At 53.0% G+C, this 115343-nt stretch carries 85 protein-coding genes and 1 pseudogene; 27 read left to right on the forward strand and 59 right to left on the reverse strand.

Annotated features, from left to right (window positions below; genetic code table 11):
• Positions 1-273: 273 nt before the first annotated feature.
• Together FHS90_RS07015 and FHS90_RS07020 are read right to left on the reverse strand one after the other, a co-directional pair.
• On the reverse strand, positions 274-696 hold the full coding sequence (locus FHS90_RS07015; protein ID WP_182512503.1) for a VOC family protein: 423 nt from the start codon (positions 694-696) through the stop codon (positions 274-276).
• Between the two features lie 62 nt (positions 697-758).
• Positions 759-1556: a penicillin-binding transpeptidase domain-containing protein gene (locus FHS90_RS07020; RefSeq protein ID WP_182512504.1), complete on the reverse strand. Its 798-nt coding sequence runs from the start codon at positions 1554-1556 to the stop codon at positions 759-761.
• Positions 1557-2301: 745 nt separating this feature from the next.
• Here FHS90_RS07020 and FHS90_RS07025 point away from each other — a divergent pair.
• Positions 2302-2751, forward strand: a complete 450-nt coding sequence (locus FHS90_RS07025) for a hypothetical protein (protein WP_182512505.1) — start codon at positions 2302-2304, stop codon at positions 2749-2751.
• Between the two features lie 65 nt (positions 2752-2816).
• Here the strand turns inward: FHS90_RS07025 and FHS90_RS07030 are convergent, their stop codons facing one another.
• The 5 genes from FHS90_RS07030 to FHS90_RS07050 all read right to left on the reverse strand — a co-directional run bounded on the left by FHS90_RS07030 (position 2817) and on the right by FHS90_RS07050 (position 9492).
• Positions 2817-3914 (reverse strand): mechanosensitive ion channel family protein, encoded by a 1098-nt coding sequence (locus FHS90_RS07030; RefSeq protein ID WP_066833808.1) that lies wholly within the window; start codon positions 3912-3914, stop codon positions 2817-2819.
• 286 nt (positions 3915-4200) lie between these two features.
• On the reverse strand, positions 4201-4716 hold the full coding sequence (locus FHS90_RS07035) for a nuclear transport factor 2 family protein (protein WP_066833636.1): 516 nt from the start codon (positions 4714-4716) through the stop codon (positions 4201-4203).
• 159 nt (positions 4717-4875) lie between these two features.
• Positions 4876-7440: a glutaminase family protein gene (locus FHS90_RS07040; RefSeq protein ID WP_343049619.1), complete on the reverse strand. Its 2565-nt coding sequence runs from the start codon at positions 7438-7440 to the stop codon at positions 4876-4878.
• 490 nt (positions 7441-7930) lie between these two features.
• Complete coding sequence (locus FHS90_RS07045) at positions 7931-8797, reverse strand: hypothetical protein (protein ID WP_182512506.1); 867 nt, start codon at positions 8795-8797, stop codon at positions 7931-7933.
• A gap of 95 nt (positions 8798-8892) precedes the next feature.
• Positions 8893-9492: a hypothetical protein gene (locus tag FHS90_RS07050; protein ID WP_182512507.1), complete on the reverse strand. Its 600-nt coding sequence runs from the start codon at positions 9490-9492 to the stop codon at positions 8893-8895.
• 258 nt (positions 9493-9750) lie between these two features.
• Between FHS90_RS07050 and FHS90_RS07055 the strand changes: the two genes are divergently transcribed.
• The gene (locus FHS90_RS07055) at positions 9751-10731 is read left to right on the forward strand and encodes an N-acetylmuramoyl-L-alanine amidase (RefSeq protein ID WP_182512508.1); all 981 of its coding nucleotides are present in this window, start codon (positions 9751-9753) and stop codon (positions 10729-10731) included.
• A gap of 149 nt (positions 10732-10880) precedes the next feature.
• Entirely contained in the window at positions 10881-13205 is a 2325-nt protein-coding gene (locus tag FHS90_RS07060) for a penicillin-binding protein 1A (protein ID WP_182512509.1), read from the forward strand.
• A 110-nt stretch (positions 13206-13315) separates the two neighbouring features.
• Here the strand turns inward: FHS90_RS07060 and FHS90_RS07065 are convergent, their stop codons facing one another.
• The 3 genes from FHS90_RS07065 to FHS90_RS07075 form a co-directional block, all read right to left on the reverse strand.
• Complete coding sequence (locus tag FHS90_RS07065; RefSeq protein ID WP_182512510.1) at positions 13316-14230, reverse strand: TIGR01777 family oxidoreductase; 915 nt, start codon at positions 14228-14230, stop codon at positions 13316-13318.
• Positions 14231-14371: 141 nt separating this feature from the next.
• Positions 14372-15040 (reverse strand): GTP cyclohydrolase I FolE, encoded by a 669-nt coding sequence (folE, locus tag FHS90_RS07070; protein ID WP_182512511.1) that lies wholly within the window; start codon positions 15038-15040, stop codon positions 14372-14374.
• Positions 15033-15440 (reverse strand): 6-pyruvoyl trahydropterin synthase family protein, encoded by a 408-nt coding sequence (locus FHS90_RS07075; protein WP_182512512.1) that lies wholly within the window; start codon positions 15438-15440, stop codon positions 15033-15035. The genes folE and FHS90_RS07075 overlap by 8 nt, the downstream gene beginning before the upstream one ends.
• A 141-nt stretch (positions 15441-15581) precedes the next feature.
• On the opposite strand from FHS90_RS07075, the gene FHS90_RS07080 reads away from it, so the two are divergent.
• On the forward strand, positions 15582-16340 hold the full coding sequence (locus FHS90_RS07080; RefSeq protein ID WP_182512513.1) for a DNA repair ATPase: 759 nt from the start codon (positions 15582-15584) through the stop codon (positions 16338-16340).
• A 438-nt stretch (positions 16341-16778) separates the two neighbouring features.
• Here FHS90_RS07080 and FHS90_RS07085 read toward each other — a convergent pair whose 3' ends face one another.
• From FHS90_RS07085 to pgi, 4 genes are all read right to left on the reverse strand, one after another.
• Positions 16779-17633: a pirin family protein gene (locus tag FHS90_RS07085; protein WP_182512514.1), complete on the reverse strand. Its 855-nt coding sequence runs from the start codon at positions 17631-17633 to the stop codon at positions 16779-16781.
• 165 nt (positions 17634-17798) lie between these two features.
• Complete coding sequence (locus FHS90_RS07090) at positions 17799-18311, reverse strand: DUF1579 domain-containing protein (protein WP_182512515.1); 513 nt, start codon at positions 18309-18311, stop codon at positions 17799-17801.
• 103 nt (positions 18312-18414) lie between these two features.
• Positions 18415-19317 (reverse strand): hypothetical protein, encoded by a 903-nt coding sequence (locus FHS90_RS07095; protein WP_182512516.1) that lies wholly within the window; start codon positions 19315-19317, stop codon positions 18415-18417.
• A 114-nt stretch (positions 19318-19431) separates the two neighbouring features.
• Positions 19432-21084, reverse strand: coding sequence for a glucose-6-phosphate isomerase (gene pgi, locus FHS90_RS07100; RefSeq protein ID WP_182512517.1), 1653 nt, complete (start codon positions 21082-21084; stop codon positions 19432-19434).
• 215 nt (positions 21085-21299) lie between these two features.
• On the opposite strand from pgi, the gene FHS90_RS07105 reads away from it, so the two are divergent.
• Positions 21300-22172: a sterol desaturase family protein gene (locus FHS90_RS07105; RefSeq protein ID WP_182512518.1), complete on the forward strand. Its 873-nt coding sequence runs from the start codon at positions 21300-21302 to the stop codon at positions 22170-22172.
• 29 nt (positions 22173-22201) lie between these two features.
• Here FHS90_RS07105 and FHS90_RS07110 read toward each other — a convergent pair whose 3' ends face one another.
• Positions 22202-22831 carry an inorganic diphosphatase gene (locus tag FHS90_RS07110; RefSeq protein ID WP_182512519.1) on the reverse strand — a complete coding sequence of 210 codons (630 nt, stop codon included), beginning with the start codon at positions 22829-22831 and terminating at the stop codon, positions 22202-22204.
• Positions 22832-23556: 725 nt separating this feature from the next.
• Here FHS90_RS07110 and FHS90_RS07115 point away from each other — a divergent pair.
• Positions 23557-25341 (forward strand): thiamine pyrophosphate-requiring protein, encoded by a 1785-nt coding sequence (locus tag FHS90_RS07115; RefSeq protein WP_182512520.1) that lies wholly within the window; start codon positions 23557-23559, stop codon positions 25339-25341.
• A gap of 239 nt (positions 25342-25580) precedes the next feature.
• On the opposite strand, the gene FHS90_RS07120 is transcribed toward FHS90_RS07115, so the two are convergent.
• Entirely contained in the window at positions 25581-25928 is a 348-nt protein-coding gene (locus FHS90_RS07120) for a hypothetical protein (RefSeq protein ID WP_182512521.1), read from the reverse strand.
• Positions 25929-25958: 30 nt separating this feature from the next.
• On the opposite strand from FHS90_RS07120, the gene FHS90_RS07125 reads away from it, so the two are divergent.
• The gene (locus tag FHS90_RS07125) at positions 25959-26843 is read left to right on the forward strand and encodes an ATP-grasp domain-containing protein (protein WP_182512522.1); all 885 of its coding nucleotides are present in this window, start codon (positions 25959-25961) and stop codon (positions 26841-26843) included.
• A gap of 373 nt (positions 26844-27216) precedes the next feature.
• Here the strand turns inward: FHS90_RS07125 and FHS90_RS07130 are convergent, their stop codons facing one another.
• The 6 genes from FHS90_RS07130 to FHS90_RS07155 all read right to left on the reverse strand — a co-directional run bounded on the left by FHS90_RS07130 (position 27217) and on the right by FHS90_RS07155 (position 32494).
• Complete coding sequence (locus FHS90_RS07130) at positions 27217-27990, reverse strand: SDR family oxidoreductase (protein WP_182512523.1); 774 nt, start codon at positions 27988-27990, stop codon at positions 27217-27219.
• 371 nt (positions 27991-28361) lie between these two features.
• Entirely contained in the window at positions 28362-28715 is a 354-nt protein-coding gene (gene rplS / locus FHS90_RS07135; protein ID WP_066833703.1) for a 50S ribosomal protein L19, read from the reverse strand.
• A 70-nt stretch (positions 28716-28785) separates the two neighbouring features.
• A complete protein-coding gene (gene trmD / locus FHS90_RS07140; RefSeq protein ID WP_066833706.1) occupies positions 28786-29484 on the reverse strand; it encodes a tRNA (guanosine(37)-N1)-methyltransferase TrmD in 699 nt (232 codons plus the stop codon).
• Positions 29471-30064 (reverse strand): ribosome maturation factor RimM, encoded by a 594-nt coding sequence (rimM, locus tag FHS90_RS07145; RefSeq protein ID WP_066833709.1) that lies wholly within the window; start codon positions 30062-30064, stop codon positions 29471-29473. The genes trmD and rimM overlap by 14 nt, the downstream gene beginning before the upstream one ends.
• Positions 30065-30075: 11 nt before the next feature.
• Complete coding sequence (locus FHS90_RS07150; RefSeq protein ID WP_066833712.1) at positions 30076-30639, reverse strand: 30S ribosomal protein S16; 564 nt, start codon at positions 30637-30639, stop codon at positions 30076-30078.
• Between the two features lie 184 nt (positions 30640-30823).
• Positions 30824-32494 (reverse strand): sulfatase-like hydrolase/transferase, encoded by a 1671-nt coding sequence (locus FHS90_RS07155; RefSeq protein WP_182512524.1) that lies wholly within the window; start codon positions 32492-32494, stop codon positions 30824-30826.
• A gap of 14 nt (positions 32495-32508) precedes the next feature.
• Here FHS90_RS07155 and FHS90_RS07160 point away from each other — a divergent pair, with 14 nt between their 5' ends.
• Positions 32509-33663, forward strand: a complete 1155-nt coding sequence (locus FHS90_RS07160) for a DUF418 domain-containing protein (RefSeq protein ID WP_182512525.1) — start codon at positions 32509-32511, stop codon at positions 33661-33663.
• A 61-nt stretch (positions 33664-33724) separates the two neighbouring features.
• Here FHS90_RS07160 and FHS90_RS07165 read toward each other — a convergent pair whose 3' ends face one another.
• From FHS90_RS07165 to FHS90_RS07180, 4 genes are all read right to left on the reverse strand, one after another.
• A complete protein-coding gene (locus FHS90_RS07165; protein WP_066833722.1) occupies positions 33725-34465 on the reverse strand; it encodes an acyl-CoA desaturase in 741 nt (246 codons plus the stop codon).
• Between the two features lie 248 nt (positions 34466-34713).
• Positions 34714-35397, reverse strand: a complete 684-nt coding sequence (locus FHS90_RS07170) for an RluA family pseudouridine synthase (protein ID WP_182512526.1) — start codon at positions 35395-35397, stop codon at positions 34714-34716.
• Positions 35398-35605: 208 nt separating this feature from the next.
• Positions 35606-36424: a 3-methyl-2-oxobutanoate hydroxymethyltransferase gene (panB, locus tag FHS90_RS07175; RefSeq protein ID WP_066833727.1), complete on the reverse strand. Its 819-nt coding sequence runs from the start codon at positions 36422-36424 to the stop codon at positions 35606-35608.
• A gap of 145 nt (positions 36425-36569) precedes the next feature.
• On the reverse strand, positions 36570-39257 hold the full coding sequence (locus FHS90_RS07180; RefSeq protein WP_153042665.1) for a putative LPS assembly protein LptD: 2688 nt from the start codon (positions 39255-39257) through the stop codon (positions 36570-36572).
• Between the two features lie 68 nt (positions 39258-39325).
• On the opposite strand from FHS90_RS07180, the gene FHS90_RS07185 reads away from it, so the two are divergent.
• The 5 genes from FHS90_RS07185 (at position 39326) to FHS90_RS07205 (ending at position 47422) form a co-directional block, all read left to right on the forward strand.
• Positions 39326-40102, forward strand: coding sequence for an N-acetylmuramoyl-L-alanine amidase family protein (locus FHS90_RS07185; RefSeq protein ID WP_066833733.1), 777 nt, complete (start codon positions 39326-39328; stop codon positions 40100-40102).
• Between the two features lie 13 nt (positions 40103-40115).
• Entirely contained in the window at positions 40116-41135 is a 1020-nt protein-coding gene (locus FHS90_RS07190; RefSeq protein ID WP_066833736.1) for an MlaD family protein, read from the forward strand.
• A gap of 263 nt (positions 41136-41398) precedes the next feature.
• Positions 41399-43027, forward strand: a complete 1629-nt coding sequence (locus tag FHS90_RS07195) for an acyl-CoA carboxylase subunit beta (protein WP_182512691.1) — start codon at positions 41399-41401, stop codon at positions 43025-43027.
• 439 nt (positions 43028-43466) lie between these two features.
• Positions 43467-44393 (forward strand): transglutaminase-like domain-containing protein, encoded by a 927-nt coding sequence (locus FHS90_RS07200; RefSeq protein ID WP_066833746.1) that lies wholly within the window; start codon positions 43467-43469, stop codon positions 44391-44393.
• 515 nt (positions 44394-44908) lie between these two features.
• Positions 44909-47422, forward strand: coding sequence for a S8 family serine peptidase (locus tag FHS90_RS07205; protein ID WP_182512527.1), 2514 nt, complete (start codon positions 44909-44911; stop codon positions 47420-47422).
• A gap of 238 nt (positions 47423-47660) precedes the next feature.
• Here FHS90_RS07205 and FHS90_RS07210 read toward each other — a convergent pair whose 3' ends face one another.
• Together FHS90_RS07210 and FHS90_RS07215 are read right to left on the reverse strand one after the other, a co-directional pair.
• The gene (locus FHS90_RS07210; protein ID WP_182512528.1) at positions 47661-48458 is read right to left on the reverse strand and encodes a M57 family metalloprotease; all 798 of its coding nucleotides are present in this window, start codon (positions 48456-48458) and stop codon (positions 47661-47663) included.
• A 417-nt stretch (positions 48459-48875) separates the two neighbouring features.
• Positions 48876-49682 (reverse strand): M57 family metalloprotease, encoded by an 807-nt coding sequence (locus tag FHS90_RS07215; protein WP_182512529.1) that lies wholly within the window; start codon positions 49680-49682, stop codon positions 48876-48878.
• 601 nt (positions 49683-50283) lie between these two features.
• On the opposite strand from FHS90_RS07215, the gene FHS90_RS07220 reads away from it, so the two are divergent.
• Positions 50284-51498 carry a pyridoxal phosphate-dependent aminotransferase gene (locus tag FHS90_RS07220; protein WP_182512530.1) on the forward strand — a complete coding sequence of 405 codons (1215 nt, stop codon included), beginning with the start codon at positions 50284-50286 and terminating at the stop codon, positions 51496-51498.
• A 99-nt stretch (positions 51499-51597) separates the two neighbouring features.
• On the opposite strand, the gene FHS90_RS07225 is transcribed toward FHS90_RS07220, so the two are convergent.
• On the reverse strand, positions 51598-52842 hold the full coding sequence (locus FHS90_RS07225; protein WP_066833759.1) for a M16 family metallopeptidase: 1245 nt from the start codon (positions 52840-52842) through the stop codon (positions 51598-51600).
• A gap of 617 nt (positions 52843-53459) precedes the next feature.
• On the reverse strand, positions 53460-54587 hold the full coding sequence (locus tag FHS90_RS07230) for a glycosyltransferase family 4 protein (protein WP_182512531.1): 1128 nt from the start codon (positions 54585-54587) through the stop codon (positions 53460-53462).
• Between the two features lie 233 nt (positions 54588-54820).
• Here FHS90_RS07230 and FHS90_RS07235 point away from each other — a divergent pair, with 233 nt between their 5' ends.
• The 3 genes from FHS90_RS07235 (at position 54821) to FHS90_RS07245 (ending at position 58342) form a co-directional block, all read left to right on the forward strand.
• A complete protein-coding gene (locus FHS90_RS07235) occupies positions 54821-55198 on the forward strand; it encodes a BlaI/MecI/CopY family transcriptional regulator (protein WP_066833819.1) in 378 nt (125 codons plus the stop codon).
• Positions 55191-57698: a M56 family metallopeptidase gene (locus FHS90_RS07240; RefSeq protein ID WP_182512532.1), complete on the forward strand. Its 2508-nt coding sequence runs from the start codon at positions 55191-55193 to the stop codon at positions 57696-57698. The genes FHS90_RS07235 and FHS90_RS07240 overlap by 8 nt, the downstream gene beginning before the upstream one ends.
• A 224-nt stretch (positions 57699-57922) precedes the next feature.
• Positions 57923-58342, forward strand: a complete 420-nt coding sequence (locus FHS90_RS07245) for a hypothetical protein (RefSeq protein ID WP_182512533.1) — start codon at positions 57923-57925, stop codon at positions 58340-58342.
• Between the two features lie 6 nt (positions 58343-58348).
• Here the strand turns inward: FHS90_RS07245 and FHS90_RS07250 are convergent, their stop codons facing one another.
• The gene (locus FHS90_RS07250; protein WP_182512534.1) at positions 58349-59881 is read right to left on the reverse strand and encodes a S8 family serine peptidase; all 1533 of its coding nucleotides are present in this window, start codon (positions 59879-59881) and stop codon (positions 58349-58351) included.
• 156 nt (positions 59882-60037) lie between these two features.
• Between FHS90_RS07250 and FHS90_RS07255 the strand changes: the two genes are divergently transcribed.
• Positions 60038-61327 carry an aminopeptidase P family protein gene (locus tag FHS90_RS07255; RefSeq protein WP_182512535.1) on the forward strand — a complete coding sequence of 430 codons (1290 nt, stop codon included), beginning with the start codon at positions 60038-60040 and terminating at the stop codon, positions 61325-61327.
• A 144-nt stretch (positions 61328-61471) separates the two neighbouring features.
• Positions 61472-63067, forward strand: a complete 1596-nt coding sequence (locus FHS90_RS07260) for a TolC family protein (RefSeq protein ID WP_161947720.1) — start codon at positions 61472-61474, stop codon at positions 63065-63067.
• A 77-nt stretch (positions 63068-63144) separates the two neighbouring features.
• Here the strand turns inward: FHS90_RS07260 and FHS90_RS07265 are convergent, their stop codons facing one another.
• The 7 genes from FHS90_RS07265 to FHS90_RS07295 all read right to left on the reverse strand — a co-directional run bounded on the left by FHS90_RS07265 (position 63145) and on the right by FHS90_RS07295 (position 69390).
• A complete protein-coding gene (locus tag FHS90_RS07265) occupies positions 63145-63555 on the reverse strand; it encodes an STAS/SEC14 domain-containing protein (protein ID WP_066833826.1) in 411 nt (136 codons plus the stop codon).
• 170 nt (positions 63556-63725) lie between these two features.
• Positions 63726-64649: an aspartate carbamoyltransferase catalytic subunit gene (locus FHS90_RS07270; protein ID WP_182512536.1), complete on the reverse strand. Its 924-nt coding sequence runs from the start codon at positions 64647-64649 to the stop codon at positions 63726-63728.
• Between the two features lie 3 nt (positions 64650-64652).
• On the reverse strand, positions 64653-65207 hold the full coding sequence (gene pyrR / locus FHS90_RS07275; protein WP_066833776.1) for a bifunctional pyr operon transcriptional regulator/uracil phosphoribosyltransferase PyrR: 555 nt from the start codon (positions 65205-65207) through the stop codon (positions 64653-64655).
• A gap of 78 nt (positions 65208-65285) precedes the next feature.
• Positions 65286-66752, reverse strand: a complete 1467-nt coding sequence (locus FHS90_RS07280; protein WP_182512537.1) for a hypothetical protein — start codon at positions 66750-66752, stop codon at positions 65286-65288.
• Positions 66753-66925: 173 nt separating this feature from the next.
• Positions 66926-68458 carry a hypothetical protein gene (locus FHS90_RS07285; protein WP_182512538.1) on the reverse strand — a complete coding sequence of 511 codons (1533 nt, stop codon included), beginning with the start codon at positions 68456-68458 and terminating at the stop codon, positions 66926-66928.
• Positions 68459-68529: 71 nt separating this feature from the next.
• Positions 68530-68934 carry an EVE domain-containing protein gene (locus tag FHS90_RS07290; RefSeq protein WP_066833783.1) on the reverse strand — a complete coding sequence of 135 codons (405 nt, stop codon included), beginning with the start codon at positions 68932-68934 and terminating at the stop codon, positions 68530-68532.
• A 57-nt stretch (positions 68935-68991) separates the two neighbouring features.
• Positions 68992-69390, reverse strand: coding sequence for a hypothetical protein (locus tag FHS90_RS07295; protein WP_182512539.1), 399 nt, complete (start codon positions 69388-69390; stop codon positions 68992-68994).
• A gap of 321 nt (positions 69391-69711) precedes the next feature.
• On the opposite strand from FHS90_RS07295, the gene polX reads away from it, so the two are divergent.
• Positions 69712-71421 carry a DNA polymerase/3'-5' exonuclease PolX gene (gene polX / locus FHS90_RS07300; protein ID WP_182512540.1) on the forward strand — a complete coding sequence of 570 codons (1710 nt, stop codon included), beginning with the start codon at positions 69712-69714 and terminating at the stop codon, positions 71419-71421.
• 116 nt (positions 71422-71537) lie between these two features.
• On the opposite strand, the gene FHS90_RS07305 is transcribed toward polX, so the two are convergent.
• Entirely contained in the window at positions 71538-72377 is an 840-nt protein-coding gene (locus tag FHS90_RS07305; protein ID WP_343049623.1) for an energy transducer TonB, read from the reverse strand.
• A gap of 181 nt (positions 72378-72558) precedes the next feature.
• Here FHS90_RS07305 and FHS90_RS07310 point away from each other — a divergent pair, with 181 nt between their 5' ends.
• Positions 72559-72882, forward strand: coding sequence for an Mpo1-like protein (locus FHS90_RS07310; RefSeq protein ID WP_182512542.1), 324 nt, complete (start codon positions 72559-72561; stop codon positions 72880-72882).
• Positions 72883-72936: 54 nt separating this feature from the next.
• Here the strand turns inward: FHS90_RS07310 and FHS90_RS07315 are convergent, their stop codons facing one another.
• The 4 genes from FHS90_RS07315 to FHS90_RS07330 form a co-directional block, all read right to left on the reverse strand.
• Positions 72937-74538, reverse strand: a complete 1602-nt coding sequence (locus FHS90_RS07315) for a PQQ-dependent sugar dehydrogenase (RefSeq protein WP_182512543.1) — start codon at positions 74536-74538, stop codon at positions 72937-72939.
• Positions 74539-74626: 88 nt separating this feature from the next.
• The gene (locus FHS90_RS07320; protein WP_182512544.1) at positions 74627-75499 is read right to left on the reverse strand and encodes a helix-turn-helix domain-containing protein; all 873 of its coding nucleotides are present in this window, start codon (positions 75497-75499) and stop codon (positions 74627-74629) included.
• Positions 75500-75570: 71 nt separating this feature from the next.
• The gene (locus FHS90_RS07325; protein ID WP_182512545.1) at positions 75571-75975 is read right to left on the reverse strand and encodes a DUF983 domain-containing protein; all 405 of its coding nucleotides are present in this window, start codon (positions 75973-75975) and stop codon (positions 75571-75573) included.
• A gap of 1207 nt (positions 75976-77182) precedes the next feature.
• The gene (locus FHS90_RS07330; RefSeq protein WP_182512546.1) at positions 77183-79618 is read right to left on the reverse strand and encodes a TonB-dependent receptor; all 2436 of its coding nucleotides are present in this window, start codon (positions 79616-79618) and stop codon (positions 77183-77185) included.
• A gap of 211 nt (positions 79619-79829) precedes the next feature.
• Between FHS90_RS07330 and FHS90_RS07335 the strand changes: the two genes are divergently transcribed.
• The 5 genes from FHS90_RS07335 to FHS90_RS07355 all read left to right on the forward strand — a co-directional run bounded on the left by FHS90_RS07335 (position 79830) and on the right by FHS90_RS07355 (position 87522).
• Positions 79830-80849: a sensor histidine kinase gene (locus tag FHS90_RS07335; protein WP_182512547.1), complete on the forward strand. Its 1020-nt coding sequence runs from the start codon at positions 79830-79832 to the stop codon at positions 80847-80849.
• Between the two features lie 378 nt (positions 80850-81227).
• Positions 81228-81974 (forward strand): LytR/AlgR family response regulator transcription factor, encoded by a 747-nt coding sequence (locus FHS90_RS07340; RefSeq protein WP_182512548.1) that lies wholly within the window; start codon positions 81228-81230, stop codon positions 81972-81974.
• Positions 81975-82120: 146 nt separating this feature from the next.
• Positions 82121-83500, forward strand: coding sequence for a high affinity choline transporter 1 (locus tag FHS90_RS07345; RefSeq protein WP_182512549.1), 1380 nt, complete (start codon positions 82121-82123; stop codon positions 83498-83500).
• Positions 83501-83846: 346 nt separating this feature from the next.
• Positions 83847-86288 (forward strand): TonB-dependent receptor, encoded by a 2442-nt coding sequence (locus FHS90_RS07350; RefSeq protein WP_182512550.1) that lies wholly within the window; start codon positions 83847-83849, stop codon positions 86286-86288.
• Between the two features lie 235 nt (positions 86289-86523).
• Positions 86524-87522 carry an NADP-dependent oxidoreductase gene (locus FHS90_RS07355; protein ID WP_182512551.1) on the forward strand — a complete coding sequence of 333 codons (999 nt, stop codon included), beginning with the start codon at positions 86524-86526 and terminating at the stop codon, positions 87520-87522.
• 435 nt (positions 87523-87957) lie between these two features.
• Here the strand turns inward: FHS90_RS07355 and FHS90_RS07360 are convergent, their stop codons facing one another.
• The 16 genes and pseudogenes from FHS90_RS07360 to FHS90_RS07435 form a co-directional block, all read right to left on the reverse strand.
• Positions 87958-93828, reverse strand: a complete 5871-nt coding sequence (locus tag FHS90_RS07360) for an anti-phage protein ProA (protein WP_182512552.1) — start codon at positions 93826-93828, stop codon at positions 87958-87960.
• Positions 93829-94044: 216 nt separating this feature from the next.
• Positions 94045-95376 carry an argininosuccinate lyase gene (argH, locus tag FHS90_RS07365; RefSeq protein ID WP_066838211.1) on the reverse strand — a complete coding sequence of 444 codons (1332 nt, stop codon included), beginning with the start codon at positions 95374-95376 and terminating at the stop codon, positions 94045-94047.
• A 1-nt stretch (position 95377) separates the two neighbouring features.
• On the reverse strand, positions 95378-96442 hold the full coding sequence (locus FHS90_RS07370) for a M20 family metallo-hydrolase (protein WP_182512553.1): 1065 nt from the start codon (positions 96440-96442) through the stop codon (positions 95378-95380).
• 149 nt (positions 96443-96591) lie between these two features.
• Entirely contained in the window at positions 96592-97413 is an 822-nt protein-coding gene (gene proC / locus FHS90_RS07375) for a pyrroline-5-carboxylate reductase (protein ID WP_066838214.1), read from the reverse strand.
• Between the two features lie 420 nt (positions 97414-97833).
• Positions 97834-98628, reverse strand: a complete 795-nt coding sequence (argB, locus tag FHS90_RS07380; RefSeq protein WP_066838218.1) for an acetylglutamate kinase — start codon at positions 98626-98628, stop codon at positions 97834-97836.
• 287 nt (positions 98629-98915) lie between these two features.
• Positions 98916-99872 (reverse strand): N-acetylornithine carbamoyltransferase, encoded by a 957-nt coding sequence (locus FHS90_RS07385; RefSeq protein WP_182512554.1) that lies wholly within the window; start codon positions 99870-99872, stop codon positions 98916-98918.
• Between the two features lie 173 nt (positions 99873-100045).
• Positions 100046-101173 (reverse strand): aspartate aminotransferase family protein, encoded by a 1128-nt coding sequence (locus FHS90_RS07390; RefSeq protein WP_182512555.1) that lies wholly within the window; start codon positions 101171-101173, stop codon positions 100046-100048.
• Positions 101174-101559: 386 nt separating this feature from the next.
• Complete coding sequence (gene argC / locus FHS90_RS07395; RefSeq protein ID WP_182512556.1) at positions 101560-102552, reverse strand: N-acetyl-gamma-glutamyl-phosphate reductase; 993 nt, start codon at positions 102550-102552, stop codon at positions 101560-101562.
• On the reverse strand, positions 102539-103735 hold the full coding sequence (argG, locus tag FHS90_RS07400; protein ID WP_182512557.1) for an argininosuccinate synthase: 1197 nt from the start codon (positions 103733-103735) through the stop codon (positions 102539-102541). The genes argC and argG overlap by 14 nt, the downstream gene beginning before the upstream one ends.
• A gap of 209 nt (positions 103736-103944) precedes the next feature.
• Positions 103945-104487: pseudogene (locus tag FHS90_RS07405) on the reverse strand (GNAT family N-acetyltransferase); the annotation flags it as partial.
• An 892-nt stretch (positions 104488-105379) separates the two neighbouring features.
• Entirely contained in the window at positions 105380-107191 is a 1812-nt protein-coding gene (locus FHS90_RS07410; protein ID WP_182512558.1) for an ABC transporter ATP-binding protein, read from the reverse strand.
• Positions 107192-107322: 131 nt separating this feature from the next.
• Complete coding sequence (locus FHS90_RS07415; protein WP_182512559.1) at positions 107323-108807, reverse strand: sodium:solute symporter family transporter; 1485 nt, start codon at positions 108805-108807, stop codon at positions 107323-107325.
• 203 nt (positions 108808-109010) lie between these two features.
• Positions 109011-110486, reverse strand: a complete 1476-nt coding sequence (locus tag FHS90_RS07420) for a sodium:solute symporter (protein ID WP_182512560.1) — start codon at positions 110484-110486, stop codon at positions 109011-109013.
• Positions 110487-110658: 172 nt separating this feature from the next.
• Complete coding sequence (locus tag FHS90_RS07425; protein WP_182512561.1) at positions 110659-111324, reverse strand: hypothetical protein; 666 nt, start codon at positions 111322-111324, stop codon at positions 110659-110661.
• Between the two features lie 199 nt (positions 111325-111523).
• A complete protein-coding gene (locus tag FHS90_RS07430; protein ID WP_182512562.1) occupies positions 111524-113362 on the reverse strand; it encodes a M61 family metallopeptidase in 1839 nt (612 codons plus the stop codon).
• Positions 113363-113526: 164 nt separating this feature from the next.
• Complete coding sequence (locus FHS90_RS07435) at positions 113527-114210, reverse strand: class I SAM-dependent methyltransferase (RefSeq protein ID WP_182512563.1); 684 nt, start codon at positions 114208-114210, stop codon at positions 113527-113529.
• A gap of 940 nt (positions 114211-115150) precedes the next feature.
• On the opposite strand from FHS90_RS07435, the gene FHS90_RS07440 reads away from it, so the two are divergent.
• Positions 115151-115303, forward strand: a complete 153-nt coding sequence (locus FHS90_RS07440; RefSeq protein ID WP_161947679.1) for a hypothetical protein — start codon at positions 115151-115153, stop codon at positions 115301-115303.
• Positions 115304-115343: the final 40 nt, after the last annotated feature.

Consider the following 115343-nt stretch of genomic DNA (forward strand, 5'->3'; position numbering starts at 1 on the left):
ATTTTGAGGCTTTAATGACCTTTGGTTCCTTTCCCCTCCCTTGCCTGGAGGCTTCGCCATTATAAAAGCAGAAAATAATCCAATGACGGATTAACTACCGTATAACCGTACCTATTACGTTTATCACACCTATAGCCGTACCTAAACATACGGTTTACATCCCGTTTCCGGCGGATAAACGTAATTGCACTGCCGAATATAGGATTTAGATCTCTCATAATAAAGCACTTCCCGTTTTCGAGCTGATTTTGTGAAAACAGACTAGAAACAGCACTACCCCACAGCGTTTCCCTGTTCGTCTAGCGGCAGAAACGGGTTGTGGGCCACCTCCCACAGATGCCCGTCCAGGTCCTGGAAGTAACCGCTGTACCCACCCCAGAAAACCTTCTCCGGCATTTTGGTGATAGCCACCCCTTCGATTTGCAGATGGGTGAAAAACTGGTCCACCTCAGCTTCGCTCCGGAGGTTGTGGGCCAGGCTGAACCCGCTGAACCCGCTGCCCCGGGCAGACAGGTTGGCGTCTTCGGCCAGGGCGTCCCTGCCAAAGAGCGCTAGCTGCAGGCCGTTGAGCTGGAAGAACGTGATGCCATCCTGACTGGCTTCGGTTGGTTGCCATTGAAAGACGCGTTCATAAAAGGCAGTAGCCGTGGCCACGTTCTGCACGCCAAGGGTGATGAGGGTGATTCTGGGTTCCATAGGGAAGAGTCAGTTTTCTGGTTCAGGGCTATTTTAGGAAAAACAGGCTAGAAACGCAACGGCTACGCCGAAGGCAGAACCCCCAGCTGGTGCAGTACTTTTCTGGTGATGGTTTTGCGGCAGTCTGAAAAGTGGGGGTGTACGGTGCTGCGGGGTTTGTGCAGGCGGGTGGCAAAGAAGAAGACGTTGCCTCTGGTCTCTACATACCCCACCCACCAGCCGCTGTCAACGTTGTTGTATTTGGTCCACCCGGTCTTCGCCCGAAGGGTGTAAGCGGGCGTTTGCTCCACTACCATAAACTGCTTCACCTTCTGCAGGTTCTGTTGCTTGAACGGCAGCTTCCCCTCATGCAACTTCTGCAGAAACAGGATCTGTTCCCGGGGGCTGACGGCAAAATCACCGTAGTTCCAGAAATCTGCCCCCTGGGCCTTGGCCATTTTGCCATTGCCGTAGTTCATGCGTTTGAAATACCGGCGGTAGGTGCTATTGCCCAAGCGTTCAGCCAGCCGCACATAAAACCAGACTGTAGAATTGGCGAAGGCGTTTTTCATATCAGTGTCACCGTTCCAGGCGGCTACTTCGCGCGGGGTGCCGTCCCAGGGAAAAACTTCGTGCTCATCTTTCACCGCCCCCGTTTCCAGGGCAATCAGCGAGTGGGGGATCTTGAACGTGGAGGCGGGCAGGGAGGCGCGGTGGGCGTCTGCTGAATCACTGTAGAGCCAGCGTTTCTGGTGATAGTCATAGACGGTGATGCTGCCTTCCAACTGGCAGTCTTTGAACGGCTGCTGCAGGTCTTGCGCCCGGCAGAGGCAGGATGAGACGAAAAGCAGGAGGGGGAGGAGCACCTGGTACGGTTTCATAAACTAAACTTTAGCCATGTTTGGGGCTGCTAAGTAGGTGAAAGTTTTCTGTTTTCGGGCTGTTTTGGCTCAATACTTCGGACAATTCTAAAAGGCAAAAAGAGGCTTTAGAGGCTATAAATGGGGTTTAAGTAATTAAATGGCAGTTAGGTATTTCCCAAAATGGAGAAAAAACATTGGATGCTAAACCTGTACATGCCCTCAAACGCTACAAACGCACTTTTTCTACTCATCTAAACTGTCCGAAGTATTGGGCTAAAACAGCCCGAAAACAGAAAAAGCGGACCCCCCTAGTTTTCTGCAGGGAACCTCTGCCGCAAGGGAGTGGCCAGGGTATTCCCGTTCCAGGGTTCCTTTCGTAGTTGGCAGGGGAAGCAACCGCGGCAACGGGCAGGGTATGGCAGGGGCTGCCTGCCGCAGGGGAGACAGGTTGGCCTTATCCTCAACAGTAGCCTTCACCGCCAAACCGGCAGCAGAAAACCCACCGCAGTGCGGGAGGGGGGGAGAAGGAGCGGCGTTGCGGCAGAAACCCCGGGGTAGGTGAAAGAGAGGTAGCGGGTGTCTCTCTGAGGGCTGGGCTTGCCGCCAGGTCAGAGGCCTAAAACTTTTTTTCCGCGGGGCGGTTATACGTGCATGCACCCTCTCCTCTGGAATGCCCGCGCCAGAAGAAGATAAATTGCCGTTTTTTTTCCTTTGCCACTATTTCTTTATACTTTTCACAAACACTTCCCACACCCTTTGTCTCATGCGTCTGGAAGCCAAGAATTCTTTTGACAGAACCTTTTACGTGGTGGAACACAACCAGGGGCTGGGGGTGATTGATACGCTTTGGTACGGCTACGCCTCGCAGCAGGATTTAAAGAACGCCTGCGGTTTGGGCCTGGAGGTGCTGGAGAAAAGTACCTGCGCCTACAAGCTCAATGACAACAGCCAGCTGTCTGGCCCGTGGAGTGATGCGGTGGGGTGGCTGGAGAAAGAATGGCTGCCAAGGGCTATGCAGGCGGGGCTGAGGTACCTGGCACACGTGGCCAACAGACACTCTTACGGCGAGGTGGCCGGAGAGGTCCTGCGCATCAGCCAGATTGGCGAGCAACTGGAGTACTGCATGTTCTACAGCCGCGAAGAAGCCCTTGCCTGGCTCAAAAGCTGTCAGGAACGGGACCGGAAAACGGCCCTGAGCTACTCCGCCAAGTAATCTGTAGAAAAAAGCCGGTTGCGTTTTAGGGCTGTTTTCAGAAAAACAGCCCTAAAACGCCTTTTTTATTCCAGAGGGGAGGCGGGAGAGGCACCGGCGCCGGCTTCAGCGTTTTCCTGCACCATGAACAGCGTGCGGGTTGGGTAGGCAAACTCAATGCCCCGTTTCTGGAACTCCTCAAATATCTTGAAGTTGATGCTCTGGTGAATGTCCATGTACTTGTTGTAGTCTGAATCCAGCACGTAGTAAACAACCTCATAGTCCAGGCTGGAGTCTCCGTAGCTCATAAAGTGGGCGCGGTCAAACTGCACGGGGCGCTGCTCTTTCACAATTTCCTCCAGCAGGCTGGGGATCAGCTTCACGTTTTCCAGCGAAGTCTGGTAAATCACCCCCAGCTTAAAGACTACCCGCCGCCGCATCATCTGCTTGTAGTTGTGAATGCGGGAGTTTGTGAGATCACTGTTAGAGAACACCAGCTGCTCGCCAGAGAGGCTCTTCACGCGCGTGGTCTTGATGCCAATGTAGTCTACGGTACCGGCTTTCTCATCAATCACAATGAAGTCACCGGTCTCAAAGGGGCGGTCAAAGAAGATCACGAAGTAGTTGAACACATCCCCCAGAATGTTCTGCGCCGCCAGCGCGATAGCAATACCGCCAATGCCCAGCCCGGTGACAATGGTGGTCACGTTGTAGCCCATGTTGTCAAACAGGAACAGCAGGCCTATGACCCAGATCACGGCGTTGATGATGAGCATGAGGCCGCCCAGCTGCTTCACCTTCTCCTCCCCGCGCTCCTGCCTCCTTACGTAAGACCTCAGCAGCAGCAGAATGGTAGAGGAGATCAGCCGCACAAACAGGAAGGTGATCACTATGGTAGAGGCCACCCGCAGCACATTCTGCACCTTCTCTGAGAGCGTGAGGAAGTGAATGCCGGCGTAGATGATGGCAAAGTAGAGCGCGGGTACCAGAAAGCGGTCAATGCTGTCTACAATGAAGTCATCCAGGTTGGTTTTGGTGTGGTGGGCCCAGTTCTTGACCCGCTGCAGGAACAGGTGTTTGAATGACTTGGCCAGCAATAGGCCCACTACAATAATGCCAATGGCAATGAGGTAGTCAAGAACGGTGTTGTGGTAGTAGACTCTGTCCAGAAGGGTGCTATCCATGTGCAAGAATACGGCTGCCCAGGCGGCAGGTGATAAAGTGAACAAAACGTATAGTACCCCCATAGTACGAGCCGCCCACCCGTTCCAGTTATGTTTATACCCGCCCCGCGGAACACGGTACCCGCCTGCTAATTGCTTTCCTGCCCCGTTAACCGGGAAAGAAGGGTCGGCGGCAGAAAAACCGGAGGTCTGTTTTGGGGCTGTTTTCGAAAAAACAGCCCCAAAACAGACCTCCGGTTTCTTTAAAAAGAACAGCTTGGCTCTGGTTGAGAGGAGCAGCTACGGGTTAGTTAGATTTGGTTTTGGCGGCTTGGGCGGCTTTCAGGTCACAGTTTTGCTTGCGGCGGGTGTCTGCAATGCTGAAGATCTTCCAGCCGTCTTTGCCGCGGTACAACAGAAACGCGTCTGCCCCGCAGTGGCTAAAGGTGTCACCCACGTAGAAGGCATAGTCACACCAGAGGGTGGCAAGGTCGCCGTCAATGTTCACCTTCACGCCCCAGATGCGCTCATCCAGCACTTTCTCCTGCGGCTTGGAGATCATCTCCATAAATCTGTCCAGCGGCGTCTCATGGGTGCGTACCACGCCGTCTTTTCCGGCGGCTACCGTGAGCAGGCGGGCGTTGGGCGCCAGCACCGACCGCGCCAAAGTACTGTCATTGGCCCGCATGCCGTCAAAGAATCTCACTACGGCTGCTTCTACCGCCCTGGCGTCTGCGGTGCTGGCGGGAGCCGTCTTCTTAGGTTGCGCAATTGCAGAAAGGCCAACGGCAAGGCAGCCGCAAAGGAAAAGGAATGAGCGCATAACAGTTTTTTGTTGGTCAGTTTCTTCCATAAGTAGCGTAAACTGGCAAAAACTTACGCAGGCGGCAACAGAACCTGCTGCCCCCCCAGCAAGGCAGAGAAGCTCCGGCTTGTCCAGTGAAGTTGCGTGAAAGCTGGCTCTATAAAGTGAAAGGCGCTGTTACGGTCTGTTCCCAGGTTCTTGTTTCTTCATTTTCTCTGCCAGTAGTTTCATGAAGTAGCCTCCTACCACACTTCTGGCTTGAAACCCCATGTGCCGGCCGTATTGCGCAAACACCACCTGGCGGCCATTGGTGGTCTCATGCCAGTCTGTGAGGGGGACCCGGTTAGGGGTTTGGGCGCTGAATTTCGCCACGGGCGTGATGAGGGCAGAGAAATCCTGCTGATTCTGGGCCAGGGTGGCGGTCCAGATAATCCAGTCTGATTTGGTGTAGGTCTTGCGGCTGTCTAACGGTAGCCCAAAGGGGTTCTGTTTTGTTAGATAATACGCCACCTCCTGCTCCCGTACTTTCTGGGGAAACAGGTTTAAGTCAAGCACTGTATCCCATACCAGGTTATATTTCTGGCTCCAGGTGTCTTTGTTGTCAAAGGTGAGGGCGTAGTGGTCTCCGGCATCTGCTAGTTTCATCCAGTTCTGCACCATGCCTTCCGCCAGGGCGGTGTATTTTTGAGCCGTCTCTTTCTCCCCCAGCATGTGGGCCAGCAGGCCGTAGCAGCGTAAGCCCACAATGGCCTTTACAGACAAGTTGGCGTTGCGGGCCAGATGACCGGCAAAGTCATCTGTACAAAGTTGGTTGGCGGGGTCAAAGCCTTCTGTTGCCAGAAACGCTGCCCAGGTGGTAAGGGTAGCCCAGTGTTTTCGGGCGTAGGCTGCGTTCCCCTCTGTTTTGGCAATGGCAGCCGTGAGGATGAGCATGTTGCCGGCCTCTTCTACGGGCATGTCTTCTTTGTACATGACGCCGTTGGCTAAGGGGTAGGTGCCCAGGTCATGCGCCGGAAACGGTTTCGTCCATTTCCCGCTCTCGCTGTAGTAGAAAATACCGTTCAGCATGCCTTTCAGGAGCTCCGGGTTGTACAGTAAGAACAGCGGGGCAGAGGGGTACGTAACGTCAACGGTGTTCATGGCGGCACCACTGAAGTTCTCCTTAGACAAGAACAGAAGCTCGTTCTGCGGACTCTTTACCAGTTTGTGGGCCGCAATGCTTTGCCGGTAGCCAAGTACGCACAGATTGGCGTAGGTTTCGCCCCCGGCGGCTTTGGCCTCTTCATAGAGCTTCTGGTCAAAGGCACCGCATTGCTGCAGAATAGTCTGGTACTCCCTGGCCGCCTGGGCCAGTTCCAGTTCTATGTTGGTGCCGGGTTTTTCCTTCCACCAGGGTTTCAGGTTCTGGCCAAAGAACTGCACGCTCTCCACATCATCATACCCCACCAGTACGAATGCCTTGGCAGGGGTTTTCCCCACGTTGCCGAGGGGCAAAAAAGCATTGAGCATCAGGTTCTGGCCTGTGAGTTGGCCTGATTGAAGAGGCTGGCCATGGGTAAATTGGGAGAGGGCCTCAGCGCCTTTAGAAACCCCTATGGTGGCCTTCGGGATCTGGGGCACGGCCACATAAACGTGGCCCCAGTCAATTCTCTGGTCATCGCCGTCTTTCTGCAGTACTGGTTGCTGGGTGGTGCCAGCCTTTAACACACCCAGGTTCTGTGCCGTGTACGCCAGGGCTGTTACCTCCTGGTCTGGTGTGTTGACCGCCAGCGCAGAAGAGGCCCCAAAATAAATAGTGGCGTTGTGGGCGTCACCGGTTGTAGAGGTGGCTTCAAAGGAGACGTATGAAATAGGACGGGCTACCAGGTGCAGGTCATGTAAGAGCAGTGGTGAGGTGAACGTCACCTTTAACGCAACGGGGCCACAGGTAAAGGTATATTTGGTTTGGGTGGCGGTGACGGTGACCTCCTGCTGCCGGGCCGGAAGAATGTCTGCCTCTGTTTTTCTGTTCTTACTGGTCACCAGGCCTACCTCCAGCCACCTGCCTTCATCTGCTCCGGTGGCGTGTACCGCCAAGATGTGAGCGCCCTTTTTGATTTTTTTTCTGGCTGCACCGGTTATGGGAATGTACTGGAAGTCTGACGCCCCTTTGTCTGATTGGTAAATGCGTTCGCCGTTCAGGTAGACCTCTACCTGGCGGCTGTGGCTTATTTTCAGGAATAGATGCTCCTTGGGGGCTTCCTCCAGGGTAAAGGCGCGTCTCACCCAAAGGTCTTTTGAGCTCCAGAGGGTGCGGGGCTGCTTCTCATTATCCCCAAAGGGGGCTTGGCCGGTTTTCCAGCCGCTGTCATTAAAGGAGGGGGTATGCCAATCTGCCGGAGGGGCTGTCTCTGTGAAGCGGGCGGTGTAGGCCATTTCATCACTTGTGGGCAGCACCGCCCGGAAACCTTCCTGCGCCTCTTTGCCTAAGAAGCGGTAGGTTTTTCCATTCACTCTGAGAAAACCAAGAAGCGGTTGGTCTCTGTAAGTCCAGTGCCTGGTAGCGCTAGCCGCCAGCTCATCTGTGGTGGACCAGAGGCTGAGGAACGGGTCATGGGTAATCAAAGGGTAGGCTGGAGCCCGGTGTACCTGCGCCTCTGCCCCTTGGCAGCCGAGTAGGCAAATTACAAGCAGCGCCCAAAGGCACCTCAGAGAAAAGAATGGTCTGGTTAAAAACATCATGAACTGAAAGCGTTTAGGCATCTGCTGAAAGCCCGTTCTCCCGGCGAAGAACCTGCTGCCAGGCTAATTTGATACTTTATTCATTGGGAGTCCAGTTCAGGAGCAGAAAAGTGAAATAGTGCTAGATTTATCTACAAATGTGCGAACAGCGGAGGGCTGGTAGATGATGAGTTGTGGGGGAGAAGGTTGTGAAATGTGTTCAGTTGATTCAGGCGCGGGCTAACGTTTCTATGAGAGTGGAGAGAGGTTGTTCCCCTTGTAAATAGGTTCAATAAAAATATTCTTTTCTTCTCTGTCATTCTGAAAGACCCTTGGTGGCGAAAGGCCATAGCAATCAATAAGAACTGTTCTGGTTCGCCACAAGTCCATAAGCTATACAGACCATAACAAAAGAATTCACCCATAATTAAGGGCCCTATCCGTATTCAAATTTACGGTCAACGGACTAGTATAAACGACGGTGAAGGCCGTTGGCCGAGATGGCTTTCATACAGTGTTATTGGCTGTTTTTTTATACTTTCAATGCTTGTTTTATTATTTGAGTTGTCCATTGACTTTCTTTTGGGTCTTTGTCAAAAATTATATAACCGTCTGCTTTATAGGTAAAACTGTTCTTCCATTTTCCGTGTTTATTTTGCCTTTTGTTTATGAGGTCTATTAAGTCTGCTGCATTTTCATGTAATAATAAATTAGTCTTTTTGGCAAATCGCAACAATTCAACAGCATTTAAATGATAGGTTTCTGGAAAGGAAATATCAGTAATGTGTTTTGTGATAGGCTCATCTTTGCTTAAGCGTTTAAAAAATTTGTGTTGAAGAATATAATTTGTTCCTTTCTTTAGCTGTTTGTCGTATTTCGTTCCGTTTGTTTGTTCTTTGAAGTCTCTCAACGCAAAAACTGATTTTGCTAAACCAATATAGCAAGGTGTGTTTTTAAAACATCCCCCATATTTGTCAAAGTTGAAATTTGGCAATTCTACTTTTTGACCTTTCTGCATTGGCTGGTTTGTGTTGATCCATTCAACTGCACTTTGTACTTGTTGGTCGTTGGCTCTGCCTAAACGGCACAAAGCAGAAACTATCATTGCGTTGTAACACGGTAGAAACATCTTTTCGTCTCCACTTAATGAGAAGCCAAATGGTGTTGAAAGTTTTTCGTAAACTTTGCAGATGAGCTTTTGTGTGTAGTCTAACTTGTAACTAAATGGTATTTCACTAATACAAATCAGTCGCCAAGTCAGTGCAAGTGGTTTTTCGGGCAAATTAGACGTAAGTTCGGCTACAAGTTCAGATTTTTGAAGTTTATCAATAATCTGGTTGTCTGAATATTTCTCTCCGTTGTCAATGCCAATCTTTAGTTCTAATGCAGTGTCTGCCATATATTAGTTATGTTGTCTATGTAAAATAGCCACCCAACTACCACACAACCGCACCAATTACAGGTATCAGACCTGTCCCCGTCAATCAACCCCATTTACAAAAACACCAGCCTGTCTTGCAGTAGCTCCCGCAGTTCCGGCGGAAGCCCGAAGTGCGTGTCCATGAAGTTGTCCAGGATTTCGCGGGTGTGGGGGGAGATCAGCTCCTGTATCTCCTCCATGGCCTCCCCGGAAATCACGTAGGGCATGTACCCGAAGAGCAGGTCCCCGCCGTCACATTGGGCAAAGAGCTGGTATTCGGTGCACCGCTCCAGGGAGGTGCCGGTGATCAGGCAATGAGACAGCCAGTTCTCCAGCCGCAAAGGGTCTGGCAGGGAAAGCAGGGCTTCGCGGCGCGCTACCAGGTTCACGTTCTCAGAAAAGTAGGCGTCAATGCGGGTGCGGGAATCTACAGACAGTTCTTCCCGCAGCTGCTGGGCACAGGTGAGGCACATGGCGTACTCAAAAATCACATCCTGCAGGCCGGCCCCTGTATAATTCCTGATAGCCTTCTCCACCAGGTAAGGCGTGCCATCTTGCAGCAAATGGCCGTCACAGGTGAGGCAGTGCCTGAACGGCTGGCCCGTTTCAGAGGAGTAGAACAGAGCCGGCACCGGCAGAAATTCATGCGAAAGCTGTAGCGGTGGTAAGTCCATGGGAGAATGCGTAGGTGTTACCAGAAATAGAACAAGTACCTAAGGTATTATTTTTCACCCAAAAACCTGCGCAGAAGCCTGCTGTTTTTGACCTGTTTTTCAGAAAACAGGCCGAAAACAGAAAAGCGGGAAGGGCGCCTCCGTCCTTGCCACGCAGACCAAGCAGAGGAGCCGCAGGAGCCTCAAAGGCAGAAAGGGAAGGCGCCTGCTTGCCAGAAAGAGATAAATGCGCATCTTTGGCAGCTTAATTCCTTTTATATGAAGCGCTCCCTTATCTCCCCGGGCCTGTTCCTGCTCGCCGCTTTTTTTCTGAACGGCTGTTCCCAAAACCCCTACGCCACCACCAACAAGGTCTATAAGAAGCAGGTGAAAACCTTTGCCAAAACCCTGCGCGCCACGCCCGTCACCAACCCCGGCGAAGACACCCTGCAGCAGGGCGATTACTGGGTGGGCACCACCAACTTCAGCATGCGCAAGCCCAACTACGTAGTCATTCACCACACCGCGCAGAACTCCACTGACCAGACCCTGAAGACCTTTACCATGCCCAAGACGCAGGTCAGTGCGCACTATGTGATTGGCCGGGACGGCAAGGTGTACCACATGCTCCATGACTACCTGCGGGCGTGGCACGGCGGCAACGCCAGATGGGGCACCACCACTGACCTGAACTCCACCTCCATTGGCATTGAGCTGGATAACAACGGCTATGAACCGTTTCAGGAGGCCCAGATCAGCAGCCTGCTCAAGGTGCTGGCCATTCTTAAGAAAACCCACGGCATTCCGGCCGCCAACTTCATTGGCCACTCAGACATTGCCCCCAGCCGCAAAGTAGACCCCAATCCCACCTTCCCCTGGAAACGTCTGGCCGAAGCCGGTTTTGGCGTCTGGTATGACGAGGCCGAGCTGGAGAAGCTGGTGTTTGAGCAGAACCTGGTGCAGGATTCAACCATGGCCGCAGGCGTGGACTCTTTGGCTACTACTGGGATTCCTTCGGCTGCGCCGAAAGCCCACACACCCCTCATGGTTTTCACTGAGAACATGAACCAGGCGCTGTCAGACACCATTCCGGCGTCATTCAACCCGCGGCTGGCGCTGAGGGTGCTGGGGTATGACACCAGAAACCTGGAGGCGGCGGTGAAGGCGTTCAAGCTGCATTATGTGCAGACAGACCTCACCGCCACCCTCACCGAGCGCGACCTCAAGATTCTGTACAGCCTGTACCGCAAGCTTTTATAGATGCCCTCCGGCCGAAAAAGGATTTCTGTTTTAGGCCTGTTTTTCAGAAAATAGGCCTAAAACAGCTGCGTAAAAGCACGAAACCCAACACTTTCCCGTAACTTTGTGCGTTTTTGAGAGAACGGGTACCGGTACCCGTGAACAGCCGCATGCCTGAAGAAAAGAAAAGCAAAGCCCCCCGTAGCAAATACAATAAATGGATCAGAACCCTCTGGAAGCTCTTTGCATTGGGTCTGGTATTCACAGTGGGCTATTTTTTTGCCGTAGACCTGAACCTGTTCTACCTGTTTGGCGCCTCGCCGGGGCTGGATGAACTGGAGAATCCGCGCAACAACCTGCCCTCTGAGATATACACCGCAGACGGCGTATTGGTGGGCCGTTATTTCCGGGAGAACCGGGATCCGGTGCCCTTTGACAGCATTGCGCCCATCATGGTCAAGGCACTGGTGGCCACAGAAGATGAGCGTTTCTATGAGCACCAGGGCATTGACCCTGTCAGTGTGGTGGCGGCGGTGAAAGACAACCTGAAAGGTGACTCCCGCGGCGCCTCTACCTTAACCCAGCAGCTGGCCAAGAACCTGTACAAGCTGCGTACCAAAAACACCAAGGGGCCGCTGGGGTATATTCCGGGGGTATCTACCGTCATCTCCAAAACCAAGGAGTGGAACACCTCCATCAAACTGGAGCAGCGCTACACCAAAGACGAGATTCTGGGCATGTACCTGAACACGGTAGATTTTGGGAGCAACGCCTTCGGGATCAAAGTGGCTGCCAAGACTTTTTTCAGCACCACGCCCAATGAATTGAAACCAGAGGAAGCCGCCATGCTGGTGGGCGTACTCAAGGCTCCTACTACTTATAACCCTCGGTTCAACCCCAAGAATGCCCTGGCCCGCCGCAACGTGGTGCTGCAGCAGATGGCCCGCAACAAGGTCATTACCAAAGCTGAGGCTGATTCTCTGAGCCAGTTGCCCATTGAGCTGAAATACCATGTGGAGCAGCATTTAGACGGGGTGCCGGCGTACTTCAGGCAGACGGTCAATGAGTTTGTGCGCAAGTGGGCCGAGGAGAAAGAGCTGGACATGTACTCAGAGGGGCTCAAAATCTACCTCACCATTGACTCGCGCATGCAGCAACTGGCAGAGGAGGCGCTCAAAGAGAAGATGAAGAACCTGCAGCGCCGGTTTGAGGGGCACTGGAAAGGCCGCAACCCGTGGGTAGATGACAAAGACAAGGAGATTCCCGGCTTTATTGAAAGCTCCATCAAACGTACTGCCGTTTACCAGTCCCTGAAAAACAAGTACGGCACAGACACGGCCGCCATCAACAAGGCGCTGAACACGCCTAAGGAGATGACCGTGTTCAGCTGGAACGGCCCCAAGAAAATGACCATGAGCTCCATGGACAGCCTTCGGTACTACAAGCGGTTCCTGCACGCTGGCATGATGACCATGGACCCTTACACCGGCCACATCAAAGCTTGGGTAGGCGGTATTAACTATGAGAATTTCAAGTTTGACCACGTGAAGCAGGCCAAGCGCCAGCCGGGATCTACCTTCAAACCTTTTGTGTACGCGGCCGCCATTGACGGCGGGTATTCGCCGTGTGATAAGATCCAGGACCAGCGCGTGACCATTAAATACGTGGAGAACGGCAAACCCATGGAATGGACGCCCCACAACGCAGACCATTCTATCTCTGGCCGGCAAATGACCCTGCGGCACGCCATGGGCCGATCCATCAACACCGTGACTGCCCAACTCACCGAAGCCATTGGCTGGGACACTGTACGCAAGTTTGCCCGCAAGTTGGGCATCACCAGCCCTATTGAGGCCGTGCCGTCTATTGGACTAGGGTCCTCTGATGTGAACATCTATGAGATGGTGAATGCCTACAGCACGTTTGTAAACCACGGTTTCCTGAACAAGCCCATGCTGGTCATGCGCATAGAAGACCGCAACGGCAACATCATTGAGCAGTTCAACCCGCAGCAGAAACGGGTGATCAGTGAAGAGACTGCGTTCCTGATGGTACACATGCTCAAGGGCACCATGGAAGAACCCGGCGGCACCTCGCAGGCCCTCTGGGAGTATGACCTCTGGAAGAAAGGCAACCAGATTGGCGGCAAGACCGGAACCACCTCTAACCACTCAGACGGCTGGTACGTGGGCGTGACCAAAGATCTGGTGACGGGCGTGTGGGTAGGCGGCGAAGACCGCAGTATTCACTTCAGGACTTCCGCCACCGGCGAAGGGTCTAAAACCGCTTTACCCATCTTTGGCCGATTCATGGAGAAAGTCTACAAAGACCCTGATCTGGGCATTAAGCTGGGCCCGTTCCCTAAGCCTGCCGTGAAGATCAAGAAGCCGTACAACTGCGTAACCGTAGTGCCGCGCAGACCCAAAGTGGAAGACTCTGTGGCGGTAGATACCATGCTGGAGCAGTTAAATGACAGTGTCTCAGCGGGTTTCTAAGAAGTAATAAGTTTGCGTTTTCGGCCTGTTTTCTGGAAAACAGGCCGAAAACAGAAAGAGGGCTAGATTTTATCTAGCCCTCTTTCTGTTTATGTGAACTTTCAAACGTCTCAACTATCCTTGTCATACAAAGACTCCAGCGCCTCCTGAATCTGGTTGTACTCAAAGGTGAAGCCGGTCTGCAGCACTTTGTTGGCGCTCACCAGGTTGCTGTTCAGGATGACCTCACTCATCTCGCCCAGCATGAGCTTTAACCCGAAGGCGGGCACGTTGGGGAGCATCATGGGCTTGTGCATGACCTTGGCCAGGGTGCGGGTCAGCTCTTCATTAGTGACCGGGTTAGGGGCCACGGCGTTGTACACCCCGGCAAACTGCGGCTCTTCAATGGCTTTGATAAACAGGCGGCACATATCATCAATGTGAATCCAGGACATGTACTGCTTGCCAGAGCCTAAAGGCGAACCGGCCATCATCTTCACCGGCCGGGCAATTTGGGGCAGAGCCCCGCCTTTGTTGCTCAGCACAATGCCAATCCGGAAGATCACGGTTCTAATGCCCAGGTGGTGTACCTGCCAGGAGGCGTTTTCCCAATGCTTACAGACTTCGGCCAGAAAATCTGAGCCGTAGCTGCTCTCCTCCAGCATGAGCCGCTCACCGGAGTTGCCGTAAATGCCCACCGCCGAAGAGGCCACAAAGCCCTTCACGTGGTGCGAGGTCTCCTGCAGGTACTTGCACAGCAGGTTGGTGCTCTGCAGGCGGCTGCTCAGAATGGCTTTCTTACGGGCGGCCGTCCATTTTTCACCGGCCACGCTGTTTCCGGCCAGATTGATGATATAGTCTGGGTACTTCATCGCCTTCTCATCAATGTACCCCTGGGCAATATCCCACTTAAAGGTTTTGTAGTGGGCGTGCTTGCCGGGGGTACGGCTGAGGTGCGCCACCTCATAGCCGCTGTCAATCAGCATCTCAGAGAGGCGTGTTCCCAATAAGCCGGTTCCACCGGCAATCAATATCTTTTGTGACATGTTGCGTTCTCTACGGTCTGCCCGCCGACATGCTTATACGGCAAAATCTGCAAAGGGAGACGGTCTGCTTTCTAGATAGAAGTAGTAGTGAAAGGTGAAACGCTGCCGAAGACTGAAAAATTCATCTTCCTTCAACTATGTCTATTTGTTGTGTCTGATGGCCTGCAGAAACTCCAGGCGGTACGTGTCCTGCTCAAATAAACCGGAATATTCTGAGGTGATGGTGCTGCTGCTCACGTCATTCACGCCGCGGCTCATCACGCAGAGGTGGTCGGCCTCAATGAGCACGGCCACGTTCTCAGTTTTGAGCACATCGCGCAGCTCCTGGGCAATCTGGCAGGTGAGGCGCTCCTGTACCTGCGGCCGGCGGCCGAAGTACTGTACAATGCGGTTCAGCTTAGACAAGCCTATCACGTGCTCATTGGGAATGTAGGCCACATGGGCTTTGCCAATGATGGGCACAAAGTGGTGCTCACAGCTGGAGTACAGGGTGATGTCCCGCTCCACCAGCATCTGCTTATAGCCATACTTGTTCTCAAAGAGGCGGGCGGCCGGGCGGTTGTCTGGGTGCAGGCCGTCAAAGATCTCCTTCACATACATCTTGGCCACCCGCTTGGGCGTGCCTTTGAGGCTGTCATCTTCCAGGTCAAGCCCCAGCAGGTGCATGATCTCCCTGAAGTGGTAGGCAATGCCTTCAATTTTCTGGTCGTCAGAAAGGGCGAAGGCGTCTGGCCGCAGCGGGGTGTCTAAAGATCCGCTTACGTGTTCTTCTTCGGGATCTTGGTCTTCGTTCCAGTCCCTGCTATCCATGGTATTCAACAAAGTTTCGCTCGGTTTCAAATAAAGTAACAGACAAGGTGAGGTTTTCGGCCAGGTGGGGGCGAAGGCGCTGCCAGATGACCACGGCTATGTTTTCGGCGGTGGGGTTCAGGTGTTGGAATTCCTCAGTGTCCAGATTCAGGTTTTTGTGGTCAAATTTATCTAAAATTTCCGCTTTTATCAGCAGGCTCAGCTTTTTCATGTCATAGACATAGCCCGTGTCTGGGTCAACCGGCCCCGTCAGCTTCACCACCAGCTCATAATTGTGGCCGTGGAAATTGGGGTTGTTGCAGAGGCCAAATACCTGCTGGTTCTGTTCCTCTGTCCAGAGCGGGTTGTGCAGCCGGTGGGCGGCATTGAAGTTTTCCTTTCGGCAGACGGTCACGTTCATAAGAGGGCAAACAGCTAAGGGGGCAATTTAGTTTTCTGCGGGTAGATTTATAGCACCCGTTTGCATTTAAAATTTGCCCGCGCCTGTTCAGGTTCTGAAATTTTGCCTAATTTCATGGTGCAATTTTTAGAGTAAAGGAATATGAAAGTGAAACGTACGCATGTGAAGGCAGCGCTGCTGCTGCTGGTGCTTTGGGGTGCGGTGTCAACGGCCTGGGCGCAGCGCTCAACGGTTGATGAGGCCGAAGTGGAGATCAACGGCATTACCCGCAAAGGGCAACGCATCATGATTCAGCTGGACAGCAAACTGGTGGAGAAGGCGTGGTCCAGCTATTTGAAAGAGAAGTCTGGCGGAACCGTGAAAGGCCCGTCTATTCTGCCTACGCCCAAAGCCCAGGCCAGCAAAGGCATCTACACGGTAGAGAAAGCCAAGATTGACACCATCACCAGCAACCCCATGCGCATCATGTCTAAGGTAGAGGGCTCTGAGCAGGGCACCATGGTCTGGTGGACGCTGGATATGGGCAACGCCTACCTGAGCAAGAAAGAAACCCAGAAGGAGTGGGAGCGCGGAGAGGCCATGTTGCAGCAGTTCGCCCGCAACGTGTACAAGCAGGACGTGAATAACCAGATTTCTGATGCGGAGAAAGTATTGGCCAACTCCCAGTCTGAAGCAGACCGCGTAGCCCGGCAAGCCGAAGAAATCCAGAACAAAATTGCCAAAAACCAGCAGAAGAAACTGGAGCTGGAAGCCGCTCTGGTAGCCAATGCCCAGGAGCTGGAGCAACTGAACCGTGACGTAGAAACTAACCTGAAGCAGCAGGAAGCCGCCAAGCAGGAAGTGGAGAACATGCGCAAAGCGGTAGAGATTGTAAAAGCCAAAATGGATAAGATCAACTAATCCCGCGCATTTATAAAACAGGAAGCCCCTGCTGTTACCCAACAGCAGGGGCTTCCTGTTTTTAGCCTGTTTTCAGGAAAATAGGCCGAAAACAGGAAGTAAGCTCCAGAAAGAATTTCTTCCGCTCATAAACTTTAACCGCCTGCCACCGCTTCACCGCCTGCTCAAAAGACCTCGCAGTGTCTTCCAGACCTGCGAGTGTCTGGGCCAGTAGCCGTTGCTCTTCAAATCCTGTATTTCAAACCAGTCCTGAAAAGCTTGCTTCAGACAATGCGCGTCATTCAGGAGCTTGGGCTTTCTGTCTGGTGCGAAGACGGCTGGCGCCATTTCTGGGCCTCACTAAAAGAAAAACCTCACAGGTTTTCAAAACCTGTGAGGTTTGCCCTGTTTTGGAGCTGTTTTCAGAAAAACAGCTCCAAAACAGGATTAAGCTATTTTTTAGTGCCGCCACTCGCCAAACTTGCCCTGCTGGTAGTCCTGGTACGCCTGGTAAATCTCAGCCTCAGTGTTCATCACAAACGGCCCCTGCGCCACCACCGGCTCGTTGAACGGCACCGCGTGCCCAAACAGCAGAATGCTTTCTTCAGAGGTGGTTACCTGTAGTTCCTCCCCGTCATTGTTGAACTCCACCAGATTCCGGAACGGTACGTCCTGTCCGTTCACGGTCAAGGTGCCTTTGATGATGTAGAAGAAGATATTCCGCTCTGCGGGAACCGTCACGTTCAATTCCCCGCCCGCCTGGAAGTACACGGTGCTGAGCAGTACGTCTGAGACCGTTTCAAAAGCGCCTTTCTGCCCATTCCACTCGCCAGAGACCAGGTTTATGGTCACTTTCCCTTCTTCTAAAGAAATGGCCGGTATGTCTTCTTTCTGCAGCCCTTTGTACTGCGGCTCCATCATCTTGTGCTTGGCCGGCAGGTTGAGCCACAGTTGCAGGATTTCCAGCGGACCGCCCGTCTGCTTGAAGTCTGAGGAGGAAACCTCGGCATGAATTAACCCGCGGCCGGCCGTCATGTACTGCACCCCGCCGGCGGTGATCACGCTCTCATGCCCGCCGCTGTCTTTGTGCATAATGTCGCCTTCCAGAATGAAGGTCACGGTCTCCATGCCGCGGTGCGGATGCGGCCCGAACGGCAACCCGTTGTTCTTGGGTTTGTACACCTGGTGCCCGTGGTGGTTCAGAAACAGGAACGGGTCAATCATCTGCAAACTGCGCGTAGGCAGCGGCGAATAGGTGACCAGGTCAGCAATGGGGCGGTATTCAGCGGTATGGATTTTCTTGATGGTTCTCATAGTGGGAAGATGGTATTCTTAATTATTAACCTTCATTTTTAATGAAAGTTTTCAGTCTTTGGTGTGACTGGTGCCTTATCTGCCAAATTTTCTGTAGGCGCATGAAAAGTTAGCCACTAGTGGGGCTTGAAAGCAGATGATTTCAGGTTTTATGCGTCTACCTTCTTATTCAGCAGATTTGTTCACCCTTTTGTAGGTAGTTTCGGTGGCTTTTGATTCCTGCCCTTCTGGGGTAATATTATAGGCTGTGATGACTACTTCCTCTTCGCTGATAACCTCAATGTTGGTTCGCCAGCCCCAGTGCTGTTCCATTTCTGGCGTCACATATGCATAGCCGCCCAGAACCGAAAGGTCTTTTCCGCCTCTCTGACCTTCAGAAAACATGATGGCCGAACCATTGTGGAACGAATCAACCCAGGCGCACTGGAATTTGCCCAACTCCAGGTGATACCCGAAGATGGCCATGCCCGTAATGGGTTCTCCTTTAAAGCTCCCTTTGTACTCATGCAGGATAAATCTCCCATCAAGAATGGGTTTCATGGTTCCGCTTACGGGTGATTCATCTTCCAGCTTGCTGGGGTCAAACCAGACTTTGGCCGTTCCCTCCCATTCGCCCACGAGTCTGCTCAGTTGGTAGTGGGCGCCTGATGTTTTGGAGGTTTCTAATTTTTCACTCATGGTAGTTGGGTTACTATTTAGACTGTAATGCAGTTTTTAGGGATAACGGCCTCGTGTAAACAAGGTGCGAGGCCGTCGGCCGTGGCATGCTGTTTACACAATGTTATGGTTTGTATTTTTCTTGCAGACTATAAAGCCAGTCTTCTCCTTTGAATTTTGAGAGAGTGATGTGCCCGAAGTGTTTTTTTGTATATATTCTGTAGTCTTCTTCTCCGCCATTAGGCATCTCTACTTCATTAACTGAATCCATAACTGTAAAGCTCTCCAACACGTCTGAACTATAAGGGAAGCCATTCTCCTCTACATGTTTTAAGAAAGCGGTATCGCCAATTTCCTCTGCCTTCCTGATATAAAGTTGTTCCATTTGGTAGGTAGATGAATTTGCACCACCAGCTATGGCCACTGTATCAAGAATCCAGTCCCCTCTCTTCCTATTATAAGTGAAATGTGCGTTTTTTTCTGACCACATTCCAGATGCATAAACATGTTGAAAGCGGTATTGAACAGTAAACCCAGTTCCTCCTTCATCAATTGATATATTAGCTGATGTGCCACCATTAATATGAGCAGGTCTAAACAATACATCACTCTTGTGCCTTAACTGTAAGATACCATTGCTCTGCCTCAACAGGAACAAAGTTGGTACCTGAGTGTCTTCACTATCACGATAAAGCTCTTCCTTAAAATCTTTTGGATTAGCCAAAACGATGATGTAATCATCTAGTTTGTCATTGTTCAGGTCTCCCTTCTCAAAACTGAGGACTTTGTATGGTTTGGGGATGAAAGGAGCTACTTCAGGTGGAATGACCATCTCACTTTCGCTGTCAAACTTCAAATCGGTCGTCCATCGTACTGTCTCTTGTGGTGATATAGAATCTAAACCATTAGGAAAGCTAGTATTCTCTTGGAAGGTATTTGGTGATTCATTAGGCTGCTGCTTACTGCTGCAACTAAGGAGGAAAATATAAATTGAACTAATTACGCTAAGATAAATATGCCTATTCATTTTTTAATTAATATAAACCCTAACTATCGGATACACGAAACCCTATCCCACTTATCTGACAAAAGGTACAAATAAGCAGAATAGGGTTCAACTAAAAGGAGGGAATGTCTATGGTTACTTTCTAAATGCCTTAAACTGGTTGATCAAGCCATTGGTAGAGCTGTCATGGCTGGTCACATCCTCCGCACTGGTCAACTCCGGAAGAATCTTCTTCGCTAGCTGTTTGCCCAGTTCCACGCCCCATTGGTCAAAGCTGTAGACGTTCCAAATCACGCCCTGCACGAAGATTTTGTGCTCATATAGCGCAATCAGGGCACCCAAAGTTTTAGGGTCCAGTTGCTTAAATAAAATAGAATTGGTAGGACGGTTGCCTTCAAAGATTTTGTAGACCTTGAGGGTGTTGATGTCTTCCTCTGAGCAGCCCAGCTGGTGCATTTCTTCAATCACCTGCTCCTCGTTTTTACCGTTCATCAGGGCCTCGGTCTGCGCGAAGAAGTTGGCCATAAGCTTAGGGTGATGGTCGCCCAGCGGGTTGTGACTGATGGCCGGGGCCAGGAAATCACACGGAATCAGTTTGGTGCCCTGGTGAATCAATTGGTAGAACGCGTGCTGCCCGTTGGTGCCGGGTTCGCCCCAGATGATAGGGCCCGTCTGGTAGTTCACGGGTTGGCCGTTGCGGTCTACGTACTTGCCGTTGCTCTCCATGTCACCTTGCTGAAAGTACGCCGCAAAACGGTGCATGTACTGGTCATACGGCAGCAGGGCGTGAGATTCGGCCTCAAAGAAATTGTTGTACCAGATGCCCAGCAAGGCCAGAAGTACCGGGGCGTTCTGCTCAAAAGGGGCCGTCTTGAAATGGTTGTCCATGGCGTGGGCCCCGGCCAGAAGCTCCTTGAAGTTCTCATAGCCCACGGTGCAGGCAATTGACAATCCAATAGCCGACCACAGCGAATAACGGCCGCCCACCCAGTCCCAGAACTCAAACATATTCTGCGTGTCAATGCCAAATTCGGCCACCGCCTTTGCGTTGGTAGACAGCGCCACGAAGTGCTTTTTGATGTGCTCTTCGTCTTTCACCTGCTCCAGGAACCAGCTGCGGGCGCTGTGCGCGTTGGTCATGGTCTCCTGGGTGGTGAACGTCTTAGACGCAATCATGAATAGCGTGGTCTCGGCGTCAATCTTCTTGAGCGTCTCGGCAATGTGGGTGCCGTCTACGTTGGAGACAAAGTAGGTGGTGATGTTCGGTTTTTTATAGGCTCCCAAGGCCTCGGTTACCATCACCGGACCCAAATCTGAGCCGCCAATGCCAATGTTCACAATGGTAGAAATAGGCTTGCCGGTGTAGCCTTTCCAGTCACCGCTGATAATGGCATTTGAGAATTTCTCCACCTGCGCCAGCACGCGGTTCACTTCGGGCATCACATCCTGGCCGTCTACCAGCACCGGGGTATTAGACTGGTTGCGCAACGCCACGTGCAGTACCGAGCGGTCTTCAGTGAAGTTGATTTTCTCGCCAGAGAACATGGCGGCAATGGCATCTTGCAAACCGCATTCCTGCGCCAGTTCTACCAGCAGCGAGCGGGTTTCCTCGGTGATCCGGTTTTTGGAGTAGTCCAGCAGAATATCCTCAAAGGTGAGGCTGAATTTCTGGAAACGCTCCGGGTCCTGCGCGAACAGGTCTATCAGGTGGGCTGACTGTAGTTGGCTGAAATGCTGCGAAAGCTTCTCCCAGGCTTGGGTAGTGGTAGGGTTTATGGCTGGAAACATGAAGTAAATGCGTCTTTTCTGAATGATGTAGGGGAGCGAAGTTAGGAAAAGACGGGGGTTTAGGAAAACTCTTTTAAGGAGCGCCGCCGCCAGGTTTCCTGTTTTGGGGCTGTTTTCAGGAAAACAGGCCAAAAACGCAAGGTTAGTCAGCACCCCAAATACCATGAATGTCTGCCCTCGTTTTACCAAAAGAAGAACCTTGCGTAAGGAAGGATATGACGAAAAACAAATGGCTGGCTCTCTTTGACAAAGCGGCTCCGGTAGTGGGGGGCGTAGCGCTGGCATTGCTCTACCTGGAAACCAGAAAGCCCCTCCGGCCCCGCACACAGCCCGGCTGGGACCGCCGGAAAACCAATGCGGCGGTGGCGGCTACCGCGTCTGTAGGGTTGCGGCTGGCGTTGGTGCCGGCGCTGGTGCTTTCGGCGCAGCGGGCAAGCCAGAAGCAAAGCGGGCTCCTGCCTATGCTGCCCTTGCCCGCCGCCGCGCAGGGGCCGCTGGCGTTCCTGCTGCTGGACTACGGCAATTACCTATGGCACGTGCTGAACCACCAGTTCACGCTGCTCTGGCGCTTCCACCACGTGCACCACACAGATCTGGATCTGGACGTGACCACGGCGTGGCGGTTCCATCTGGGCGAAGTGCTGGTCAGTGCGTTTTACCGGGGCGCGGTGGCGCGGGTGGTGGGGCCCACTCCCCAACAGGTGCTCGCCTACGAGTTGCTTTATGAGGCGGCCACCGCGTTTCACCACAGCAACTGGCGGCTGCCGTACCGGCTGGAGAAGGCTTTGAATTGGCTGGTGGTCACGCCGCGCATGCACGGAATACACCACTCCATTGTGCACCAGGAAACTGACAGCAATTTTTCAGTAGTTTTTTCCTTCTGGGATCGGCTGCACCAGACCGTGCGGCTGAACGTGCCCCAGCAGGAGATCACCGTTGGCGTGCCGGCCTTCCGTGACCCGCAGGAACTCACATATGGTCAACTGCAGCATCTTCCCTTCACCGCCCTTCGCCCGTGGCGTTTGCCAGATGGGTCAGTGCCGGAAAGGGAGCCGCTGCCGTTGCCTCTTGATGATTTGGCTGAATAAGGGAGAATACCGGAAGCAAAAATAGAAGATTACCGCACCCACTGCTGGATTAGCCGCTCGGCAAACTGCTCGTCTTTCCAGCCCGAGAGGCGGGTGGGTCTACGGGGATTTTCATTCAGGTACCACTGCTGCAGAATACTTTTCACGGCGGGGTAGCGGGCAGAGAAGTCACTGTAGCTGTTGGGCGAAATGGTCTGCTCACTGGGGCGGGCGGGAACGGCAATAATCAAATGGTGCAGTTCGCCGTCCCGGTCCAGAATCATGACGCCCACCGGCAGTATCTCCAGTACCGTTCCCGGCTCCAGTTTCTCACTGATCACCAGAACGGGAAGCGGCGCAGCCGGTCGGCCCTGGGCCGAATCAACCAGCGTAGACGGGATAAACCCGTGGTTGGCGGGGTACGGCAGGAACTCCAGCTGGCGGGGCTGGCCGGCTTCGGTCTGGGGCACAAACTCCTTCTGCTCGGCGGCATATACCAGCGGGTGCGAAGAGCCGGCCGGGGTCTCAATGACCGCCCGCCAATGCTTCGTGTCTGTTAGCGCCGGCAGCTCCCGCAGGTTCTTCTTGCAGCCAAAGGCAGTGAGGCACAGGAGCACGGGTAACAATACCCGAAACGGAGTCGTGCAAGCGTAAAAAGTAGCCGTGGTAAGATTCTTCATTTTGTTGGGAAAGCTTCTGTAGAAGTAACGCCTGAAAAGATTTCTATTGCGTTTTAGGGCTATTTTCTGAAAAACAGCCCTAAAACGCAAATGATGAACCACGGCTGCAATTGGCTGCCAGCCTCTCCCGGTATGCTTTTACATTTCCGGTTTAGAAAACAGGTAGCTGTGGTTTATATTCCGGCCCATGGCGTTTTGGAGCTGTTTTCTGAAAAACGGCTCCAAAACGCAAACACGGGGAGCCGCATCTTTTCCGGCCCGGTTTCTTTAGTTCTTCTCTGCTGTTCGGGGGGGCGTCACACCTTAATTCCTCTGCAGATTTGAAATTTTGCCTACAGAAAATCATAGAGGTTGTTTACACGGGACCTTTGCGCTGCAACCGGCCTTCAAAAGAACCTGACCTCTGGGTTGCCTCGCACCATGGCGCTGCTCAAAAAACGCTATAGAAAAACCTTTTGCTCCCCGTTTTCGCCCGCAAAATTATGATGGAAACCAGCCCTTAGGGGCAGAACAGGACTACAAATTCCCTGCGGCGCTTGATTCCTGACTGGGAACCCGGGTTTGTACTATTAACCGCTCTTCTTCTTTTGAAAAACAAAGTGATTGAACCGCTGATTAGTGTTTCTGCTTTATGGCGGCCACTTCTTAACCATCTGGGGGCAAGGTCGTACCTCTAATGGGCTTTGCGTGTTCATGCGCAGGGCTAACTCTCAAAATCAGGTACTATGGAAAAGCAGAAAGTAGGCGATTTTCTTATACAGCGGCTGGGCGAATGGGGTGTAACACGCCTCTTCGGGTATCCCGGTGACGGCATCAACGGCATTATGGGGGCGCTTGACCGCGCCGAAGGAAAGCTGGAGTTTGTGCAGGTGCGGCATGAGGAGGTGGCCTCGCTCATGGCCTGTGCCCACGCCAAATACACGGGAGAGGTGGGCGTGTGTCTGGCTACCTCGGGGCCGGGGGCCATTCACCTGCTCAACGGGTTGTATGACGCCAAGCTGGACCACCAGCCGGTGGTGGCGCTGGTAGGGCAGAAGGGGCAGAAAGCGTTGGGTGGCCATGCCCAGCAGGAGGTAGATTTGATGTCGCTGTTCAAAGATGTAGCCAGTGAGTACGTACACATGGTCACAGACCCTAGCCAGGTGCGGCACGTGCTGGACCGGGCGTTTAGGATTGCCAAATACCAGCGCACCGTTACCTGCGTGATTCTGCCCAGTGACGTGCAGGACGAAGAATACCAGGACCCGGAGCACACCCACGGCACCATCCATACGGGCACGGGCTATCTGGAGCCCCGCGTGCTGCCCCGCGACGAAGACTTGCAACGCGCCGCCGATGTATTGAACGCCGGAGAAAAAGTAGCCATTCTGATAGGCATAGGTGCCAAAGACGCCGCCGCGGAAGTGATGCAAGTAGCCGAAGTCTTGGGAGCTGGCGTGGCCAAAGCCTATCTGGGCAAAGCCGTGCTGCCAGACGAACTGCCGTTTGTGACGGGCGGGATTGGGTTCTTCGGGACCACCGCCAGCCACCAGATGATGCAGGAGTGCGACACGCTGCTCATGGTGGGCTCCCGCTTCCCGTATTCAGAATTTCTACCCAAAGAAGGACAGGCGCGCGGCGTGCAGATTGACCTGGACGGCCGCATGGTGAGTTTGCGCTACCCCATGGAGGTGCCGCTCATTGGTGACAGCGCTGAGACATTGAAAGCCCTGCTTCCGCTGCTCAAACGCAAAGAAGACCGCAGCTGGCGCCAAAAGATAGAGCAAGACATTAAAGATTGGTGGCAGCAGACCGAAGAGCAGGCCCAGCACCCTGGCCAGCCTGTCAATCCCAAATTGGTTTTCCAGAAGCTGTCTCCCTTGCTGCCAGACAACTGCATCATGGCCGCAGATTCCGGCTCTTCCTCCAGCTGGATGTCGCAGTACATCAGGATCAGGGAGGGTATGAAGTTCTCGGTGTCTGGTACGTTGGCCACCATGGGCTGCGCCGTGCCGTATGCACTCGCGGCTAAGTTTGCCTATCCAGACCGGTTGGCCGTGGCCTTTGTGGGCGACGGTGCCATGCAGATGAGCAGCAACGCTGAACTGCTCACCATCCAGAAATACTGGCAGCAGTGGGCAGATCCGCGCCTGCTGGTGCTGGTGCTTAACAACCGTGACCTGAACTTCGTGACCTGGGAGCAGCGCATGAACGAGGGCAACCCCAAATTTGACGCCTCTCAGGTGCTGCCAGAATTCAATTTTTCGGCGTACGCCGAATCCCTGGGTCTGAAAGGTATCCGGATTGAAACCCCTGACCAGATAGATGACGCCCTGCAGCAGGTCCTCGCTGCTGACCGTCCCGTGGTGGTAGAGGTGCTGGCTGACCCTGAGATTGTGCCGTTCACCACCCAGGTAGCCGCCCAGTCTGCTGACAACATTGCCGCGGCCATTCAGAAAGGTGACAAAGCCGCCGGTCAGCATCTGGAGGAACCCCTGGAAGGTGCCGTAGCAGAGGCAGGTGAGGAGTAGCAGAGTTTCTGTTTTGGGCCTGTTTTCAGGAAAACAGGCCCAAAACAGAAACTCTGTCTTTTCATCCTGGAAAGCTCTTGTGGGCGATCAGTGATAGCCGTTGTTAAAAGCCTATTCCAGTACGCCCGCAAGGTTCTTTCAGGATGAAAAGAAGAGGGTGCCAGTTAGTTCTGTTGCTCTACATGCTAGATTTGACGGCGAACGTATATGCTTGCCCAACCTGACGGAAAGCAGCAAGGTTATCTCTCCGCTCTTCCAGATGTGCAATCCGGAAGCAGGTTCCACGGGTATTTGTAATTCCCTTCTTGCATCAGGATCAGTAAACGGCAGATGGCAAATTTGCAGTTTGCTGCGTTCGAGGTTTCAAGTCCTGAACAAGCATGTGGGGAGTGTTTCAGGACTGTGATTGGATTTTCTACTACTTTAAAAGTGGGTGGAGACACAAAAGCAGTTTCTTTCAAAGATCCTTGCTTGCCGCCCGTGCAATTCTTTTTCCCAGGCAGGTGTAGTACTTTTGCGTTTCCGGGCTGTTTTTGGGAAAACAGCTCCAAAACAGGAAGAACATCACCGCTTGAACTGATCGCCACAGGGGCAGTTCAACCTTACCAGGCTATACCTTGAAACTTGCACTAGTTACTTATTCTGAAATCCAGAGCTACGGTTCCCTGAGCGGGAGCGAAGACGGCGTGCTGCTGGCGTATCTTTCGTCTAAAGGCATTGACATTACCCCAGAAGTGTGGGACAACCCCGCGGTAAACTGGCAGCAGTATGACCTGGCCATCTTCAAATCTCCGTGGGACTACTTTGACAAGTTTGCCGCGTTCCAGGCGTGGCTGGACCAGATGGAAACGGTGGGGCTGCGTACGCTGAACCCCATTTCAACGGTACGCTGGAATGCAGACAAGCACTACCTGCTGGAGGTGGAGAAGACCGGTTTGCCCATTGTGCCCACGGCTTTGTTGAAGAAGGGGATGCAGGCGCAGTTGGAAGGTTTCTTCCGCCAGTTTGATTCTTCTAAATTGATCATCAAGCCCAGCGTGAGCGGCGGCGCGAAAAACACGTTTACTGTCACTCCAGAAGAGGTGCAGGCGGTACTGCCCAAGCTGCAGGAGCTGCTACAGCACGAGGATTTTCTGGTGCAGCCGTTCATGCCGCAGATACAGGCGGAAGGGGAGTGGTCTTTTCTGTTCTTTAACGGCACGTACAGCCATTGCCTGCTCAAATCAGCCAAGTCTGGGGATTTCAGGGTGCAGCATTTCTTTGGCGGCTCTATTCATCCGCAGCCTGCCCCGGCGCATCTGTTGCCGCAGGCGCAGAAGTTCATAGACCAATTCGCCCAAGGCTGCCTCTATGCCCGCGTAGACGGGGTTGATGTGAACGGGGAACTGCAATTGATGGAGTTGGAGCTGATTGAGCCGTTTTTGTTCCTGCACACGCACGCAGAGGCACTGGAGAAGTATTATCAGGCGTTGCAGGCGTTGGTGCCAGGCTTAGCGAATTGAAATAGGTAAATGCTTTCTGTTTCCGGGCTGTTTTCACGAAAACAGCCCGGAAACAGAATAAGAAGTGATGGCCAAAGATTTTCCCTCAGGGAAGCCCTCGCTCTTTGTCCTCCTAGAAGGATCTTGGTTGCGAACAGTAGTAGTGTTTGCAATGTTGCTTTTTTGCACGCTCTCTCAGTTTTTTCAAAGTCTAACTATTCCTCTTTTGTCATCCTGAAAGGATCTTGGTAGCGAGCGGTAACTGCAGTTAGTGAACACTACCCAAGCGCGCCCACAAGATCTTTCCAAGATGACAAAAGGGAGAGAATTTTATAATAGGTAAGGTGCCCAGCAATCCACCAATACTCATCAATCTAATTGCAACTCTTTACAGTTACCCAAACAGATTAATACTCATGCCGCCGTCCACGGCAATGCATTGACCAGTGATATAGGCGGCGGCGGGCATACAGAGGAAGGCGACGGCCCCGGCCACGTCTTCGGGGTTGCCGATGGTGCGGGTGGGGGTGCGGCTCAACACACTCTCCAGATACTCCTGGTTCTGCAGCACCTGCTCCGCCAGCGGCGTTCTGATGTACCAGGGAGCCACACAGTTCACCCGTATGCCATCTGGGGCCCATTCGCCGGCCAGGTTTTTGGAGAGCTGCACCAAGGCCGCTTTGGTCATGCCGTAGATAGCGCCCGTGCGCACGTGCCCTAAGCCTGCCACCGAAGACACGTTCACCACGTTGCCTTGTGGCGAATTCTTCAGCAGCGGGTGCGTGAGCCGGCAAAGCTCAAAGGCTGAGGTGAGGTTGGTCTGCAGCAGGTAGTTGTATTCCTCAGGGGTGTATTCGCCTATTTTCTTGCGGATGTTGGTGCCCACGTTGTTCACCAGAATATCCAGGGCGCCCCACGTATTTTCAACCAATTGGATCAGGTTGTGCCGGTCAGCGGGTTGGCTCACGTCTGCCACCATGCCCGAGGCGTTGAGACCGCGGGAACGCCAGTCAGTGACGGCCTGGTTTACCTCCAGTTCCTTACGGGCCACAATCAGCACTTCGGCGCCCAGCACCAACAATTCTTCGGCAATGGCGGCCCCAATCCCTTTAGTGCCTCCGGTAACCAGGGCTCTGCGCCCTTCTAAGTTCCAACGGTTATTCTGCATTTACTTACTTCAAAAATTGTCTTGAATAGGTAAGTCTACGCAGAAATTGGCAGAAGGGAAAGGTGCTTCGCAAACGTAACGGGGCAGATTCCCGTTTTCGGCCTGTTTTCTCAAAAACAGGCCAAAAACGATAAAAAGCAATTAAGTAGCTGGGCGATAAAAGCTATCTATGCTGTCATCCTGAAAGGATCTTGTGGGCGAACTAGAATGGCAATTATTAACTGCTACTGCCGTTCGTCACCGAGATCCTTCCAGGATGACAAAATGGTGTAAAGTGTTTTTGCCCTTCTCCTAGCTATAAATAAAAGAAGCCGGTGGTGAGACCGGCTTCTTTCAAAACTAAAACTATGGAAAAACTAAAACGGAAAAGCTTAGCTTCTTTTTTCTTTGATACGGGCTGCTTTACCAGAAAGACCTCTCAGGTAGAACAGACGGGCTCTTCTCACTTTACCACGGCGAATCACCTCAATCTTCTCAATGTTTGGAGAAAGGATGGGGAAAATACGCTCAGTACCGATCTGGTTAGACACTTTTCTCACGGTGAAAGTCTCGCTGGCACCTGAGTTTCTGCGTTGTAATACCACGCCTTGGAACTGCTGGATACGCTCTTTGTTCCCCTCACGGATTTTCACGTGAATGTTCACGGTATCGCCAGCAGCAAAAGCAGGGATAGACGCGCGCTTCTCAGCGTATTCCTGCTCAACTAGTTTAATTAATTCGCTCATGACTATAGTATAGTGTCTATTGATCTGCAAAATGGAGTGCAAATATAGACGTAATTTTTGTAATTGTAAATCAAGAAGTAATATTTTTATCATCGGCCAGCAAATCTGGCCTCAGAAGCTTGGTGCGCTGCACCGCCTGCTCAAACCGCCACTCCTCTACTTTGGGCGTATTGCCTGAGATTAGAATGTCTGGAACGGTATGTCCTTCAAAGTCAGCAGGCCTGGAGTACACCGGGGGGGCCAACAGGTTGTCCTGAAATGAATCTGACAGAGCACTGCTCTCGTCATTCAGCACCCCCGGGATGATCCTGATGATGGAGTCTGCCAATACCGCCGCCGCCAGTTCACCGCCCGATAGCACGTAGTCGCCAATGCTGATCTCATGGGTCACAAACAGGTCCCGCACGCGCTGGTCCACGCCTTTGTAGTGCCCGCACAGAATGATGATGTTCTGCAGCAGAGACAGGCGGTTGGCCATGGGCTGGTTCAGGGTTTTCCCGTCTGGGGTCATGTAAATCACCGCGTCATAGGTGCGCTGGGCCTGCAGTTGGCGTATGCACTTGGCAATGGGCTCTATCATGAGCACCATGCCGGCGCCGCCGCCGAAGGCATAGTCATCTATCTGGCCGTGTTTGTTGATGGCGTACTGCCTGAGGTCATGCAAATGCACCTCCACCAGGCCTTTGTCCTGGGCACGCTTTAAGATAGAATGGCTAAAGGGGCCGTCCAGCAGGTGGGGCTGGCAGGTAATGATATCAAACCGCGTCATCGTCTTCGTCTTCCTCGCCGGCTAGCGGCGGCTCTTCCTCGTTCCGGTTAGAAGGAGTGGTATAGACTTCCAGCAGGCCTTCGGGCAGGTGCACAAACAGCTTTTTGTTTTCGCGGTCAGTGCGTAGAATGATCTCGTCCTGCACCGGAATCAATACTTCATGGCCCTGGTAGTCCATGGCCAGCAGGTCCTGGTTGGGCAGGTCAAAGAAGGTCTGCACGGTTCCCAGTTCGCCCAGCTGCTCATCTACCACGGTATAGCCAATCACCTCATGGAAGTAGAATTGGTCTTCCTCCAGTTCAGGGAGTTGGTTTAAGGGGAGGTAAAGGGCCGCGCCTTTGAGCTTGTCAGCGTCTGCCGGGGTGTTGATGTCTTCAAACTTAATGATGCTGCGGCCTTTGTCCTGCGGGTTGAGGTCATCAATGAAAAAAGGAACCAGCTTCCCGTTTATCAACAGGAAAACTGATTCCAATTCGTCATACTCCTCGGGGAAGTCCACGTCAAAAAACGCGACTACCTGGCCCTTGGTGCCATGCGTCTTCACAATATACCCCAGTTGGAAGCATGCGTCTAACGTCATGGCCGGTAAAATTAAGCTTGAGCTTCTTCAGTGGCGTCTGCAGCCGGAGCGTCAGCGGCGCCTTCTGTGGCTTCGCCTTCAGCAGCAGGGGCTTCTTCTTCAGCAGCAACAGGCTCTGGAGTGTTTTTCAAACGGATAGCTTCTGCACGGGCTGCGTTTACTTTGGCCTCAGCCTCTAACGCCGCTTGCCTCTTAGCTGCCTTGTCTGAACCTAACTGCTCTTTCTTGCCAGTGATTTTGGCGTCTTTGGCAGCTTTCCACTCCTGGTAGCGGGTGTCAGCTTGCTCTTGGGTGATGGCACCCTTCAATACACCAATCTGCAAGTGTTTTCTGAACATAACACCCGTGTAAGAAAGCATGGCTTTCACGGTGTCAGTTGGCTGCGCGCCTTTCAATACCCAATCCAACGCTTTGTCTTCGTTGAAGTTGATAGAGGCGGGGTTGGTTAAGGGGTTGTACGTACCCAGTTTCTCAATAAAACGACCATCACGTGGTGAACGAGAATCTGCTACAACGATATCATACATTGCAGCTTTTTTGCGGCCTCTGCGGGCCAGTCTGATTTTAACAGCCATAGTTAACTTTTGTTAATGCGCCGGAACCCGTCCGGCATTGGGCTGCAAAGGTACGGCAAATATTTTGAATGTGCTACAAATCAATTGATTTGAATGAAGGGAAAGACAGCTCTGGGAACGTCTGTGCGGGGAGCAAAACCTGTTTTGGGGCTGTTTTCAGAAAAACAGCCCCAAAACGCCAGATTCACTTCCCGGCCTTCAGGGGCCAGACAAAACGCTGCAGGGAGTGCGGGCCGCGGCCAAACAAGTCGCCGGCCAGAAAAAGACGTGGGGCTGCCGGGGAGACGCGGTCATACAGTGATGAGCCATACCGGGTCTGGACCCAGCCAGGGGCGTACCCCTGCAGCTGGAGCAGGGTAGGGAAGATATGGAAATGGCTGTAGCCCTGTTTTTGAGGAGGAGGTAGTCTGGAAATCTGCGCCGGGTCCCAGACCCAGAGCGGCACGGCCACTTCCTGCGGGGAGGTGTCCTGCACTGATGCGTGGGCAATGCTGATGCCGGCTTCTGTGAGGTTCTGGCCATGGTCAGAGGTGTACACGATCACGGTGCTGTCCCGCCCGGAAATATTTGTGGTAAGCTTCCGCCAGAACGCATCTACCGTCCACCGCAGGGCGTTGTGGTAGGTGTTGAGGGTGCGGGTGCGGTCTTTGTAGAGGCTGCGCTGGGTGAGCGTGGGTTGAAAAAAAGCTGAGTCTGCGGGATAGGTGCGGGCATACGGCCAGTGAGCCCCGGCTTTCACTACGTATGCAAATATCCTCTCTGGCTGCTTGGCCAGGCGTACAAGGTACTCTGCCACCCACATGTCCCGCTCATAGTACGGCAGAGCGGGGTGGAGGGCCGCCGGGCGAAGCAGGGAGTCTATGTATTTGAGGTCTTCCGGCGACATGAAATTCTGGAGCACATCACCCCCCAGCTGGGCGTCTATGTAGTAGGTTTTGTAGCCTGCTTTTTGGGCGAACTGGAAGATATTGGTTCTGGATAGCGTTCTGAAGGCGGTGTCTGGTAGCTCAGAAAGCCTGGTGCCACTCATGAGAGCCATATTGGAGCCTGCGCTTTGGTTTACGGTAGCACTGGCAACTCCGTAGTTGTAGAGGTGGTCTTGTAGAGACGCCAGAAAGGGGGTGGTCTTCTTCTGGGGGTGGTTGAGGGAAAGCTCTGTGGCGGTAATGCTTTCGTCCATGATCAGAAAGAGGTGGGGCACCCCGGCGGTTGCAGGGGAAACCGGCACTGGCTCCCGCGCCGGCTGAGGAACCTGCCCCGCAATGGCCGCCCCAAAGTTGAGCGGCACCCGGTACAAGGCTGGGAAATCATCAACAACACCGGTCGTCCATGTGATGTGGGTGTAAACGGCTACGGCGGCCAAGGGGAACGCCAGCGCCATGGCAGGGGCCGCCCGCCATTTTGTTTTCTTCCGGAGCAGGTGCAGCAACGCTAGTACTACAACAGACGCCAAGATGGCTGCAGCTACCAGGGGGGCGTAGTTTTCTAGTGCGCTGCCCGCTAAAGGCCGGTTATTCCACGCCAGCACCGCGTCTGAGTGCATGAAGTTGTAACCAATGATAAACCGGTAGGTGAGGCTGACCACTAAACAGGGGAACCACAGCAGCAGGGTAGCCCAGTAGAGAGGCTTATTCCTGTTCAGCAGTAAAGAAAGTACTCCCGCCAGAGAGATGCCCAGGCAGAGCAAAAAAAGCAGGAAATGGGCAAGGCTGTCCCTAAAGAGCAGGAAGTTGAGAATGTAGTACAGCCGGCCCGGGCGCATCTCCACCACCGCCACGTACATCCCCAGCAAAGCTAAAAGTCCCAAAGGAGACGTGACCACCCGGCGGGAAGCTGATAATAGAGAAGATCCCATATAAATTTGTGAACTTGGGCAAATTAATAAAAGCTTCTGTGACAAACGGCACCTCTCCCCATGAATCTGGTTCTTCACCTGCCCCGCCCGGGCGGGAAGAGGTGGTTGATCTGCTCAGAGGGGTGGCACTGGTGGGGGTGGGGGCCGCCAACCTGCTCGTCTTTAACACCAGTAACGGTCACTTTGAAAGCTACGCCCAGAGGTTCCCAGATGCGCTGAACCAGTTTGCCCTCCAGTTCTTCATGGTGTTCCTGAAGGGGAAGTTCTACTCCCTGTTTGCGCTGCTGTTCGGGCTCTCGGCGGCGCTGGCGCTGCAGGCTAGAGGCGTTGGGCCTTTCCTGAAACGGGCTGCTGTTTTAGGGGTGCTGGGTGTGCTGCACCTGCTGCTGGTCTGGAGGGGCGACGTGCTGCTCCAGTACGCGCTCATGGGGCTGTTGCTGCTGCTCATTAGGCGGTGGCCCACAACGCTGCAGGTAGGGGTGGCGGTTTCCCTTTTCTTGCTTGGCTTTGCCGAAACGTGGCTGGCGCCTCCCGCCCCTGAGCCAATCCCTCTGCCGGACAGCAGCTATTGGCAAGCGGTCTGGGAGCGGTCTAGCCATACTTTTCTGACCTCCTGGGCACTTGAGGACTGGTTATACCAGGCAAGGATCTTTGCCTGGCTCTTGCTGGGGTACCTGCTGGGTGAGGGCAAACGGTATGAGCAGTTCCTGCGCCCCAAAGCTGTTGTGCGCGTATTGCTCGCCGCGGGCATGTCACTGCTTCTGGCCGGTGTGTTAATCCAGGTTTTGGGGTTGCGGGGGGAGCAGGGGCGTGGGTGGGAGACGGAACTTCTGAAACTGGCGCTGACAGCAGTGTTCTATGCCGGGAACGTTTTGCTGCTGTTGCTGCTGCCGGTTGCCTTCTATGTTTCGGGCGTAGCCCGAAGGGTGGTGGCTCTGCTTTCCTCCTTCGGGAAGATGACGTTGACCCATTACCTGCTGCAGAACCTACTGTTCAGTTGGCTGTTCTTTGGGTACGGCTTAGGCTGGTATAGGCAGGTGGCACCCGTCACGTTATGGGTTGGTTACCTGGTGCTGGTTCTGGTACAAGTACTGGCGTCTTACTGGTGGTTGGGCCGCTTTGGGCAGGGGCCTTTTGAGAAACTGGTGCGCTATTTTACCAGAAGATAAAAAAACACCGCCCCAACGGTCTAAAACCGTTGGGGCGGTGTTTAACAATATCCATCAGGTTTTATGACTGAACCCGGGCTTTCTTCAGTTTAATGATGCCCAGCTTGTCTAAGGTCCAGATCACCGGGTAGGTGGGGTCCACCTCCCACCATTTCACCCCGAAGTTCACACGGTTAGGCAGTTTGTGGTGGTTGTTCTGGAACAGCTCGCCGCCGGTAAGGAAGTCAAAGAACAGGGAGTTCTTGGACTTGTCATGGTTGTCAAAGTTCTGATAGCCGTATTTGTGGCCGCTCCAGTTTACAATAGCGCCATGGATAGGACCCATTAAGAAGTGCACGGGCAGCAGCAGGTACATCCACCAGTACTCAGCAAAATAGATATAAAAGACTACGTAGAAGGTGCCCCACGCAATGCGGGAGATCCAGTGGTCGCCAATGCGCTCTACCAGTCTCCAAACCGGATAATTGCCGTCAAAACGCATCTCCGGCTCCACGCGGTGCTTGAGAACATCATTGTAGATGTTCTTGGTCTTCCACATCATGGTGAACGCGTTGCTGGAGAAGTGCGGGGAGTGCGGGTCGCGCTCTGTGTCTGAGAACGCGTGGTGCATGCGGTGCAGAATGGCGTAGGCCCTGGGTGAGAGGAATGATGAGCCTTGGCTGATGTAGGTGAACAGGAAGAAGAATTTTTCCCAGAAAGCGTTCATGGTGAACATTTTGTGGGCGGCATAGCGGTGCAGGTAGAACGTCTGAACAAACAGCGACAGATACCAGTGCGCTACAAAGAAAATAAGGATAATCATGCTGGGTGATGCAATTGGTTTACGCCTGTACAGGCACTTAAAGAAACAGTCTCAGGGAGAATAAGTTCACAAAGCTACAACTCAAGCTGCTTACCTAACAAAAAGCACTCTTTAAAAATCTGGAAAAATGACGAAAATCACTTTTGCCGTACCTTTTACGCAGCGGCCGCCCTACCTGGTTTCAGCCTGTTTTCTAAAAAGTAGCCCGGAAACAGGTGTGCGGCCAGCGCCCGAAGTGTAGAAGGAACCTAGGGCTGGAACGGCTGCCAGGCGGGAATGGCCGGCAGGGGGGCCTGCACCGTCACCCAGGTTTTCAGGACAGGGTGCTCAAATCCCAGTTCGCGGGCGTGCAGGCAGATGCTTTTGTTGGGGAGGGGGGCGGGGGCACCATATTTCACATCACCCTGAATGGGGCATTTCAGGGAAGCCAGCTGGACTCGTATCTGGTGGGGGCGCCCGGTCACGGGTCTTACCTCCACCAGGTGTTGCCCGCCTCTGGTCGCTAACAGAGTATAGCTCAGCTCAGCCCGCTGGCTACCGGGTTTTTCTGAGGAGAGGGCCCTGGTGACGTTGCGGGCGGGGTCTTTCACCAGCCAGTGAACCATCGTGCCCGCCTCGGGCTGGGGTGCCCGTTGCGTAATGGCCCAGTAGATTTTCTGAGTTTTACGGGTTTTGAATTGCTCGTTCAGCCGGGTGAGGGCCTTAGAGGTTTTGGCCAGCACCACCACCCCGCTTACCGGCCGGTCCAGCCGGTGCACCACTCCTATAAAGACATTGCCGGGTTTCTGGTACTTTTCCCGCAGGTAGTCTTTGGCCAGCTCAGATAAAGGAACATCCCCGGTTTCGTCGCCCTGCACCAGCAGCCCGCTTGGTTTGTTTACCACCAGCACATGGTTGTCTTCAAACAAAACGTCTAGGGGCGGGTAGGGCATTTTCTGTCTGGTTGAGAGATAGTCTTTGGTTGCTGTTCAGAGAGAGCGGTACTGTGGGTAACGTAACCTTCTGTTTTGGGGCTGTTTTCAGAAAAACAGCCCCAAAACAGACTTGCTGGGAGAAGAGATGCTCGGCTTCAGCAGCGACTCAGGTAGTCTGGGCACCGCGCGGGCAGTCTTCTCTGGGGCTGTAGTTGAAGACCAGGGACTAATAGGCCTCGTCTTCGCTGGGGAAGTTGCGGGATTTCACGTCACTCACGTAGTTGCTGACCGCCGTGGTGATGGTTTCGTGTAGTTCGGCGTACCGCCGGAGAAAGCGTGGTTTGAATTCCTTGGTGATGCCTAACAAATCATGGATCACCAGCACCTGCCCGTCTACGTGCGGTCCGGCCCCAATGCCAATAATGGGAATATGCAGTTCCTCTGCCACCCGTTTGGCCAGGGAGGCCGGAATCTTCTCCAGTACAATGGCAAAGCAGCCCAGTTCCTGGAGAAGGCGGGCGTCAGAGAGGAGTTTTTCAGCCTCGGCCTCTTCTTTGGCGCGCACTGAGTAGGTCCCGAACTTATAGATAGACTGCGGGGTAAGCCCCAGATGGCCCATAACCGGTACCCCGGCGCTTAAGATGCGGGAGATGGATTCTTTGATTTCTACGCCGCCTTCCAGCTTCACGCCGTGGCCGCCAGATTCTTTCATGATCCTGATGGCTGAGCGCAGGGCTTCTGAGGAATTTCCCTGGTACGAGCCAAAGGGGAGGTCTACCACCACAAAGGCCCGCCGCACCCCGCGCACCACTGAAGACGCATGGTAGATCATCTGGTCCAGCGTGATGGGGAGCGTGGTGTCATGGCCCGCCATCACATTAGAAGCCGAATCACCCACCAGTAAGACATCTGTACCGGCGGCATCCAGCAGGGTAGCCATGGAGTAGTCATAGGCGGTGAGCATAGAGATCTTCTCCCCGCGCTCTTTCATGCTGTGCAGCTGGTGGGTAGTGACAATCTTGACTTCGGGTTTGTGAACCGACATAGCAGTATGAATTTGAACGGGGCAAAGGTATAAAAGAACCTACCGTACCAAAAGCGTTTTTGACCTCTTTTCGCCAAAACAGGTGAAAAACAGAAGGCCATCTCAAAGATGGCCTTCTGGTGCAGTTTCATGCAGGTGCTTTTACTTATCTGTACCTGCCGGTGGCGCTCTCGCTGCGTCTTATGCGCAGGTCCTGCAACAGAGAAGATTTGGCGTTGATGTTAATAGAGTAACTCTGGAACGGCCCCAGCGGCACCCAGCTGATAGACATCTGCCAGCAGTGCAGGTCCCGGTTTATGTTCAGGCTGGTATAGCTGAGTGTCTTGTTTTTGAAGTCATAGTTGGTGGTGTAGGTCAGCGCCCATTTATCTGTGAGGGTCACTGAGCCGTTGATCCCCGCAGAGGTGGCATTGTTCACCAGGCGGTCAGTGCTGAAGTCACGGGCGAAGTTGGAGGTGAACTGCACTGACATGGTCCAGGGAATGCTAAACTCCACATAGTCTGCGGCGGTCAGGTTGCGCTGCAGTGACGGCAGGTTGGTAGGCTGTGGAGCTCCCGTGTTGGCGGCGGCTGTGTTCTGCTGTTTACGGGCGGTGGGGTTTAGCTCAAAGCTGGTGTTGAAATTCAGGTTCATGAGGCGGGCAAACCGCAGGCCCCCGTCTTGCAGCAGATACCGGCTAACCCGGCGGCCGTTCACGTACTGGTAAGGGTCAAAGCTACCGGTGAGGTTGAACCCGAAATCATTGAACAGCCTGGTGTTCAGGTTGACATTGATAGTAGAAAGTTTGAAAGAGTCAGCGGCCATGTTGTAAGAGCCACTAATGCCAAAGGCGTCAATCAGACTCACTTTCTTGAATACCCCGGCGCTGTCTGTCTTCACTTTCATCTCCACGTTGTTCTGAATGCTGAACCCAATGGCGCTACTGAATCCAACGCCCGGAATACCAGAGGCGCCCTCCCCAAACCTGGAGACCAGTCTGGAATTGCCCAGGCTGTCTGTCTGTACCCGCTGGTAAAAACCATACTCCGGCCGGCCAAAATCTGGGGTAATGTTATAAGAGACAGAAGGGGTGAGCGTGTGTCTGATGGCTTCCAGCTTTTTCCCTTTGATTTGGGCAATGCCGTAAATGTTGGTGGTGAGGGAAAGGTTGCCGGAGTATTGGTAGGCCCGGTGTAATCCGTTGAGGGTGTCTACTTTCAACACATCACTCCCGGGAAGGCTGCTATACGTGTATTTGCGGGTAAACCAGCTTTCACTGTAGCTTACGCCAGGGGTGAGTTTGAAATACTTGAACAGGTTTACTGTCCCTAAAGTGATAGGAATATCATGGGTAATGGTGGGTCTGTTGCTGTTACGGTAGATCTCCCCCAGGTTCGTAAAGCTGATAGGGTAAATGGTGTCACGGCTTGCCACATTGGTAAACGGATAGCTTTGCCCGCCATTCAACCGTACATTGTTAGAAATATTCTGACTTAAACGCAGGTTATACCCCAGCCTGATCCCCTCAATCCATCTGCCGGTGAGGGTGCCGCCAAACCACTCAATAGGGCTTTGGCTGGATACCGAGAAGCTGGCCTGGGGGTTGAGGGTCATGACCTGGGGTTTGGTTACGTCATATGAATTGGTCTGGGATTGGGCCAGAACAAAATCATAGCTGATAGGCGAATTGGGGCTGCTCTTCCGGTAAGAGACGGTGGAGTAAAAGCTGGGGGATAAAGTGTTCTGAATGGTAGCATTGGGGTTTCTGATATTGGCAAACTGGCTGCTTACATTCACATTTGCTGAGAACTGCCCTTTGCCGGGTAAGGTGATAGGGGTGTGGTTCCAGCTAAGGGAGAAGTCTTTTGAATCGCCCAGGTTCAGCACCTGGTCTGTGGTGCGGCCAAACGGGATGCTTTCATTCCCTTTATTAGAGGCATACCTGATGTTAAAGCTGCCGTTGAACTTGTACCGTTTGGTATAGTTAGACTGTACGTTTACCGCATGGCCTCCCAGGGAATAAATATCACCGGTAAAACGCATGTCCATGTACTCATTCATGGCCCAGTAAAAGCCCCCGTTGCTGAGGTAATAGCCCAGCTGGGCAGACTCGCCAAAGGTGGGAATGATCACCCCAGACCCCCGGGTGCGCGGTGAGGGGAAGAACCCGAACGGAAACCCAATGGGCGTTGGTACGTCTGCAAACACCAGATGGAACGGCCCGGCCACCACCCGGTCATTGGGAATCACCTTCATTTTGGTGGCCTTGATGTAAAAGTGGGGGTGCTCTAGATTACAAGTGGTATATTTGGCGTGCTGGCCGTAAATTTCGTTCAGCTCGTTTTTTTTGATGGTCTCCGCGTGAATGTAGCCCTCCCCCTGGGTGGTGATGGCCCCCATGACCCTGCCCCGCTTGGTTTTGTAGTTATAGGTCATGCTCTCCGCCTGGTAGGTCTCCGCCCCGTTTTTGAACACCGGCTGCTGCTGGAGCTTTCCGGTAGAGTCTTGCACCCCCTGGGCGGTGATGATGTTGGTTTTCCAGTTGATCTGGATAAAGGCGGCGTCCAGGGCTATCTCTCCATAATCAATGTGCGCGTCACCGTACAGAAACATGATCTGGCTGATGGCGTCATACCTGATAGAATCTTTGGCCTTATAATTGATAGTGGTCTCAATATCGCCGCGCTTGGCGGCGTTAGTAGTATCAGCGGCGGCGTTAACGGTGACAGAGTCAGGTGAGGCGGTGGTAGTAGAGGCGGGACGTACTTGTGCATTTCCCTCTGTGCCGGAAAAAAACGCAGCCAGTAGCAACAGGCCTAGTACCAAAAACTGGAGGGATCTTTTCGGAATCAAGTAAAGTTTTTGTTATTTTGTTACTTAGCTACAAAGTTATTAACAATAGCTTTTAACTAACGCATACCGTGAAAAATATTGTCCTGCTTACCGTACTTGTTCTTTTATTTCTGCCTTCCTTCACTCCTGTCAAGCGGAAGGAAGTGAAAATACGCACGGTGGTGATTGATGCCGGTCACGGGGGGAAAGACACCGGGTGTAACGGTAACTCTGCCAAAGAGAAAGATGTTGCCTTAAAGGTGGCCCTGCAATTGGGCAGCCTGATTGAAGAAAATCTTTCAGACGTGAACGTCATCTACACCCGTAAGAATGATACGTTTGTAGAGTTGATTGACCGGGCGGGCATCGCCAACAAGAACCACGCAGATTTGTTTATCTCCATTCACTGCAACTCCGGCCCCAGCGCCGCCTTCGGGACCGAGACCTATACCATGGGGCTGCACAAAACCACCAGCAACCTGTCTGTGGCCCAGCGCGAGAACTCGGTTATCTTGCAGGAAGAAAACTACAAAGAGAAATACAACGGCTTTAATCCCAGCTCCCCGCAGAGCCATATTCTTTTCAGCCTGTACCAGAGCGCCTATATTGACAACAGTCTTAGATTTGCCCAGAAAGTAGAGCAGCAATTCAAACATAAAGTGGGCCGCTCCAGCCGCGGCGTAAAGCAGGCGGGCTTCTTAGTGCTCTGGAAATCAGCCATGCCCAGCGCGTTGATTGAAATTGGCTTCCTGACCAATCCCAAGGAAGAAGTGTTTCTCAACGATAAGACCAATCAAACGTATATGGCATCAGGCATTTACCGCGCTTTCAAAGAATACAAGCAAGAGCTGGAGGCCATGAACTAACTAATCCTACACTGTGAAATTTTCTAAAGAACTCAAAGTGGCGCTACTCGGCATTGTAGCCGTAGTACTCCTCTATGTGGGCTATATATTCCTCAAAGGAACAGATATCTTCTCAGATACCCGTACCTATTATGTCACCTATCAGAACGTAGAAGGCCTGACCAAATCAAACCCGGTGGTGCTGAATGGTCTGCGGGTGGGGCTGGTGCAGGAGATGCAGCTGCAGCAAAACAAGGGGAACGCGATCATGGTCACGCTGGCGATCAACAAAGACATTGAAGTGGGTGACTCTACGGTAGCCCAGCTGGTGAGTTCAGACCTGCTGGGAGGCAAGTCCATAGAACTGTACATGGGCCGGAACAGGACGCGCTATGAAGGCGGGGAACACCTGATCCCTTTCCAGAAGGAAAGCCTGACCGATATGTTCACCAAAAAAGCCATGCCGGTTTTAGATACGGTTGACTCCACGTTGGTCAGACTGAACCAGTTCCTGGACAAAGATGCCAAACGGAGCATCCAGTCTATCTTGCTCAATGCAGAGGCCACCTCAGAGGCGCTTCGCATGATAGCCTTGTCTAACCAGGGCAACATCAACCAGATTACGGGCAACCTGGCCGCGCTAACCGCTTCCCTGCGGGGGACTGAGGCCAAATTCAGTCAGCTGGCCTCTAACCTGAACACCCTCTCAGACACTTTTGATATTCAGTCAGTAAACCGGACCATACGGGGGCTGGACAGCACCGTGGCGCAGGCCCAGCTGACCATGCGCAGGCTGAATGAGAACACCGGTACCTTGGGCCGCATCATGAATGACGACTCCCTGTACCGCAACCTGAATGCCTCTTCTGAGAGTTTGAATGCCCTTTTGATGGACTTGAAAGCCAACCCTAAACGCTACGTGCACTTCTCCCTGCTGCAGATTGGCGGCGGTACCAAAGTTGACAAAGCCGGCAGCGTGAAAGAAGCCGCTAAAGTAAAAAATGCCACCAATGTGCAGAAGGCAGGCACGGTGGAGGAGGTAGAGAAAAACTAACGTTTACCCCTGAGAAGGGATACCCTACAGGAAGCGTTTCCGGGCTGGTTTTTCAAAAACAGCCCGGAAACGCTTTTTTGTTTCTTCCGTTTACCAAAAAAAGAAACTTTGCTAACAGGTGTTAGGTTGGCTCGCCATAATTTCTATATTTGTAAACGAACCGTATGTAGGGAATAAGGGGCGCCTTCTGTAGAACCTCTGCACCTGAAGGCTTTTTGCTTCACTATTCCCGTACCCAACAACATCTATTGTACGCACCCATCATGGACATTGAATTCAACAAGAACGAAGACGCCCTCAAGCAGCTTTCCTTTCAGCTTTCAGCCAAACTTAAAAAGGTGGCACTGGGCGGCGGCGAGAAAGCCATTGGCAAGCAGCACGAGAAAGGAAAACTTACCGCCCGTGAGCGCATTCAATATTTAATAGATGAAGATTCTGAATTCCTGGAGATTGCCGCCTTTGCCGGCGAAGGCATGTACCAGGAATACGGCGGCTGCCCCAGCGGCGGCGTGGTCACGGGCATTGGCTACGTAAAAGACCGGCAGTGCATGATAGTGGCCAATGACGCCACCGTGAAAGCGGGGGCGTGGTTCCCCATCACCGCTAAGAAAAACCTTAGAGCCCAGGAGATTGCCCTGGAGAACCGCCTGCCGGTCATTTACCTGGTAGACAGCGCGGGCGTTTTCCTGCCCATGCAAGACGAGATTTTCCCGGACAAAGAGCACTTTGGGCGCATGTTTAGAAACAATGCCATCATGAGCAGTGAGGGCATCGTGCAGATCTCGGCCATCATGGGCTCTTGCGTGGCGGGCGGCGCGTATCTGCCTATTATGAGTGACGAGGCCATGATTGTGGAAGGCACCGGCTCCATTTTCCTGGCGGGCTCTTACCTGGTGAAAGCGGCCATTGGCGAAACCATTGACAACGAGACCCTCGGCGGAGCCACCACCCACTCAGAAATCTCCGGCGTAACCGATTACAAGTTCAAAACTGACCAGGAGTGTCTGGACCACATACGCAACATCTTTGACAAGATGGGCGACAACCCCAAAGCCGGTTTCAACCGCGTGGCATCGGCGCAGCCGAAACTGGACCCGAAGGAGATCTACGGGATTCTGCCCCAGGACCGCGTGAAGCCCTATGACATGATGGACATTATTCTGCGGCTGGTAGACAACTCAGAGTTTGAGCCTTACAAAGACCTGTACGGGCAGAGCCTCATCTGCGGTTTGGCGCGCATTGACGGCTGGGCCGTGGGCATTGTGGCCAACCAGCGCAAGATTGTGAAAAGCAAGAAAGGCGAGATGCAGATGGGCGGCGTGATCTACTCAGACAGCGCAGACAAAGCCGCTCGGTTCATCATGAACTGCAACCAGAAGAAGATTCCGCTCCTATTCTTACAGGACGTGTCTGGTTTTATGGTGGGTAGCAAAGCCGAACACGGCGGCATCATTAAAGACGGCGCCAAATTGGTGAACGCTATGAGCAACAGCGTGGTCCCCAAGTTTACCATTATTGTGGGCAACAGCTACGGCGCGGGTAACTACGCCATGTGCGGCAAAGCCTATGACCCGCGCCTCATCTACGCCTGGCCCACGGCGCAGTTGGCCGTGATGAGCGGCGCCTCGGCGGCCAAAACCTTGCTGCAGATCCAGGTGGCGTCTCTCAAAGCCAAAGGCGAAGAGATTACCCCGGAGGCCGAAAAAGAACTGCTGGACAAAATCACCGCGCGCTACAATGAACAGCTGAGTCCGTACTACGCGGCGGCGAGGCTGTGGGTAGACGGCATCATTGACCCGCTGGAAACCCGCAAAGTGATCTCCATGGGCATTGAGGCCGCCAACCACGCGCCTATCACCAAGCCCTTTAACGTAGGCGTGATCCAAACCTGATTTTAATTTAGAATTAAGAATTAAGAATTTGACAGGGATTCCCTGGCCCGCCTCTGGCGAGTGTGGGCTGCCTTCGGCCTCTGGCCGAATCACGGGTGTAGTTGAAGCGGGACGCCGCTTGTACCCCTCGCTCGCCAGAGGCGGGCGAAGGGCAAGAGGTGTCTGGCACAAACTTCTGCTCTGGTTTCCGTTTCTGGCCTGTTTTCAGGAAAACGGGCCAGAAACAGGACTGCAGGCACTGGTGGGCAGGTTCAAAAGCAGTAGCAAACCAAGGGAAGAAGGATGAAATGCGTTTTTGGGCTGATTTCAGAAAAACAGCCCGGAAACGCTTTGTCCTTGATTCACGTTCTCTAAAAGTGGGTTTTGGAGAATCTGTTGCTAGGTTTTCTGAGCAGATGTAATTCTTAATTCCTAATTTTAAATTCTTAATTGAATAGAGTTGACGAACAAAGAGATAAAAGCGCTTATTTCCCTGTTAGATGATGAAGACCCGGATGTGGTGGCGCACGTGCAGGGCAAAATTGTAGAGCTGGGGGAGACCATCATTCCGTTTCTGGAGGAGTCCTGGGAGGAAAGCCTGAACCCAGATTACCAGAAAAAGCTGGAAGACCTGATCCATGACCTGCAGTATGAGGCCTTGCGCCGCAGAATGAAGGCCTGGAAAGAGGAGGGGGCAACTGACCTGTTGCACGGCATGTGGCTGGTCAATACCTACCAATACCCAGACGTGACGCTGGAGCAACTGAACCAGCGCCTGGCCGAGCTCTATTATGAGGCCTGGGTGCACGTGAAGGAAGACATGCACCCGTATGACCAGGTAAAAGCGCTGAACCACGTGCTGTTCAAACTGCACCATTTCTCAGCCAACACCAAGAACTTTCACGCGCCGGCCAACTCCATGCTCAACCAGGTGCTGGAGAGTAAACGTGGGAATCCGCTTTCATTGTGCGTGATTTACCTCAACTTGGCGCAACGGTTGGGGCTGCCGGTGTACGGGGTGAACCTGCCCAACCTGTTTGTGTTGACCTTTAAAGGCGATATTCTTCCGCAGTTCTACATCAATGTCTACAACCGGGGGCTTATTCTCACCAAGGCAGACATTGACAACTACATTCTGCAGCTGAACCTGAACCCGGTGGATATCTTCTATGAGCCGTGCGCACCCATTGACATTGTGCGCCGCGCCCTCCGGAACCTCTCTCTGTCTTTTGAGAAACTGAACGACCCTGAGAAGGCCGTAGAAATAGAAAAACTGCTGGAGGTGCTCTCTGATGATCCCGTAGCCTCTGCCTCTGAAGAGAAAGACCCTTCTGAGGGCGAAGACGAGACAGGTGATGAAGATTTTAAGGAAGGAGACGATTGGTAAGAAATGCGTTTTTGAGCTGTTTTCTGTAAAACAGGCCGAAAACAGAAAGATTGAAAAGCTGCTCAGAGGGGCAGCTTTTTTTTATGCTCCTCCTGCGGCGTTGAAATGTTGGGCAATGGTAACTTAAGTACTTGGACAGAAATACCTATACATACTTTACTCTCTGTCATCCTGAAAGGATCTCGGTGGCAAACGGCAGAAGCGGCCAAAAAGAGCTTCTCTAGTTCGCTCACAAGATCCTTCCAGGATGATAATATATAATTTATTTTATCTTTCTACTTATAAGGCAGATTGTAAGCCCAAGGCACTTGAAACGAAGCTGAAAATATGTATCTTTCTATGCTGTGGCAGGAGAAGGAGCCTTTATGGGAGATACATTGACTCGTTTTATTGTAAGTGCTTTTCTGGCGGCGGTTCTGTGCGCAGGGGCGGTAGCTCCTGTTGCTGGTCAAAACGCGCCAGCGCCTCTTTCTGCCCATGAGACAACAGCAAAACTGGCTCCCGCTCTGAGGCAGTTGAAAAGTAAAGGCAAGCGCCAGGTGCGGGTGCAGGTAACAGATGTTCCATCCTTCACCAAGTGGCTTTACAAAACGCTGCCCACCGCCCAGCTACTTCAGGTAGACTCAGCCAGCCGCACAGCCCTTCTTTCAAACCTACATTCCAAAGATTATTTGGCCTTGACGCAATGCCCTTGGGTAACCTTTGTAGATGTAGCAAACAGAGAGGCGCGGGAAGAGGCGCACCTGCAGAACGCTGACCTTACTGTAAATAACGTAGAGGCGCTGCACCTGCGGTTTCCCCACTTAACCGGGGTAGGGCTGGTGGCGTCAGTGAAAGAGAACCAGTTTGACTCGGCAGACATTGATTTCAAACACAGGGTGATTCCCTCAGCGGGGCTCACGGGAGTGGCCAATCCGCATGCCACCACTATGGCCACACTCATTGGCGGCGGCGGCAATTCCTCACCGGCCGGAAAGGGCGTGGCCTGGCAGAGCACCCTCACGGCCTCAGATTTTGCCAACCTCATGCCAGATAACCTGAACCAGCTGAAAACCCTGAGGGTGACGGTGCAGAACCATTCGTACGGGGTGGGGGTAGAGAATTATTACGGGCTGGAAAGCCAGGCCTATGACCGGCAGGTGTTGCAGTACCCAGAGCTGCTGCACGTGTTCTCTTCCGGCAACGCCGGAAACCAGGCCGCGGCAGACGGGCCGTATGCCGCCCTGACGGGCTTTGCAAATCTCACCGGGCAGTTCAAAGCTTCAAAAAATACCTTAACCGTGGGGGCAATAGATACGGCGGGGCAGGTGGGGCTGCTCAGCTCCCGCGGCCCCACCTATGACGGGCGAATCAAGCCGGAGGTAGTGGCCTTTGGGGAGTCTGGCACATCTGAGGCCGCTGCGGTGGTGTCTGGCATTGCGCTGCTGGTGCAACAGGCGTATCAGAAACAGCAGGGTGGGCATTTGCCGCCGTCGCACCTGGTGAAAGCCGCTATTCTCAATGCCGCAGATGATAAAGGAAGCCCTGAGGTGGACTACGCCGCCGGATTTGGCAACGCAGATGCGCTGGGTGCGGTGCAGGCCGTGCAGGAGAACAGATTTGCGCTGGGGAAAGTAGGGCAGGGGCAGGTACAGAAGATTCCCGTTCTGGTTCCGGCTGGAACATCCCGGCTAAAAGCGACCTTGGTCTGGCATGAGGTAGAAGGTCTGCCCAACGCTCCCGCTGCGTTACTCAACGACCTGGACCTGAAGTTAACCTCTCCTGCTACTGGGCGGGAGTGGCTGCCGTGGGGACTTAGCACGTTTCCGCATAAAGACTCCCTGCTGTTGCCCGCCCGCCGGCAGGTGGACCGTCTGAACAATGTGGAGCAGGTCACGCTGGCGTTGCCAGAGGCAGGTCCCTATGAGCTGCATGTGACAGGGTTCGGGGTGAATACAGGTGATCAGGACTTCAGCGTGGTGTATGAGTTTGAGCAGAGATTTGCATGGGCCTACCCAACGGCCGGGAGCCCCCTAAGGAGTGGTGAGAAAAACAGGCTCCGGTGGCACCGGCCTATTAATACCGGGGAGAAGGGCCGGTTGGAGTTCAGATGGGCTGGAACGGCACCAGGGCGTTGGCAGGTGCTGCAAGAGCGGGTAGATTTGGCTAAGGAGCAGCTTGACTGGACAGCTCCCGCAGACACCGCCGGGCTGGCAGAACTGCGCATGGTCATAGGGGCTGAAGTGTTTGCCACAGGAACGGTGGTTGTGAGCCCGGTACTGCAGATGCAGGTGGGGTACCAGTGCGGGGAGGAGGTGATGCTTTTCTGGCCCAAAGCAGAAGGCGCAGAACAGTACCAGGTGTATAGCCTGGGGGAGAAATTTCTGGAGCCTCTGGTGCAGACAGCAGACACCATGGTGGTACTGTCTAAGAATATGAATGGCTCCCTGTATTATGCCGTAAGCCCGCTGGTTGCAGGTCTAAATGGACAGCGCAGCCTAACCCTTCACTATGCACAGCAAGGGGTAAGCTGTTACATAAAGAATTTTTTGGCGCAGCGGTTTGTCACAGACACGGTTCTGCTGAATCTAGAGCTGAGCACCACGTACGGGGTGGCGGCGCTTTTTCTGGAAAAGAAGGTTGGCAGTGAGTTCAGAACCCTATCAGAGATTCCTTTGTCGCGGCAGGTTGGTTATGTGCTGCAGGACCTGGAGCCAGCCCCTGGCAGAAACGAATACAGAATCAAGGTGGTCACCAGCACCGGCCAGACCTTCTACAGCCCAACAGAGGCCGTGGTGTTTGCTCCTGCAAAATATATCCAGGTGTTCCCTAACCCCATCAAAGCCGGTAATGAATTAAGCCTGATCACCCATGATGACCAAAAAAGCCAGATTCTGGTGTATAACCACCTGGGGCGTCTGCTACGGCAAACCCATCAAGACGGCGCGGTGAAGTCCTTGTCTACTGCAGGTTTGTCGGCAGGTCTGTATATGGTGAGAGTGGTGTCAGCCCAAGGGCAGCTGCTGCAGGCGCGGGTGGTGGTATTCTAAGGAGAACGTTAGTTTGATTCTGGGGAAAAACCGTTGTAGTAGAGGTGACGTGGTGTGCCGGTTGCAGACAGCCTTCTGATTCTTTTCCTGTTTTCGGGCTGTTTTTTGAAAAGTAGCCCCAAAACAGCTTTTATTTTAGGGCTTTGCCTGAAGTTATGTTTGCCACCAGCTAGGCACAGGGTATGAAAAAGGCCTCCGGTTAGGGAGGCCTTTTTTTATATCCAACCTAAAGGTGTGTTTAATAGAGATAGTTCAGCGCCGTTTGGTCATTGGAGTTGAACGGACGGTTCTGGCCGGTACCAATACAGGCGAGCATCCAGGAAGTGGCGTCTGCGGTAGTGGGGGTGCCGGGAATGTGCACGGCTCCCACGGTGCTGGCCCCTTCGTTGGTGTAGGCCCCGCCGCAGCTGTAGCTCCGGTCCATGTAGTCAGTGTGCCGAAAGCCAATGCAGTGGCCAATTTCATGCGCCAGGATGGTGGCCAGGTAGTTGGTGTTCGGGTTAGAGCCTATGGCGTTAGAATTCACCTTCACACTGTTGTAAGGGTTTCCGCCAGAGGGGAAGCCCGCTGAGGCCAGGTAGCTGCCGTTGCCCCGTACAATGTCTATGTTTCCGTTAGAGGCCACGCGCCTAAAGGAGATCAACAGCCCCTGCGCGTTGTAACGGGCAATTGCTTCATCTAAGGCAGCCACGTAGCTGGAAGGCAAGCGGCTAGACATGCTAACTGTGATCACGCGGCCGGTTCCGGCATTTACCAGGTTGGTAGTACGGTATTGTTCCGTCTCGCCAACCCGCAGGAATTTTGCATCATGGCTGCTGTTCAGCTCCTTGTCAGTTAAAAAGATGTCACCTTCTACCAGGTATCCGCCTTCCATGGCCTGTACATCAGTGGTCCCGAAGCCCATGGCGTAAATTTTTGAAAGTGTATCCTGGGAGATGGCTGCTTTTTCTACGGCGGCTTCTTCATCTACTGAGCAAGAGGTGCTGCCAAGTACTAAGACTGCTGCCGCAAGTTTGAGGGAGTAAGGTAACTTCATAAATTGTTTGTTAGGGGGTTGCTGAAATAATGGTTGGTTGATAAGTAGGAGTATGGGTTGGATATTTAAAGGTTGAAAACAGGTAAAAGTTATTACTGTGAAATAGACTTTATTTTATGCTTATGGTAAAGAATATTAATTGTCAGAACAAGAATAATTATTCCGGTAGCCAACTTGGAGTACTGTAAAAAAAAGTGAATGTAGATGGATGGGATAGGTGCTGGTTTTAACGAATAAAAGGCGGGTGAGGTTTTGCCGTTTAATAGAAAATTAATAAAATAAATTGGTTGGTATAATTAGGAAAATAAAGGCAATACAAATCCAGGGTGAATTTTGTAATTCACCCTGGATTTAAACAGTAAATGGCGCTAGTGAAAGGTACTTGTTTCCTTAGCTAGTGCTGAAATTCATGCCTGTTTAGTAAAGATAATTGAGGGCTGTGCGGTCATTGGAGTTGAACGGACGGTTCTGGCCGGTGGCAACGCAGGCGAGCATCCAGGAGGTGGCGTCTGCGGTGGTGGGGGTGCCGGGAATGTGCACGGCTCCCACGGTGCTGGCCCCTTCGTTGGTGTAGGCCCCGCCGCAGCTGTAGCTCCGGTCCATGTAGTCTGTGTGGCGGAAGCCGATGCAGTGGCCAATCTCATGCGCCAGGATGGTGGCCAGGTAGTTGGTGCCCGGATTTGAGCCTAAGTAGGTGGAGTTTACCAGTACCTTGTTGTACGGGTTTCCGCCAGAGGGGAAGCCCGCTGAGGCCAGGTACGAGGCGTTGGTGGGCGACTTGGTCAGTAAGATGTTGTACCCAGAAGATACTCTCCTGAACTTGATGAGCAAGTTTTCAGCGTTGTATCTTCTAATAGCCTCGTCTACCGCTGTGGCGTAAGCGGTAGGCAGGGTGGTAGAGACTGCTACGTTAATGGTGCGGCCGCTGCCTACGTTTACCAGGTTAGTGGTGCGGTACTGCTCCGTCTCCCCTACACGCAGGAATTTGGCGTCATGCGTGGTGTTTAGTTGCTCATCGGTTAACAGGATGTCTCCTTCCACCAGATAGCCACCTTCTACTACCTGTACATCAGTAGTGCCAAAGCCCATCTCATAGATTTTAGCAAGGGTGTCTTTTGAGACGGCGGCCTTTTCTACTACTTCCTCCTCAGTGGTGGAACAGGCGGTGCTTCCTAACAGTAAGGCAGCAGCAGCAAACAGCTGGATTGTGTAAAATTTTCTCATAAAGCTTATTGGGGGTTATGTTAAAAGATAAGCCTATATTATGAATATTGGTTTGTATTTACAAGCTGTTTGATAAATATTTTTATTCGATCATATGGGTTTTATATTGGCAGGATAGGTTGAAGTTTATATTTAAAAAATAGCTACTCATTTATTAAATTAATTAATAATACAATAATGCTTAAATCTTGGTAATTATTTAATGAATGGGATTTGGTGAAAATAAAGGTTAAACGCATAGGTGGTTTTATTGTGAATTTTATAAAGCTTAAAAATAGGAGTCTGTAAAGAGCAGTACAGATCTGCTTTGTTTACTATAAATGGTATTATCTCTTTCTGGAGAAGCAAAGGTGAGCAGAAAGAGAATTTGGCATCAATAGAAAATAGTGAAGGGTACTCCCTACGCAATTTCATGGGTTAGGTTTAACCCAATCCTTCTTTTTGTAAGCAAACGTGCGTGCGGCAAATATGGTAGCAGTTTTCATAGCCGAAGCAAAGTGCAGTTAGTGGATCTATTTTTAAGTCTTATTCACCGTGGCGGGTGGCTTTAAGTGCAGTACCCGTTGTTCTTTTCAACTTTAGCCCTTTCATTTGCGGTTGTATGATAAAGAAGAGCAGCAGGTTAGACAACGTGTTCTATGAGATACGGGGCCCCATCTTTGAGAAAGCCATGGATCTGGAACGCCAGGGGTTCAAGATTACCCGCCTGAATATTGGTAACCCCGCCCCCTTCGGGTTTGATGCCCCAGATGAAATTGTGCATGACATCATCATGAACCTGCGCAATGCCCAAGGGTACACAGACTCTAAAGGGCTGTTTGCCGCCCGTAAAGCCATTATGCACTACTGCCAGAGCAAGGCCATCCAGAATGTGCAGGTAGACGATATTATCATTGGCAACGGGGTCAGCGAGTTGATCTTGCTCAGCATGCAGGCTCTTTTAAATGAAGGCGATGAAATTCTGGTGCCAGCCCCTGATTACCCGCTCTGGACGGCCGCGGTGAACTTGTCTGGCGGCAAGGCAGTACACTACCTCTGTGATGAGGCCGCTGACTGGTATCCAGACGTGGCTGATATGGAAAGCAAAATCACGTCTCGCACCAAGGGGATTGTCCTGATCAACCCCAATAACCCAACCGGGGCGGTGTACCCGCCAGAGGTGCTGCGGCAGGTGGTGGCTGTGGCCGAACGTCATAACCTCATAGTGTTCTCAGATGAGATCTATGACAAGATTCTGTATGAGGGCACCGTACACCACGCCACGGCTTCTTTCTCTACAGATGTGCTGTTTCTAACGTTTGGCGGCTTGTCTAAGAACTACCGCGCCGCGGGGTTCAGGGCGGGGTGGCTGGTGGTGAGCGGCAAACTCTCAACGGCTAAATCATACATAGAGGGGTTGAACGCCCTGGCCAGCATGCGGCTGTGCAGCAACGTACCGGCGCAGTTCGCTATCCAGACGGCATTAGGGGGGTACCAGAGCATAAATGATCTGGTACTGCCTACGGGCCGGCTTGCTAAACAGCGTGACGCCTGCTATAACAAGTTGGTCTCTATTCCCGGGATCACGTGCGTAAAGCCTATGGGGGCTTTCTACCTCTTCCCTAAAATTGACGTGCAGAAGTTCAACATTCACCGTGATGAGCAGTTTGTGCTGGACCTTCTGATTGACCAGCACGTGCTGCTGGTGCAGGGAACCGGCTTCAACTGGGCGCAGCAAGACCACTTTAGGGTAGTGTACCTGCCCACCATTGTGGAGCTTGACGAAACCCTGGACAAACTAGCCCTGTTCCTGCAGGATTACCAACAGCAAGTGTAAAAGACGTTTTTGGGCTGATTTTCAAAAAACAGGCCGGAAACAGGAAACGGGAAGATGACAGATCTTCCCGTTTCCTGTTTCCGGCGCATCTGGGGCCGCTTAAGCGTTGGGTACGTACTGCAGGAAACTCAGGTTTTCCTCACGCAGGGTGTCATTGGCAATGCCCAGCAGGTCTTTGGCCTCAATGTTTCTGATCTGCTCAAAAATCTCATTCAGGCTTTCAATGGTGCCCAGGTCCAGAATGCTCTTGCCCATCATCATCATGAAGCCCATGTTGCTTTCCTCGGCCATGGCCAGCTGTCCCATGAGCTGCTCTTTGGCCGTGTGCAGCTGCACACTTCCCATGGGTTTTTCGCGCAGCAGCTTCAGTTCTTTCAGGACCAGGCCAATGGTGCGCTTCAGCTGCTTTTTCTCAGTGCCGAAGTAAATCCCAAACAGGCCGGTGTCAATGTAGGTGGCGTAGTTGGCGTCAATGGTATACACCAGGCCGTGTTTTTCACGAACCGCCAGGTTGAGCCGGGAGTTCATGCCGGGGCCGCCCAAGATGTTCACCAGCATAAAGAAGGTAAGCCTTCTGGGGTCGGTGAGGGCGTAGGCGGGGCAGCCTATCACGCAGTGCGCCTGCTGAATGGCCTTTTCCACCACCAGCGTCTGCGGCTCATACTGCTGAAAGGTGAGCCGCTGGCGGGGCTGGATCTTCTCCGGTATCTGGCCTAGATATTTTTCAGCCAGCTTCACTACGCGCTCAATGGGCCAGTTGCTCACTGAGCAGAACACCAGCCGGTCTGTGCTGAGGTTGCGGTCAATAAAAGCCTGGAAATCTTCCTTCTGAAAACGGCTCACGCTTTCGCGGGTGCCCAAAATGTTATTGCCCAGCGGGTGGTTTTTAAAAACCACGTCGTCAAATTCGTCTACAATGGCGTCTTCGGGCGTGTCCAGGTACATGGCCATCTCCTCCAGGATCACGCCGCGCTCCTTCTCAATCTCTTTAGACGGAAAAGTAGAGTTGAACGTGATGTCTGTGAGCAGCTCAAAGGCCTTCTCAAAGTGGTTTTCCAGCACCGAGGCGTAGAAGCTGATTTTCTCTTTGGTGGTGTAGGCGTTCAGTTCGCCGCCCACCGTCTCCAGCCGGTTCAGGATATGGAACGATTTACGCTTTTGGGTGCCTTTGAAGGCCATGTGTTCCCAGAAATGGGCCAGTCCCTGTTCATGCGGGAGCTCGTCTCGGGAGCCAATGTCCATCATAAAACCACAGTGCGCAATCTTGGTGTGCGGCACCTGCTTGTGCAGCACCCTAATGCCGTTGGAAAGGGTATGGATATGGTAATCTGGTAATTTAGTCAAGTTCTTCTTCTGCGTTTACAATTGAAACACTATTGCGGGGCCATTCATTCCAACGGGAGTAAACAGCCTGCAAAGGTACGGAGTGGAGAATTAAGAATTGGTAATTAGGAATTAGGAATTCAAAGCGTTGCCGTGCAGGAGTGCAATGTGAAAATGAGAAGATTTGAAAATTTGGAAATGAGGAGAATTGAAAGAGCGTTTCTGGCCTGATTTCCAGAAAACAGGCCAGAAACGCAAATTGCGTTGTTCCTTCTCCCTCTGGGAGAAGGTTAGGATGAGGGTACTACCGTCCAATTGGTAAAAGCAGCGGCTATTGGCACAGACGCTCGCAGGTCCTCCGGACGCTACGAGGTCTTTTGAAATTGCTGATGGTTAATTGTAAAATATTCATGCGCTGGCGCGAGTCTCCTGACTCGGGTCAAAAAGTGATGCGAGTCTCCAGACTCGCCGGGAACCACAAGAAGTTGAACGGGAGTCTGGAGACTCCACCCACAAAAGGTCACGAGTCTGGAGACTCGCGCCAGCAGAAGGGCTGCCGCAGGTTTGCGTTTTCAGGCTATTTTGGCCAAAACAGGCCAAAAACAGCGGTTAACCTTTCTGTATACACTTTACAGAAATTAATATTTCAACACCCGCTCATACACCTGGTGCAGCTGGGGGATTGTCACCTCCGGCCTGAAAGAAAGGGCGTGTTCCAGCCCTTTCTTCACCATTTCCTTTTGGAGTTCAGGGCTGCCCAGGATTTCCTGAATGGCCTGAGACATGGCGTCTGTGTCAGTGGGGGAGACGTAGCGGGCGGCAGGGCCCCCGGCCTCGGCAAAGCAGGAACCGGTGGAGGTGATTACCGGCACGCCGCAGTTCAAGGCCTCTACTATGGGAATCCCGAAGCCCTCAAAGATTGACGGGTACACAAACAGCGTGGCCAGCTGGTAGATCACGGGCAGCTCCTGGAACGGGATGTACGGCAGAAAGTGCACCTTCTCCTCTAGCCTGTGCCGGGTAATGAACGCCTGCAGCTCCTTATAGTAATCAGTCTTGCGCCCAATGAACACCAGCGGCACCGGCGCGCCCGCCGCGTGCCAGCCTTTTAGAAGGTGCAGCTGGTTCTTGCGCTTTTCCAGCGTGCCCACGCACAGGATGAACTCAGCGGGCAGGCTGTACTTTGCGCGAACCGCGTTTTGGGCCTCTTTTTCAAAAAACTGCTGAAAAACAGGATCGCAGTCCTGGTAAACCACCTGCACCTTCTCCTTCGGCACGCCAAAAAATTCTTCCAGGTCCTGCGCCGTCTGCTGACTGATGGCTACAATCTGGTGGGCGGTGTCACAGGCGTCTTTGAATTTCTTGCGGTAAATGTAGCGGTCAATGGCCGGGTAGAGCTCCGGGAACCGCAGGAAGATAAGGTCATGAATGGTGACCACCAGCTTGGTCTTGGTGCGGTCAATGCCGTAGGGCAGCTCATTGCTGAGGCCGTGGTAGACCTGCACCCCGTGCTTAGGCAATGCCGCCCGCAGGCCAAAGGTGCGCCACATAGAGGAGAGGCGTTTGCCCAGCCCGTCTGGCAGAATCACCTGGGTTCTGGCCACGGGCGGATAGAACTGCTTGAAGAGCTCTTTTTGCCGGGGGGTGAACAACGCGTACTGGTCACCGGGAAAATGCACCATCATGCCAGAGATGACATATCGGCTGTAGTTGCCCAGGCCAGAGGTATTGGTGAAAGCGCGTTTGGCGTCGTATCCTATCTTCATAAGCTGAAGGCAAAATTAAAAGAAAATGCCGGCATCCTGCAACTGTGCGCGTTGGGCAAGGCCGGGAGGCTACTCTCCCGCACCTCCCGGGAGGCCTAGCTATTAGTCAGGCGGGGCCGCTTTTTCTTACATAAGATATAAGGGCGGGGAATAAAAAGTAAAATAAACTAAACTTATAGTTTGAAAACTAAGTATTTAGTTTTATGTTTGGGATAGACAAGCGCAACACTACTATGAAAGAACTCACCAAGGCCGAGGAGCAGGTCATGCAAGTGCTCTGGAACATTAACCAGGGGTTTGTCAAAGACATTCTGGACCAGCTGCCGGAGCCCAAGCCCGCTTACAACACCGTCTCCACCATTGTGCGCATTCTGGAGAAGAAGGGCTTTGTCTCCTACAAGGCCTACGGCAAGACCCATGAGTACTTCCCGCTGGTGGCCAGAGACGAGTACCGCCACTTCTACCTGAAGAACTTTCTGGGCGGCTATTTTGGCGGCTCCTTTAAGAAGCTGGTTTCCTTTTTCGCCAAAGAGGAGAACATGGACCTGCAGGAACTGGAGGAAATGCTCAAGCATGTAAAGAACGACCTTAACCAAGACAAAGATGAATGATGCCCTCCTGCAGTACCTGTTAGAGTCAACGGGAGTTCTGTTGCTCTTCTACCTCTTTTTTGTGCTGGTGCTCAGGAAGGAGACAAGTTTCCAGTTCAACCGTTTCTATCTGCTGGGGGCGTTGCTGTTGGCGGTGGTGCTGCCGCTGTTGCAGCTGCCGGTGGTGAGCCTTTTTGCGCAGACAGCAGAACCAGTGGCAGAGGCGGTTCCTGTTGCATTTGCCGTAGAGACCGCTGATGTGGCCTGGGGGGCGCAGGTACAGGTAGAAGATGACAGTTTGGGGTATTGGCTCGTGCTCTATCTCCTTTACGGTGCGGGCGCGCTGTTCTTTGCGGGCAGGTTGGCTTTCCAGCTGGTTCAGTTGCACCGGTTTGCGCGTAAAGAAGGGTCTGTCTTTTTTCTGGCAGATAAAGTCCCTGTCTATTACACCAACGGCCGGTTGCCCACTTTCTCCTTCCTGCGCAGCATCTATTTTGACAACAGCCAGCCCCTTACCACCCTAGAACGCGACCAGATTCTGGAGCACGAGCAGGTGCATATTGCCCAGTGCCACAGCTGGGATATTCTTTTCGCCAGTCTGCTGGGCATTGTCTTCTGGTTTAACCCGCTGCTGGTGCTGTACAAGCGGGCTCTTGAGGAGACCCATGAGTTTATTGCAGATGCCCGTGTGGTAAGCCAGACAGACACGCAGGTGTACTCTTCCCTGCTGCTGAAACAGGTTTTCCAGAAGCTAGACCTGAGCGTGGCCAGCTACTTTTTTTTCAACAAATCACTCACCCTAAGCCGCATTAAGATGATGAAAAAACAACACCATTCCCCCAGATTTGGCCGGCTGCTGCTGGTGGTCCCCTTTTTGCTGGGGTTAGTGGTTCTAGTGGCGGCTACCCGCCCGGCATCGCTGGTGCCGCTCTCCCCGCAGCAGCAGCAGCAAAATGCTTCTGGCTGGCTTTCATTTGGGGCGCAGGACAATCAGATTGCCCAGTTTCCCGGTGGTCAGGAGGGGTTAAAGCAGTATGTGAAGAGTCACTTTTATTTACCGGCGGTAGCGTTTGAGCTGCGCAGAGGCAATGATCCCGTACGGGTTGTTGGGTCTGTTGAGGTGGAAGTCAAAGCAGACGGCTCAGCTGTCTTCAAAAGACCCGTCCAGTTAGAGGTGTCTCCCAACCATGCTAAGGTACAGGAGGCGGTACGGCAGGAATTCAGCCGGATGGTAGCCAGCATGCCCAAATGGTCACCCGCGGTGAAGGACGGCAAAGCGGTTGCTTCCAGTACTACCATAACTATTGCCTCTGTTAGTACAGAGTTTGTGCCCCGCTCTGCCAATGCCGGCGTGCAGCAAAAGACGCAGGTAAGCACTGAGGCGAACCTGGCGGGGATAACCAGGCCGGCTGAGTTCCCGGGCGGCGAAGGCGCGAAGACCAATTTCATAGCCAGCAATTTTCAGCTTCCGGAGCTCCTGTTTGAACTGCGCGAAGACAGAAACAAGCCCCTTACGTTTGCCTGGCTCGGCAAAGCCGAAGTACTCATCAACAAAGACGGATATGTAAGCCAGGTAACCGGCGTGTCAGTAGAAAGTAAGCCCCTGCACTCACCGGCTCTAACCAGTGCCTTGGTCCGGGAACTGGCCGCTGTGATCAAAAGGATGCCCAGATGGTCTCCTGCGCTGGAAAACGGAAAGCCAGTGCCGCATAAAGAAACCATTAGCCTGGCACGTGTGCATAAAGTTTTGGCTGGGCAGACTTTTGCGCAGTACAAGGCAGAGCAGGCCAAAAAGGTAAAGACGCCTGCTGCATCCTTTGCCACCACCACCGCAGAAGGAGACAAGATTTATATTGCCGTAGAGAAAATGCCCGAATTTCCAGGTGGTCAAAAGGCAATGTTCAAGTACTTGGCAGAAAACTTTGTAATGCCTAAAGAAGCCATCAGGCAGGGAGTTCATGGCACCATGATTGCTTCTTTTGTGGTGACTAACAAGGGTAATATCACGCAAGTGGAGGTGCTGAAAAGTCTAAATCCCGAACTAGGTAAGGAAATGGTGCGGGTCATTACCGCCATGCCCAATTGGGAACCCGGTACCCAGAACGGGAAGCCAGTGGCCGTGAAGTACACCATCCCTTACAGAATAGCCCAGAAAGATTCTCCGGCCAAAGATGTTCCGTTTGCAGCCAAAGCCGTGGCAGAGGACAAGGTGTATATTGCGGTGGAGCAGATGCCAGTATACCCTGGGGGCATTACCGCCATGATGATCTACCTGAAAGAGCAGGTGGGGAATTCTGAAGAGGTGCGGCAGTTAAAAGTAAACGGCAGCGTGGTGGCTTCTTTTGTAGTGGACACCGCCGGCGTGACCAAGCAGGTGCAAGTACTGAAAAAGCTACACCCCGTGGTAGACCAACAAGTGGTCAAAGCCATTGAAGGTATGCCCAAATGGCAACCTGGAAAGCAGAACGGGAAGGCGGTGAACGTAAAATACACCCTGCCTTACCGCTTTGAGACCAATTAGTTTTTTGTTTGTAGTACGTGTTGCCCTCCAGAGCCCGAGAACGTTTCCGTTTTCGGGCTCTTTTTCTGAAAACAGGCCCAAAACAGATAGCCAAAGTAAAGGTGCTTTTTTCTTTTCCAGCCAAAGCGCCAGTTGCTTATCTTCGTAAAAGGAATAGGTGCAGGCAGAGGTGGCGTACATTTTTGCCCGGCGGCAGCGTATTTTTTAATTAAACCTGAGGAAAGATGAAAGCAGTAAAGATGGTTTTGGCCTTTTGCCTTCTTCTTGGGGCAGGGGCGGCCCAGGCGCAGACGCCTCCCGCTGGCTTGACAGAGTTTCTGGCCAGGTTCAAAGCCTTTGAAGACAGACACCACCAACGCCAGGCAAAGCAGGTGCCTATGCCCACGTACACCCCTGATAGCAGCCGTAGCACCATGCCTTTGCCCAACGCCCTGAAAAAATGGCAAAGCTACAGCGTAGACATCGCTACTGGTTTGCGCTACTACCTACAGCTGGGCAAGGTCTTTGATCCGGAGACCGGGTACAGCCTCCCGTACAACCCAGAGCTGGAGTATCTGGTTGACGTAGAAAAAGGCAAAATCTACCTGAATGGGAGAGAGCTGAAACCCCAGCGCCCCAGAAATACCATCTTTGAAAAAGTATAGCAGGGTTTAAGGCGTAACCCACTCCACCTCCACCACCTGGCGGCCTTTCTGGAGCGTGGTGCGGGTTTCATTGGGCAGGCGTTTCAGTTTGATCTTTCTGGTGAAGGAAGGCTGCGTCTGTTGCTCTAGTACCAGGGTGGGGGAGCTTTTTCTAAACAAAACGATTGCCCCTTTGCCTTCGGAAAAAAAGGTAGGGTCTTTAAACGTAAACGCATTACCATGGGCGGTCACCAGTGCTTTCTCTAGGGGTGGTGGTGTGGGGGCTTTGGCCAGTGCCAGTGCGTTTCCTGCGTGTGGCACGCCATACCCCAGGTAGTTGTTGCCAAACGGGTACAAGTGGCCGCTTCGCCTGAGAATGTTTGTTAGCTGGGCTGAGGTGAGGTTGGGGTTCATTTCCAACAGACAGGCGGCTAAACCCGTGATTAAGGGGGCCGAGAAAGAGGTGCCGTCTTTGGCGAAACAGGCCACGTCTGGTTTGAGATATGGTATAAAGGTGGGGCCAATGCCGCTGTAGCCTTGGCGGGTCCAGGTGCTGTAGCCGGTGGCGCCAACGGCAATGGTACCGGGGGCATCTGCGGGGGTACCAATAATCTGCCAGTTCCGGTTGTTTCCGTCATTTCCGGCAGAGACAACAATGGTCATGCCTTTCTGCTCAATGGCTGTCTGCACGGCGCGGGCAATAAAGCTGGTGCCATCCATTTGGCGGGGGCGGTAGTTCTCAGCGGGGTTGTCAAAACCCAGGGCGTAGCCCAGAGAGGAATTCACCAGACGTACCCCCAGACTATCCAGCCACTCCAGCGCCCGCACAAAGTTCTCCTCTTCTACGCGGTTCTCCCGGCCGCCGTGGTCGGTACGGGCCAGATAATAGTCTGCGTGGGGAGCCAGGCCGGTTAAGAGTTGTTGGTCTGGGTCAAAGCCGCCTATGGCTAAGAGAACGTCGGTGCCGTGAAAATCTAAATAACTCTCCCGCTGGGTGTAAGGTGCGGTCTGGGCGGGGTTCACAAAATCTTTAAATGCTTTGATGCGGCCGGCCGCAAAAAGAGGCTGCAAGCCCGGCTTCTCAGGGGCCTGGTAAAACCCCGCATCAATCACGCCAATCTTTACCCCTTTGCCGGTAAGGCCGGCGGCCAAAAGCGGGCCGGGTTGCAGTTGCGCCACGCCTTTGGCCAGCAGTTTAGGAGGCGTAGGGGAGCTTCGGCCGCTAGGCCGGAAAAACCCGGAAATGGGTGCCATGTCTTGTACAAAAGCGATCTGCTTCAGGTGGGCAACCTGGGCCGGGGAAGCGGTGACGGCGGCGGCGTTGAGCCATTTGGAGACTCCTGTCACTTTTATACCGCACTGCGCCAGACTGTCCAGGTAGGGTTGGTGAACGGGGGCGTCTGCCAGCTGCCGCCGGGTTTGGGGGGTTCCTTCGGGCGAAGCCGGGGCGGGTTTGTCTTTAAACTGCACCCAATACCGCTGCTGGGCCAGGGCGGGCAAACCGGTGAGACAGGAAAGGGAAAAGATCCAGAAAAAAAGAATTACGGTACAATAGCGCACGCCCAACAGAAGTTATAGAAGTGTATTTGCCTGCAAATTATCATTTATTGTCATACATTTAAGCTTCAAACGGGTTCCTGTTTTAGGGCTGTTTTCTGAAAAACAGGTCAAAAACAGGGGCTGCGCCAACCAGAGAACAACACAAAAGACACCGCCATGAAGTACGAGTCCGTCGGGAAAGACCTCTACATCCATAACCGCCAGCAGTTCATATCTTACCTCAAGCCCCAGTCGCTGGCCGTCTTCCATTCCAATGATGTCATGCCCACCAACGCAGACGGTACTATGCCGTTCAGGCAGAGCAGCGACCTGCTGTGGCTCAGCGGCATTGACCAGGAGGAGAGCGTGTTGCTGCTGTTCCCAGATGCGCGGGAGGAGAGCCTGCGGGAGATCCTTTTTGTGCGCGAAACCAATGACCACATTCTCACCTGGGAAGGCTACAAGCTCACCAAGGAGCAGGCCCGGGAGGTGTCTGGCATCCAGACCATCTTCTGGACCCATGAGTTTGACAGCATTCTCAACGCGCTCATGCCGTACGCAGAGAACGTGTACCTCAACTCAAACGAGCACCTGCGTGCCGTGGTAGAGGTAGAGACCCGTGATGCGCGGTTCATCAAGAAGATCAAAGAAAAATTCCCGCTGCACAACTACTGCCGCAGCACCCAATACCTGCACTACCTGCGCTCCAGGAAGCACCCGCGTGAGATTGAGCTCATGCGCACCGCCTGCAACATCACTGAGAAAGCGTTCAGACGCCTGCTCAAGTTTGTGAAACCGGGCGTGATGGAGTATGAGATTGAGGCCGAAATCAGCCACGAGTTCCTGCGCAACCGCTCCCGCGGGCCGGCCTACGGGTCTATCATCGCCTCTGGCGCCAACGCCTGCATTCTGCACTACGTTGACAACTTCAGGGAGTGCCAGGACGGCGACGTGCTGTTGCTGGACTTTGGGGCCGAGTATGCCAACTACGCCGCTGACCTTACCCGCTCCATACCCGTGAACGGGAAATTCACCAAGCGCCAGGCAGAGGTTTACAACGCTGTGCTGCATGTCATGAAAACCGCCAAGCAGATGCTGGTGCCCGGCAACACCCTGGACCAGTACCATAAGTTTGTGGGCAAGGTCATGGAGAACGAGCTGATTAAACTGGACCTGCTCACTGAGGAAGACGTGAACAACCAGAACCCAGAGGCCCCGCTCTACAAGAAATACTTCCCGCACGGCACCTCGCACTTTTTGGGGTTAGACGTGCATGACGTGGGCGATAAATACCGTCCGTTTGAAGAGGGTATGGTCTTTACCTGCGAGCCCGGGATTTATATCAGGGAAGAAGGCTTGGGCATACGGCTGGAGAACGACATACTCATTACCCACAACGGCCCGGTAGACCTCATGGAGAATATTCCGCTGGAACTGGAAGACATTGAGCGCGAGATGCGCGGTTAACCTTTCCTCTATTCCATTTCCTGTTTTAGGGCTGTTTTTGGTAAAACAGCCCTAAAACAGCATGTCCCTCCAGACGGGCTTGCTTATGGAAGCCGTCCATCTGGTTTTTTTACAATCTATTTGAATCAAAGTTTACAAATAAGCGTGACACCAGTAGCAAGAATAAGCCGTGTGGTCAAGTGGGGGGGAATCATATGCCTTGTTCTTTTTACCTTTCTGGCAGAGGCGCAGCGCCGAAAGCCTGTCCCAAAGAAAGTGATTCCGGCGCCACCGGTGCAGCACCAGAAGCCCACCCTGCCTGAGGAGGTGGAAGACCCCAATACCCGCCGCTACAGCCTGGAAGAGGTGGTGAAAATGGCCAAAGAACTGTCTCCGGGCTACCAGCAGGCCCTGACTACGCTGGAGAACCGCACCTGGCAATTCCATACGTTCAAGAGTAATTACCTGCCGCAGTTAACCCTGTACGCCACGCTGCCAGATTATACCAAGAGTATTGAGCCGGTTCTACAGCCAGACGGTAGCTTAAAGTTTCAGGACCGGGACATCTCCACCTCTACGGCGCAGCTGGCGCTGAGTCAGAACATTGGCCTAACCGGCGGGGTGATCTCTATCAACTCCAACCTGCAGCGCATTGATGACTTCAGACCCTCCCGGCCAGACCGGTTTGTGCAGAAGAAGGCTTACTCCACCAACCCGGCCAACATCACCTACAGCCAGCCCATCTTTGGGTTCAACGGCCTGAAATGGGACAAGAAGCTGGAGCCCCTCCGGTTTGAGGAAGCCAAGCGTAATTTCTGGGAAGACATGGAAGAGCTGGCCGTGCGGGCCACAGACATGTATTTTACTCTGCTGCAGAACCAGCTGAGCTATGACATTGCCCGTAAAAACGTGGCCAATAATGACACTCTTTTCAAGCTTTCGCAAATCAGGTTTAAAGAAGGGCGAATTGGGGAAAATGAACTGTTGCAGCTGGAGCTGAGTTTGCTCACCTCCCGGCAAAGCCTGGAGCAGGCCGTGCTGGACATGGAAACCAGTACCCTGCGGCTCAAGGTTTTTCTGGGCATTACAGATGACTACCCTATCAGGTTGACAACCCCAGACTTGATCCCGCAGTTTCCGGTAGATGAGGAGTTTGCCCTTGCCCAGGCAAAAAAATACCGGGCCAGGGTCATTGGTATGCAGCGTGAGGAGCTGGAGGCTGAAAGGGGAGTGGCGGTGGCAGAAGGCCAGACCGGTTTCAACGCGAACCTGTTTCTGCAGTACGGTCTTACCCAGCAGGCCATTGAGGTGGCGGAGGCTTATAGAGATCCGGCTGAGCAGCAGCGGGTACGGCTAGGCTTTACCCTCCCCATCATGGACTGGGGCCGAACCAAGAGTAGAATTGGAACCGCCAAAGCCAACCAGAAACTGGTAAAGGCCAATTTGCAGCAGCAGCAGGTGAACTTTGACCAGGATGTGTACCTGCAGATCAAGCGGTTCAAGATGCTGCGGGAGCAGATGAAAGTGGCGCAGAAAGCCAATGAACTGGCTGAACGCCGGTACCAGGGTGCCAAAGACAGGTATCTGGAGGAAAAGATTGGGCTGCTGGAGCTGAACCAGGCGGCGGCAGAACGTGATTCAGCTAGAAGAGGGTACGTGGGCTCGCTCAGAAACTTCTGGAACGCCTACTACAACCTCAGGCTCATGACTTTGTATGACTTTGAGCTGAACCAGCCGCTCACCATTCCGTTGCCATTCTAACACAGCTAACACAAAAAAGGAGAGAGTCCGCTACTAATGGCGGGCTCTCTCCTTTTTTAGAGAAGGTAAGTAGCACTTTAAGCAGGGTAATAGCTGGAAAGCCATTGTTGGGCTTCTTCAATAGCATCAAAGGCCTTTGCTTCAAACACTTTCAACTCATTGATAAAAGTGGCCGCGGTTGATCCTCCAAACGTGTCTGGATTCGCGAGCATGGCAATGCGTTTTAACCCGGCTTTGGCGGCGGCAGGTGCCCATTCATTTAAAACCCAATTCATGGAGTGGTTCCAGGAGCCCACAATCAGGCGGGTATCATTCAGTACGCAGTTGAAACCGGCTTGGGCAAGGGCTTCGGTGTAGGCTTTGGCGCCAGCTTTCACGTTCTCCTCGGTTAAATAGCCCATCCAGTTCACATAGATCAACCGGTTGTTAAAATCCTCTTCCACGGTGATGTACACTCTGCCGAAGGGATTAACAAGCTCATTTTTCATAGTTTTAAACAGGACTTTCTGAGGAGACACCAAATGCTTGGTTTTCATTCAGTGAAAAGGAAAATTATTTAGTAGGCTGCCCCATGACGGCACAACGCAAAATTCCCGTTTTGGGGCTGTTTTTACAAAAACAGCCCCAAAACGGGAATCTCTAAGCAAGTTGGGGTACCTTATCCTTTGCTGGCCAGCAGGTACAGGACGGCCATTCTAATGGCCACCCCGTTCTCCACCTGATCCAGAATGACAGAGTGGTGGGAGTCAGCGGCGTCTGAGGTAAGTTCCACGCCCCGGTTAATAGGCCCCGGGTGCATGAGCACAATTTCTTTGTTCAGCTCATCCAGCATCTTTTTATTGATCCCGAAGTAAAGGGCGTACTCGCGCAGTGACGGGAACAGCTTTCCGGTCTGGCGCTCCAGCTGGATGCGCAACACGTTGGCCACGTCACACCACTGCAGGGCTTCGCGCACGTTCCAGAACACCTTTACCCCCAGCTCGCCAATGTGTTTGGGCAGAAGCGTGGGCGGGCCGCACACCGCCACTTCAGCCCCCTGTTTCTGCAAGGCGAAGATGTTGGAAAGGGCAACCCGGGAATGGGTGATATCACCAATGATGGCTATTTTTTTACCGCCTACTTCGCCCAATCGCTCTCTAATGGAGAAGGAGTCTAACAGGGCCTGGGTGGGGTGCTCATGGGTGCCGTCTCCGGCGTTGACAATGTTGGCGTTGATCTTGCGGGACAGGAAGTGGGGGGCGCCGGGGCTGCTGTGCCGCATCACTATCATGTCTACCTTCATGGCCAGAATGTTGTTGACCGTATCCAGCAGCGTCTCGCCCTTCTTTACAGATGACCCGGAGGCTGAGAAGTTGATCACATCGGCTGAAAGCCGTTTCTCTGCCAGCTCAAAAGAAAGACGGGTGCGGGTGGAGTTCTCAAAGAAAACGTTGGCAATGGTGACGTCCCGTAAGCTGGGCACTTTCTTGATAGGCCGGTTCAATACCTCCTTGAACTGGTCTGCCGTCTCAAAAATGAGCTGGATGTCTTGTGGGGTAATGTCTTTGATGCCCAACAGGTGCCGGACGCTAAGCTGTTGCATGGGTTATTCTTGGTCTGGGGTAATGGTTAAAAGCCAGATGGCATCTTCTGCAGAGTTGGGTCCTTGCCACGCTACTTCTACCCGCTGGGAGTGCTGTGAATCAACACGCTGGCCGGTATAAGTAGCCTCAATGGGCAGATCGCGGGTATACTGGCGGTCAATAAGCACCAGCAGCTCCACCTGCGCCGGGCGGCCGTAAGAAATCATGGCGTCTAAAGCTGCCCGTACTGAGCGGCCGGTGTACAGCACATCATCTACCAGAATGACGCGCTTACCCTCTAAAGAGAAATCTACTTTGGTGGCATTGGGGGCCAAAGGGGCAGCCCGGCGTCTAAAATCATCTCGGTGGAAGGTGATGTCCAGATAACCGGTTTGCACCGTCACCCCTAGTATTTCCTGGAGGGTCTTTTGCAGACGGTCTGCGGCATAGATACCGCGGGGTTGCAGGCCTAAAATGACAGAGTCAGAGAAATCACGGTGCGTCTCAATCAGTTGGTGCGCCAGGCGCCTGATCATGATCTGAAACAGAGCGTGCGGAACAATGAGGCGTTTATGCATGGTCCGGGTTTTGGGCAAATATAAAGACTTACCGTAAGCCGAAGTAGTAAAAACCAGATTTAATCTGCTGAGAAACCCTCATTGAAACAGAATACCCTGTAAAAACAGGACTGATTTGCTCTTCCCTTCTTTGGTGGCCAGACGCCTGTACCCAAACGCCAGAAGATTCCCGTTGTACCAGGGCAGCACCCCGTCTGGCTCCCTCAAAATGGACTTGCCCTCATACCCGTCTTTCTGCAGGGCAAAGGGTGGCTGTAGGCGCCAGGATGAGTTGCGGAAAAGGGAATAGTGCAAGGAACCGTCTTTTACATACGCCAGGGCCAACTCTCCCTGAGGATTTACCGCTGAGGTGACTGTGGGCGAGACAGTGGTTTTATGGTGCTGGAGCGCTATACTGCCCTCTTCTATTAAATTGCCCCCCTGGTCAAAGACCAGAATGAGTGCAGCTTGAAACCGGTAGCTGACATAGATCCGTTTCCCCTGCAGCATGGTAGTGGTGGGTGCATGCTCTGATCTAAATTGGGAAAACCCTTGCTGCTTAGAGCCAACGGTGACAGAAGAGTTGGTTACCTGCGTATACGCTGGCCCGGGTTCAAAAGGAACTTTGCTGTAGATGGTTTTATATACTTCGGCCACCACAGAAAAACCTGCGGGATGGGCCGTTGCCTGGTGGAGATACACCTGTTGCCGTAGGGAGAAGTCTTTGCCTTTTGCTTTCTGGCGGTTGTACCTTCTCTTGAGCCGCTGGAGCTTAGGGGTATGCTCATACTCAAAAATATGCTGTAGTTGGCCTAACTCATAGAAGGTAGCGTTGCCTGCCAGGCCTGAGCTGAAGATGCCCTTGGTAAAAGAGCTGCCCCTGTCACCGTAGGTGCCAATGATCTGTTTTGAAGGGGTAATGCCCGTTGTAATTCTGGCTTGCTGAAAAACGCTGTTCAGCTGGGCCGGTACCACCAGGCTTTCCTTTAAATCGCCCCTGGGGGAAATCTGGTTGATTTTAAACCTGGACTGTAGGCTGTTGGTTTCAGTGGCTACCAGGTCAGTGAGGCGAAGGGCATGGTCAGTTCTTACATCTGTCAGTTGTTCTTTTGAGTGATACATGGCAGGCAGCAAAGAAAGCTGCTGTTGAGCCGGGTCAAGGGCCAATAGAAGGGTGGTTCCGGTTCGCTGCTGTTGTGCGCAGATCAGTAGCTGCCCCGCTGCCACACTCATTCCGGTAATGGTCACGTTACCTGCTGTCTGCTCATGGCGGGTAAGCCAGGCCTGGCCTGTGGAACTGGAAATCTGGTACAGCAAAAGGGAAGGGGTGCCACTTATGGAGAATAATAAATAAAAGAGCTGAGAGTCAGATGATACTCCAACCAGTTTGGTAAGTGGTTGCTGCTCAAACCTCTGTTGCCACACGGGTTGCAGTTGGTGGTTGAGTTTGCTTACCAGAAAATGGTCTTTTTTGGTGACAGACCCAGACCTGGTGGTAACCAGCAGGAGGGAACTGTCTGGGAGCGGCTGTAGCCAGTGGCGGTCACTAAAAGGTGAACTTTCCATCTCGGTTCGTACGCCTAACTTCATTGGCTGGGCCAAAACAGACGGCTTTGGCAGGAAAAGAAACCCCATCAGGAGCACCTTTAAGAAAAGCAGCCGAAGAGGTAAAGACATAAACGAGGTGTCAGATTGAAGGCGTGGGGTTTAGTGTGAAAAGGAGGGTCAGGCCCTGGCGCTTATTCAAACACCACGTTCTGGAGGTAGAACACGGTGCGGGCATCTCCGGCGGCGGGCCTGATTCGCTGAAACCCGAACGCCACAAAATTGCCCCCGTACCAGTGTACAATTCCTTCATTGTTGCTGGTCACCTTTTTGTCTGTCTCCTCCTGCAGGCGTACCTCTACTTTCTCCTCATTGGAGAGGGAGACATTGGGCTGGAGGGTTTTGAATCTGAGAAACTCATCTTCTGGGTAGACCATGGCTATATGCCCGTTGGGCATCACACCCGCTTCAATGGTAGGGGCCAGTACAGGGTAGGTTTTATTTTGCAGCTTAAAGGCGTTGTCCCAGATCAGGTTACCCTGGCGGTCAAAGACACAGGCAATGGCATGGCTAAACCGGAACCCTTCAGAAACGCGCCGGGTAAACGGTCCGTTCCCGAAATCTGATGGGCCGGGGCTGGTGTAGCCATTGTTGTTGTACTGCGGGTAGTAGATTTCGCCCACCAGCGCATATCCCTGGGGGTGGGGCATAAGGGGGTGCAGCAGCAACCGGTACCGCAGGATCATAGGTTTGCCTTTTGCTTCCCGTTTGGCAAATTTTTCTCTGAGCCGTTTTTGTCTGCCTGGAGTGGTGTACTCAAAGAAATGCTTCAGCTGGCTGAACTCATAGTATTTCAGGTTGCCGGCAAGATCACCCGTAAAAAGCCCTTTAGAGAAAATAGTGGTGCGGTAGCCAAAGGTGCCAATTAAAAGTTTGGAGAGCGTATCACCGGGGGTGAGGCGGGCCGGCTGCAGGTTGTTGTCTATGTCGCGGGGCTGGAGGAAATACGTGCCCACTACCTCGCCCAGGGAGGTCATGCGTTTGGTTTGCACCCGGGAGCGCCAACCGTTGGTTTCGCCCACCACAAACTCCACTGTCTTGGTCAGCGTGTCAACCCTGAATTCGCCCAGGTCATCTTCTGTGCCAAAAACAGCCGGCAGCAGCCGTATTTCCTCTTCTGCCGGGTTAAGGTGCAGCATGTTGAGTTTCATGTGCTCCAATCCGTAGAGAAAAAACTGCCCGTCTAGGGCTTTCATGTCTCGTAGGTCAATATACGCGGTGGGCAGCTTGTGCTCAGAATAGAAAGCGGCTCCTGTGGCCGGGTCTACTTTGTAGAGCATCAGCTTCTTGAGCTCCCTGGTGGAAAAAAGGAGGTAAATGTTCTGTTGGTCAGCCGTCACATACTCCAGGCTGGTGCCGTTGAGCTGTTCATGCTTGGTGCTCCACACCTGCTCCAGGCGTTTAGAGAATTTAGTCAGTACAAAATCCTCTTTAGAGAACCAGGTGCTGCGCTTGGTGGTGATGACCAGAAGGGTAGAGTCTGGCAACGGCTGTACCAGGTGGTCTTCTTCATAAGAATCACTTTTCAGCTCAGCCCTGAAAGTCTGGGCCGGGGCCGCCGGTTTTTCCTTTTCTTTATGTTTCTTTTGTGCCTGGCTACTAAGGCAGATGCTCCAGCAGGCTAGGAACAGGCTCCACTTGGTAATGCTTCTGATGAGTAGTGACATAAAAAGAGGGTGCCAGTGAAAGATTATAACACGTAGAAATGCCAGCGGGGCCAGCCAAAACTCAGGTAACGTTAGTTCCCCAGCTTGAGCAGGTAATCAAACTCAGTTGGGGTGACCGGCATGACAGAAAGCCGCGACTGCCGCAGCAAGGCAATGTTCTGCAGCTGCTCTTCTTTTTTGATCTGGTCCAGGGTTACCGGTGTGGCAAACGCTTTCTCTGGCGCCAACGTGACTGCCAGCCATCTGGGATCATCTGCCGTGGGGTCTGGGTACGCTTCTTTGGCCACTTTGGCAATACCCAGAATGGCTTTCTCAGAGACACTGTGGTAATAGAGCACCAGATCCCCTTCTTTCATGGCCTGCAGGTTGTTGCGGGCCTGGTAATTTCTTACCCCGTCCCAGGTGGTGTGGCCATCACGCTCCAGATCAGACCAGGCGTATTTTTCAGGTTCAGACTTTACTAGCCAGTAATTCATAAGGTAAAAACAAGGACCTGTGTGGCAGGTACAAGACAAGTTGAATAAAGGTGGATACTAATTTTCTTCAGGGGTTAACCGGCGCACTTTTAAAACCGTGGGAGCCGCTGAGATGATTTCAAGTTTAGCAGGCTGTCTGCTGGTATCTGAGAACGTAACCTGTATCTGGTTTTTAGATGTTGCCTTCCAGGTACCGGGCTGCTCCTCCAGACCATCTGCCGGGGCAATGCCATAGTGTATAAAGGTGCCGTCCTGCTTCAGCATAAACCCGGTACGCCCGCGCGACGGCGGAAACTGGAAGGTGTTGGGGCGGTAGGTGCGCACATCGGCGGAGTCTTCCTCATACGAGTACAACCAGGTCTGGCCATACACCGCGTCTGGTAAGGCGGCACCGGTGCGGCATTGAAACGCCATCAGGCCCAACATGAAAAGGCAAAGCAAAGACAGTTTCTTCATAGGGTGAGTTTGCCAAAGACGCATATCCTGATAAACTAGGCACAAGATAATAAATAGTTCTGTTTTATGAGTTCTGAGTTTATAGACTTGAGTTCTGGGGGCTGGAATTCATTTGAACCATAGATTTTTCTGGCAGCTTTTTCTGTTTTAGGGCTGTTTTCCCAAAAACAGGCCCAAAACAGCAGGTTGAGGGCGCGCACTCACCAGAGGCGGGTAACGGCCTGACAAGAAGAAGCGGTTTAGCCCCTACTCAGCACTCAGGACTCAGAACTCAGGACTAACTTTGTATCTTTGCTTGACCACCCTTAGCCAATCCTTCCCGTGGAAAACAAAGAACTCATCCGTATGTTCCGGCTCACGGCTTCTCTCATGGAGCTGCATGACGAGAACCCGTTCAAGATAAGATCCTATACCAGCGCCGTCATGGTGCTGGAGCGCCTAGAGCAGCCCATTCACCAGATGAGCCAATCACAACTGGAGAAGCTGGACGGTATTGGCAAAGGCATGGCCGCCAAGATTCTGGAAGCCGTGCAGACCGGTAGCCACGCAGACCTGAACCGCCTCCTGGAAACCACTCCTGAGGGCGTGGTGCAGATGCTCAGCATCAAAGGCATTGGCCCCAAAAAAATCAAAACCATCTGGAAAGACCTGGGCGTGGAAACCATTGAAGGGCTGCGGGAGGCGTGTGAGAAAAATGAGATCTCCAAGCTGAAAGGCTTCGGGGCGAAAACCCAGCAGACCATTCTGGAGGGGCTGCAGTACACTGAGGCCAACAAAGGCAAACTGCTGTGGGCCGAGGCCGAGCCGCTGGCGCTGGATTTGCTCCAATTTCTGAAAAAAAGGCCAGAAACGGCTTCCGCCGAAGTGGTGGGGGAGATACGCCGCAACCTGGAAACCGTAGAGACCCTGCAGTTCCTGATCAGCCTGAAAGAAGACAGCCACTGGCCAGCTTTCCTGCAGGAGCTGCCGGGGGTGACGCCGCTGGAAAACCTCTCCGGTCCTTTTGTGTGGCGGGGCGTGCATGACGCCTCAGGCGTGAATCTGGAGGTGCGGCTGGTGCCGGAGCGGCGGTTTGCCAACCAGGTGTTCTTGTATTCGGCCAACCCGCACTGGCTGGGGCTGCCCGTGAATGAGAACGGCGACACCCTCATGGCCGAAGCCTACGGCGAACCAGCCATTTCTGAAGAAGAAATCTTTCAGCGGGTCAGCCTGCCGTTCATTGCGCCGGAGCTAAGGGAAAGCGTGCGCGTGCTGGAATTGGCCAAAGAAAACAAGCTGCCCGCCCTGCTCACAGACGCTGACCTGAAAGGTACGGTGCACAACCACAGCACCTACTCAGACGGGGCCCATACGCTGGAGCAGATGGCCGTGCATTGCCAGCAGCTGGGCTATGAGTACCTGGGCATCTGTGACCACTCCAAATCTGCCTACTACGCCAATGGCCTGCAGGAATTCAGGATCAAAGAGCAGCACAAAGAGATAGACCGCCTGAACCAGGAGCTGGGCCCGTTCAAAATCTTCAAAGGCATTGAGTCAGATATTCTAGCCGATGGCTCCTTAGACTATGACCCGGAGGTCTTAGCGTCTTTTGACTTCATTGTGGCTTCCATTCACAGCAACCTCAAAATGGACATCATCAAAGCCACTGACCGCCTGCTCACCGCCATTGCCAACCCGTACACCACCATGCTGGGGCACCCCACCGGCCGTCTGCTCCTGCGCCGCGAAGGCTACCCCATTGACCACAAAGCCGTCATTGACGCCTGCGCCGAACACCAGGTGATCATTGAAATCAACGCCAACCCCTGGCGGTTAGACCTGGACTGGCGCTGGGTAGAGTACGCCCTCAGCCAAAACGTGCTGCTCAGCATCAACCCAGACGCCCACAGCATGCGCGGCTACGAAGACATGCGCTACGGCGTGTTGGTAGGCCGAAAAGGCGGTTTAACGGCAGAGATGACGTTTAATGCCAAGAGCCGGGAGGAAGTGGAGTCGTACTTCGCGGAGCGGAAAAAGGCGAAGGGGATTTGAGTTGTTCTGTACGTCACAAACCTGAAGTCACACCTCCTGGTCATCTTGGAAAGATCTTGTGGGCGAACAGTAAAAACTGACTATCGCTGCTTGTCTGGTTCGCTTACAAGGTTTTTTTAATCAAAATCTACTTGGTCATATTCAGAAGGAACAATGGCTTTGAAAGTCGCTTTCCCATTTGTGATTTGAAACTCAAGGGTTCTTTTCACGAACTGGGGGAGTCCTTTATCTACTCCTGGTTTCCAGGCAGGCATTTGGCTAAGGGTTTCGGTGAGGTTTTCTTCAATGCCATGGCCAAGGTTTGACATGGTTTTGATTCTGGTAACCTTTCCGGCGGGTGTCACTATGAAAGATAGTTTTGCGGTGCCGCTTACTTTTTTCTGTGCCGCTGTTGCAGGAGTTTTGTAGTGTTGCCTGATAAAGCTGGCCAGGGCTTTTTCACCTTTAGGAAATTCCGGGTTCTCCATTGTTCCCAGAAAGACACCTGCCTCATATGCTTCTTCATCATAGGCAAGTTCTATAAAGGGAGATTTCCCACGCAAAAAGCTAGGAATAGATCTTGGGGCGGGCACCCTGATAGGAACCGTGTTTTTTACGTTGACCGGTTCCCCGTCCTGCCTTCCTGGTTTCCACTGGGGCATTCCCTTTATAACATTCACTGCATTATGGTCTACACGAGGATGAACCCTGTTTAAGTTCTGCACATCCTGTACATACCCAAAATAATCTACCACAAACGTTACATAGATGGTAGCCAAAGTATCTGGTGAAGAAGCGTACCTAGGTAAGATAAAATTATCCCTGATGTAGTAGATCAATGAATCATTCCCACCCGGGAATTCAGGCATTTCCTCTACCGCAATATAAATTTTAGCATTGGAGTTCTCCCCGGTTTGAGCAAAAGCTGGAAAGGCAAAAAGGAGAAATAGAAGATAGAGGTAAATAGGCCGCCTCATAGGTAAGAAATGAAGAAATTGATTTATTCGACCAAGATACTCAAATTGCCTTTCCTGTTTTTAAGCTACTTTTAAGAAAATAGCTTAAAAACAGGAAAGGTATAAGAAGTGCTACTATCGCAACAGGAATCAACATCATGGGCACTTCGTACAAATAGAAAAACTGTAACAGTGCATTGCCATGGCCAACCCCTCACCCCGCCTCACCTCCTTCAAAGAGTTCTACCCGTTCTACCTCTCAGAGCACCAGAACACCACCAGCCGGGTGCTGCATTTTACCGGAACCGGCTTGCTTCTGATACTGCTCATAGCGGCGTTGGTATTGGGGCGGTATGCGTGGCTGTGGGGGTTGCCGGTGATTGGCTACGGGTTTGCGTGGGTGGGGCACTTCTTCTTTGAGAAAAATAGGCCGGCCACGTTCCAATACCCGCTCTACAGTCTGGCGTCAGATTTTGTGCTGTTTTTCCAGTTGCTGGTTGGTAAGCAAAAGTTCAGGTCTAAATAGTGCCAAAAGCCGTTTTCGGCCTGTTTTTCAGAAAACAGGCCGAAAACGGAAAACTCATTCTATCCTTCTTTTCTTAGCTGGCCGAACCGCTTCTTTGGTGCCCGCTGGTTTCCGGTCTACCGGAAGGGGGGCGGTAGCGCCTTCCCCTGATTTCCCGCCTCTCAGGTACGTGAACTCCAGAATCGCCCCGCGGTACTGGTTGCTTTTCGGGTCTTCGCCCGAAGGGCCGGAAGTGACCGAGGAGCTGTCTACGGCCAGATAGATTTTTTCACCGTCTGGGGAGAGGGCCAGATCGCGGTAGCGGGTTTGGGATTGATGGAAGTAAGAGAGGGTGTCACCCACCACGGCGGTGCCCGAAGCATTGAGTTTTACCCTGATCAGTTTCCCAGTTTTAAGGGTGGGAATGAGCAGCGAGTTCTGCCAGCCGGGTATGGCCGAGGCCGTATACACCTCAATGCTGCTGGGCGCATCTGACGGCCACTCCGGCGAGGCCTTTCCCCCGCTTCGCTCCTGCTCCAGAATGCGTTGGAGGAAAGCGTTTGAGTGGGGGTAGAGACTGAGAAGGGGATCTCGGTAAGTGTCTTTCCCAATAGCCGCCGCATTGGCCTCCTCACTGGTGATGGTGGGGTAGGTGGTGTGCCATTCGCCGGGAAGGTGGGAGTGGCTGCTCACACCCGCCGCCAAGCCGTTGTAGTTGTTGTCATTGTACCCAATAATAAGCGGGTGGCCGTAGTTCTTGCCTCGCTCTAGCAGGTTGATCTCGTCGTCTGAGAAAGGGCCGTGCTCACTGGTGTAAATCTGGCCAACTCCCCCAATTTTGGCGTACGCCAGGCCTTGGGCGTTGCGGTGGCCGTAGGTCCAGACGGCGCTCTGCTTCCCTGGTTTGGTAAACGGATTGTCATTGGGAAGCCAGCGGTCAACGTCGCCTTGGTCCCCGTCTGGCTCCAGGTTGAACCGAAGCACTTTCCCTTCATAGCTGCTGATCTGTTGCGCATGGTTGGGGCGGCCTACATTTTTAAACTGCCCGGCGCCCATGTCTCCCACGGTGTAAAATAAATAGTGCTTTCCGTTCATGGGGGCAATGAGTAGCCGGCCAGAGTTGTGGTCATTGCTGCCGGGTATGCTGTCACAGAGAATTGTGGGGTTTGCCAGTTTCTGTGCCTTCTGGTCATAGTCATACCGCACCACCCGCATGGTGAAATGGCAGCCGCCAAAGTTGGGGTCACAGCCATCGCCCGGCTGGTTGGCCCCCGCGAAACGGTAGGCGTAGGCAAGGTACACATACGGTTTGCCGGTGAGCAGCTGCGGGTGCAGGGCCAGCCCCATCAATCCGCCCTGCGGCCAGGGCTTGCCCCCGTCCAGGCTGTCTGGAATCTTATCATACCGGGGGAAGTTTTTGGCGTTGTTCAGGTCCAGCAGTACGGTTTGAGCGCCGGTGGCCGGATTGATCCGGTTTACCCGGTACCCTTTTGCCTCTGTGACCCACAGGTGCTGGTCCGGCCCGTAGGTCACTTCCCACGGGTCGCTGAGGTGAGCCTTAACTACCCGCACCATGAAGACTTCTCCCTTGGGGCCCGTTACCTGTTGGGCTTTGGTGGCCCGGGGGAAGCAGGAGAAAATGAATAAACTTACGAGAAGAAAAAGTGAGCGGGCCATGGGGACAAATGCTGGATACCGGTTCTTTAAACCGCCGCCCGCGGTAATTGGTTGTTCAAAACCAGATATGGGGGGGCAGAATCAGTATTTACCCCTGCCGCCGGAACTGCTCAGGGGTGCGCCCTGCCTCTTTCTTGAAAAACCGGCTGAAATAGGAATTGTCATCAAACCCCAGGGCCTGCGCCACCTGTGCAATGTTGAGGTGCGGCGAATGGATGAGCAACCGCTTGGCTTCCAGTACCAGCCGCTCCTGCAGTAAATCTGAGGTGGTTTTGCCCAGGTTCTCTTTGCAGAGCTCGTTCAGGTACTTAGCGGTGAGATGCAGGGCCTGGGCGTAGAACGAAACGGGGCGGTGCTCCCGGTAATGCCGCTCCACCAGCGTCTCCAGCTGGTACAGCTGGAAGGGCCATGTGGTGCTGCCAGACAGAGGGGACTGGCTGGGGTACAGACGCAAGAGCTGGATCAAAAGCAGGTGCAGATAGCTTTTCAGGGCGTCTGTCTGCAGTGGCTGGGGCGTCTGGTATTCTTGCAGCAGGTTCTGAAAAAGCTGCTCAACGGGGGCGGCTTCTGCCGCCGAAAGGGTGACCAACGGCAGTTGTTGCCAGGCCCTGAAGAACGGAAACTGTCTCAGTTTCTCTGTTTCCTGCCCGTTGGGGAAAAACTCCGGTGAAAAGAACAGCAGCGTACCCTGTGTGTCTGGGGCCAGGTCCCAGGCGTGCACCTGGCCGGGCGTTAGAAAGAAAACGCTGTGCGGTTGTATGGGGTACTCTGTGAAATCAATGGTGTGGGTACCCCGGCCCTGCCGGAGATAGAGCAACAGGTAAAAGTCGTGCTTGTGCGGGGCCTGCACAAAGGCGTGCTTCTGCCGGTGGGTCTGCAGGTCTACCACGTGAAAGCCCTGGGTCAGGGCGCGGGCGGCGGTAAAATCAGGAATACGGTAGACAGGGAGTTTTTCGGGCATACGCCAAGCGGTGTGCGCCGCGCTGGTTTCGCCCGAAATTACCAAAAATAGCCTATAAACAGCAACTTTGGTTAATGCCCCCGCGCCTGCGGACTGCTAGCGGCAGTGGGGTTGTAGCTGATGAAGATGTTAATCCAGATGGCCCGGGAAAGTTTGAAAATGGCCGGCAGAAAGAGCACCAGGCTCAACACCAGGGCCGCCATGAGGGACCAAAGGGTTACTTCGCCTGAGTAGAGCATCATGAGCACCACAAACGCAAGGGTAGGGGCGGTGGTGAGGCCGTAGCTCACGTACATGGCGCCGTAGTAATAGCCCGGCTCCGGCTCGTACACCTGCTGGCACACAGAGCAATGGTCTTTCATCTGCGAGAACCTGCTCCAGCTCAGGAGGCTGTTGTTCTCAAATAAATCGCCTTCGTGGCAGCGGGGGCATTTGAGTTTGGCAATGCTGTATAGTTTAGAACCTTTCCCTAACATGGCTTCCGGTGGTTAAGTCTACTACAAAGGTACGTGCCGCAGGCAGATTGGGATAGGACAAATGACGGTTGTTGCGGTGATTTTAGTAGAGACCAGGCACCGCCTTGTCTCTTACGCATTGAAGATAACTCCCCTCCCGGGAAGGGTTGGGGTGCTTGCAGCTGGTTCTCCTTATTTTGTTCTATAGCAGCTTTTGTTCCTGTTGAACCTACCCTACAACGTCTTCCTGATCCTGCCGAGGGAACTTTCGCCTTAAATTACCTTTTGCTCCCATTCCCGTTCCTGCCAAGCCTTTGACTGCAGTTGCTTTCTGCCTGCGTTTGTCACGTTGATTCTTGATGCTCAACCTAACCAAAAGAATCAAGAAGCCCCTGACTCGCTGCTGCTCAGACAGGAGGGGCTTCATTAATTTTGCACCTGGATACCGCTATTTTTTCATAGCTGCTGTGGCCATTACGGTTTTGAAGCGTCTGTCCGTGCTCCCGCTAAGCTCCTCGGCGCCTGCGGCTTCTGCGTCGCCCGCTCCCGCAGGCACTGATGAGGAGGTATAAGGGTCTGCGGTAATTCTTAGGTACAATTAACTGGTGGTGCAGTTGGTGGGGCTTCTGTTCTGTTTCGGGCCTGTTTTCCAGAAAACAGACCGAAAACGCAAAGTTGCTTTTAAGGCGCTGTTCTTCTGCTATTCCTACTACTCCTTCTTTTCCAATACCCCATTCCCCACTGACTGCAGCTTTCTCAGTAACTCTCTATCGCACTCTATGGCGCGGAAGTTACTTCCGTGCCTTACATCTATAGCAGATACTCCCCCTTTGAAAGGGGCGAAGGGGGATGTTTACATCTGCTGATCCACGCATGCCTGATCACTCCCCTCCCTGGAGGGGTAGGGGTATTCTCACGCATCGCTGATCTCCCCGCGGCTCCCGGCGAGTCTGGAGAGTCGCACCATCCTTGGCACGAGACGGCAGTCTCGCGCCAGTTGCCTGATCCAACCGCATCAGTAATCCACCATCAGCCATTTCCAAAGACACCGTGGTGATCGCAGCTGCTATGAGCGTCTGGGCCAGCTTCTATCTTAAAACCTCCGCTTTTGCGTTTTCGGCCTGTTTTGGCCAAAACAGGCCGAAAACGCAACGGCCCCTCAACTATCAAAGCTGAGGGACCGTTGGGAGCAAAAGTGCAGGGCCAGAAGTTGGTAGCCACGCTAAGGTTACTTGCTTACCCGGTTTTCTTCGTCACCGGTTCCTGTTCTGCGGTTACGGGCGGTCTTGATTTTGCTGTTCCCAAATTTGTAGTCGAAGCTCAGGTTGAGGCGGCGGCTTTCCCACTCGTTCTGCCAGTACATGTTCACGTTGTCATAGTGCAGGTGGGCCCTGAAACGGGAGGTGTTAAAGATGTCGTTGAGTTTGAGGCTCACGGTGGCGCGGCCGTCCAGAAAGGTCTTCTTGCCGCCCAGGTTCAACTGGTAGTTGGCCTTGTTCTGGAAAAGCCCAGACACAGACGGGGAACTGTAGTACCCGGCAAACTGCACGCTGAAGTTCTTAGGCAGCACAAAGTTATGGTCGGTGCTGAGGTCCCAGGAGAACTGCTCCTGGTTGTACTGCTCGCCCTGCACGGGTGTGTTTACCTTGTTCAGGCTGGCCTGCACCTGCAGGTTGGCGTTCCACCATTTCTTCACGGGCAGGGTACCGCCGCTGCTGAAGCTCAAAGACGTGGCGCGGGCCAGGTTCTGCGGCGTGCTGATGCTTTCCTTGGTAACATCATTCTGGCGCACCACTTCCATCACAAAATCTTTCTGCTCCAGGTAACTGATGCCCAACAGCTGGAAACCTTTGAAGATGTAGTTGAACTGGAACGAGTGGGAGAACGACGGTTGCAGGAACGGGTTGCCCTTGAGGCCGGTGTACGGGTCTGAATAGAACGTGAACGGGTTCAGGCTGCGGTAGTTGGGCCTGCTGATGCGGCGGCTGTACGAGGTGGAGAACTGGTGGTCATCTTTGGGGCTGTAACTCACAAAAGCGCTGGGGAACAGCTCCCAGTAGTTGCGGTTGGCCACATTTCTGGTAGTGAGGGAATTGCCTTTTGAAATGGTCTGCTCGGCCCGCAGGCCCGCCTTGAAGCTCAGCTGTTTGCTGAATTTCCTGCTCAGGCTCAGATACCCGGCGTTGATGTTTTCGTCATACAGAAAGTGGTTGGTGCGGCCCGCGTCATTCTGCCAGCCGTTCTCCTGGTGGCGCTCAAACCTGATGTCTGAGTCATTCTGCACCCAGCTGCTTTTCCAGCCGGTCTCGGCTTTCCAGTTGCTGCCCAGCGGGTGCACGTAGTCCAGCTTCACGGCAAAAATACGGATGGCGGCGTCTGAGAAGCTCTGCAGTTGCTCCAGTTCCCTTTCGCCGGTCACGGCGGCCCCCAGGTACTGGTTGGTGAACAGCTCGTCTGCCCCGTTGCGGTAGCGCACAAAATCAGCGTCAAAGGAGAGGGAGCGGCCGGTGGTGTCTATGTCAAACTTATAGTTGGCGTTGAGGCTGTAGTTGTGAGAGGCCACGTCTCTGGGGTTGTTCATCTGCACGCTGCCAATGGCGTTGCCCGGCACGTCATAGTTCACTGAGCTGCTGGTGGTGAGCGTGTTCTCAGGCGAGGTGTAACCTTTGAGCATGAGGCCCACGGTGTGCTGCTTATGGATGAACCAGTCGCCGCCCGCCACTACGTTCACGCTTTTGGTTTTGGGGTGCCAGAAGTTCACTGACCGGTACAGGCTGTCCCGGATGATGCGCTCCATGGTGAGGCGGTTGTACGAGTTGTAGTGGCCGGTGTTGAGGCGGGTGTAAAAGCTGAACTTGCCCAGGTTGTAGTTCAGGTTGATGCCCGCCCACGCCTTTTCATATTTGCCGTAGCCGGTGCCCACGCTCAGGGTGCCGTTCATGCCTTTGGTGAGTTCGCGCTTGAGCTGGATGTTGATCACGCCCGCCGTGCCCGCTGCGTCATAAGAAGCCGGTGGGTTGGCAATGAGTTCCACCTTACTTACCGCCGAGGCGGGTAAGGATTTGAGGTAGTTGCTCAACTCGGTGCCGCTCATGTAGGTCATCTTGCCGTTGAGCATCACGTTTACGCTGCCGCTGCCCCTAAAGAGAATGTTGTCATCTTTGTCCAGGCGCACGCCGGGGGCGTTTTTAAGTACTTCCAGGGCATTGTCGCCGGCGGTATTCAGTTTCTCCACGTTCAGGATGAGGCGGTCAGCCTGCTGTTCCAGCAAGGGGCGCTGGCCCTGCACCACCACCTCTTTGAGCGCGGTGGTTTTCTCCTGGGCTTGTAAGGCCGGTACCTGCACCGGCTGCCCCTTCACGGCAAAGGGCTGGCTCACGGCGGTGTTGAAGTCAATGCGGCTGGCTTTTACCAGGTATCGGCCGGCGGCCACTTTCTCAAACGCGTACGTGCCCGCCTCATCTGCCATCATAGAATTGGCTACGCTGGAGTCTGGCAGCAGCACCAGCAGAATAGTGGCGAAACCCACCGGTTTCTGGGTTTTAGCCTCCAGCACCTGGCCTTTCACGGTGGTGCCGGGCTGGGCCATTGCCCACGGGGACAGCAGCGCGGTGAACAGAAGCAGGAGGAACAGGCAGCGGGTGGAGTAGAGGTGACGGCGCATGGGGAAATGGGTTTTGGTGAAATGATGCCCAAAGGTGCGCGGTCTGGCCTTCACCCGAAAAATAATAATCCCAACGCCTGGGAAAATTATGCCAACCCCTGTTTTTGGCCTGTTTTCTGAAAAACAGGCCGAAAACAGGGGTTGGCACGGCAAAAGCGGGGGTTGGGATAAAAAATGTGGTGAGGTGTGGGCCGTTGTGTAGTTTTAAAGCATGAAGCACAGAACTGTCTTATACCATATTTTGGCCTGGGCGCTGTACCTGGTATACTGCCTGGTAGGAATTTACCTTGAACAGCCCCGTCACCCAGAGGCCATCATGTGGCTACAGCTTTCGTTTGTGGTGTGCATGGTGGTGGAGTTCTACTACTGCTACCTGTTTGTGTACCCGCTGTTCCTGAACCGCGAGCGCATTCTGTTCCTGGTGGTGGCCTGGGCCGGTGCGCCGGTGCTCTTCATTATCTGCCGGTATCTGCTGGAGGAAACCCTGTACCCGCTGGTGTTGGGGTTCAGTAATTACGGGAAGGGCACTACCTTTCAGTATTTCATGGTTGACAACCTGTACTACGCCATGCCCGCCCTGGTCTTGAGCCTGGTGGTGTGGAGCGTGCAGGTGACTTTCAGGAAGGAAAAGGAGAACAAGCTGCTGCGCGCCGAAAAAATACAGGCCGAACTGGCCTTCCTGAAAACCCAGATCAACCCGCACTTTCTTTATAACACCCTCAATTACCTCTACGCGCAGGCGTACCCCATCTCAGAGAAACTGGCCGAGGCCATTCTCAAACTCTCTGAGATGATGCGCTACATGCTGCACGAGAGCCCAGACGGCCAGGTAGAGCTGCAGAAGGAACTGGACTACCTGCGCAGTTTCATTGACATCTTCCGGCTAAGGTTTGAAGACCGCTTCTTCGTGAATTTTACCGTTGAAGGCGAGGTAGGCGGGCAGCGGGTGGCATCACTGCTGCTGATTCCGTTTGTAGAGAATGCCTTCAAGCACGGCATAGCCGATGACCCGGCCAATCCTATACAAATAAGCCTGAAAGTGACCCAGCAGAACCTGTCATTTGAGGTAATAAATCATATTCATAAAGCCCAGAAAGACCAGACCACTGGCATCGGCCTGCAAAACATCCGCCGCAGGCTGGAGCTTCTGTACCCCAACCAACATGAACTCACCGTGCAGAACAACGGGCTGGTACACCAAACCAAGCTGAAATTGCAGATGGGTAAGTAAGGCCTATGCTACATTTAATGCTGTTTTTGGCTTGTTTTCCAAAAAATAGCCCAAAAACAGAAAAGCGGTGTTCCTTCTCCCTCAGGGAGAAGGGTAGGATGAGGGGAGATGCGACTCAGACAGCAACAGGTATGGAAAGCAGAAAAAAGTCACAGAAATAATTCCCGCTGAATACTTAGGAACGCCAGCTCAAAAGACTCATAATGTATTGTTCCTAGAAATAGCTCTGCCTTTGTTCTATAGCCGCCGTTGCCCCCTCACCCTAGCCCTCTCCCTCCAGGGAGAGGGAATGCGGCAGTTTGTGTTTTCGGCCTGTTTTTCCAGAAATAAGCCAAAAACAGTTACTTTTAAATTCCTAATTCTCAATTCCCTATTAAAATGATTCGGTGTATCTGTGTGGATGATGAGGCGTACGCGTCTAACTTGCTCAAGGCCTATATTGAGAAAATTCCGTTTCTGCAGTTTGTGGGCAGTACCACCAGTCCTATTGAGGCGCTGGGCTGGGTAAGTGACGGTCGCTGCGATTTGGTGTTTCTGGACATCCAGATGCCTGAATTGACCGGGTTGCAGTTCCTGAAACTGGCCGGCAACAAGTGCAAAGTTATTCTCACAACTGCCTACCCAGAATACGCCCTGGAAGGCTACGAGCATGATGTGGTAGATTACCTGCTCAAGCCCATCGCGTTTGACAGGTTTTTGAAAGCCGTACAGAAGGCGCAGGCCCTGTTGCAGCCGGTAGTTGCGCCGGCCGCTCCGGTTGTTGCAGTGGCCCCGGCAACATCGGCGCCAGCCGCCCCGGCAGAGTACATGTTTGTGAAAGGCGAAAGCAAGAACAAGTTCCTGCGCATCAATTACGCGGATATTCTCTTTATTGAGGGCCTCAAGAATTACGTGTCTCTGTACCTGCCGCAGCAGCGGGTGGTCACCTACCAGACGTTACGGGACCTGGAGGAGCAGCTGCCGCAGCCGCCGTTTTACCGCGTGCACAAAAGCTACATCATCTCCATTGACAAAGTGCGCATGGTTGACGGCCACACGCTCTACATCCAGGACCGGCAAATCCCCATTGGCGAAACCTACCGCGAAAACTTCTTTAAGCTGATCAGAGAGAAGGAGCAGGGGTAAAGTTTTCTGATTAGGAAATGGGAATGGGAAAGGACACCGTAATAAAATGCAAAAGAAGTAACGGGCCATTGAGCGTATCTTTTATCTTGCCTTCTGTTTTTGACCTGTTTTCTGAAAAGTAGCCCTAAAACAGAAACCCGTTTCTAATGCTTGTCTTTTTTGTTTTGCTGTACCTGGCGCTCAATGTGCTGCTAGGCCTTTGGGCGGCGCGGCGCGTGCACAACACCGCAGACTTCCTATTGGCGGGCAGGGCCTTGCCGTTGCCCATGGCCACCGCGGTGGTCTTTGCCACCTGGTTTGGGTCAGAGACTATCTTAGGCGCCAGCGCCGAAGTAGCCGAAGACGGACTGATGGGCATGGTGGAAGACCCGTTGGGCGCCGCCCTGTGCCTGGTGCTGGTGGGCCTGTTCTTCGCCCGGAAACTGTACCGCATGAACCTGCTCACCTTCGGGGATTTTTACCGGGTCAAGTTTGGGCGTACCGCCGAAGTAGTGGCCTCTGTCTGCCTGGTGGTTTCCTACTTTGGCTGGGTGGCGGCGCAGATGGTGGCCTTGGGCATTGCCTTCAACCTGCTGCTGGGCACAACGCTGGTGCAAGGGGTTTTGCTGGGCAGCTTTCTGGTGGTGGTGTACACGTATTTTGGGGGCATGTGGAGCGTGACAGACTACCTGCAGACCATCATGATCATTCTGGGCCTGCTGGTGGTCACGTGGTGGGTCATGCGTGAGAAACCTCTGGCCCAGGTAACGGCCACCCTCCCGGCAGATTTCTACCGGCTTACGCCCAAAACCGGCACCTCTTTTACCGGGTGGCTCAATTACCTGGCGCTCTGGCTCACCATTGGGTTGGGTTCCATTCCGCAGCAGGACGTGTTTCAGCGGGTCATGGCGGCCAGGTCTGAGAAGGTGGCGGTGCGGGCGTCTCTGCTGGCGGCGTTTCTGTACGTGACGGTGGCGCTGCTGCCGTTGGTCTTAGCTGTATATGCCAGGGTGCTGCACCCTGAGCTGGCGGCCAAAGATGCCCAGATGCTGGTACCCAGCCTGATTCTGGGTTCTAGTCCGTTGGTGGTGAAAGTGCTGTTCTTCGGGGCGCTGATTTCGGCCATAGTGAGTACGGCCAGCGGCGCTATTCTGGCCCCAGCGTCTATTTTGAGCGAAAACCTGCTTCGCCCGTTTTTCAAAAACATGACTGATCAGAGGCTGTTGTTGCTTTCACGGGTGAGCGTGCTGGTGGTGGCGGCCATCTCGCTGGGGTTTGCTATGTCCAGGAGCAATATCCATGAGCTGGTGAGCGAGTCGTCGGTGCTGAGCTTGGTGAGCCTGCTGGTGCCGCTGGTAGCCGGAATGTACCTGAAGAGAACTTCGGCGGGAGCCGCCATTCTGTCTATGGGGCTGGGGATGGGGGTGTGGCTGCTCTGCCGTTTCTGGGGTACCCAGGTAGAACCTATGTGGTACGGCCTGGCGGGGAGTACGGTGGGGTATGTGGCGGGGCATGTTCTTCGGCCTGGTTCCAGAGCCGGGGCTTGATGGTTGAATAGGGGATCAGGGCTTTTAGCGAAGCTGTTTAGAGGTTCCAAGGCTGCGGGGCAAAGGCGGCCGGGTAGGTTTTCATTGTTCCATGGTTTCTGTGTTCCATGGTTTCTGTTTTCGGGCTGTTTTCAGGAAAACAGCCCGAAAACAGAAACCGGAAACTTTGCAGCGGAGCTCTCTTTTAAAATTCCCAACAGCTTTGGGGTATCTATGCCGGTTTCTAATCCTCACGAGCCTGTAGCAGGTGACAAATTTTATTTAAATCAATTCCAAATAAGCATTGTAGAATTCAAAAAGCTCTCTAATTTTGCGCCGCTACTTAGAATTGATCTAAATAAAAGATATGCGAATTTTTACCAGATCTTACCCATTCTTACTCCTCTTCCTACTTCTGGCCCACCTGGGCTTTGCCGAGCTGAAACATGGCGGTGTGGCGGGCGTGGTGCGTACCAGTGAGGGGAAACCGGCAGCTTACGTGAGCGTGACCCTGGTGGAGGCCAACAAAGGCGGCATGACCACTGAGGACGGTTCTTTTCAAATTAGAGGTGTGGAAGAAGGCACGTACACCTTGCGTGTCTCTTATGTGGGGCTGCAGACACAGGAGAAAACAGTAACGGTGACCGGCGGGCAAATTACCCGGGTTGATTTCACTTTAGCCGAAAGTGCCGCCCAGTTGAGTGAGGTGGTGGTAGCGGGGTATGCCGGGTTAAGCAAACCAGTCGCCTTCGGCAAAGCCGACATCAGGCCCTTGGACCTTCCGCAGAGTGTGGGCATCGTGAACAGCACCGTCATCGCTGACCAGCAGGTGCTGCGACTGGGCGACGCGATCCGGAACGTAAGCGGGGTGTCTCTTACCCAGCAGCGCCAGGGCATTGCAGAGACGTTTACTTCGCGCGGGTTCAGCATAGGCATTGGCGGTTCAGGCGGCAGCATCTTCAAAAACGGTGTGATCTCCAATACGCAAGGCTTCCCAGATGCCAGCACGCTGGAGTCTATTGAGGTATTGAAAGGCAGCGCGGCTCTGTTGTACGGCAACGTATCTGGTGGTTTGGTGATCAACATGGTGACCAAGAAACCTAAGTTTGACTGGGGCGGCGAAGTGTCTATGCGCGTGGGGAGCTATGACCTGTACAAACCTACCATTGACGTGTATGGCCCCATCAGCAAGAACCTGGCCTTTAGGGTGGTGGGTACTTATGAGAAAGCCAACAGCTTCAGAGATGTGGTGAACAGTGAGCGGGTGTACGTGAACCCATCGCTCGTTTATAAACTGGGCCAGAAGACCGAGATTCTGGTGCAGGCAGACTATCTGAAATCTGACCTGGTGCCCGACAACGGCATTGGGGCTTTGAACGGCGGCCAGGAAGCCGTGATTCCTGATATACCCCGTTCGCGGTTTATCAACGCCGTGTGGGCCTACAACAACACAGAGCAATTGTCTGGGTCTGTGACGGTGAACCACCGCTTCAATGACCAGTGGAAAATCAATCTGATTGCCTCTACGCAGAAAACCCAGGTGGACGGTTATGGTTTGGGCGTACCCAACAACGTAGCCGGTAACGGAGACTTTACCAGAACCTTGAGCGCGGCCAAAACCTCTGAACTGAATTATACTACCCAACTGAACCTGAACGGGAATGTCTCCACTGGTTTTCTGCACCACCAACTGTTGGTGGGCGCAGATGTGGTGAAGATTGAAAGCGAAAGCAACACCTTCAAATTCACTGCGGCTAATGGGGCCGTGGGGACAGGTTATGATAAGATCAACATCCTGGACCCGGCCAAATTTGAAGCCCGCACAGACGTTCCTACCCGTGCTGTGGTAGAGCAGACCACCTCTCCCAATTATAGATTTGGGGCCTATGTGCAAGACATGATCACCGTTTCAGATAAGTTCAAGGTGCTGGCCGGTCTGCGTTGGTCTTACCAGAATGTGTACCGCACCACCATCTTCAACAATGAAACGCAGCAGGAGAGAGAAGGGGCAAACCCAAGCAAGGCAGACCGGGCTTTCTCCCCAAAGGCAGCGTTGATTTACCAGCCGGTGCAGAACATGTCTTTCTATGCCAGCTACGCCAATAACTTCACCGTAAACTCCGGCACCGACATTAATTTCCAGCAGCTGGACCCGTCTATTGTAGATCAGTATGAAGTAGGGGCCAAAAGCGAGTTCCTGAACGGGAAACTCACCACCAGCCTGAGTGTGTACCGCTATGTGAACAGCAATCTGGCGCAGCAGGCCCAGTTCCGGGCAGACGGTACCAGCAATACAGACCCCAACGTGAAAGAACTGACCGGTGAAACCACCAGTGACGGTTTTGATATTGACATAAAAGGAAATGTATCCCAGAACTTCTACTTCCTGGTAGGCTACGGCTACAACTACCACCGCTTCACCAACACCTCTGAATTAGGAACCTCTATGGTGGAGGGCGAACGTCTCATCAACAACCCCGCCCACACCGCCAATGGCTCTGTGTTCTATACTTTTGACCAATCGTTCCTGAAAGGGATAAAGCTGGGGGTTTCTGCCTTCTATACCGGCGAGCGCAACGGCGGCTTGAACAATACGGTTGATCAAAAAGCAAAAAGCTTCAGCCGTCTGATTCCGTTGAGCGGCTTCACCACCCTTGACCTGTCTGCGGGGTACTCCTTCCGGAAGGTTTCTTTGCTGGCCAAAATCTCCAACATCACCAATGAGCTGAACTACGTGGTGCACGACCGCTACAGCATCAACCCGATTGCGCCGCGCCAGTTCATGGCTACGGTAGGGTATAAGTTTTAAACTTCAGCTGCAAAAGCTACCCAGTAAAGAGGGAGTCCAAGTAATTGGGCTCCCTCTGCTGCTTAAGGAAGGATTATCCAGAGCATTCAGACTAAAAAGCGGCTTAGCAACCGGAGCTTCATTGTTTCGCGGTACCCTCAACGCTACCTCCTCTGGACATACCCTTTCCCGCCGAAGACCGTTTCTTTACAGAGGGCTTGCGCTTAAGCGAGCCGTCATCTTGTAGAGAAACACCATGGAAATTACACAGATCGTATTGGCCAGTCGGCCGAAGGGAAACCCCAGCAAAGAGAATTTCAGGTTTGAGAAAGTAGAGTTGCCGGCTTTGCAGGACGGGCAGGTGCTGCTGGAACCTCATTTTTTCTCCGTTGACCCGTACATGCGCGGCCGCATGAACGACGCCAAGTCCTACACGCCCCCGTTTCAGGTGGATGCGCCGCTGGAAGGTGGCGTAGTAGCCAAAGTGCTGGAATCCAGGAGCGAGGCTCTGCAACCCGGCGATGTGGTATTGGGTGCGTTGCCCTGGGCCACGCAGTCCATTGCCGAGGCGAAAAAGCTCCAGAAAATAGACACCAGCCTGGCCCCCGCCAGCTATTACTTGGGCATTCTGGGCATGCCCGGCTTAACGGCTTACTTCGGGTTGCTGGACATCGGGCAGCCCAAGGAGGGCGAGACGGTGGTGGTATCGGGCGCGGCCGGCGCCGTGGGCATGGTGGTGGGCCAGATCGCCAAGCTCAAAGGCTGTCGCGTGGTGGGGTTGGCGGGCTCAGACGAGAAAGTGGAGCTGCTGAAGAAGGAGTTTGGCTACGACGAGGTCATCAACTACAAAACCACCCAAGACCTGCGCGCCGACCTCCAGGCCGCCTGTCCCAACGGCGTGGACGTGTACTTTGATAACGTGGGCGGCGAGATCACCGATGCCGTCATTTCGCTCATCAACTTCCACGCCCGCCTCGCCATCTGCGGCCAGATTGCGCATTATAACGACGAAAAGCCCCAGCAGGGTCCTCGGTTCCTGCCGCTGATCCTCACCCGCAGCGCGCTCATCAAAGGCTTCATCGTGAGCAACTACCACGCCCGCTTCCCCGAAGGCATGCAGCAGCTAGGCACCTGGGTAAAAGAAGGCAAACTCCACTATCAGGAAACCATTGTAGAAGGCTTTGACCAACTTCCCGAAGCGTTCTTAGGTCTGTTCACCGGCCAAAATCAAGGCAAAATGCTGGTGAAGGTGTAAGGGACCTCACCCCCTAGCCCCCTCTCCCACGGAGAGGGGGAACACCGCTTTTGCGTTTCCGGCCTGTTTTTTGGGAATCAGACCGAAAACGCATTGTAGGGACTTACTAATTGTGCAGTTTGGACGCATTTCGTCCCCCTTGGAAGGGGGTAGGGGGATGATGACACATGCTAAAGGAGCGTTCCAGAGAATCATTCTATTGCGCGGAAGTTACTTCCGTGACTTGCTGAAACTGTAAGTCACGGAAGTAACTTCCGCGCCATAGTAGCAATTCTATTTTTGGCTCTCGGCGGTCTGGAGACTCGCCTCATCCCGTGGCACGAGACTGGAGTCTCGCGCCAGAAAAAAAAGGCCTCACTAGTTTCCAGAACCTGTGAGGCCTTTTCCGTTTTTGGGCTGTTTTTCTGAAAACAACCTCAAAACGCAAAAGAATGATTAGGGCAAGATTAAGCGTCCGCCTTCTTCCACGGCGAAGCCTTGGTTGATAGCATGGTCTATGCCTGCCGTCATGGCGGTCTCTACGTTGGCACCCAAGCGGGCGTAGCCAAATAGGCGGGAGGCTTCTCTGATTAATTCACTCTTGGGCAGGCTTATCTGGTTGGCCAGTATTTCTTTGATGGCGTTGGCAATTTCTTCGGGTGGCAAATCATCGGCCTCCCGTTTCTGGCCCTCTGACTCACTTACCCTGAAACTAGTGTACTGCTCCGGCTGGTGTTCTTCTTTCCAGAGAATTGTGCTTTTACCCAACTGGGTTTTACTAATGGGAAGCTGGGCGAAAAGCTGCTCAAAATGGGCGTTCACCCTAGAACCGTTTCTGGCGATTCCCCAAGCGGCTAATACCCTTTTGCTGAGCAAATTTTGGCTGATAGGAGATTCTGTATTGAGAACCTGCATTATTTGATTCTTTATCTTCTCCTGGTTCCAGGGCTGGAGGAAATCTTCTGACGAATTAGCCTGAACAGATTCTATCTGGCAGACTTCATACGCCATTGCGGCAGTCGCCGTCGCCAGTTCAGCGGTAGCAATGGCCTTCTCCACTAAGGTTTCTACAGCCAAGTTGGAGGAAATGAAAGCCACCTCTAGCTGTTGCTGAGGAGAAGGGGCTTCAGGAGCGGTTGGTCTTTCTTCTACCTCTGGCAGTTTTATTTTGCCTTCTTCCGCAGCCTTAATGGCTGATACAATGCCTTGAAGGGTTTTTTCGGGATTTTCCCACCATTCCATGGCCCATACTTTATGAATGTTCCAGCCCAGAATGCGCAAGACATCTGCCTGCACGATTTCGCGGTCTCTAGAGGTTTTGGCACTGTAGTAATTGTGGCCGTCACATTGAATGCCTAGAATATATTCACTTGGGTTGGCCGGGTTCACCACGCCCATGTCAATTTTGTAGTCAGAGCAACCAATGGCGGTATGTACCTCATAGCCTTGCTTCTTGATTTCCTCTGCCAGCGTCTTCTCAAAAGAAGCTGCCTGACCAGCGGAAAGGAGCGCGCGCCCAGGTAAGGCCATTTTTCCTTTTTCGGCATACGCCAGGAAAGCCTTTAAGCCAGCCACGCCTTCTGAGGCGGTACGGGTAATGTCTATCTGGTCAGAGCGGAGCGTAGAAAAGACTTTCATCTCGTAACGGGCCCGGGAAACTGCCACGTTTAAACGCCGCCAGCCGCCCTCACGGTTAATGGGCCCGAAGTTCAGGCTCACTTTGCCTTCTTTGTCTGGGCCGTACCCAATGGAGAAGAGAATGATATCCCGCTCATCGCCCTGCACATTTTCCAGGTTCTTGATAAATAAAGGCTCCTCTGTCTCTGTGGCAATTTGCTCCAGGTCTGGTCTGGATTTAAACACTTCGGTTAACAAGTCTTCAATCAAGTTCTGTTGTACCACACTGAACGTGACAATTCCAATGCTTCGCTTAGCCTGCAATGGGTGCGATAGCCGTTGAATAACCTCGTCTACAATGGCTTTGGCTTCTGCTTGGTTTTGGCGGGTTTTCCCTTTGTCATAATATCCGTCTACAGACACGTGTTGTACCTTGGTGTTAATGTCGTCGGTAGAAGGGAAGGTGAGGAGCTTATTCTCATAGTATTTCGCGTTGCTAAAGGCAATTAAGCTTTCGTGCTTGCTTCGGTAATGCCACAACAAGTGGTGAGACGGCATGGAGAGTGCCAGGCAATCATCCAGAATGCTTTCCAGGTCTTCCATTTCAATGTTGTCATCATCTACGGCATTAGTAGCGAAGAAACTGGTAGGAGGCATCTGTTTAGGGTCGCCTACTACAATCACGTTGGTGCCGCGGGCAATAGCACCTACTGCCTCGCAGGTTGGCATTTGGGAGGCTTCATCAAACACTACCAAATCAAACTTAGCGGAGTTGGCGTCAAAATACTGTGCTACTGAGATAGGGCTCATGAGCATGCAGGGGCAAAGGCGCGCAAGCAAATTGGGGATGGAGTCAAACAGCTTGCGGATGGACGTGGCCCTACCATTGTTTCTGATGTTGCGCTGCAGAATACCTATCTCTGAACTTTGAGAGGCCTCTTGGGAGAAAGACGGAATCTTGGCGGCCAGGCGAGCGTACAGTTCATCTTTGGTTAGTCTCTCAAAGTTTTTGCTCAACTCTCTGAATTTCTTGATTTTCTCTTCAAAGAGCTTGCCGTTGAAGGTACTTAATTGCGGGTCTTGGTTAATAATGAATTCGGCGCAGGAGCGGTAAATGCCTTTTTTGAAAGAGGAAAAAACCTCTTCACTGGGGATACCGCCGTTCTCATATGCTGTAATGAGCGGTTGCAAGCCTATTTGCAACGCTTTGTCTTTAATCTGTAGCCAATTTATCCAATCGCGGAGTTCGTCTAATGCATTTAACCATCTATTTGAATAAATTAGGGCATTCTCTACCCAATCAGTATTTTCCTGCTTCAGAGAATGTACATCTATGCCGAGCAAGTTGTGCAGTTCCTTTTCTTTCTGAAGAATCTCCTGGTACAGGAAATTAAATTGTTCCAACGTTTGCGCATAGGGCTTCAGGTATGCTTGGCTGCCCTCAGAGAATTCCTGAGCCAAAGCCGTGCGCCACTCTTTGGTTTTGGAGGCTGTGTTTAAAGTAATTGCCTGGCGGTTAATATCAATTAAACTTTTGCAGATAGAGACCAGCGTATTCCATTGGCAGGTGCCATTCTGCCATAGAAAACCAAGTAGTTGAGACAAGTGGGTAGCTTTGTCCAGGTGTTCCTGTTCTGTTTGGTAATCTATGACAGTTTGTAGATAATCAGGGATTTCTTGTTTAGAAAGGTTGCCGCCTAGAGCATGTTGTTTCAGCCCTTTGAGAAGCGAATTCTGTTTCAGATACTTGGGCAGAAACCATTTTTGCTCTGCCATTACCCATTCTTGCTGGGTTTGTAAGGCTGGGAAGGTGAGGATAGTCTTGTTAAACTTTTGCAGAAGTTGTTGAACCAGGGCATCCCTCTTTTCCCCATGTTCGGCCAGCCCCATTAACTGTGACAGAGTCTGCTCCACGTGGTCTATGTTCAGGAGAGACGTGGGGATGTCTGGCAGATTAAGGAGAGAAACAGCAAGGTTGTGTAAGGCTTCTGCTTGCTCTTTTGTAGTGGCAGGTGAGCTTACTTTTAAGATGCGGCAAACGGCGGGAAGCTGGGTTTGATACTGCTGCAGAAGATTCTGATAGCTGGTGATGAGTTCCTTGGCTTCGGCTTTGAGTTGCTGGGCATATTGCCGCACTTTTACTGCCTCCAGCGGATGTTGGTGCGGATGCCCGCAGACAGAGCCAATTACCTGCACCTGCTCCACTAAATCTTGCCACTCGGTCAGTTGGGCTTCTGTGAGGTGCTGCAAAGCCTCTGAACTGAAGGAAACCTTATCAGGCAGCACTGTATATTGGCTGTAGTTGGTAAAGGCGTCAAACAGGGAAAGACCAAAACCATTTTTCTTATGCAGTGCCTGCACGTATTCATTCAGCTCTGTCCTGATTGAGTGAAGTCGCTCTGCCTCAGATTCAAAATTCTGGGGAGAAGATTTTCTGGTGATTTCCGCTGCCCGTTTCAACTGCTCCAGTACCGCCGATTTCTTTGACTTGTTAGAGTGCAGTTCCAGACAGAAGGGGCCAATGCCTATGGATTCCAATCGATTTTCCACTACTTCCAGCGCTGCTTTCTTAGCCGAGACAAATAGCACTTTCTTGCCCGCGTACAGGGCGTTGGCTATGATGTTGGTAATGGTCTGTGACTTGCCCGTTCCAGGAGGGCCGTGCAACACAAAGCTTTTGGCTTGGGCAGAACTCAGAATGGCTGAAAACTGTGAAGAGTCTGTGCTGATGGGCAGCGCAATGTCAGTGGGATGATAGGCCGTATCTGGCGCTCCGTCAAAAGTAAGTGGCTCGGGCTGCCATTCCAATTTGCCTGAAATAAGACTCTTAACAATCTTGTTCTGACTTAATTTATTGGCGTTGTGGTGTATATCATTCCAGAGAATGAACTTGCTGAATGAGAAGGTTCCTAAAAATGCTTGTTCTTCCACATCCCAACGGGAGTGGGGCATGATGCTTTTGCGAATAATATTGAAGACCAGCTTCACATCTACGCCGCTTTCGTCTTTAGGCAAATTTTCTAACCCGCCAATGTTAATTCCAAAGTCTTGGCGGAGCATCTCCAGCAAGGTGATGTTCATCAAGGTTTCTTCCTCTCGGCTTCTGATGACATACCCTTTCTGGGCAGATTTTCTTATAATTTCAACGGGCAGAAGTAGAATTGGGGCATACCGTGGGCGTTCGCTCATTGGTGTCTCGTACCACTTCAGCAAACCTAATGCTATATAGAGGGTATTGGCTCCATTTTCTTCTAAAGCTTGGCGGGAGGTACGGTAAATATTGGTGAGGCTATGCTGAAGCTCTGTCTCTGTAAGATAAGAGCGTAACCGTTTATGGGTAAATTCATGGGCTACTAAATCTGCAATGGGGTCAGACTGGTTCAGGGCCTGATAAATTCCTGTGTTCCGTAGCGGGTTATCCCAATCGGCGGGTTTTGCCAAGACCTGAAACTCATGGCCATTTGCCAAGCCATCTTCTAGTTTACTGAGATTGATAGAAATAAACTGGATGGCACTTTTGGTTAATCTAAGGTTCAGCAAATTGTTCCTTAGGGTGAGGTCAAGAAGTTTCCGCTCCCAGAGCCGTTGCTTGGAGACTTCTATATGTTCTACGTCCAGTACCTGTACCCCAGTAGCAAGTGCTTCTGGGGCAAGGTTGTCCCGCTCTTTGGCGGGTGCCTCTTCTATAATTTCCCAACCGTTCTGCGTATGCACCCGCAACGGAAGCGGCCTGATACCGCTAAATCTGGTGCGCTTTACATCAATGAACAGGTTGAAACTGTCCTCTTTGGCCATGTGCTGGTTAGCGGCACGTACCGCCTCATCAAAAGACATGGGCGTGCCGGCATTCATGCTGGTGCCCTCTACCAGTACAATCTCATTAATGCCGTCTGCCGTTCTTTTAGTGAGAAGGGACGGGTCATCATTGATAGGGTCGGCGAAAGATTCATTAATGAGCCAGCCTCCCGCAAATGCATGCCCATCAATTAAGACCAACAAAGGGTGTATGCCCACAGCTTCTAGGCAGGCCGCATAGAGCAAGGTAATGTCCAGACAGTTGGCTAATTTATGAGTGAAAATAGTGTCACACATTCTAATACGCTGGCCGTTAGTTTCAAAGCTGGCAGGGACGCTACAGTAGACTAACTGTGCCTGGGCAATGGCCTCAAAAATGGCCGCCATTTGCTTACGTACCCTATCTGGATTTCGGCTTTGGTACTCATCAAAGGAAGGGTTACCTGTCCACTTCTCTAAAATTGGAGCCGCCTTTCTAATTATATTCAGTACCTCGGCATGGTTTGGGGTCACAAAGGCAGCCAGCATTTCAGGTAAGCTGGTGTATCCGCTCCATTGGTCATAGGCCAGAACAGAGATAGGATAATCTTCTGTGAAGATAGGTTGACTTTCTGCCGTAACAGTTAATCTAAAGCTGCCCGCTTCCTTTTCAGTTAGTGTAGATAAGTACGTAGAGGATATCTTAAGATGAACGGCTTCCAATTCAAAGCTTTCATCTGTTTTAAGGGCATCAATATGGTACTTCCAGACCGCAGCGAACTCTGGCTCCGAGGTTAGTTCAATGGATATGTTCTGCAAATCCATTCCGCTGATATTGGCTACCCGCAGTTTTCTAACCACTGAAACGTGGTTCTGTTGCATGGCATAGTTGATAGAAGGGGAATAAATGAATTCAATGTCTACTGCAGCCGTCATAAAATTTAATGTTTAATAGGATTATGATTAGTAAGTTAAAATTATTTGGGGAGTAACACCAGTAGAATCAGAAATAAAATGAAGCCGAAGAAGATGTTATGATGTAGAAGAGATTGTTGTTGCTTAAGCACTAAAAAGAAAAGACCTCACAGGTTTTCAAAACCTGTGAGGTCTACTGCGTTTTAGGCCTGTTTTTCTGAAAACAGGCCTAAAACGCTACGCCAGCAATTCCGCAATCGCTTTATCTACTTTCTCAAACCGGAAGCCGCTCAACACTTCATCCATCAAGCCTTTAATCTCAGCCGTGCACAGATTGCCAATACTGCCTTCATGCGTGTGGTTCACTTTCTCTGGTCGTTCAAATTCACCTTTCTCAATAGCAAGGCCCACGTTTTTGTACGCGTCTCTGAAAGGCACGCCGCTCAACACCTGGTTGTTCACCACTTCCACGCTGAAGAGGTACTGGTACTTTTCGTCTTTCAGGATATCTTGGTTCAGTTTCAGGTGCGGGAGCATGAAGGTCATCATCTCCAGGCAGTTTCTGATTTCGGTGAAGGCGGGGAAGAAGCTTTCTTTGAGCAATTGCAATTCACGGTGGTAGCCGGAGGGCAGATTGCCGAGCAGCATCTGAATCTCGGTGGGAAGCGCTTGCAGGCGGTTGCACTTGCCGCGCATGATCTCGAACACATCGGGGTTTTTCTTGTGCGGCATGATGCTGGAACCGGTGGTCAGTTCGTCGGGCAGCGTCACGAAGGCGAAGTTCTGGCTCATGTACAGGCACACATCCATGGCCATGCGGCCGATGGTGCTGGCAATGGAGGCCAGACCCATGCTCACGCTGCGCTCGGTTTTGCCCCGGCCCATCTGGGCGTACACCACGTTGAAGTTCAGCGCCTCGAAACCCAGCAAATCCGTCGTCATTTGGCGGTTCAACGGGAAGGAACTGCCGTAGCCGGCTGCCGAGCCCAGCGGATTCTTGTTGCTGATTTTGTAGGCCGCTTGCAAAAGTTGCAGGTCATCCACCAGACTTTCGGCGTAAGCCCCAAACCACAGCCCGAACGAAGATGGCATAGCTACCTGCAAGTGCGTGTACCCGGGCAGCAAAATATCTTTGTTCTTTTCGCTGAGTTCTTGTAGGGTAGTGAACAACGTGTGCACGGCCTCTACGGTAAGCCGAATTTCATGGCGGATGAACAGCTTGAGGTCCACCAACACCTGGTCGTTGCGGGACCGGCCGCTGTGAATCTTCTTGCCCGCCTCGCCCAAACGGCGCGTTAACAGCAACTCTACTTGAGAATGCACATCTTCCACACCGGGCTCAATCTCGAATTCTCCGCGTTCAATGCTTTTGTATATTTCCTTGAGTTCGCACTGCACAGCGGCCAGGTCTTCCGGCTCCATGAGCCCGATGCTCTCCAGCATACGCGTGTGCGCCAGGGAGCCCAGCACGTCAAAAGGAGCCAGTTGCAAATCCATTTCGGCGTCTTTGCCCACGGTGAATTTCTCAACGTTCTGCGCCACGGAGGTTTCTTTCTGCCAGAGTTTCATGCTAAGCGGTAATAACGGGTGTCAAAAGTTCTATGTAAAGCTGAATGCCTTCTTCCAGTTCTGAAAGGTAAATATATTCATCGGCGGTATGCGACCGCGCCGAGTCACCGGGGCCAATTTTGAGCGAAGGAATGCTCAACAGCGCCTGGTCTGAGGTGGTAGGGGAGCCGTACAGGTTCCTGCCCAGCCTGATGCCCGACTGCACGATGGAGTGATTCTGGTCAATGGACGAGGGCCGCAAACGGGTGGACCGTGGGGTCACCTCGCTTTTCACGTGCTCCCGAATAATGCTCAACACTTCTTCCGGCTGGTAGGCATCGGTCATGCGCACATCCACGGTAAACTTGCATTGGTCGGGTACCACGTTGTGCTGCGAACCTGCCTGAATGATGGTCACACTCATTTTAATTGGTCCCAAGAAACTGGACTCCTTCGGGAAACGGAACGTGCGGAACCACTCAATATCCGGTAGTGCTTCATAAATAGCATTGATTCCTTCCTCGCGCGCGGCATGTCCACCTTGTCCGTGCGCTATGCAATCCAACACCATTAGACCCTTCTCGGCCACGGCCAGGTGCATTTGGGTTGGTTCGCCTACAATGGCAAACTCCACCGCGCCCAGCTCCGGGTACACCAGTTCAATGCCGTTTCTGCCCGAGATTTCTTCTTCGGCAGTAGCCGCCAGCACCAGGTTATAGGTTAAATCCTGCCGTGCATAAAAGTGTAGGAACGTAGCCATCAAAGCCACCAAACAACCACCGGCATCGTTACTGCCCAAACCAATGAGTTTGCCGTTTCGCACGGTAGGTGTAAATGGGTCAACCGTCCAACTGGGGTGCGGCTTCACGGTGTCATGGTGCGAGTTCAACAGCACCGTCGGCAAGGCTGGGTTGTAGTGTTTATTGAACGCCCAGACGTTGTTCTGCTGCCGGTGAATTTCCACGCCCCGCGCCTGTAGAAACTGCGCAATCGCCTCCGCCGTCCCCGCCTCCTCGCGGCTGAACGACTGGATGGAAATCAATTGCTGGAGTAACGCGACGGCGTCTTGGTATAAGGTGTTGTTCATGGTGTGTGGGACCTCACCCCCTAGCCCCCTCTCCCACGGAGAGGGGGGACTCCGCTAATGCGTTTTGGGGCTGATTCTCGGGGACTAGGCTGAAAACAGTTTTTATAAACTCCCCTCTCCGTGGGAGAGGGGCCGGGGGTGAGGTTTATCTACTTTTCGTCCGTATACAACTTCTCTGCCTTATTGGCCGAGGTCCTGATACCTTTAATCATGGCCGAGCTGAAACCGTTGTGTTCCATCTCGTTCAAGCCCGCAATGGTACAGCCTTTGGGCGAGGTCACTTTGTCAATTTCGTTCTCGGGGTGACTCCCGAAGTGCAGCAACAGCGAAGCCGCGCCTTTAGCCGTTTGAGCGGCCATACGTAGTGCGTCTCCCGCATGAAAACCAATCTCGGTACCGCCCTGGGCCGCCGCGCGGATGGACCGTAAAAAGAAGGCAATACCGCAGGCCACCAAGGCCGTCGCCGAGGACATCAGTTCTTCCTCAATTTCTACGGTTTCGCCCACGGCCGAAAAGATTTCCTTCACCAAGGTCATGTTCTCTGGAGAGGCATTTTTACTGGCAATACAGGTCATAGACTCCTGAATGGCGATGGCGGTGTTGGGCATTGCGCGCACCACCTCCACTACCTTGCCAATGCGGGTAATGATATCCGTCACGGCCACCCCCGTCACAATGGAGATGAACAGATGGCGGCTGGGGTCGATGCTCTCGGAGATATTGTCCAGCACGCTGTCCAGCTGTTGCGGCAGAATGCTGAGCACGATGATGTCGGCCTCGGCCACGGCCAGCGCGTTGTTGCTGGAGGCACGGTAGCCCTGCTCCACCATGGCATCTAATAGCTTGGTATTGCGGCGGGTGAGGGTGATGTCCTCGGCGCGGTATTTCCCGGAGGCCACCATGCCCTTCGCCAGCGCGATGCCCATGTTGCCACCACCCAAAATCGCTATTTTTTTGTAGGGTTCACTCATTGGTTCAATATTTTAGAGCCGATGTTTTGGCTTGATTTATATCTATACTGTCATCTTGAAAGGACCTTTTGCGCGAACTAGGTAAAGTAACTGTAAATACCGCTTGCCCACAAGTTTCTTTCAGGATGACAAAGAGAAAGTAATGGCATTAATTTACCTTTATTTCTCTCTGTTTTCGGCCTGTTTTTTGAAAATTAGGCCAAAAACAGCTAATCCGGAGACACTCGTAGGAGCTGCGCACGCTACGAGGTCTTATGAGCAAGTGTCTGCTACGTAGCGGGGTGATTAAACCTGTGAGGTTTCCAAAACCTCACAGGCTTTTGCGTTTTGGCCTGTTTTCTGGAAATCAAACCAAAAACGCAATTCTGGCATAAATGCTGGTGCCGTGACCTCGTAGTGCGCGCAGCTCCTACGAGCGTCTTACAACGTAATCCTGGTTCCCGCTTTGCCACCTCCGGCAATAATCTGGATTTCAGCCGCATCACCAATGATAACCGCCTTCACGCCTTGTTCCAACGCAGCAAACGCATTGTCCAGCTTCGGCAGCATACCCGCGAAGATGGCGCCTTGTTCTTTCAGCTCGGCATAATAGGGCGGTTGCAGGTGGTGAATCACGCTGGTTTCATCTTCCACATCCAGCAGCACACCTTTCTTCTCGAAACTGTACACCAGGCTCACCTCAAAATGACCGCTCAACGCCACAGCCAGGGTAGAAGCGATGGTGTCGGCGTTGGTGTTGAGCATGTTTCCTTTGCCGTCATGGGTGAGGGCCGCGAAAACCGGTACAATGCATTGTTCTGCCAAGGACGCCAGAAAGGTGACGTTCACCTGCTCGGGACTTTCCACATCGCCTACAAACCCGTAATCAATGTCTTTGACAGGGCGCTTGTGGGCGGGAATGACGTTGGCATCGGCACCGGTGAGGCCGAGGGAGTTACAGCCTCTGGCCTGCAGTTGCGCCACCAGGTTCTTGTTCAGCAATCCGCCGTACACCATGGTCACCACGCGTAGGGTGTCGGCATCAGTAATGCGGCGGCCGTTCACCATATTGGGTTCAATGCCCAGCTGCTTGCTCAGTTCCGACGCAATTTTCCCGCCGCCGTGCACCAGTACTTTGGGGCCTGGCACAGAAGCAAAATCAGTTAAGAACTGTTCTAACTGCGCCGGGTTGTCCAGCACGTTTCCCCCAATTTTGATGACGTTGAGTTTCTGCATGTTTGTATTCATATCAGGTATCGCGTATCAAGTAGCAAGACACGAGATGTTAGACTTGCTCAGATTATTATGTCATCCTGAAAGGACCTAATGGGCAAGTTAGAAAAGCGATGGCTATACTTAACTTCCGTTTTTGGCCTCTTTTCTGAAAAATAGGCCTAAAACAGCTTCTTGCATTTAGCAACGGTCTATCTAGTTCGCCCACAAGGTCCTTTCAGGAGGACAAAGAGGAGGAAGGGAAGTAAGAGCTCACAGGTTTTCAAAACCTGTGAGGGCTTTGGTTCCTTCTACTGAATCCCCTCAAGCAACCGCTTCAGTACCGCTTGGGCCGCGAATTCACGGTTGGCGGCTTCGTTTACTACCAGGGAGTTAGGGCCGTCTAGGATTTCATCGCTGAGTTCCACGTTGCGGCGGACGGGGAGGCAATGCATCACTTTGGCGTTGTTGGTGTTGGCCAGGTGCTGGTTCGTGAGCATCCAGCTGGGGTCTTGGGTGAGAACTTCACCGTATTTGGGCTGAAAAGTAGACCAGTTCTTTACGTAGATAAAGTCGGCACCTTCTAAAGCTTCTTGCTGGTTGTGGGTGATGGTCGCGCCGTTGGTGAACTGCGGGTCCAGCTCGTAGCCTTCGGGGTGGGTGATGACGAAATCCACATCGGCGGCGCACATCCACTCAGCAAAAGAGTTGGGAACTGCTTGCGGCAATGCTTTCACGTGGGGAGCCCAGGTCAAGACCACCTTCGGCCGACGGCCTTGCGGGGCGTGCTCGGTAATGGTGACCAAATCGGCGAGGCTTTGCAGCGGGTGACGGGTAGCCGATTCCAAGCTCACGAACGGCACGTTGGCGTACTGGATGAACTTCTTCAGAATTTCTTCGGTGTAGTCTTCTTCCACGTTTTGCAGTTTTGGGAAGGAGCGGAGGCCTAGCACATCACAATACTCACCCATAACGGCGGCCGCGTCCTTGATGTGCTCAACGGTGGTGCCGTTCATGATGGCGCCGTCCTGGGTTTCCAGTGCCCAGCCTTCCTGGCCCATGTTCATGACCATGACGTTCATGCCCAAGCTCTGCGCGGCTTTCTGCGTACTGAGGCGGGTGCGTAAACTGGGGTTCAGGAAAATAAGGCCCAGCGTCTTGCGCTTGCCCAGGTGCTCAAACGCGTACGGGTTCTTCTTCAGCTCCAGCGCTTCCTGCACCAGGGCGTTTATATCTTCTACGTCGTGAACGGAAGTGAATTGCTTCATTTTTTGTGTAGTTTGACCTCACCCTAAATCCCTCTCCCGCGGAGAGGGACTTTTGGCTTTTGGCCTGAATTAACGGTTTCTGGTTTGAGGCTGTTTTCCAGAAAACAGCCTCAAAACGCATAATAGTTTTTTCTCCCCTCTCCGTGGGAGAGGGGCCGGGGGTGAGGTGTCTTCTACTTCACCAACGCCCCAAACGCCTCTAAAAATCTATCCAGCTCCGCCTGTGTCACATTCAGGGCGGGCAGTATCCGGATGGTGTTTTTGTTGGAGGCCGAGCCGGTGAAGATACGGTACTCGTCCAGCAGGGCTTTGCGGAGCGGGGCGCACGGGTTTTCCAGCTCGATACCCACCATCAGGCCTTGGCCGCGCACTTCGCGTACACCGGGGATGGCTTTGGCTTTCTCCATGAGGTAGTCGCCCATTTGGGCAGCGTTCTCTACCAGGTTCTCCTGTTCCATCACTTCCAGCACGGCCAAAGCTGCGGCGCAGGCCAGGTAATTTCCCCCGAAAGTGGTACCCAGCATGCCATGTTTGGCGGGAATCTCCGGAGATATGAGCACGCCCGCCACGGGGAAGCCGTTGCCCATGCCTTTGGCGATGGTAATCAGGTCTGGTTTAATGCCCGCGTGCTGGTGCGCGAAGAACTTGCCCGAACGCCCGTAGCCCGATTGGATTTCGTCCAGGATGAGTAGCGCGCCTTGTTTCTTGGCTAGTTTTTCCAAATCCTGCAAAAAGGGAGCGGTAGGGATGTTCACACCGCCCACGCCCTGGATGCCTTCCACAATAATGGCGGCTACTTCGTTCGTAGCCAAGGCTTCTTCCACTGCGGCAGCATCATTGAACGGCAGGAAGATAATGTTCTCCGTCTCATTCACCGGAGCGACAATGCTGCGGTCATCCGTCGCGGCTACTACCGCCGAGGTTCTGCCGTGGAACGACTTGCTGAACGAAATCATTTTCTTCCGGCCGGTGTGGAATGAGGCCAGTTTCAGGGCATTCTCGTTCGCCTCCGCGCCGGAGTTTATCAGAAATAACTGGTAATCATCATAGCCGCTTAGCTTGCCTAATTTCTCCGCCAGTTCCTGCTGCTGCGGAATCTTCACCGAGTTAGAGTAGAAGCCAATATTGTTGAGCTGGTTGGTGAGGCGCTGCACATAATGCGGGTGGCTGTGGCCGATGGAAATCACGGCATGGCCGCCGTATAAATCCAGATACTCAGTGCCGTTCTCATCCCAGAGCTTGGAGCCGAGGGCCTTTACCGGTGTTATATCAAAGAGGGGGTAAACGTCAAAGAGGTTCATATTGAAGACGTAAGATTCAAGATGTAAGACATCAGACTTTTCCGTTTAGCGGCTGTTTTTCAGAAAACAGGCCGATAACAGAAATTTATATTTTGCTGTAAATATATTGCTGGCGCGAGTCTCCAGACTCGTGCCCATGGATGATGGGTAGTCTCCAGACTACCCTCGCTGCCCAGCAGCGAAAGCACGCATTGCTGAACGTAAATGCTTCCAACTCGTAGTTCCCGGCGAGTCTGGAGACTCGCATCATCTTTTGTCACGAGACTTCAGTCTCGCGCCAGTTGAAAACCTCACAGTTTCTGTTTTTGGCCTCATTTCTGAAAAACAGGCCCAAAACGCTTCGGCAGAGCTCCCCTCTCCATGGGAGAGGGGCTGGGGGTGAGGTCCTAAAACCCAATCGCTTTCAACTGCAAGCCCGCCCTTTCGTCCAGTCCGAACAGCAGGTTCATGTTCTGCACGGCCTGGCCGCTGGCACCTTTTAGCAGGTTGTCAATCAGGCTGGTGATCACCAGTTGATCCTCGTGCTTCTCTATATATAAGAGGCACTTGTTGGTGTTGACTACCTGTTTCAGGTCGGGGTTCTTAGAGGTGATAAGCGTGTATGGGTGGCCTTCATAGAACTGCCTGTACAATTGCTGGGCTTCTTCCAGGCTCAGGTCTGAGCGCAGGTAGGTGGTGCATAGAATGCCCCGGCTGAAGTTCCCGCGATACGGCACAAAGCGGATGGCAGTGTCCAGATTACTTTGCAGTACTTGCAGACTCTCGGTAATCTCATGCAGGTGCTGGTGCCCGAACACTTTGTAGCTGGAGATATTATTGTTGCGCCAGCTGAAGTGCGAGGTCTCAGCCAGTTTCTGACCAGCGCCGGTTGAACCCGTGATGCCGCTCACGTGCACTTCTTCTGGCAGAGAACCGTTCTGTGCCAGTGGCAGCAAAGCCAACTGAATAGCCGTCGCAAAGCAACCCGGGTTGGCTACATTGGCCGCCGATTTTATCTTTTCCCGGTTCAGTTCTGGCAATCCGTACACGAATTGACGGTTACCAAAAGCAGATTTCTCTGTTAAGCGGAAATCCTGGCTCAGGTCAATGATTTTGACCGTGTCCGGAGTAGGGTTAGCGTCTAAAAATTTCTTCGCATCGCCGTGGCCTACGCAGAGGAACAGCACGTCCACCTGGATGCCCAGTTGGTTCGTAAAAACCAACTCCGTGTCGCCCAGCAGGTCGGTGTGAGTATCGGTCACGGGTTTACCCGCTTGGCTGTTGCTGTGTACGAAGCTTATTTCTACGTGTGGGTGGTGCACCAGCAGGCGCAGCAGCTCACCACCGGTGTAGCCCGCTCCGCCTACTATGCCCACTTTTATAAGATTACTCTGCGCCATCTTCGCCATTTATTAAGCGGTACATCATAGTCTGATTTCCGAAGATTTTGGAGAAGCCTTTCACGTCTTCGCCAGTCCAGGCGTTGTTCATTTCGCCATATGACCCAAATTTGGAAGACATCAAATCATGCTCCGACTCAATGCCTTCTACCTGGAAGCGGTACGGGGCCAGCCACACGTGTACTTTGCCCGTCACGGTTTTCTGAGTATCAGTCAAGAAGGTCTCGATGTTGCGCATGGTAGGGTCCAGAAACTGGCCTTCGTGCATCCAGTTGCCGTACCAGGTAGCCAAGCTGTCTTTCCAGTACAACTGCCACTTGGTGAGCGTGTGCTTCTCCAGCGCGTGGTGCGCTTTGATAATCACCATCGGCGCTGCCGCCTCAAAGCCCACACGTCCTTTGATGCCAATAATAGTATCACCCACGTGAATGTCACGGCCAATGGCAAACGCCCCTGCAATCTCCTGCAGCTTCTGGATAACGTGCACCGGATTGTCGAATAGCTCATCGTTCAAGCCCACCGGCTCCCCGTTTTTGAAGTGCAGCGTAATGCGCTCTGGCGTTTCTTTAGTAAGCTGAGTTGGGTACGCAGATTCTGGCAACGCCTGGTGCGACGTCAGGGTCTCCTTGCCACCCACCGAGGTGCCCCAGATGCCTTTGTTGATAGAATATTGCGCCTTCTGGAAATCCATCTCCACGCCCCGCTCTTTCAGGTAGGCAATCTCTTCCTCTCTGGACAGTTTCAGGTCACGGATAGGCGTAATCACCTGCACGTTCGGCACCAGAATGTTGAATACCATGTCGAAACGTACTTGGTCGTTGCCAGCGCCGGTGCTGCCGTGGGCCACCGCTTCGGCACCAATCTGCTGCGCGTACTTGGCAATGGCCACCGCCTGTGAGATACGCTCGGCACTCACCGATAGGGGATAGGTGTTATTTTTCAACACATTCCCAAAAATCAGGTATTTCAGGCAAGACTGGTAGTAGTTGTCGGTTTCGTCTAAGGTTACGTGCTGTTTCACGCCCAGATTCTCAGCCCTTCGGGCGATTTCCGCCAGTTCCTCTTCAGAGAAGCCGCCAGTATTCACAATGGCCGAATAGATTTCATAACCTTGTTCCAGCAGGTACTTCACACAGAAAGATGTGTCTAAGCCGCCACTGAACGCGAGAACTACTTTTTTCATGGGTAACTATTAATGGGTGTTATAAATCAGGTACTTTTTCGTCCCCCTTTGAAGGGGGTAGGGGGATGATGACTCGTGCTGATGAAGGCATGCCCGAGAATCACTTTTAAACAACTATGGCTCGGAAGTTACTTCCGTGACTTATATAAGCGTTCTAAAAAGTCACGGAAGTAACTTCCGCGCCATAGTTAAAAGAGTTATTCTTCCGCCTTTGGCGGAACGTAGAGCATGGCCGTGCAGAGGCAGTTGCTGCGGTTTTTGGCCGTTAAGATGTCAAAGTTCACACAGCTGCGGCAGCCTTTCCAGAACTCCTCGTCGTTGGTGAGCTCTGAATAGGTCACCGGGCGGTAGCCCAGGTCTGAGTTGATTTTCATCACCGCCAGCGCCGTAGTGAGTCCGAAGATCTTAGCGTGCGGGTATTTGGTGCGCGACAGTTCGAACACCTTCTGCTTGATGAGCTTAGCCAGACCACTTTTGCGCAGGTGCGGCGACACAATCAAACCAGAGTTGGCCACATACTCGCCATGACCCCAGGTTTCAATGTAGCAGAAGCCAGACCAGTTGCCATCCTGGTCAAATGCGATGACCGCTTTGCCTTCCCGCATCTTCTGGGCCACGTACTCAGGTGAGCGCTTGGCTATACCGGTGCCGCGGGCCTTGGCCGAGGCTTCCATCTCATCGCAAATCTGCTGGGCATAGGGGGTGTGCTCCTCTGTGGCCACCACCACCTTGAATTCAGGTTGAACCTCCATGTGTACAGGGGCGATAGGCTGTAAGGGTACAGCCGTAGCGTTCATACGCATTCGTATATGAAATTGAAAAGTTGATGAAAAAGGAGAAAGTAAGTCTAAATCAGTAATAATACGGATTTAGGGAGCGTCCGGTGAGGGTTATGCGTGTTAACCCATGCCATCCGGTGGCCTAACGCCTAGGCCTGGTCAGGTAAATGGGTTCACAAAAAACTGTTCTGGGAAGAACAGAAAAAAGCGCACTCGCTTTTAACGAGCGTTTTACCGTTGTGAGCACAACTGATAAAAGCGACTTTTTATTCATTGAGGTAGAAAAATATCTAAACGGTGGTGAGACTTCTACTGTGAGTCTCTATGCAAAGGTTTCGTATAAAAAATGAAATAACCAACGGTTTGGTTCATTTTTTACAGATAATTAACGGGAGACACGGGTAAAATGAGCAGGAGGTTACTAAATGCTGTTTAAAATGAAGGAATGGTAAACAAGGGGTGTGTTTTGGTGCTGTTTTGGAAAAAGTAGGTCAAAAACAGAAACTGCCCCTCTGAAAAAGGAACAGGCACGTTTTGGGGCTGTTTTTTTGAAAACAGACCCAAAACAGAGCACCAGCCTTAGAGCAGGTTTCTATCTGTCTTTTGCGCCGCACAAGGCCTCAAAAGAACCTGCCCTGGCGGGTGCCTCGCCCCCACTATGCTGCTCAAAAAATGGGATAGAAGAACCGTTTGCTCCCCGTTTTCGCCTGCACAATCAAAAGGTAAACAAGCGCTTACCACCCCCCAAAAAAAAAAGGACAGTCTCCTGAATACCAGAAAACTGGTTAATGCAGAAGGAGTAGTTGCGTTGTCTTTAGGCCTGCACTTTGGGGTGGTTCCTCCAGGAGGTGCTTTGACTTTTGGCTTACCGCGCCTCAAACTGAAGCTTCAGCAAATTGGTGTAGATGCCTTCCGGGTTGCTGGAAAGTTCTGCATGGGTGCCTTGTTCGGCAATCTGGCCGCGGTCAATCACCAGAATCTTGTCTACTTTTCTAATAGTGGCCAGGCGGTGGGCAATGATGATGGTGGTGCGGTCTTTCATGAGCTCATCCATGGCGTCCTGTACCAGTTTCTCAGACTCAGAGTCCAGGGAGCTGGTGGCCTCGTCCAGAATCAGGATGGCCGGGTTCTTCAGAATGGCGCGGGCAATGGCAATGCGCTGGCGTTGGCCACCAGACAATTTAATGCCGCGTTCGCCCACCACGGTGTCAAACGCCTCAGGGAACGACTGGATGAACTGCAGGGCATTGGCTTTCTGGGCGGCCATGAGAACCTCCTCTTCGGTGGCATCAGGTTTTCCGTAGGCAATGTTCTCTCTGATGGTTCCGCCAAATAGGAGTACCTCCTGCGGCACAATGCCCAAGTTGCTGCGCAGGTCATGCAGCGGCATGAAGTTTATATTCTGGCCATCTACAAAAATACTGCCCTGGTCTACCTGGTAAAACTTCATGAGCAGCTGCACAATGGTTGATTTCCCGGCTCCACTGGGTCCCACCAACGCTATTTTTTCGCCCGCCCTTATTTCAAAATGAATGTTTTGGAGCACCTGCAGGTCGGGACGGGTAGGGTAGGAGAAGCCTACGTTTTCATAGCGCACCTGGCCGTTGAACCGCACCGCATGTGCAGAGCTCAGCCCCAATTCCGTGTGCTCTACCGGCAAATCCAGAATCTCCAGAATGCGGTCAGAGGCACCCAATGAAACCTGAATCTTGGCGTACAAATCACCCAGACCGGCCACCGACGCGCCAATGAAAGTGGTGTATAGAATGAAGGAGGTCAATTCGCCAATGCTCAACTCGCCGCGCTGCACCAGGGTGGCGCCGTACCAGATCACCAGAATGATGCCGCCAAACAACCCAATAATAATAAAGGAGATGAAGGCGCCGCGGTAGAAAGAGGTGGTGATGGCCGTTTTCACGGTGCGGTTAAGGGCGGTGCGGTAGCGGTTGATCTCAAACAGCTCGTTGGTGAACGACTTCACCACCTGAATGGCCTGCAGCGTTTCCTCCACAATCACGTTGGTGATGGCCAGCTCGTCCTGGGTTTTTCTGGACAGCTTCTTCAGTTTCTTGCCGAAGATCATGGCCAGAATGATAAGTACCGGGAACGTGGCCAACATGAACAAGGAAAGCTTCACCGAGTAGAACATGATAAAGCCAATGCCCACCAGCAAAGTAGTCACCTGCCGGAAGAGTTCTGCCAGGGTGATGGAGAAGCTGTCCTGGATATAGCTCACATCTGAGGTGATGCGGCTGGTGATCTCGCCCACGCGGCGCTGCTCAAAGAAAGTGAGCGGCAAACCCATGAACTGCGAGTAAAGGCTTTTCCTGATGTCGGCAATGGCGTTTTCACTGACTTGGGCAAAGAAGTACACCCTGAAGAAGGAGAAAATGCCCTGCAGCACAATCACCCCAAACAGCAGAAGGGCAATAAGGTCCAGATCTTGGGTAAAGGCGCTTTCATTGCCTACGGCGGCATCAAGCAAGACACCCGTTACCGCCGGAAACGCCATAAACGTGAGGCTGGAGAAAAGCAGGAACGCCAAACCAATGATAAATTTCCCCCGGTACGGAAGCAGGAACCTGAACACTTGCAATCCCCGCCGAAGGCTGTCTTTGCTGATCCTCTTTTTGCCTTCGGTTGCCTCGTCTTCCGCCCCTGATCTGCGTTTTGCCATGTAATCGTAAATTAAACCTAGCGCCTGTGCTGTGTATGAATAGCCGTTTCTGGGCTGTTTTTCTGAAAATAAGCCAAAAACGGCGGCATGCCGTTGGCTTTCAACCTGCAAAGGTAGGCATTGCCCGTGACTTACCCAGCAACCCGGGCCGCAGAGATAGAGGGGGCAGAAGAGTTTTTTCTCCGGGAGAAAAGCAGCAGCCCCAGAAACATGAGCAACCCGTTCAGCAGCAGCAGCTCAAACCCGAACTGGTAGCCCCAGAACCATTCCTGTGAATGGGTGCTGAGCACGTACGTCAGCCCCGGCGAGGTTATCCCCAGTAGAGGGACAACCCGGTCTGTCACCGTGCGGTTGGTGAACATGCCAAACGTGAACATGCCCAGCAGCGGACCATACGTGTAGCCCACCAGCGTAAACAGCAGCGCAATAATGCTGGCGTCATTGTACACCTTAAAGAAGAGAATCACCGCCAGCAGCAGCAATGAAAAGCCTACGTGCACCCAGTTCTTGTACTTGATCCGTTCGGCCTCCGGCCGATGCTGGAAGTTCAGGAAGTCAACGCAGAAGGCAGTGGTGAGCGAGGTGAGGGCAGAGTCAGCAGAGGCGTACGTGATGGCCGTAATGCCCAGAATAAAAGCCACGGCCACCACCGCAGACAGATGGTTTAAGGCCAGGAACGGGAAAACATCATCTGCCTTCTCGGGCAACGAGATTCCCTTGGCCGCGGCATAGAAGTAGAGCAGGGCACCCAGGCAGAGGAACAGCAGGTTCACCACCACCAGAATCACCGTGAACCAGAACATGTTCTTCTGGGCTTCGGGCAGGTTGCGGCAGCTCAGGTTCTTCTGCATCATGTCCTGGTCCAGCCCCGTCATGGCAATGGTGATGAACGCACCCGCCAGCACCTGTTTCACAAAGAAGTTAGGCGCCTTGGCATCCCAGACAAAGAGATCAGCGTAACGGCTGCCGCCGATGGTGTGGACCAACCCCGAAAACGAAAGCTGCAGCTCCCCCGCCACCAGCCAGATGCTGGCCCCCAGGCACAGAAGCATGGCCAGTGTCTGCAGCGTATCGGTCCAGATGATGGTTTTCATGCCGCCCCTGAACGTGTAGACCCAGATAAAGCCAATGGTCAAGGCCACCGTGCCGGTAAACGGAATCCCCAGCGGCCCGAACACCGCCAACTGCAGCACGCCCGCCACCAGGTACAGCCTGAGCGCCGCGCTCATCGTGCGGGACAGCAGGAAAAAGGCGCTCCCGGTCTTGTACGACCAGAACCCCAGCCGCTGCTCCAGATACGTGTAGATAGAAACCAGATTGAGCCGGTAATACAGCGGCAACAGCACCAGGCCAATCACCACATACCCCAGCACATAGCCCAGCACCATCTGCAGGTACGTGAAGCCCGTCTTCTCCACCATACCCGGGATAGACACAAACGTGATGCCCGAGAGGGTGGTGCCAATCATGCCAAACGCCACCACGTACCAAGGCGAGGCCCGGTTGGCCAGGAAGAACCCGCTGGTAGATTCGCCTTTCTTGCTGGTGATCAGTGAAATGAACAGCAGCAGAAAGAAGTAGGCAATGATGATACTCAGTATGAAATAAGGAGACACTTCTGTGAATTAAGAATTAGGAATGCAGAATCAGGAATTGAAATTCGGCGAAAGCCGAAGACTAGTTGAACACCTGATGGAAAGGTGCAAAGATACCCTTCTGCTGCCAAAAGTTCTAAATGCGAACCGCCGTCTGTTTTTGGCCTGTTTTCTGAAAAACAGGCCAAAAACAGACGGCGGTCCAGAAGAAAAATAAGCTGTGTTTAGGCAGTTTCAGTGTCGTTGGCCAGTACAGGCTCTTTGCTGGAAATAGCCCACAGGCCAATAAAGGTTAGGAAACCGTTCAGCAGCAATACTTCAAACCCGAACTCGTAGCCCCAGAACCACTCCTTGGAGTTGGCGTTGAGGATGAACGTGAGCAGCGGGGCCAACAGGCAAACCACCGGTACCAGGTTGTCGCGCACGGCGCGGGTATTGAACATGCCAAAGGCGTAGAGCCCCAGTAACGGCCCGTAGGTGAAGCCCGCCACTTTAAACACCGCCTGCACCACACTCTCATCATTCACCAGTTTGAAGATGATGATCACCACCGCCATTAAGGCCGAGAAGCCCACGTGCACCCAGTTTTTAAGGCGTACGCGCTGGGCTTCAGGACGATTCTTGAAATCCAGGAAATCCACGCAGAAAGAGGTGGTCAGCGCCGTCAACGCCGAGTCAGCCGAAGCGTAGGTGATGGCCGTGATGCCCAAGATAAACGTGATGCCCGCCAGCGGGGTGAAGTATTTCAAAGCCAGCTCCGGGAACACCATATCGCCTTTGGCGGGAAGGGTGATGCCTTTGGCATCGGCGTATAAATAGAGCAAAGCACCCAGGCACAAAAACAGGATGTTCACCAACAGAATGATGGCCGTGAACGAGAACATGTTCTTCTGCGCCTCCTTCAGGTTTTTACAGCTCAGGTTTTTCTGCATCATGTCCTGGTCCAGCCCCACCATCACAATGGAGATAAAGGCGCCAGACACAAACTGTTTCAGGAAATACTTGGCGTCTTTGAAGTCATCTAAGAAGAAAACCTTGGAATATTTACTATCAGAGATGGCCGTTACCATGCCGTTGAAGTCAAAGTTAAGGGCGTCTTTGATCATGATAATACTAATGCCCACACATACCAGCATGGCCAGCGTCTGGAAGGTGTCGGTCCAGATGATGGTTTTCATACCGCCCCTGAACGTGTAGACCCAGATCAAAGCAATGGTGATGATCACTGACACCTCAAACGGCACGCCCAAAGAATCAAACACCGCCAGCTGCAGTACGCCTGCCACCAGAAACAGCCTGAACGCCGAGCCCAGCGTACGGGCCAGCAGAAAGTAGGCCGCCCCCGTTTTATAAGACCAGTACCCAAACCGCTGCTCCAGGTAGGAGTAGATGGAAACCAGGTTGAGACGGTAATACAGAGGCATGAGCACCAGCGCCACCACAAAATAACCGGCCATGTTGCCCAGAATGAACTGCAGGTACGAGAACTGGGCCGTGGCCACCATGCCGGGCACCGAAATAAAGGTTACCCCAGAGAGCGACGTGCCAATCATCCCAAACGCCACCACGTACCACGGCGAGGCGCGGTTGGCCAGAAAGAAACTGTCAGTAGACTCGCCTTTCTTGCTGGTGAGGAATGAAATCAGAATGAGTACACAGAAGTATGCGGCTATAATGCCCAGAATAAGGGTAGGAGACATGGGGTGGCTTTGTGGGTTTGTTAGGAATGGTGCAGGGACAAATATAAATAAAAACCCAGACGGCACTCTTTGAATTTTTTCAAAAGCTGGAGGTTGTCAGGAAGCAGAAAGCCTTCCCAGAGAAGTATGAGAAGGCTTCACCATAAATAGCAACCCTGAAAGGCAGGGGCGGTTAGAACGGGTTGTAAAAGCCACCAGCCGGGTAGCCGGAGTAGTAACCTGGGCCTCCCCAGTAGCCGGAGCCGCCGTTGCTGTACCTGATGGCGCCAGAGACAGTGACATTAGGGGTGACCTGGTACTGCGCCTGAAAGTGGAACCCCTGCTGGGGGAGCTGTCCATAGCCATAAGGGGAGTTCCGCCAGCGGTTCATGGTAGGGGCAGAGCTCAGGTCTTTCCAAACGCTTCCGCTCAGCAGCAATTTCTCAGTCATGGCATAGGAGCCGCCTACGTGCAATAGATATTGTCTGCTGGGCGCGCCGGTCAGCACGGTGGTAGAACTGCCTTCACCGGTGGGTACGGTCAGGGTGGGGGTGTTCCAGTGCTGGATCATGGCCAGGCTGCTGAACACCTGGAACCGGGGTGTTACCTGGTACTGCACCCGTGGCTCTATGAAAGAAGCCGATCCCCATTTGCTGAAAGCTGCCCCAGCTGAGAAGCTGTAGCCTACGCGGGGCTTGAATACTTCTGGCAGCGGTTTGCTGGCTGAGTCCCGGGCAGTTCTCAGCGCAACGTCCTCCTGGGAGACCGTGGGGAGCACCTCCTGCGCCCGTACCGGCAAGAGCCCCAGCACTAGAAAAGCTACTACCAGCAATGATTTTATGTAACCTGGTCTGTTCATGTTGAGCTGTGTAAGAAGAAACAAAGCGGTGCAGCTGCTGATTTCCTCACTAAGATAGCAATTTTACTTCTTTAACGAAAGAATGGCAGGAATCGTGCAAGAAGTGGGGGCTGATCTGCGGGTGAAATGAAAAGCTTCCTGTTTTAGGGCTGTTTTCCAGAAAACAGCCCTAAAACAGGAAGCCAACAAGAACCCCACCTTACTTCGCCTGGCTTTTCAGCCAAGCCTCCCGGCGGGCTTTCACCTCAGCAGATACTTTTTGGCCTGACTCTTCTAACGGAACCAGTTCCAGTTCTGGTTCCTGCGCCAGGGTGAGCGTCACCTTTTTCGGCTCGCCGTTTTGCAGCACCTCTAACGCCACCTGCTCCCCCGGCTTGTGCGTGGTCAGCAGGCTGTCCAGTTCTTTGCGGTCTTTGAGCTTCTTGCCGTCAATGGCTAAGATAACATCGTTGCGGTCAAGGCCTGCCTGGTAGAGAGGGCTGTTCCGGAAGGTTCCCATCAGGATAGTGATCTGGCCATCTTTCACCTGAAGCTGTTCCCATCCCAGCACGGCCTTTCCCGGCTTCTCTGGCCGGAAAGCCAGGCCCATCTGCGCCGCCAGCGTTTCATACGGCATCAATTCCTTGCCCAGAATGTGGCGCTGGAAAAAATCTTTGGCAAAGGCAGGGTCCTTGGTCAGGTCGGCCAGGGCTTGTTCCAGGTCTGGCAGGGTGTAGGGTTTTTCGGGCTTCCCGAAACGCTGCCACAGCAGGCGCATATAGTCATCTGCCGTAATCCCTTTGAAACGGGTGCGCAGGGTCCAGTCAAGCCCGGTGCCAATGGCGCTGCCGTACGTGTAATATGAGATGAAGGTGTTGTGGCGGTTCACCGGGTCCACAGAACGCGAGGCATCTACAAAGGGCGCCTGCATGCTCATCTCCACCGGAGAGAAAAACTCTTTGCCCGGCAACAGCAGCACTGCGTTCAATGTACCCGCCACGCTCCCCAGAAACGCCTTCTGCTCTGTGACCTTGGCGCGGTGCAGGAGCAGGTTGCCGTAATAACTGGTAAATCCTTCGGCCAGCCAGAGGCCCTCGCTCATGTTGGCATCAGCAAAATTGAACGGCTCCAAACTCTTAGGCCTGATGCGCTCCACGTTCCAGGCATGGAAAAACTCATGTGACAGCGTTCCCAGGTTAGGGTTCATGCCGCTCTTAAGCGGGCGGGAGCTGGTAATGACGGTAGAGTTGCGGTGCTCCATGCCGTCACCGGGGGTAGCGGGCATATAGCAGGCAATGAACGTGTACGTGCCGAAGTCAAACGTGGGCAGCCCCCCAAACACCGCCTGGGCCTCGGTTACAATGCGTTTTGCTTTTTGGGTGTACTCGTCCAGCTCCTTGTCTGTACCCTGGTGGTGCAGGCCAATCCTGATTTTCTGGGTGCGGCCCTGCTCCTTCACCTCCCATTCCCGCCACTTCAGATCAGCCAGCTCTGTGGGGCTGTCCATGAGGTACTGGAAATTGGGGGCCGAGAACGTGAGGGGGTCAGCTTCGGGCTTCAGTTGGGTGGCGGCGGTCCAGTTGGCGCCCGTAGGCGGAATGAATTTCACCTGCACCGGGGCCTGCTCTAACGCGGGGGCGTACATAAACGTGGCGGGTGCGTTCAGGTGGGCGTGCGAGGCGTTTACGCCGGCGTAGGTTCCGTCTGGGTGGTCGGCAAAGAGCGTGTAGGTCACGCGCACGGTGCCGTCATGGCCAGAGACATTCCACTGGTGCAGGTTGGGGCGCTCTACGGTCAGCAGTTTTCCCTGGCTATCAGTGGCTTTTACGCTGTACACATTCTTGGCGAACTCATGCAGCGCATAGCGGCCGGGGGAGGAGCGGGCCATGCGCACTTCCAGCACCGGCGCCTGTACGCCTGTAAACGTAGCCTGAACAGTGGCTTCATGGTGCGCCGCATTCTCAAAAGACACCTGGTACGCCACACGCGGCTGGGCAAATGCCACAGAGTGAAAAGTCATCACCGCCAGGGCCAAGCCTAGAAAGATTCTTTTTTTCATGGGAGAGGGTTTGGGTGTCCAAGATACGCAGGAACCGTGAAGACACAAGGCGCCGGGCCAGTTGCCATTGGCCAGGCGTTGGTAGTTCCTGCCGGGGTGCATGCCGGCTCACCTTCTGTTTTCGGGCTGTTTTCAGAAAAACAGCCCGAAAACAGAAGGTGAGGCTACTGCCAGTTCTTTAGATTTTTTTTGGGTGGGCTTTTTGCTTGCAGCACCTGCGCTTTGATGAAGCCCCGGTAGAAAAACGCCTGTTGCCGGGGTGCAAAGCCCGCTTCTCCCAGCAGCTGGTCCAGCGGCGGGAGCCTGCTGGCAGATATCTGACTTACTTTTCTGAAGAACCGGTACATGGCCCACAGCAGGAATTGCTGCCACCTCCTGTTTCGGCCGCCGGCCGAAAGGTGGAAGTCTGTGTGCAGCCAAAGGCCCGAGGGGAGCAGGGCGGCAGCCAGCCTGTTGATCATGGCCGCTGCTTCTGGGGGAGTGAAAAGGTCCAGCACAAATGGGGTGAGAACCACGTGGAACGTCTCATGGGGCAGGAGGTCCTGCTCAGTGCCGCACCTGAACTCAACAGCGGCTGCGTGGGGTAAATGGAGTAGCCGTTGCCGTGCTTTCTGGAGCATGGTGCCCGAGGCCTCTAAAAACAACACTTTCCCTGGGGTGCAACAGCCGAAGAGCTGCGTCAGGAGGAAACCGCTTCCCCCGCCCAGGACCAATACCCGCGCCCCCGCAGGGATTTGAGGCAGGAAATGCTGCTGCGCCCGTTTCTGCGCCTGGCCAAATACCAGTACCGCCAGCGTATCATACACCGGGGCAATCAGGTTAAAGTCAGGCGAAGGCTTGGAAGGCATACGAGAACCCTGCGTTTTGGAGCTGTTTTTCCAAAAGTAGGCCAAAAACAGGATTTGGCACAGACATTTGCAGGTCTTTTGAACATGGCAGATGGGTAGAAGAAAGAACTGGCCCAATACTCCAGACTTGCCGGGTGCCGCAAAGAGTTCAGCCATGCGTAGAACCCACCCCTTCCCCTCCCGGGAGGGGAGCATCTGCAATGCGTGGGGCAAATGGCGGGTGACCGTACCTCAGCAATGCGTGCCCTCCTGAGGCAACATCCCCCTTCACCCCCTTCAAATGGGGAGTATTGGAGTGAGTTCTGAGTCCTGAGTGCTGAGTCCTTTCTTTTTCTTTAGGCAATTCAGCACGAATGAAGTACAATGCCTGGTTTCGCTGCCGCGCCGCGGGGGCAGCCAGAGACCGCCCGTCATCAGTAGGCACGCGTCTGGGGACCCGTGCCAGCGCGTGAGTATCAGCTGGCGTTAGAAGGCACGGAAGTAACTTCCGCGCCATAGGGGGGCAGAAGAGGGAGCTATAGAGGGCAGAGGTAATGTGAGGCTGCCGCCTCATGGAAGCTGAAAGCTTCCGCCATTATAGGTCCAAGTTGGAAACTTGAACCAGAGATTGTGACAAACAAGCAGCAATAAAAAAACAAACAACAATGAACAATCAACACTTCTGCTGGTGGCACCTCTGTAAATTAGCACTTCTGCCCCTGGCTGATGTGCGCAGCACGGGCTCGCCTCAGGCTAGCGGGACAGCAACGGTTACTTGCAGAGGCAGACATAACAGCACAAGCAGTTATAGGAGGGGAACCCAAACCAGTCCTGGCGGTGAGCGCCTCTGTTAATACGGTGCCGCTTCAGCGGCAAGGCCGGAGGGCCTAGTTTTAACAGCAGTGCGAGCCGCCAGGACGGGGCCCCGCGGCCGTGAGCGCTTACCGGAAAAGATGAAACAATGCAGCTACTAAACCACCGCGTCAAACGCCAAAGCCAGGGGAAACAGCAGACCACGCATTGCAGCAACGGCAACCAGCAGAACAAAGAATCCTTGAACCGCGCAGGGCAACAAACCACCGCCAAGGAAGCCGTAGACCTCGCATTTCAGTAGCAACACAGCAGGGTTCATCAACCCACGCATTTCAGCGGCA

The sequence above is a fragment of the Rufibacter ruber genome (assembly GCF_014138425.1).
Lineage (GTDB): Bacteria > Bacteroidota > Bacteroidia > Cytophagales > Hymenobacteraceae > Nibribacter > Nibribacter ruber_C.

Coding starts and splice junctions, on each gene's coding strand:
- FHS90_RS07430 (WP_182512562.1), bottom strand. CDS start 113,362: ATGAAAAAAAGAATCTTTCTAGGCTTGGCCCTGGCGGTGATGACTTTT.
- proC (WP_066838214.1), bottom strand. CDS start 97,413: ATGAGTGAACCCTACAAAAAAATAGCGATTTTGGGTGGTGGCAACATG.
- FHS90_RS07025 (WP_182512505.1), top strand. CDS start 2,302: ATGCGTCTGGAAGCCAAGAATTCTTTTGACAGAACCTTTTACGTGGTG.
- FHS90_RS07055 (WP_182512508.1), top strand. CDS start 9,751: ATGAAGCGCTCCCTTATCTCCCCGGGCCTGTTCCTGCTCGCCGCTTTT.
- FHS90_RS07020 (WP_182512504.1), bottom strand. CDS start 1,556: ATGAAACCGTACCAGGTGCTCCTCCCCCTCCTGCTTTTCGTCTCATCC.
- FHS90_RS07085 (WP_182512514.1), bottom strand. CDS start 17,633: ATGAGAACCATCAAGAAAATCCATACCGCTGAATACCGCCCCATTGCT.
- FHS90_RS07315 (WP_182512543.1), bottom strand. CDS start 74,538: ATGGCCCGCTCACTTTTTCTTCTCGTAAGTTTATTCATTTTCTCCTGC.
- pyrR (WP_066833776.1), bottom strand. CDS start 65,207: ATGCATAAACGCCTCATTGTTCCGCACGCTCTGTTTCAGATCATGATC.
- FHS90_RS07150 (WP_066833712.1), bottom strand. CDS start 30,639: ATGGCTGTTAAAATCAGACTGGCCCGCAGAGGCCGCAAAAAAGCTGCA.
- FHS90_RS07440 (WP_161947679.1), top strand. CDS start 115,151: ATGCAGCTACTAAACCACCGCGTCAAACGCCAAAGCCAGGGGAAACAG.
- FHS90_RS07305 (WP_343049623.1), bottom strand. CDS start 72,377: ATGAGGCGGCCTATTTACCTCTATCTTCTATTTCTCCTTTTTGCCTTT.
- FHS90_RS07420 (WP_182512560.1), bottom strand. CDS start 110,486: ATGTCTCCTACCCTTATTCTGGGCATTATAGCCGCATACTTCTGTGTA.
- trmD (WP_066833706.1), bottom strand. CDS start 29,484: ATGACGCGGTTTGATATCATTACCTGCCAGCCCCACCTGCTGGACGGC.
- FHS90_RS07255 (WP_182512535.1), top strand. CDS start 60,038: ATGAAGTACGAGTCCGTCGGGAAAGACCTCTACATCCATAACCGCCAG.
- FHS90_RS07095 (WP_182512516.1), bottom strand. CDS start 19,317: ATGAATAGGCATATTTATCTTAGCGTAATTAGTTCAATTTATATTTTC.
- FHS90_RS07235 (WP_066833819.1), top strand. CDS start 54,821: ATGAAAGAACTCACCAAGGCCGAGGAGCAGGTCATGCAAGTGCTCTGG.
- FHS90_RS07110 (WP_182512519.1), bottom strand. CDS start 22,831: ATGAAGAATCTTACCACGGCTACTTTTTACGCTTGCACGACTCCGTTT.
- FHS90_RS07155 (WP_182512524.1), bottom strand. CDS start 32,494: ATGGGATCTTCTCTATTATCAGCTTCCCGCCGGGTGGTCACGTCTCCT.
- FHS90_RS07050 (WP_182512507.1), bottom strand. CDS start 9,492: ATGGACTTACCACCGCTACAGCTTTCGCATGAATTTCTGCCGGTGCCG.
- FHS90_RS07060 (WP_182512509.1), top strand. CDS start 10,881: ATGCCTGAAGAAAAGAAAAGCAAAGCCCCCCGTAGCAAATACAATAAA.
- FHS90_RS07270 (WP_182512536.1), bottom strand. CDS start 64,649: ATGCAACAGCTTAGCGTCCGGCACCTGTTGGGCATCAAAGACATTACC.
- FHS90_RS07230 (WP_182512531.1), bottom strand. CDS start 54,587: ATGAAGATAGGATACGACGCCAAACGCGCTTTCACCAATACCTCTGGC.
- FHS90_RS07390 (WP_182512555.1), bottom strand. CDS start 101,173: ATGAACCTCTTTGACGTTTACCCCCTCTTTGATATAACACCGGTAAAG.
- FHS90_RS07220 (WP_182512530.1), top strand. CDS start 50,284: ATGATAAAGAAGAGCAGCAGGTTAGACAACGTGTTCTATGAGATACGG.
- FHS90_RS07090 (WP_182512515.1), bottom strand. CDS start 18,311: ATGAGTGAAAAATTAGAAACCTCCAAAACATCAGGCGCCCACTACCAA.
- FHS90_RS07385 (WP_182512554.1), bottom strand. CDS start 99,872: ATGAAGCAATTCACTTCCGTTCACGACGTAGAAGATATAAACGCCCTG.
- FHS90_RS07355 (WP_182512551.1), top strand. CDS start 86,524: ATGGAAATTACACAGATCGTATTGGCCAGTCGGCCGAAGGGAAACCCC.
- FHS90_RS07340 (WP_182512548.1), top strand. CDS start 81,228: ATGATTCGGTGTATCTGTGTGGATGATGAGGCGTACGCGTCTAACTTG.
- FHS90_RS07310 (WP_182512542.1), top strand. CDS start 72,559: ATGGCCAACCCCTCACCCCGCCTCACCTCCTTCAAAGAGTTCTACCCG.
- FHS90_RS07170 (WP_182512526.1), bottom strand. CDS start 35,397: ATGCCCTACCCGCCCCTAGACGTTTTGTTTGAAGACAACCATGTGCTG.
- FHS90_RS07040 (WP_343049619.1), bottom strand. CDS start 7,440: ATGCCTAAACGCTTTCAGTTCATGATGTTTTTAACCAGACCATTCTTT.
- FHS90_RS07130 (WP_182512523.1), bottom strand. CDS start 27,990: ATGCAGAATAACCGTTGGAACTTAGAAGGGCGCAGAGCCCTGGTTACC.
- FHS90_RS07115 (WP_182512520.1), top strand. CDS start 23,557: ATGGAAAAGCAGAAAGTAGGCGATTTTCTTATACAGCGGCTGGGCGAA.
- FHS90_RS07325 (WP_182512545.1), bottom strand. CDS start 75,975: ATGTTAGGGAAAGGTTCTAAACTATACAGCATTGCCAAACTCAAATGC.
- FHS90_RS07330 (WP_182512546.1), bottom strand. CDS start 79,618: ATGCGCCGTCACCTCTACTCCACCCGCTGCCTGTTCCTCCTGCTTCTG.
- FHS90_RS07030 (WP_066833808.1), bottom strand. CDS start 3,914: ATGGATAGCACCCTTCTGGACAGAGTCTACTACCACAACACCGTTCTT.
- FHS90_RS07240 (WP_182512532.1), top strand. CDS start 55,191: ATGAATGATGCCCTCCTGCAGTACCTGTTAGAGTCAACGGGAGTTCTG.
- FHS90_RS07350 (WP_182512550.1), top strand. CDS start 83,847: ATGCGAATTTTTACCAGATCTTACCCATTCTTACTCCTCTTCCTACTT.
- FHS90_RS07195 (WP_182512691.1), top strand. CDS start 41,399: ATGGACATTGAATTCAACAAGAACGAAGACGCCCTCAAGCAGCTTTCC.
- pgi (WP_182512517.1), bottom strand. CDS start 21,084: ATGTTTCCAGCCATAAACCCTACCACTACCCAAGCCTGGGAGAAGCTT.
- argH (WP_066838211.1), bottom strand. CDS start 95,376: ATGAAACTCTGGCAGAAAGAAACCTCCGTGGCGCAGAACGTTGAGAAA.
- FHS90_RS07080 (WP_182512513.1), top strand. CDS start 15,582: ATGAAAGTGAAACGTACGCATGTGAAGGCAGCGCTGCTGCTGCTGGTG.
- FHS90_RS07215 (WP_182512529.1), bottom strand. CDS start 49,682: ATGAGAAAATTTTACACAATCCAGCTGTTTGCTGCTGCTGCCTTACTG.
- FHS90_RS07015 (WP_182512503.1), bottom strand. CDS start 696: ATGGAACCCAGAATCACCCTCATCACCCTTGGCGTGCAGAACGTGGCC.
- FHS90_RS07045 (WP_182512506.1), bottom strand. CDS start 8,797: ATGGCAGACACTGCATTAGAACTAAAGATTGGCATTGACAACGGAGAG.
- FHS90_RS07210 (WP_182512528.1), bottom strand. CDS start 48,458: ATGAAGTTACCTTACTCCCTCAAACTTGCGGCAGCAGTCTTAGTACTT.
- FHS90_RS07165 (WP_066833722.1), bottom strand. CDS start 34,465: ATGATTATCCTTATTTTCTTTGTAGCGCACTGGTATCTGTCGCTGTTT.
- FHS90_RS07265 (WP_066833826.1), bottom strand. CDS start 63,555: ATGAAAAATGAGCTTGTTAATCCCTTCGGCAGAGTGTACATCACCGTG.
- FHS90_RS07360 (WP_182512552.1), bottom strand. CDS start 93,828: ATGACGGCTGCAGTAGACATTGAATTCATTTATTCCCCTTCTATCAAC.
- FHS90_RS07410 (WP_182512558.1), bottom strand. CDS start 107,191: ATGGCAAAACGCAGATCAGGGGCGGAAGACGAGGCAACCGAAGGCAAA.
- FHS90_RS07065 (WP_182512510.1), bottom strand. CDS start 14,230: ATGTCACAAAAGATATTGATTGCCGGTGGAACCGGCTTATTGGGAACA.
- FHS90_RS07295 (WP_182512539.1), bottom strand. CDS start 69,390: ATGAAGAAACTGTCTTTGCTTTGCCTTTTCATGTTGGGCCTGATGGCG.
- FHS90_RS07370 (WP_182512553.1), bottom strand. CDS start 96,442: ATGAACAACACCTTATACCAAGACGCCGTCGCGTTACTCCAGCAATTG.
- FHS90_RS07335 (WP_182512547.1), top strand. CDS start 79,830: ATGAAGCACAGAACTGTCTTATACCATATTTTGGCCTGGGCGCTGTAC.
- FHS90_RS07245 (WP_182512533.1), top strand. CDS start 57,923: ATGAAAGCAGTAAAGATGGTTTTGGCCTTTTGCCTTCTTCTTGGGGCA.
- panB (WP_066833727.1), bottom strand. CDS start 36,424: ATGTCGGTTCACAAACCCGAAGTCAAGATTGTCACTACCCACCAGCTG.
- FHS90_RS07280 (WP_182512537.1), bottom strand. CDS start 66,752: ATGGAAAGTTCACCTTTTAGTGACCGCCACTGGCTACAGCCGCTCCCA.
- FHS90_RS07320 (WP_182512544.1), bottom strand. CDS start 75,499: ATGCCCGAAAAACTCCCTGTCTACCGTATTCCTGATTTTACCGCCGCC.
- rimM (WP_066833709.1), bottom strand. CDS start 30,064: ATGACGTTAGACGCATGCTTCCAACTGGGGTATATTGTGAAGACGCAT.
- FHS90_RS07345 (WP_182512549.1), top strand. CDS start 82,121: ATGCTTGTCTTTTTTGTTTTGCTGTACCTGGCGCTCAATGTGCTGCTA.
- FHS90_RS07075 (WP_182512512.1), bottom strand. CDS start 15,440: ATGAACGTGACCGTCTGCCGAAAGGAAAACTTCAATGCCGCCCACCGG.
- FHS90_RS07285 (WP_182512538.1), bottom strand. CDS start 68,458: ATGTCACTACTCATCAGAAGCATTACCAAGTGGAGCCTGTTCCTAGCC.
- argB (WP_066838218.1), bottom strand. CDS start 98,628: ATGCAGAAACTCAACGTCATCAAAATTGGGGGAAACGTGCTGGACAAC.
- argC (WP_182512556.1), bottom strand. CDS start 102,552: ATGGCGCAGAGTAATCTTATAAAAGTGGGCATAGTAGGCGGAGCGGGC.
- folE (WP_182512511.1), bottom strand. CDS start 15,040: ATGGATAGCAGGGACTGGAACGAAGACCAAGATCCCGAAGAAGAACAC.
- FHS90_RS07105 (WP_182512518.1), top strand. CDS start 21,300: ATGACGAAAAACAAATGGCTGGCTCTCTTTGACAAAGCGGCTCCGGTA.
- rplS (WP_066833703.1), bottom strand. CDS start 28,715: ATGAGCGAATTAATTAAACTAGTTGAGCAGGAATACGCTGAGAAGCGC.
- FHS90_RS07035 (WP_066833636.1), bottom strand. CDS start 4,716: ATGCGCTCATTCCTTTTCCTTTGCGGCTGCCTTGCCGTTGGCCTTTCT.
- FHS90_RS07290 (WP_066833783.1), bottom strand. CDS start 68,934: ATGAATTACTGGCTAGTAAAGTCTGAACCTGAAAAATACGCCTGGTCT.
- FHS90_RS07435 (WP_182512563.1), bottom strand. CDS start 114,210: ATGCCTTCCAAGCCTTCGCCTGACTTTAACCTGATTGCCCCGGTGTAT.
- argG (WP_182512557.1), bottom strand. CDS start 103,735: ATGAAAAAAGTAGTTCTCGCGTTCAGTGGCGGCTTAGACACATCTTTC.
- FHS90_RS07425 (WP_182512561.1), bottom strand. CDS start 111,324: ATGAACAGACCAGGTTACATAAAATCATTGCTGGTAGTAGCTTTTCTA.